Below are 112,950 nucleotides of genomic sequence, written 5' to 3'. Positions count from 1 at the left end.
TAGCAAATGCCTCATATTAAGACAGCGACTATTTAAACCATTGTTTTTACACATAAGATCATCCGGAGCATCCGTCAATATTCCGGGATCAAGCATATTCAATAACCCTGCTATCACGGTTTATAAAATTATGAAATGCGCGAAGTTGCCCCTATCCGACCAAAAATGGCGACAAGGCCGGCGATTGCGGTAGCGAGTTGCAGCAATACATCAGTCAGTGCACCTTGATCTACCGCTTCACTGACAAGACCAAACGCACCTGCAAGCGACAAAAACAACGCGACAAGTCCAGCCCAGACAGTGCGGGAGAGATACCAGGCTTTATCATCAGACATGAGATTTCCTCTTACATTAAGAATTGCTTTGAATTTGAATTGAGGCAAACTCGCCAGCCCCAACTCTCGGGCTTAACATTGCAATCCGAATTTCGAATGGACTGGTTCCAACCTCAGCAAATCGCGCGGCACTCGGATATATCCACGATGCAGTTGATACTTCTATAGTCCTCACGCGCACTTCTGACTGCCAGACTTCCACGCCATAATTTTCGCTGTCCTCGCCAAGCGGTATGTCTGCACCCATCCAGCTATCAGCATCAATCCGTCCGCGTCTGATCCAGCTAAGCAACAGATCACCATTGCTAAGCTGTTCAGCCTTGAGATGCACAGGACTCAGCGGTCTCAATGCCTGCAAGCCACCAATCGCTTTGACCGTATCGAAATATTCATCCGAGAATGACTTACCTGCCGCGCCTATTCGCCAGTTAAGTTCCAGTCCAATTTCCGATGACGTCAGACCAATGCCTAGCACGCCGCCGTCAAACAATATGAATGGAGTGCCCGCTGGCTTTTCAAGCCATGCTGCCGATTCAGTGCCAAGCTGTCCACGCAAAAGATTGCTTAACCGCCAATGATTTTGCCCGATCTCATCAGCTTCCAAAAACTGAATCACCTCCCATTTTTCATCGGGAGATTTGATCACCGCCATATTCACACCATTGAGGATTTGAGCGAGTGACTTTGATTGCAATTCACCCGAATAAAGTGCCAACTCTATCGTCTGCGCATTGATCATCCGTCCACTTGCCCCACTTGCTAGCGGCGCAGTCAGCTCGCCCATCACTGTCCGTTCCGTGATGAGGCTGCGTTCGGCAAAACCGTCGCCTGTTGGAGATGCATAGGCTGCCACCCCTCGCCATGGCTTGGCATGAGCGGCAATGCGGAACTGACCGGCAGAGTCTTCTGCACCGGGACATAACGGCAAATCAATGAGATGGAAAATCGGCTTCATATCCGAAACCGGTTCGCCTGGAGGAAGCTGCGGCGTCTCTCCCCTATCTGCAAAAACAACATTCGGTGCAAGGGCCACCGCCTTAACCGCACGAACTTCACCATCTTCCAACGAGGAAACGATGTAGTTACGCCCACCGCCCAGCATATTAAGTCGCACCCGATCGCCGACATGAAGGGCCGCTTCTGACCATGGCAGTGAGAAACTTGCCGTCCGACGCTCGGCATAGCGGCGCGCCATCCACGCCTCTGCGAATGCGCTCGCCTGCCCCGGTTCCATGGAACCAGATAAGCTGAGGCTTTCGGTGCCTTGTCCAGAATCGCGTCGCACCGATGCACCAACCACCTGAAAATCACGCAGTGGGTCGTTGCAATAGAGTTCTGCCACCGAAGGTAAGTCACCCTGATCTTCAAGAACTGCAGTCAGTGCTTCGCCATCGGTCGGTTCAACAAGCGTCGCCGCGACGTCAAGTACAGGAGCCGCACGACCAATGCTGCGAAACACAAATTGACCAGCCTGCTCAAAGCCGTGAATACCGAAGACATTCATCAGCGGTTCCAGTACACCGCGCGCCGTGCTTGGCTCTCCAATAACAAATCCAGTCAGATGTCCGTCTACGCCCGAGCAGTCAGCAGTCGGCAGGCCAAAGTCTGCAAGAATTGCAGCAATGAGTTCATCCACGGCGACCCCGCTGATACGGCCATTCAGCCAGTGACCCAGCCGCCAGTTTGGCGTATCGCCCCAAACATCACCTTTGAGCGGAAACTCCGGAAACGGCCTCGTGTCCCATGACCAGAGATAGATGCGATCCATGTCAAGCATCGGCCCACCATAGACGGGAGAGACCGGATTATGATCCGGCCAATACTGATAATGTGCTCGCAAAAAGCGATCCATGGCAATATCAGAACGTGCCCCATTCGAAAAATAGGGCGTCGCGTTTTCCGACGATTTCGGATCAGGGAAGACATTGGGCTGGTTCGGCCCCTTATCGACAGCTGGACAGCCGAGTTCAGTAAACCAAACCGGCTTTGATTGCGGAACCCATCCTGTTGACGCGGACACTTCCGCACCATCCACCCGGTTATAATGCGGGTTACTCCACCATGAGCAAATGTCTTTGTATCGGTAAACCCACGGTTTGCCTGCCATGCCGTCGGTGATAGGCGTGCGATTGCGCGCTATCCGGTCTTGGCCACTTGCATAATACCAGTCGAAGCCTTCACCAGATTCGATGTTGCTGCTCAGACCATCAGGATCATAAGCGCCTTCAAAGCCATCCGGGTTACCACCATCAAGATCACTATCGCGCCAGTCGGCAAGCGGCATATAATTGTCGATACCAATCGCATCGATTGCCGGATGCGCCCAAAGCGGGTCTAGGTTGAAATAAAGATCGCCGGTGCCGTCCTGCGCCTGATAGCCGAAATATTCAGTCCAGTCCGCGCCGTAACTAATACGGCAGCTGGCTCCAAGTTTGGTGCGAATTTCAGCAGCCAGCGCGCAAAGATGCATGACGAACGGGAAACTCTCGCGGCTTTCACGAATGCTGGTTAAGCCCCGCAATTCGGAGCCCAGCAGAAATGCATCCACCCCACCCGCCTGAAGCGCAAGATTTGCACAATGATTCAGAAAACGCCTGTAACCCCATGTTCCATTAACGAAAGCTGCGATCTGATTGGCGGCTTCTTCGGTCTTATCCGGCGAGCCAGCAACACCGATGGCAGGGTGACAGGTGATACGTCCGCGCCACGGATAGACTGACTGCCCTGTTCCGCCATCTGGGGATGGCAACTGATTATCAACAGGAATATCCATCATGATGAAAGGATATAGCGTCACTTTCAAGCCACGCGCTTTCGCATCGCGAATAGCATCAATCACACTCTGATCAGATGGTGTGCCGCCGTAGGCGGCGCCCTCACCGCTCGTGGAAATCAGATGTGCTCCACTGCGCGTGACATTTTCAACTTTCCACGTCTGGCTTGATGACGACGAACTTTGATGTGTGACTCCCGGCCTGATCATACATGATCCGGCACGCAGATCATTGCCAAACCACGGCAGAACGATTGCAACATGCTGGAGTTGCGGACAAAGCGCCTGCAATTCATCCATCGCGACGGTCCAGTCGCTGCGTCCGCGCTTTGCATTGCGGTTAAGCGTCCTGCGCTCACCCGGAAATGGTTGATCGGTTACGGGAGATGGTGACAAACCAAATTCCGTCGAGCCGGGAATGAGCGCGATAGCACGCACATCGCGCGCGACTTGTCCTACAGGGCGCAAAACCTCAAACTGAAATTGCGGCAAACGATTACCATACACATCAAGCGGAATGCGCTCGAAAACCACATAGGCCGTTCCACAATAGGCGGGAGCATTGCCTGTGCCCTGCTTGGCTTCAATCAGTGGATCTGGCTGCTGTGTATTGGTGCCACGATAAATACGCATTTCGATCTCGGTGAGATCAAGCTCCTGCCCATCAGCCCAGACACGACGAATGCCAGCGATTTCGCCTTCCGCGACCGCATAAGCCATATTGCCAAAATAGCTATAAGAGGTGACTTTTGGTCCACCCTTGCCGCCCTGCCGCTCTGTGGTTTTCTTTTCCTCAAAACGTGTGGCCCAGATCAACGTGCCCGAAAGCCGTGCCGTACCATAAACGAACGGCAAAGCGGCGCCTTCCTCAACCGTTGCGACGCGGCCGCTATTGAGGCGAGCGCCTTCCATATGGCGGGTTGAGTTGATAATGGCCGTGTCGATAGCATAGCCACCCATAGCGCCAAGCCCCGCGCCAATGGCAGCACCCACAGGGCCAAAAATACCACCAACGGCAGCGCCTACGGCTTGCAGAACAACAGTCGCCATTGCTTAACTTTCTGGTTCAGGGAAAATAAAAATTCCGGCAATACGCTTGCGCCATTGCGGGACCAGCGCCGAAGACATCACGCGATGCCCCTCATAGGCATGGATGAAACGGTTCTCGCGCGCCATAATGCCAAGATGCTTGGCAGCCACATCGGAGCGCCAGCGGAAGATGAGCAGATCACCCGGTTGCGGATCAGTCTCGCTGCGCTGCTGCATGTGCCGGGATGCCGCCTCTATCAGCGGCTCACCTATTGCTGCCTCGGCCCAGTCAGGCGCGTAGGTAGCAGGCGTCTCCGGCTCTACACCATAAAGCGCGCGCCAGATGCCCCGCACCAAACCAAGACAATCACAGCTTATGCCGCACGTAGAAGCACCATGCCGGTAGGGTGTGCCAATCCAGCGCTCAGTCTCGCCCAAAACTCTTTCGGCAATCATCATGGGACCAGTGCACTCCCATCATATTCATTACCGCCGCTCACATAGGCAAAGGCTGCATCATTTCCGGGGAGATGTGGGAAGCCGCGAAAATTCGTAACATTGGCAAACTTCGCCTTACAGGCGGCAAAGCTTTTGTCGCATCCAGCAACAAGACGAAACGTATCGCCCGATTTTGCAGCGAGCACCGGTGGCTCTGTAAGGCTCAGATTGTTGCTGCTATGTGCTACAACGCGCACCGATGCGCCCCGATTGTCGCCGCTTATCCATGTGAGCCGGCCCTGTGTAAACCAGCCGCTGGCAAAACCTTCAAGACCGGCGACCCTTAGAATAGCACCCTCAGCGCTGGTCACAGAACCATTCGCAAAAAAGCGCGGATCACTGATGCTAACGCCGCAGCGCTCGTCACCCAGCACGGCATCACACTGGCGCAGAACACGTCTGCCGCAGACAGCATCAAAGGCCGCCGCAGCGCCCTTCAACTCTATTACAAAGCGACCACCTGAACGAGTGATCGCGCCCACGGTCCAGCGCCGCAAAAGCATATGCTGGTCCGGCGCATTCCAGTTGACGAGATAGCTTTCAACAATAGCGCCATCAAAGCGCCCCTGCTCAATGTCCGTCTCGCTGATGCGTGAAGAGGACAACACACCCTCCACATCGCCACCAGCGATTGCAAGGCCAAGCGTCGTCGTAGCTTCACTGCTGTTGAGACCTGTCAGCGGTTCGCAGGAAACCCCATCGAGATCTAGCGTCTGATCGTGGTCCGTAAAGCCCATGACCACCTGATCGGAACGTCTGATAAGCCATGCAAAGCAATGGCTTGTTACTTCGCCCTTCAGATGTGATTCAAGTTGCGCGGGAACAGGGATCATGCCTTGACCTCAATGATAGGAATGGAAGGAATTTCACCCGCCTAAAAGGAGGTAATGCTGGCTGTCAGGCGATCTGTGTCGAAGCGTACCGGCACATCGAAAAGAAAGCCCGCCGTCACCTGAGCGCCCCCGGCAGGCACATAAGTTTGAGTGAAAACTACAATCCCAGTGGCATGATCGAGCGTATAAGCCTCGCCCTCATTAAGCTTCACACCCTCAACACCAATCAGCACCGATCCCATGACGGGACGTGTGACCGGGCGGCTGTAAGCCTCATATTGTTTGACCAGCTGAAAGTGCGGGGTAGCACCATCACCAGTTCCAATGCGCTGATCATTATATGAGGGTGCAGCAGTTCCCGTCGCCGATGAAAAATCAAACGGATCACTGAAGCGGAATGCATGCAGCGACCCACGTCGTGCCTCGAAGAAGGCAAGCACTGTTTTCAGATCATCCAGCGAGCGCAAGCCTGTACCTGCATCGAAATGCCTGCGTGAATGCGCCCAGCGCGCATTGCGCTTTTCCATGCCGGATGTGAGCGTAACAATTTCATTGCGCCATTCGGTTCCAGTGGTTGAGCCAAAGGATACGCCGAGCGGAAAGCGAACATCGTGAAAAGCTTCCATCTCACATTCTCCGCGCGCCGCGGCGCACAGCACCCGCAAGCATGGTGGAAAGCTGCGCTTCTGACTTTCGGAAGGAAGATGCGTCAGGCGATGTCATATTGAAAACAACCTGCACGGGCTTGCCGCCATTGCCACCAGTGGCAACGCCCAGCCTGCCATCAGCACCACGCGCCAGGGGAAGGATCGCTTCCGCACCCGCCTCACCCGTCAAACCCAGCGAGCCGTTGCCCATGCCAAAATAAGTGGGGCTTGAAACCACCCCACCTTTTGCGAAAGGCATGATGCCCCGGATGCCCCCCAATACACTCGTCATCAACGAAGAGCCCAGGCTCTGTAGCGGCTGAAGTCCGGCTGACAATGCCGATCCCGCCAAACTGCTCGCAAGTCCGCGCAGCACATCCTCCAGCCCTTTGCCGGAAACGACAGCACTTTTAAGGGCAGTCGTCAGGCTCGTTCCAAAGCTCGACGAGCGCTTTTCAAGATCGGTCAAAGCGCGATCAAAAGCACTCGTATCCGCCTCAACGGAAACGGTTACAGTTTCATCTGTCATGTTTAATCACCTGTCGGGAAAGGCATGCATCAGCGCGTCGAGTGTCGCGCGCGAAGGAGCATTTTTGCTCTGCGAAACGGGGCTGAGAACAGCGCCAAGTTCGCGTGGGGTCATTGCCCAGAAGTCTTTTGAAGAAAGCCGCAGCAGACCAAATCCCGCACGCATCACCTCTTCCCAAGGAAAAGGCTGACGTGAAGGAGATGATTCAACTGCGGCACTTAAGGGTTTGAAGGAGAATCGCTTTCTGCGGTTCCAAAGGTAGCGGTCAGCAGTGCTGAAACAATGCGCGCATAGCCGCTTGCACCGCCATCAGCACGCATTTCAGCCACGTCTTCAAGCGGCACATTGTGTCCGCCACCTTGCAGTCCCGCGCAAATAATGCGTTGCATATCGAAGGCAGAAAGCTTGCCGCTGGAAAAGCGTGCAATCAGGTCGGAAAGATTGTCTGCCTCGAAAGCAGACTCCAGCTGTGCCAGCGCACCCAGCGTCAGGCAGAGTGTCCAGTCGCGACCATCGAGTTGTGCCGCAACCTCGCCGCGATGGCGATTGACCATCACAGCGCTTCTCCAAAGGCGATCAGCCCTGCGGATTCAAGCGCAATTTCAAAGGTTACTTCCGCATCGTGATTGCCGCCATATTCCAGAGCAACGATCTGAAACGCTCCGGTGATCGTTCCAAAATCCGGCAACACAATCTGCCATTCACGAATTTCGCCATTGAAAAAGATACTGCGGATAAGAGTATCAGAAGGTGCATCCTTGAAGATACCTGATCCGCTGAGGGAAGCGCGCTGAACACCACTGCCTGCCAGCAATTGCCGCCATCGACCGGCGGCGTCCGCATCCGTCACATCGACAGTTTCCGCATTGAAGGCAATACGTTTGGTGCGCAGACCCGCGCAGGTTTCAAACTGCTCTGTGGCGTGCGCAATTTTCAGCAAGATGTCCTTGCCACGTTGAGCTGTCATATTTTGCTCCTGTATTAGTTGGCCGGTTCTGTCACGGCCCGATAGCGCATGGTGCCGAGATAGCTGCCAAACCCGTCTGTGTTGCGCGCCAGAACTTCGGTCAGCATCAGATTAATGATGCGATGGCCGTCCAGATCAAGCGGTTCTTCATCGAGCCGTGTCGCGATGCGTCCGGCAATGTCGAGTACGCGTTTGCGTCCTGCTTCGCGCGCCCATATCTGAATATTCAGAAAATGCTCGCCGCCCGGCTCGCTTGCCGTGCTCCAGTCCTTGCTAAGCGTTTCGCCCAACGTGACGTAAGGAAAAGGCGTCTTTGGCGGCACATGGTCATAAACATGCTCGCCGCCAAGTGTTTCGATGAGTTCTTCGTCGTTCTTCAAGGCGTCATAAAGTGCTTTCTGCAATGCTGCCGCGCCATTCTTCATTCTGTTCCCCGCTTGGTTTTTCACGCTCACGTTGGACGCTCATTCGCCCGAGAGAAATATCTTCCCGCACTGCCGTCTGCCGGAACCGCAAAGCGCGTATAAGACCGTCAAAGGTCAGTTTCATCGTCACATTCATCGCCCCTCCTCGACTGCCAAACAGATGAGATAACGCCCCCGTTCATCCGCATCGTGAACTGCACGAAGCGAAAAAATGCGCCCGCCTTTGCGAAAGCGTTTGTCCGAGGAAATATCGTCGCGATAACGCACCAAAATACGGTGGGTTATCTCTGGGCGTGGGCGAATGCCGAAGTCACGTTGACTGGTGGATACAGGCTCAATGCGCCCCCACACTGTCCCAATTTCAAACCATGTCTCTCGATAACCACCCATGCCATCAGCAACGGGCTGCATGGCCTCAAGGGCCAGCTCTGCTGTGAGCTGTCCCGGATCAATAAACAGGACATTGTTCATAGAGATATGCGCCGCCAGCTATCGACCATTTGTCCAACCATGGCAGGCAGTTCCGTTTTTGCTTCAGCAAGACCTGCGCGGTTTTCGTAGAGGTGCGCGGTGAGCGTCAGAATAGCCTGCTTGAGCGCATCCGGCACTTCAACGCCGGTTTCGCCGAAGCCCGCAATGAAGTCGATCTCCAGACCACAGAACGTCTGTGCGTCGGGATATTGTGCCATGTAAACACGCTGCGGACGACGCCCATGCTGAAGCATAAACTCTTCTGGTTCCATGATGATCGCACTGCCATCGGGACGATATGCCACCACGGATGTCACGAGCTTCACCGGATATTTGAACAGCGCCAAACGACCTGAGCGCGGCCAGCGATCAACGCGCAGACGCCATGTTTGGTCAACCAAAGCTAACCCTGTATCCGCCTCGACCATCTCGCGCGCTGTCTTGATGATACGACGCAAGATCTCATCTTCGCTTTCGGTCGAAATTCTTAAAAATGAGCGTGCATCTGCAATCGTCACCGGCTCCAATGCCGGCGGCGTGACAAGAAACATTGTCATGTATTTTCCCCTTAAATAACTCTCAAATCAGATAGTTACGCATGGCACCCCAGAAAGAGATTCAACGCGTTCGCAAATTGAATCTAGCTGCCAAAACCGGCAGGTAGATCGTGTAGCGGCATTACAAAAAAATCAGGCGGTAAACTTCAGGAGCTTGATCGCATCGAAGTCCTGCACACCGCCACCTACGCGCTTAGTGGTGTAGAACAGCACATATGGCTTGGCAGAATATGGATCACGCAACACGCGCACACCGATACGATCAACAACAAGATAGCCTCGCTCGAAATCACCAAAAGCAATCGGCGTACCATCGGCAGCAATGTCCGGCATATGTTCGGCTTCTACCAAACCAAAGCCCATCAGCGATGCCTTTTCACCAACAGCCGCTGGTGGCTGCCAGAGATAATTTCCGTCTGCGTCTTTAAGCTTACGGAGCACACTCTGGGTCTTGCGGTTCATCACGAAATTGGCGTTCTGACGATAACCAGCCTTCAATGCATAGATGAGTTCGATAAGCTTGTCGGATGGATCGGCTGCAGGTAGCGCTCCCGCAACACCAGTTTCAATATGGCCGATCTTACCCCATTCCCAGCTTGCATCTTCGACAGTGCTATAGCTCAAAAAACCCATCGGTTTATTGAGACCATTGCCAGTGATGAACGCCGCACCTTCTTGCTCAGCAAAGGCTGCTTCCACTTCCTCGGCAATCCACTGTTCCACATTCACGGCCGCGTCGTCGAGCAGTGACGCGGTTGCCGCTGGCATGGCGTAGATTTCCATGGTTGGGAACTGCAACTCTGCCAGTTTTGCCGATGCAGTCTGCGGACGGGCATCGGTTTCACCGACCCAACCCGTTGCCGGGCCGCTCACCGAAAACGGCTTTTTCAAAACCGAACCGGACACCTGACGGACACTGGAAATGCCACGGATCGGTGAGAGCACAGCCAGACGACGACCGATTTCAGTTTCAAGTTCTGCTGGCACTAGGTAGCCGCCGTCGGGACCCGATGCATAGGAATGTGCCTTCTGCTCGACACCGCGTAGCGCCTGTTCGTCGCCACGACGTACATAGCCGTCAAAAGCTTGCTTATGCTCAACGTCGACGATAGCGTTACCTTTGCCGAGCTGTGGACGAGCGCTTTTTAATACATACTGATCAAGCGCCTGCTTTTGTTCGTCGAGTGCACGATTGATACGATCAACCTTGTCGCGCAGCAGCACATCAACATCGGCACTTTTTTCGACCTTTTTCAGACGCTCATCATTGGCTTCTCGGAACGCTGAGAAGGCAGTCATGAACTCGTCAAAAGCTTCCGAAACATCGCCGTTGTTCCCAAGCGCCTTCGTTTCCACGCTCTTGGTTTCGAGCGGGATTGCATGTTTTTTTTCCATTTTTGATCCTGATTAGTTAAGTGACATCATCTTGCAAGCGGCGCGCATACGCTGCGCCAACGCTGCATCATCTGCCCGGAAAGCGTCCCGCCCGTCCTGGCTCTGTAAGGCTGCAAGTGCTGAATAGCCTTTGGCTATAACCAGACGTGCAGCAGAACGGCTTAGCCCCGCATCCCGCGTGAGCCATCGTTCAAATTCTCTGACTGTCGGCAAATCCGCCTTGAGATTATTGATCCGCGCCTGCGGCAGCATGGGAAAGGTCACCACCGAGATTTCCCATAGGTCCGCTTCCGTTATGTGTCGCAATCCCGTGCGCGCATCCTTGCGCGCTTTCACGGTGCGAAAGCCAATCGACAAACCATCCAGCCCGCCAGCCCGCATCAGTTCCAGTGCTTCGCGGGCGCGTGCCACACCTTTAGCAAGTCTGCCCTCGACATAAAGGCCGCGTGCATCTTCACGAATATCAGTCCAGACGCCAATTGGTTCAGCCGCGTCATGCTGCCAGAGCATACGCACACCAGAGGATTTTCGAGATAGAAGCGACTTAGCAAAAGCGCCTTTTTCGATGACGTCGTTTCCAAGATCAGGCAGCCCAAACACACTCGCATAGCCCGAAAAACTGCCGTCGATTTCAATTTCTTCGAGCGCCAGTGATGCACGCTTGGTTTCAAGCTTTATCATTCCGGCTCCTTTGCAAAGATGGGAGTCCGGGAAGCGGTGCATGTTTCACACGTTCCGCAAAGCGCTTGAGAATGCCAAGCACCGACCATGCGGCAAGGCTTGCGGCTGTCGCGCCCATCAGCATTACTTCGGCGCGCCCTAACAGAGGTTCAAGTGACAGTGTTCCGGCAATTTTCACCCCTGCCGCACCGCCAAAAACCATGCCGCAGATGATACCGACGGCAAAGCGAATGCCTGCTTCACGCTTGCCATTTGGCAACATATAAGCAAGCGACACGGCTGAACCGGCGACGGCTCCAGCAATCTTAGCGAACCACACCAGTGTTGCATCGGATGCCATAACGGTTTCACTCAAATTGCTCATGTTGCTCTCCTTTCTGCGCGTGGCTGGTAGCCAACCGCATCGCGTTTTTCATCGTCACTTAAAAAAGAGGCGTCGGAGACGCGCCGCCACAACGATTCACGTTCCAGAGAAAGGCCTTCTATGCGATCTGTGTCATGCTCAAGCCTGAGATCGTCACCGAAAATTGGCCCCAGCCAGCAACCGAAAGCCTTTGCCGTGCGGTTGATCAGCGGCAGCACAGTCAGGCGATAAAAGGCACGATTGGCCTCTGCGTAATTGGCGTAGGTATTGTCACCCGGAATGCCGAGCAGCATTGGCGGCACACCAAATGCCAACGCGATATCGCGTGCGGCACCATTTTTCGCTTCGATGAAATCCATATCCTGCGGGCTGTAGCCCATGGCTTTCCAGTCCAGCCCACCTTCAAGCAGCAGCGGACGCCCGGCACCAGCAGCGCCTGTGTAGCCTTCCTCAAGTTCAGTTTTGAGCCGGTCGAACTGTTCTTCGGTCAGGTTGCCGCCGTCTTTCGGTGCATAGACCAGCGCACCGGAAGGGCGAGCCGAATTATCAAGCAATGCCTTATTCCACGCCCCTGCTGCGTTGTGCAGATCAAGCGCCATTAGGGCTGCTTCAAGGGGTGGAAAACCATAATGGTCATCCAGCGGATGAAACAGTTTGAGATGCAAACCGGCAGAAGCTGCACCCGCCAGCGAAACAACACGGCTCGTATTGGCTGAGCGATAGACCAACGATTGCGGCCAACCATCGCTCGATGTTTCGAGCGTCACCCTTTCAGGCCGTAGAAGATGCAGTTCGCTGCGCCCACTTGGCAAATCAACGCGTTCGACATACGCGTTGCCCGAAATAAGCAAATGTCCATAAAGCCGCTCAAAGAAGCTGCTGCTATCCAGTCCGCCTTGCGGCTGCGAAATCAGATCAAGCAACGGATGCACTTCATGTTCGGTCGTGCCTTCATAAAGCAGCCACGGCACATTGCTGGCCGCTTCCGCGATCAGCCGCACACAACGATGTGCCACCGGATTTCGCATAAAGCCCTCACGTGCCAGCGAGGTATAATCCCGCGCAATCCATGACGGCCCACGCTCCATATGCAGGGCAACAAAACCTTGCGCGCTCTTTCTCTCACGCCCCACATCAGAATATGAGGGTGCGTTCGCGGCAGCTTTACGCCACGGCCAGTTCCACGCCATATATCGGCTCTCCAATGATTGTAAAAATTAACCGAAACGCCGGATACGTGGCTTTCGATCAGTCCCAAGCATGAGTTCGGTCAGCGCCCAGACCATGGCATCGAGACGATCCGGCGAACGTCCGCTCGAAAGACCTTCCGGCGCGAAGTCGCACATTTCATCTTCAAGTGCTATAAACCGTCCCGCATGACGAACACGCCCCTGCTCATAAAGTGCCGCCACCGGCTCGGCGCGTAACCATTTGCCCCGCGATGCATGCCGCATCAAAACCGGAACAGTTGCATCCTCTGCCGCAAGCACAGCAGCAACCATCTCACCGCCCTGATTTACTTCAGCCAGCACCGCGTCAGCCTCATATTCATGATAAAGAGCAATCGCACGCCGCGCCCATTGATGCGGCTTAGCCATGCTCATGCTTTCGTCAGCCAGCACATGCGCAATGCCATTTTCGTCGATACCAGCGACAACAATCCCACAGGCATCAGACGATTTGCCCGATGAAGCAGGCGGATCAATCGCCACGAGAATACGGATCAACTCAGGAGCGGACTGTTCAAAACATTGCTCAATCCGCTCACGCGACCACAATGCACCTGCGCGTTCTTCAATCAGTTCGCCGTCGAGTTCCTGCCGCCCCAGCCGCGTACCCGCGTATCGCTGATTGATCGTTTCAATAAAACCACTCGCAAGATGCTCTGCATTCTCAGACGTACGCATATGTGTCATCTCAACTGAGCTGTCGGTCATTAATGATTTCAGCAATGGAACCGCGCGCGGTGTCGTCGTCACCACCTGACGCGGAAAGCTCCCCAATCGCAGACCAAACTGCAACATATCCCATGTGGCTTGCGGATTTTTCCACTTTGCCACTTCGTCACACCATGCGGCATCGAACTGTGGGCCACGTAACCCGTCCGGATCTTCCGATGTATAAAGGGACGCCACTGCACCATTATCCCAAAGAACCCTGCGCCGCGTCGCCTCATAACGTGGGCGCGACAAACGCGAGACCGACAATATGCCGGAGGGACCATCAACCATCACCTCGCGGGCATCGGCAAAAGTCTCGCCCACCAATGCAATATGTCCGCAATGTCTTGAAGAAAATGGCGCAAGCCCCAATGCCATTCCCGATACCCATTCGGCCCCAGCACGCGTTTTCCCCGATCCGCGACCACCCAGAATAAGCCATGTGCGCCAGTCACCCGACGGTGGCAGTTGCGCATCGCGCGCGCTAAACAACCACTCGCTGTTCACTGCCATGATCTGATTTTGCGTCAAGTCCGCCGCCCAGGATTTCCCGTGCGCGCCTTTTTGCAAGTTCGTTAATTCTCCTGTCTATACGAGCAAGCGCCGCTTTAACCTCAACAAGACTTACCTGTTGAGTGTTTTCATTGGCTTCGGCAACGCCCGTTTCAGTCGCAAGCTCGCCTACGGTTTTCACAGCCTTCGCCAACGCCATCAAAGCTTCGGCTTTACCCTTATCCGGCAATTCTTCAGCATCTATTAGCTTGTTAAGTTCGCTCTGTAATCTTTGCAGAGCCGTGTCCGTGGCGGAGGGTTTGATAAGTGTTTTTTCATCAAGGCCAATAAGCTTCAGCCATTGAAGATATTGTTTTTCTGTACATCCCATCAGCTCAACAATCTCAGCTAGTGCAATGTCGTGTTTCATTTGCAGGCAAAAAGCCAGCCTGACCCGCGCCTCGCGGCGCTCGTCTATTTTTTGCGTTTTCAACGGCAATTTCCGTTAGAGCGCATTTCGATCTAATTTTATCAGATCGGCGCTCTAAATATTTGTTTCAACGTGCATCTTGTTCGAAAACCGCTTCGCACTTTTCGGGATGCACTATAACTGCCCTTTCTCATGCAAAACCCCGAAAGCATGATGCTTCCGGGGTTTTGCAATAACGATGAAAGCCGGGGGTACTAAAGCTCTCATCCAGATCAGTCACACTTTTCTGACTGTATCTAATTGATAGCAAAGCACCGTTACGCCGTCAAGGACTATTTTCCTATTTAAGATTTTTTTCTCGTATGACTTTCTGCATTTCGTTTACGAATTAACATGAGTTATCGCTTTATTATCTGATATGGTTCGATGGCAGGTTCTGCTCGTCTCGCAACTTTTACGATTAAAAAGTAGAGTTCATGCGTAACAAGACTGATGAAGATTCTGAAAATAAAGGGCGCAAGCCCTTCAGGGTTTCACGCCTTATCGGCCTTGATGCATGGATCGATTCCGGCCTTTATAATCTGCGCTTTTATGCTCGGGAGTGGTGGGAAAGCATCACAATTTTCTCACGAAAATTCCGGGTTCGTGGCTTCCGACGCTTTGTTGTCGAAATTCTGGATGAAGGCTTTACGCTGGGCGTCATTGGCTCTGTTCTAATGCTTGCTCTGGCCTTGCCTGCATTTGAAGAAACGAAAAAAGACTGGCGTGCGCAGGACGACTACGCAGTAACCTTTCTTGATCGCTATGGTAATGAACTGGGACAACGCGGCATTCTACACCGGCAGGCTGTACCGATCGATGAATTGCCGGATCATGTCATTAAAGCCGTTCTTGGCACCGAAGATCGCCGCTTCTTTGATCACTATGGCATCGATTTCTGGGGGCTTAGTCGTGCGCTGAGCCAGAACCTGCGCGCCAATGGCGTCGTTCAGGGCGGGTCAACGCTTACACAACAGCTTGCCAAGAACCTGTTTCTTTCCAATGAACGCACCATTGAGCGTAAGATTAAGGAAGCGTTTCTTGCAATCTGGCTTGAAAGCAATCTGAGCAAGAAAGAAATACTCCAGCTCTATCTCGACCGTGCCTATATGGGCGGTGGTACATTCGGGATTGCTGCGGCATCGGAGTTTTATTTCGGCAAAAACGTTAAGGACGTATCGCTGGCAGAAGCCGCTATGCTTGCAGGCCTGTTCAAAGCGCCTGCCAAATTCGCCCCGCATGTCAATCTGCCAGCAGCGCGCGCACGCGCTAATGTTGTACTCTCAAACATGGTTGAAAGCGGTTTCATGAGCGATGGACAGGTTGCCGTTGCGCGCCGCAATCCAGCCAGCATCATTGACCGCGCCAAAAATGAAAGCCCAGACTATTTCCTCGACTTCGCTTTTGATGAAGTCAAGAAAGTCGCGGGGCACCTACCGTATCATACGCTCACCGTTCGCACGACGCTGGATCGCAATCTACAAAAAGCCGCAGAAGAATCGCTTGAGTTCTACCTCCGTCAGAACGGCAAAGACTACAACGTCTCTGAAGCCGCCACCGTTGTGATTGCCAATGATGGTTCGGTACGCGCACTGGTCGGCGGACGCGATTATGGCGAAAGCCAGTTTAATCGCGCGACCAAAGCGCTGCGTCAGGCTGGATCATCCTTCAAGCCATATGTTTACGCCGCAGCCATGGAAAAAGGGTTGACACCGAATACCATCGTCTCCGATGCACCCGTCAGCTGGGGCAACTGGGCACCGCGCAATTATGGCCGCAGCTTTGCCGGACGCGTCGATCTGACGACAGCACTCGTAAAATCGCTAAACTCCGTGCCGGTTCGTCTTGCCAAGGATCATCTGACAACTGCGCCTATCGTCGCGCTGGCGAAAGCCATGGGTGTGGAATCAAACATTTCATCCCATAAAACAATGGTTCTTGGCACCTCTGAAATGACAGTGATGGATCAGGCGACCGGCTTTAATGTGTTTCCCAATGGCGGGATGGCTGGCAACCGGCATGCCTTCACCCAGATCGTCTCGTCGGAAGGCAAAGTCTTGTGGGATTTCTCACGCGATGCACCAAAGCCGCACCGGGCATTGTCTGAAAAAGCAGCATTCGAGATGAATTCGATGCTGGTGCAAGTGCCGGAACGCGGGACAGCGCGACGCGCTGCATTGCCAATGACACGCGTTGGCGGCAAAACCGGCACGACACAAAACTATCGTGACGCATGGTTTGTTGGCTTTACCGGAAACTTCACGGCTGCCGTTTGGTTTGGTAACGATAATTTCACACCGATGAAGGAACTAACTGGCGGCGTTCTACCTGCAATGGCGTGGCAGCGGATGATGAATTATGCTCATCAAAACATCGAATTAAAGCCAATCCCCGGCATCACGCCCGCCTTCCCGGCTCCGGCGAAATCAACAGAGCCGAAAGTAGCGGCAACAGACAAGCCAGAAGAAGCCATGTCGGCAGCTCCACGCGTGCTGTCGCCCGTCGCTACCAAAACGCTTAAGGAGCTGAGCGACGCTTTGCGTAATTCACCGCCGGTTCCTGCTCTTGCCGCACGCAGTAAAGTATCGGTACTTTGAGATCAGAATGCTGAAAACAATCCTCAAAGTCATTACGGTACTCGTCATTGCGCTTGGCGGCGGCATTTTGGCAACCGATTACGCGCTGGATCATTTTGATGGCTTCGGCGAGTTGCAGCTCGGCGCGTGGAATGCGTATCCAGCCGCAGGCACAACCGATGCCGATCCTTATTCGAAAGCGCGTGCAGCACGTAAGGCCTATCTTGCGCTCGGCACCGCCGAAGGTCTCCCCTTTTATGCGCGTAGGGATAGTAATGGACGCGACTTGCGCCAGGGATGCAGCTATAGCTTGAGCGGTTTCACTCCTTCTGCAAGGTTCTGGACGCTCTATCCGGCAAGCACCGATCTTGAGCCAATTGCACCACGCGCAGGCTTGCAGCCAGCCCTGCACTCGCGCGAGGTGCTGTATGAACAAGACGGCAGCGTGAGAATTACCATCAGCCCCGATGCCAGCCCTGACAACTGGTTACCCGTTGAAGGCGCAGGCAACTTTGTGTTGGTCATGACACTGTATGATACGCCTGCCGCCAGTTCTTCCGGTCTGGTTGATCTTATTATGCCGCGCATCACGCCTCTCGCGAACACGGAGGCCTGCCGTGGCTAAAATACTGCGCCTGCTTCTTCTTGGTCTCGTTGGTGCAGCGATTGTGCATATAGCCGTCTTACTGCTGGTTCCGTTCTATTCGAGCAAAAACGCATGGTCACATCTCGAAGCCCTTGGTGACGCCTATCGCTTCCATGTTCTTTCCGAAACATCCCGCCTTGTGAGTGACCAGGACCCGCTCATGCGGCAGGCTGCATGCCGGTTTGATTTGACGGATGGGCCTGTGCATATCACAACGAAAGGCAACCTGCCTTTCTGGTCGCTATCCATTTATGCACCGAATGGCGACAATCTTTACAGTTTGAATGACAGTGTTGCCGGTGACCGCCAGCTTGATCTGATTATTGCTGATCCAATTGGTATTGCTGCGCTGCGCTCAGAAGGCGTTCAGAATGATGGTCGGTCAATCATTATCGAACAGGATATTAGCGAAGGTGCAGTCGTTCTGCACAGCTTCGTCCCTGACGTAAGTTGGACCCAGCAGGTGCAAAGCTTCTTTAATCAAGCGCGTTGTTCAACTTACGAAGGCAGTTAACTGCCTCAAAACAGACACTTTCTCGCGCACGGTTAATGAGTTGCTAAGGCTTCATAATTATTATCCATGATGCCGACATGCGGCAGGCCGCGTTCATAGTTTTAGCCTACCGGAGTACCCTGCGTGACAAACGATCAGTTCCGCGTCCTGGAAGAGATTTCAGGCAATCGGAACCAGTCAAATTCGAGAGCTGATGGCAGCAAAGCGGACGACCTTCTGGTCGCTGCAATAGCTGCGTTTGCCTCACTGACGCGCCCCGGAAGACAAGACGCACATCAGCTTGAAGATCTCGCATTCCCGCTTCTTGACCGCGCGACCTTGCGTGGCAAACGACAAGCAGCCAATGCGATTGCACAAATCGAAGATGCGCCGCGACGTCTGGTCCTCGCTCTGGCCAATGAGCCCGTCGAAATTTCAGCGCCAATTTTGTTACGCTCGGCAACTTTAAGACCTCAAGACCTTCTCGATATTATCAGTAAAAATGGACTAGCCCATGCCCGCGCCATCGCACGCAGGCAGTCGGACGACCCGTTGCTCAAAGGTGTGTTGCGCAGCTTCAATGATGCCGTGATCGACCGTCTGCTTGCTTTGCAAGAGAACCTTGCAGGCATAGAAACGGGGAAGTCGGCCAGCCTTTCCGAAGTTGATGAGGATCAACACGCGGACGAAGAAGCGCCACAAGCCTCTTTTTTCAATCCCGGCACACTTGCGACACCGGAACACCTGATCGATACGGCGCTTCTGATTGATGATCAGATTTTCCGCACGGCTCTTGCTGATTCGCTGGATGTGTCTTTTGATCGTGCCGACCGCATCATTGGAAAATGGCCAGATTCGCATTTACCGATAGCCTTGCGTGCGCTCGGCATGTCGGCATCCGAATGTTTCATGATTATGTCTGCAATCCTCGGACCAGTTGTCGCCGACCGTGACGGATTGCGTGAATTTATTCAGATTTACCGCTCTATTGATCAGGAAAAAGCTGTCATGCTCGTCCGTCGCTGGAAAGCTGACGACATGTCAAAGGCACTGCGCAGCAAATTGCGTGAGATGGTTACGGCTGCAAACGTCGATTCCGCCTCCATTCGAACCAGCCTATAAGTCATCCAAAGCGACTGAGAAGAGATTAGTCGGATCGGCTACATCTTCCAGCTCAATCAGCCAAAGATCAGGGTCGAAACGGGTTTCCCGTTCCATCCTTTCACTGACCTTAAGATCATCGACATCGTGGAGAATGCGCAAAAACATGCGTTCACCATCGCTATTTTCTTCATAAGAAGTCTGCGGCGCGGGTGAATAAAGATCAGAGGTGCCAAAGCGTGAACTGATCTTGATGAAAATCGCTCCCGCTTCCTTAGAGCCGCGACGCGCCAAATAGGCAAAGCCGCCCTCGCCCTGCACTTTGCGGATTAGCGCAGAAACCCAGAAGTCCGATGTCAGGCGCATAGCTTATCCCGTATCAGCTGATCAGGCCAATTTCGCGCATTTTAGAAATCAACGCAGCATCAACTTCGCCAGTCACAGGCAGTTTAAACAGTTTCTGAAACTCGCGAATGGCATCCTGTGTCGATTTGCCGGGAACACCGTCAACGCTGACCATTTCATTACCAAACGCCTTCAGGCCAGCCTGAACGCGGACGATATCCTGCGACGAAATCTTCGCCTGCGATTGGAATGCGGCCAGTTCGACTGGCTGCTTCTTAGGCTGCGCGGGTTTGCTTTCCAGAGATGCCAGATCAGGCGCACGCTTTGCAGGTGTTTCGACCTTTAGAACTGCAGGCTGAGGTCGTGGTGTCGGCACTGCAGTATCTATAAGCTTCGCGACATCATCTTCTTTCGGCGCCGCAACTGCACCGTTCTGCGCAGGCGCTCCCACCTTTTTCTGCAATGCCTGCCAGCGTTCAATGGCTTCACGTGTCTGTGGGCCTGTAAAGCCGTCAACTGCACCTTGATAGATACCAAGCGTCAGCAATCGTTGTTGTAGACGAGCAATTTCAACATCAGCATTAGGTGCCAATGCTGGCAGCATTTCATCGACGGAACCAGTCAGCTGCAAACGATCCGGCGAAAGCTCGGCTGATTCTGTCTGAGTTTGTGCTGACGCTGCAGCGGGTTGAACGTTTGCTGTTACTTCCTGCTTATGTTCTGGAGCGGTTCCGGGCAGATAGGCGCGCGGCGTCGCTTTAAAGACAAAATCGGTACGAGTTTTGAAGAAGACAGCATTATGCGCTTCAGGCTGATACCAGAGTGCATTGGCCGAAACAAAGCCCATTACGACTGCGAAGGCCGTCGCGCCGCCGGTAAGCACAGGATTGCGCACGATAAAGTTGCCAGCGAAAATCGCCAGCGACGAAGCCGAACTGAAAAAGACCTGAAGCAGACGACGTCCGAGACTAGGCCGTTTTGCGGGCTTGCGCGTCGATCCGCTCTTGGCTCTGTTCACGGTTTTCGTCTTTGTTCCACTCATTGTTCCGTTCTCCCTGGTGACGGTGCATGTCAATGACCGTGCCAAGTTGCTGTTCGTCTTCTTCTCCCAAAGAATCCTGATCAAATAGTTTCTGCGGGCCTGCCACCGGCAGATGAACAGTCACAACCGTTCCTTCGCCCACACAGCTTTTAATATTCATCGAGCCCTGGTGCAGCTCTACCAATCCCCGGACCACTGAGAGCCCAAGGCCAGTTCCCTCTTGCGCGCGCGTGTATTGATTATCGGCCCGCACGAACGGCGATCCGATGCGCTGCATATCTTCCGGCTCAATACCAATTCCTGTATCTGCAACAATGATTTCGAGCTGCGGCCTACCGTCAATCACAACACGCGATGCATCAATGGTGACGCAACCACCCGACTGGGTGAACTTCACAGCATTGGCTGTCAAATTGAGCAAAATCTGCTGAACTGCACGACGATCAGCGACCACATCGCCGGTCATCGCATTCACACGATGACAAAAAGCGAGGCCTTTCTTTTCGGCCTGTGGCAGCATAACAGACGCGCACAAATCAGCAGCTTCACGGAAAGCGAAGCTCTGTGGCTCAATGCGATAGGTGCCAGTTTCGAGCTTGGAGTTATCGAGTACCGAGTTGACCAGTTCGAGCAGATAATGGCCAGACTTATGAATAAGTCCCGCATATTCGCGCTGCTTTTCATCCTGCAACTGGCAGCCCATTTCGTGCGTGAGCATATCCGAGAAACCGATGATCGAATTGAGCGGCGTACGCAGCTCATGGCTGACGGTTGCCAGAAGACGCCCCTTGCCAATGCGTTCTGCTTCAAGCTCAGCTTTCAAAGCATTGATTTCTTCAAGCAGTCGGTGCTCACCTTCCAGCGAACGTCCAGTGAGCGTCATCACGCCGTTCGCTGCAACACCTTCCATGCGGAATGACAGGAACACGGTATTGCCATCTTCGATTGTGCGAAGGCGCACATCGGCAGGACGCGCGTTACGACCAGAGCGCAGATCAGCAAGCAAAGAAACATATTGGACGCGATCAGCGACGTGAACGCGATCAAGCAGTGCGACGCCTTCCAGCGTTGTCGACTGAACACCAAGAGTTGCTGCAGACGCCATTCCGATTTCTGAAACAACGCCGTCAGCATCGAGCGTCATGAGAATATCACCAGCTGCAATAACCGGCTTTTGTGCAGCCTGCGGAGCCGAAACCACCACTGTTTGGACCGTCGAACTACGAGCGATAAGGCTTGTTATATATAAGAGAGAGATGATCAGTGCAGCGGCCGACACGCTTGCAACAGTAAGACCACCGGCAGCTAGAATAAGAGCTGCCGCACCAACAGCTGCGAGCGCTGCAAGCGGTTTACCGCTCACCAACCATGCTTCTAATGGAAAGGCTGCCGCCATCACCCAAAGCACGATGCTGCTGCCATTGGTAAGTGCCGCGATTGTGGCAAGACCAGCGCCATACACGGCAAAATTCAGCGTTCCGAGAACTGCAGCATTCACGCCCATCAGGCTCAAAGCGCACAATATCATCGCAACGCCTGCGAAACTTGCTGCAAGCACAGCGTATGTCGCAAAATCATTCGCAATACCCGATGCAAAGACCGATACAAACAGCAGCACCGGCAAAAGCATGAACGAACCAACGATGCGAATCGCTGACGCATCTGAACGATCAGTCCAGCGCTGGCAAAAACGTTCATAAAAACGCGCAAGCGCCAGCACATTCGTGCCTGCTCTCTCCGCTGCGTTCAAAAGAATGGCGCTCAACTTGCCTTACTCACTCAATACTCATTCGGCACATCCATCAGGGATTAGCCTGTTGATGGCAGAATGCAGCCGAGGCTTTAAAGAAACGATAAAACAAACCGGCGATGGGCGAATTGATGTAAAATCTCACAGTCTGGAGCCCTAGTTTTCCAGCTATGGTAAACAGAAGGTGGATAAAGGTTAGGCGCTGCTTGGCAATTAACCAATCCAACATTTTTGAGACCAGCGATTCTTACGGTTACGGAATCTTTTTAATTTTAGTGAAGAATGTTTTTGCCAATCCCGGCCAACACATTCGAGAGCAATGATCCGTTTTCTCATCAAATCTGCAATCTGGCTGTCGTTGGCATTTATGATAATGCCGCACTTTTTTCCTGCGGATGAAGAAAGCACACCGGCTCAGAAGCAAATCGACGCTGCATCAAACACCAAACCGGACCAGATTGAACAGTTACTTTCCAATGGCAAAACTGCGCTGGAACTCAGCAAGATCTGCGTAAACAATCCCTCATTGTGTGAACACGGCGTGTCTTTTTTATCCAGCGCTGCAAGCGGCGCAATGGAGCGCACTGGCGGTGTACTTGAATATCTGAGTGACCGCTTTGGCACGAAGCCCCCAACCGCAACACTGGCCTCACCCGAACCTACAATCCCACAGCAGGTTTCCATTCAACAAAATCAGACAGCGATTTCGAAAATCCCGATCCCTACCCCGCGCGCTGAAGGGCTTCGCGCACTTGATCGTTCGACAACCGGCGCAATTCCCTCTCGCAATTGATGGTTTAGGGTGACGTTCGCACGCTTTGTCCTTATATAGACAAGCGAACAGTGACCCAATTTGAGCAGATATCATGACCACGACAATAGATAACATCATTTCCGACTTCGAATTTCTCGACGATTGGGAAGATCGCTATCGTTATGTGATTGATCTGGGAAAAGAGCTGCCCGCATACCCAGATGATGCGCGCGATGCTGCGCACAAGGTGCAGGGCTGCGTCAGTCAGGTATGGCTCAAAACCGTTCCGCATGAAGGTTCTGACCCGGTTATCGATTTTCTGGGCGATTCAGATGCGCATATCGTGCGCGGTCTTGTTGCAATCGTGCTCGCCTTTTATTCAGGGCGCAAAGCTTCCGAAATCGTGGCATCCGACCCGGAAGAGGTTCTCAAAAAACTCGGGCTGGATGAACATCTGACGCCGCAGCGTTCCAATGGACTGCGGTCAATGGTGGCGCGTATCCGCCGCGATGCGGAAGCGCTTAAAGCATCAGCTTAATAGCTTTTCAACAGCAAGTGCGGCGGCGAGCAATTCCTTATCCGCGCCGTTGCGCGCCGTTAGCATAAGACCCACTGGCATTCCAGTTACGGGCATCGGCAGCGTAATGCTGCAAAGATCGAACTGATTGGCGATCTGCGTATTGCGCAAAAGCAGCCCTTCAACGCGGTCATATTCGACGGGATCGTCAATCACCGACGCAATCGTCGGCGCTACGATTGGCGTGGTGGGCGTCACTAGGAAATCTATGTCTGCAAGCCTCCGATCCATTTCGGTCATGAGGCTTTGCCGTATCTGCATAAGGCCATGATAGTCCTCTTCAGACACTTTTAGACGTTTTGCGAGCGTGTGTTTTACACGTTCATCGACATTCGCGTCAGGATCTTTCAACCACGTATCGGCATGGATATGGCTCGCTTCAATGCCCGCAATCGACCCAATCGAAGCCGCCTTGCGCAACTCAAGAATGAGGTCATTCAGCTCGAATGAAACGACCCGCGCACCTGCATCCTGAAGCAACTTAAGGCTGTGTTTGAAAGCATCGCAAACGTCAGGTTCCATATCGGCCAGCATCGTGCCTTCCGGCAAACCGACCGTTAAACTGTCCAAAGCCCTTGGCGCTGGCAACACAGGAGCCTCTCCCGCCATTACAGCATCCGCAAGAATACAATCCGCGACCGTTCTAGCGATTGGGCCAATCGAATCAAGCGATGGTGCCAATGGAAAAGCGCCATCAAGGGGAATGCACTTTGCCGTCGGTTTAAAGCCAACAAGTCCATTGAGCGCTGCTGGAATACGCACTGAACCGCCCGTGTCAGAGCCGATTGCTATTTCACTTGTACCTTCAGCAACCGAGACCGCGGCCCCCGAGGATGAACCACCCGGTACGCGCTGTGGATCAATTGCATTGGCTAGCACGCCATAATGCGGGTTTAAGCCGACAGCTGTAAACGCAAACTCAGTCATGTGCGTCTTGCCGATAATGACTGCACCCGCAGCCCTTAAACGCTCGACAACTACGGCGTTTTCACTCGCGACCGCAGCAGTTCTGCGTATAACAGAGCCAGCGAGCGTCGGTTCGTCTTTAATATCGAACAAGTCTTTGATCGATATGATCCGACCATCCAGCGGACCAATCACCCGCCCCGCCATAAAACGTTCATCAGACTCGCTGGCTTCTGCTGTGGCTCTGCCTGCATAAATAGTACTGAAAACACGCTCGCTGCCGACACGTGTTCTCAGTTTTGACAAAATATTTTCAAGCTTATTGCTAATACTAAGCATATTTCCCCCGTCAGAATGACTTTGTTATTCAAACTGTTGACGGGGTCAATGTGGTGAAAAAGCATCACAGCAACTAATCTTACCGTGGACGTGCTGCCGGGCGATAATCCTCTGCACCCCAGTGAACAATACCGGTCGAGCGAGGTTCCCTGCCTGAATGCGGATTATAATGCCGGTGCAGCATCGAAAGCCCCATTTTGAGCAACATTTTGCCGGAACGAACTGGCCATTGGCGCTCGCGTTCCACGAGTTCCAGCCCCTTTAAGAAGCAACAAACATCTATAAGCACGCCGCTTAGTTCAGGTCCAACGGCATCCAAAGCGCGCTCAACACGCATCCGGCTTGCAAGCGCAATATCTGTAAATTCAGCCATACCTCCCGGCCCCGAACGCGTGGAATTACCAACACCCATATCCCACCGCGCTGAAATCGAAGGCATCATCGCCCCCCGGGTAAAATCTGAACGCAACCGTTCTCCGGCCCGAAACTCATCTTCTGAAATGAAACTCACACCTTTACTATTGCGAAGCCTAAAGAGTTTGGTCAGTGGCGATTCAGAAGGGTTAATTTCAACGTTCTCACCATATTCGAGCTCTATGGTTTCAGTCTTTCGAGCGGTAGCTGGCTTTTTCTCAGAGCTCTTTCGTGCTTGAGACGCAAGTACAAGCCGACCGTCGTTATACAGCAAAACGCCACGTTTTCGCATCGCATCAAGTTCATTACGCGTTGTTGCAATTGTACCGTGGTCAGCCACAAGCAAAACATGGGTGTCACGTACAGAATCCTGGACTTCGCATCCACCCTGTTTCAAAAAACGAATGATTCTTGCTTCGGACGTCGAATACATTTCACTCAAGCTGCTATCCTCCAATCCGAGAATCCAACGTTAACGAGTTTTTCAAGCGCGGAAACGACCGCATCATAATCCCGGTCCTCTCGGCGATCTTCAACAAGATGGCACGCATACATGACTGTCGTGCGTTCACGAGAAAATCCAATTGCGACCTGGCCCATAACCATGCCGAAAGAGGTATGCGCGATATACATGCCCAACTGTCGTACCTGTGCAACGTCCCGTCTGCATCGCATAGGCGAACGCAACTCAGTACCACTAACGCCGAAATAGGCAGACAACATGTCTATCAACGCTTCGCAGATCTCAATATTCTTTTCCTGGCACCTGCGCCCCAGATCCGGACCAGAATTATCCAGTTTCAGTGTTCGTCCGTGTCGCGCGGCAATGACCTTTAAAGCCTCAACAGCTTCTGCGCGGGTATGGATGATATCCGGAGTTTTCAGAGACATTCATCTTTCCTCACCGTTATAGGAATATGTTCTTATAGCGAGGAATTTGCAAGCGGGGATAAGTTTATTTATAGCATATTTTCATCCATCATCAGGCCATTACGAAATTATAGGAATTTTATCCACACCTCAGAAGCGTCTGCCATTCTGTCGCCAGAAAGAGCGCAACAAGTGGAACATAGATAATGGAACTCACGCTTCGTAATTCCTGCAAAGATTTTATTACAAAACGTAATGAAGACCGGATGGGAGCGATGCAGCGCGTTGCGCTGCAGATCATAGCGGGTATCGATATGGATACGCTGCTAAACGCTTCAAAAGACGAAAAAAATCGAGCAGAAAATAGACTTACCCGGCTTATAGAACGCGAGCGGCTGAAAGGTGTCAGCGGTCATTGGAGCTATGATCTTAATAGGCATATCGCCTTAAAGCAGGCTCTCGACAGGTTACTGGGCAGAACAGTTGTTATGAGATCAAACAGCCAATTAAGACATGTTGCTCATTTTTGATGATTCCAAAAAAAATAGCTAAGTTCAAATAAAATAGCCCGACACAAGAGCGCCGGGCTATAATCAACTTGTCTTCATAGCAAAACAAGTGTCCGATCTAACGTATCGGTAAATTATGCGTCCTTAGGCTTACGGCCCAGACCCATCTTCTTAGCAAGACGCGAACGTGCAGCAGCGTAGTTCGGAGCAACCATTGGATAGTTAGGATCAAGATCCCACTTTTCACGGTACTGTTCAGGAGACATGCTATAGTGGGTCATCAGGTGACGCTTGAGCGACTTGAACTTCTTACCGTCTTCAAGGCAGATGATGTAATCGTCATGAACCGACTTCTTCGGGTTCACAGCCGGCTTTGGCTTTTCAACGACAACAGGCGCTTCTTCACGAACAACATTGCTCTTGAAAGCAGAATGTACTTCTGAAATCAGGAGAGGCAGTTCACTTGCGCGAATAGAATTATTTCCAACATAAGCGGCAACAACTTCAGCAGTCAGGCTGAGCAGCAATTCTGCGCTCTCGTCGTAGATTTCAGGGTTTTCCATTTTTTTTCCTTTATAGTCGCTCTTTATATCAGGCAAACTACAGCACCCAAAAATCTGGGGCTGGCTTGCTCGAATTCTTTTCCCTGCCCAACATTAGCCCGTGTCGCAAATAACAATGAATAGTGTCATTTGCAATAGAATTGTCAAACCACTTTACATTAAAAGAACGAAATTCTTCTTAAGCAAGCAAATAAAATTCCGATTTATGCGCAATTGAATTTCCAAAAAGACTGTCATCAATAGATGGCGCCCTAATTGGCTCGATGCTGTATTCGTAAAGTTGAGGGAAAGGTGATAGATTGTCTGTAGCGCTTCCTTAGTTTACAAGACAAACATAATCAATCTTTTTTTTCGATAAGCTTTTTAACACTAGCTAAAACAACCATATTTATTGGGGAAAATCATGATCAATGACTAAGGCAACAAAAAGGCTAAATCAGAATATATTCATATCAATAAACTCAATTTCAGTAGCTACATCAAATATATATACAAGTTACCTTTAAAGGCCATCGATCTACACGAAAGTTTTACCTGTACATTGAGTGACGTACATCAAATCAGCAATATATCCATTTTGGAAAAGGTGTTGCTACAGTTTGATCAAACAATTCGCTTGTAGTTTTGTGTGATATGAAGGTGCGGCCCCCCTTGTTCCGCCTCATTCAAATGATCATGTAATCATCAAAACTGCTAGGCTCCACTCACAGGAGAAACAAATGTCTAATTCCACTGATCAGACCCGCCACCTGAAAGTCATTAAAACCGATGCAGAATGGCGTGAACAACTCACGCCCATTCAGTATCAGATCACCCGCCAGCACGGGACTGAACGCGCCTTCTCCAGCCCGAATTTTGATAGTTCACTCCATGGAATTTATCGCTGCGTGTGCTGCGATAAGCCGCTTTATAAGTCGGAAACGAAGTACGAGTCTGGAACAGGTTGGCCTAGCTTTTACCAACCAATTGAGCCAGATGCAGTTTTCGCAGTTGAAGATCATTCCTATGGCATGAACCGTACGGAAATCCGCTGTTCGGATTGCGATGCACATCTGGGGCACGTTTTTCCTGATGGTCCGCCGCCAACAGGTCTGCGTTACTGCATGAATGGTAACGCATTGATCTTCGATCAGGATTAATTGTTGTTTTTGACGGTCCGGACCGGCACAACGGTTCGGACTGATTTCTTTTGCTTTTTACCGGATAATACATGCCCCACGATCAGAATTTCCCCACTGCTCCCAAAGCACCTAAACATCCTGCAAGTGATACACGGCACGGCATCACCCGTACCGATGACTATGCATGGTTGCGCGCTGATAACTGGCAGGAAGTCTTCAAAGATCCTTCTGTTCTGGCAACTGAAATTCGCGAGCATCTGGACGCAGAAAACGCCTATCAAACAGCCTTGATGCAGGACACGGACGCGCTTCAGAAACAGCTTTTTGCCGAGATGCGTGGACGCATCAAGGAAGATGATTCATCAATTCCATCGAAGGATGGCCCCTACGCTTACGGCGTATCCTACCGGACCGGTGGCGAGCAGCCATATTTCATCCGTACGCCGCGCGATGGTGGTGCGGAAACAATCCTTCTCGACGGCGACAAAGAGGCTGAAGATAAAGCCTATTTCCGTCTAGCATCCGCTGATCATTCACCCGATCACAATCGTTTGATCTGGGGCTATGACGATAAGGGATCTGAATTTTACAAACTCAGAGTTCGCGATCTCGAAAAAATGTCGGATCTCGAAGACGTACTTACCGATACCAATGGCGGCGGCAGCTGGGATGCTGACAGCAAGGGCTTTTTCTATACTTTGCTTGATGAAAACCATCGCCCGTCCAAAGTCTTCTATCATCTGATCGGCACCGAACAGACGCAGGACAAACTGATCTTTGAAGAAAAAGACCCTGGGTTCTTCTTAGGTGTTGGGGGTTCGCCACTCGATGATTTCATCTTCATCGACATTCATGATCATGAAACGTCTGAATCCTGGTTGCTGCCCGCAAATGATCCTGCGGCAAAGCCGCAGCTCGTCATGGCCCGCAAAACAGGTGTCGAATATGATATTGCGCCCGGCGGCGATGAATTCTTCATTCTGACCAATATTGACGGCGCGAAAGATTTCAAGATCATGCGCGCACCTGCATCCGCACCGCAGCAGGAAAACTGGGAAGAACTGGTCGCGCACGTTCCGGGACGCCTGATCCTCTCACACGGCGCGTATAAGAACCATCTCGTCTGGATGGAGCGCGATAACGGCCTGCCGCGCATCGTCATCCGCGACCGCAAGACCGGCGAACAACATGCCATTGCGTTTGATGAAGAAGCCTACTCGCTCGGACTTCAGGGCAGCGCGGAATATGACACGGATGTAATCCGCTTCTCTTATTCTTCGATGACCACGCCTGAGCAGCTTTTCGATTACAATATGAACACGCGCGAACGCACTTTACTCAAAACACAGGAAGTTCCTTCCGGTCATAACATTGAGGATTATGTGACGCGGCGTGTTCTTGCACCTGCTAGCGATGGTGAACTGGTGCCGGTATCGCTGATCTATCACAAGGATACAAAGCTCGATGGCTCTGCGCCATGCCTGCTCTATGGCTACGGCTCATATGGCATGAGCATGCCTGCAAGCTTCAGTACCTCACGACTATCTCTGGTTGATCGAGGCTTTGTGTACGCCATCGCACATATTCGCGGCGGCAAGGAAAAAGGCTTTGCGTGGTATGAAAACGGCAAGCGTGAAAAGAAGACCAACACGTTTACGGATTTCATCGCGGCTGCAAAGCATCTCGTTGGCGAAGGCTTCACCAGCCACGACCGGATTGTTGCACATGGCGGCTCGGCAGGCGGCATGCTGATGGGCGCTATTGCCAATCTCGCACCGGAAGCTTTCGGCGGCATCATTGCAGAAGTACCGTTTGTTGATGTGCTCAATACGATGCTGGATGACACCCTCCCTCTCACGCCACCTGAATGGCCGGAATGGGGAAATCCAATTACGTCAGAAGCTGATTATCGCACCATCGCGGCGTACTCGCCTTACGACAATGTAACGGCTCAAGCCTATCCGCGCATTCTCGCGGTCGCTGGTCTGACAGATCCTCGCGTGACCTATTGGGAGCCTGCCAAATGGGTCGCCAAGTTGCGTGAACTAAAAACCGATGATCATCCGGTGCTTTTCCGCATCAATATGGATGCTGGACATGCCGGTGCATCGGGTAGATTTTCCAGGCTAGAAGAAGTGGCCTACACCTATGCTTTCGCCCTAAAAGCAGTCGGGAAAGTATAGGAAAGCCACATGAGTACCGCTCCCGGCAGTTTATTTGCCGGGAGTTTTTATTGGGCTTATATTATTTAAATGAACAGACGCGGAGATCAGATCATGCATCGTGCACTTTTAACCGCTCTTATTGCTTTTCCTTTGTTGGCGCCCGCAACGCTTGCGCAGGCACAGGTTCGCAAAGATGTCAGCGAATATGCCGGGCAACGCTGCAACACGCCACCACGCGGCAGTGGCGTTATTGTTGGCCAATTCAGCGGCGTAGAAGATTCCCCGTTCGTCAGCAGTGATGGATTGGTGCCTGTTGATCGCTTCCGCTGTTTTCAGACAATGTCTGAATGCAAAGGCTGGCTCTATACAATGCAAAGCAAATACACCAATGCCGGATTGCCGACTGTCGTTCGCTGCACCAAACGCTAATCAGCGATTGGACGGATAGCCGTTCTTATGCGCCGGGATCGCCTTAAGATAGGCTGCAATCGCTTCTCGATCTGCATCGCTTATCTGCGCCATGTTGGCCACAACATCGGTCATAGAACCGCCGAGTGAGTCAAAATCTGGCGTAAAGCCGCTTTGCAACGCATAGGCGATATCGTTCGCGCTCCAGTCACCAATGCCACCCTCGCCTGAGGTGATATTAGGCACGATGCCTTTGCGACCATCGCTGCCGGTTTCAGGTGAAAGCGCCCCTGCCATCCATTGCTTTGTGTCCAACCCACCAATGACATTGCGTGGTGTGTGGCACTCTGCGCAATGGCCCAGCGCTTCGGTGAGATATTGACCGCGCTTGACCTGATCCGATGCATTGGTCAGTTCGACAACCGGCTTATCTGAAAGATAAAGCTGTTTCCAAAGCCCGAGACCACGGCGAATATTGAATGGAAAACCAAGCTTATGCGCCGCCGCTACATTGTCCGATTCTGGCAGCGTTTTCATGTAGACGAACAAATCGGCCACGTCCTGCGGCTTCATCTTAGCGTAAGATGTATATGGAAAAGACGGATAGAGATGCTCCCCTGCCCGCCCTGTCCCTTCTAGCATCGCATTGGCAAAGTCGTGTAATGTCCAGTTACCAATGCCTTGTTCTGATGGCGAGATATTAGGCGCAATGAATGTGCCAAAATCCGAAGCCAGTTCATGTCCGCCCGCAAGCACCTTGCGCGCATCGCCCGTCGCACCGGGGGCGGCATGGCACGATGCACAGCCACCTGCCCAGAAAATCTGCTCGCCATTCGCTGCATCACCAGGCTGCAAAGATGCAATCACCGACTGATCAACCGTCTGAGGCGTTGTTAGCACCCAGAATGCAGCAGCCCCCAGGATCACCACGACGCCAGCGACATATGCGAGTTTTCGGACCATGACTTTGCTAATCAGTTCTTCTTTTCACGATAGACCTGATGGCACGAGCCGCAATTGGCAGCGACCTGCTGGAAAACCGGCTTCAGCGCATCAAGATCAGCAGGCTTGGCGGCAACGGCTGCGGCAGCATCAGCGCGGAACTTTTCGACGTGTTTGACGAAGTCTTCCTTGTTTGCCCAGATCTTGGCCGACGCTTCCGTATCGCCTTGATCAGAGCCCGCAGGGAACAAAGTGTCGACGTCGAACTTCTTCGCGTCAGCATCAATCTTTTCGAGCGCTGCGAGAGCCGCCGCTGCATCGAAAGGTTTTTCACCCTTTACCATTGGCGCGAGTTGCCCGACTGAACGCCCCATATCCTTCATGATGGCCTGACGATCAGCAATCGCGTCAGCATGCGCCACACCGGCGACCAACAAAGCAACCGAACTCACAGCGAGAAAAAATGAACGCATGTAATCCTCCACATCCAAAATCGAACAACAATCATGTTGGGTAAAATATCCGATACAATGCGTGTGTGCGCAACAGAATCGACAAATAAAACCCGCAGATCAAAAGTAATATGACGAATTTATAGGGAGTATTACAAACATTACACGATATTGTGAAAAACTTGAATTCAATACTATTGTTTAATTATGTCAGAATCACATTCTGGAAATCAAATAATACTTATCTTGATATTTATAGTCATGATTTATTATGGGCTGAACTAAATTCTTGTAATCGGCTCACCTACATAAGCGTGTGGCACATTTCAGAATACGCTCTGGACCAACCGCAAAGAAAAACCCCGCTTTCGCGGGGTTCTTGCAGATCACAATGAAATGGCAATTATGCCTTTTCGTAAAGCTCGAGCACGTAATCCCAGTTCACGAGGCTATCAACGAAAGCTTCGAGGTACTTAGGACGCGCATTGCGGTAATCGATGTAATAGGAGTGTTCCCATACGTCGACGCCGAGGATTGGCGTTGCGCCATGAACAAGCGGGCTTTCGCCGTTTGCAGTCTTCGAGATTTCGAGCTTGCCGTCCTTAACCGACAGCCATGCCCAACCCGAACCGAACTGACCAGCGCCAGCTGCGATGAAGTCTTCACGGAACTTGTCGTAGCCACCGAGATCGGATTCAACGGCCTTTTCAAGCGCGCCTGGAAGCTTCTTGCCGCCGCCGTCTTTCTTCATCCAGTTCCAGAAATGGAGATGGTTGTAGTGCTGACCGGCATTGTTGAAGAGCGCCTGGTTCTTGCCGAAGCTTTCCTTGACGATTTCTTCAAGGCTCTTGCCTTCAAGACCTGAGCCTTCGAGCAGCTTGTTACCATTGGTAACATAAGCCTGATGGTGCTTGTCGTGGTGGAATTCTAGTGTTTCGCGCGACATGAACGGCGAAAGTGCGTCATAATCATACGGAAGGGCGGGCAGTTCAAAGGCCATCGGAACTCTCCTCTTGTGTCTTTCAGCTTACTTTGAGTAGCTGACTATGGGCAGTGCGAACACATGCCCTAAAACTTGCGTGCGCAATCTACATAGGCCGCAACGTCGCATGCGGCAATGGCGCATTTTCTAAATTCACCCACCAAATCAATGAATTTTTATTGAAATTGCATAAGGATAGGGTTCACTTTACTTTTTTTGACATTGATGCACGAACGGAGAAAATCAGTGCCCCATAGTTCTTATGTTTTCGACGCGTATGGCACATTATTTGATGTGCATTCCGCTGTGCGCAGACATGAGGATAAAGCGGGACCGGATGGCGCTGCATTCTCTCTGCTTTGGCGCACAAAACAGCTCGAATATTCATGGACACTCAGTCTGATGGGCGAATATCGCGACTTCTGGAAGCTTACAGAAGACGCGCTGGATTTCGCCTTTGCCCGCTATCCTTCTGTTGATAAAGCACTGCGCGGTGACCTGCTGGAAGCTTACTGGAAGCTCGATTGCTACCCGGAAGTCCCTGCAGCACTGAAGAATTTGAAAAGCCGAGGCGCGCGATTGGCTATTCTCTCCAACGGTTCACCAACGATGCTGGAGGCCGCCGTCAAATCCTCCGCACTGGATGTATTACTTGATGATGTCATCTCTGCTGATAGCGTGAAGCGCTATAAAACATCGCCTTCGGTCTATGAACTAATCACGATGCAGTGGCGGCTTTACCCCTCGGCAATCTCATTCCAGTCGTCCAACCGCTGGGATGTTGCAGGTGCCGCGCGATTCGGGATGCGGGCCGTATGGATCAACCGATCCAATCAACCCGATGAATATAAGCAATATCCTCCCGCACTCATTTTACCGAATCTGGAACTGCTGGATTGAATATCACTAAAACTTGAATATGCGGCGCGGTGAACAACCTTCTGTTGCGGCTAAAATTGTGTCGCAACAGCAACACGAGACCCGTTACGGCGCTTTAGCCATGTTTAGGCCTCATTATAAACGGCGAGAGGCCACATTTATCGGGCGTTTTGCCGGCAACTAAATGCATTCGAACTCGTTATCACCGCGGAATTTGCGACTATTACAACGAATAGTCGCACTTCATTAACCCTAACCGTTGTATCTAACACCCCTCCCGTCACCAATCTGGTTTTCATATGCAAACGACCCTTACCCGCCGTTCCTTTCTTACGGCCATGACAGCAACAGCGGCGGCCGGCCTCGCCGGTTGCGCTCAGTTGGGGCAGAATGTTCCAATCGTAGATGTTGATGCTAATGGCAATCCTATCAACAGGACGCCGCAAGCCAGCGTTGATTCTTCCTATGGAAGCTGGGCATCCATGTATGCGGCTGTTGAAGACAATGGCTATCAGCTCCCTGCCATTCCAATCCAGAAAATGGACAAGCGCTATCTGCGTCAGGTTGTGCAGGATCCGACCGGCGAAATGCCAGGCACCATCGTTGTCGATACGACCAACCGTTTCCTTTATTTGGTACTCGGTAATGGTCAGGCAATGCGTTATGGCGTCGGCATTGGCCGTGATGGCTTTGCATGGTCGGGCCGCGCAGTCATTCAGTACAAGCGCGAATGGCCACGTTGGACGCCACCGGATGAGATGGTTGCCCGTCAGCCAGAACTCGAACCATACAGCTCGCGTAATGGCGGCATGGCCCCTGGCCTCAAAAATCCGCTCGGCGCGCGCGCTCTTTACATCTTCAAAGATGGCAAAGACACGATCTATCGCCTTCACGGAAATCCTGAATGGTGGTCAATCGGCAAGGCCGTTTCTTCGGGCTGCGTTCGCCTGATGAATCAGGACATCATCGATCTCTACAATCGCGTACCAGCGAAATCGCCTATTCTGGTTATGTAATAAGAGATTAGCGATAGTAATTAAAAAAAGCCCCGGAATTCCGGGGCTTTTTCTATTTTATGTAAGCTAGCTATCAGCGCTTGAAACTGCCTAAGATTCCACGCACCAGCGCACGGCCCAATGATGTGCTTACCGAACGCACGACCGACTTCATCGCGGTTTCCGCTACCGTCTGACGACCAGAACGGCGACCCGTTCCGAATGCGGTTCCCATAATCTCACCAAGAAGTCCGCCGCCCTCACTGGGTTCATCCGCTTTTGTTTTTTGCTGTGCGTCGGCTGCAGCTTGCGCCTTTCGAGCCAGCATTTCGAAAGCAGAATCCCGGTCCACCGTCTGATCATACTGCCCGGCAACAGGGCTTGCTGCCATGATTCGCGCACGCGCTTCCGGCGACAGCGGTCCGATCTGCGACGATGGTGGACGGATCAACGTGCGCTGCACCATCGAAGGCACGCCTTTCGCCTGCAAAGTCGAAACCAGCGCCTCGCCTGTCGAGAGATTGGTGATCGCCTCATAGGTTTTGAAATCAGGATTTGGACGGAATGTATCGGCAGCCGTCTTCACGGCATTGGTTTCGCGTGGCGTGTAAGCGCGAAGTGCGTGCTGAACGCGATTTCCAAGCTGTGCCAACACCGATTCCGGCACATCGAGCGGGTTCTGTGTTACGAAATAAACGCCAACACCTTTCGAGCGGATCAGGCGCACGACTTGTTCAACGCGATCGACAAGCGCTTTTGGCGCTTCATCAAATAGCAGATGGGCTTCATCAAAGAAGAAAACCAGACGTGGCTTATCCGGATCGCCCACTTCGGGCAGTTCCTCAAACAGCTCAGACATCAGCCACAAAAGGAATGTCGAATAAAGACGCGGGCTCATCATCAGCTTATCAGCGGCAAGCACGCTAATCACGCCGCGACCGTCAGTCGTCGTCCTCATCAGATCAGCAATGCGGAGTGCTGGCTCACCAAAAAATTTCGTTCCACCTTGCTGATCGAGAACCAGCAACGAGCGCTGAATGGCACCCACTGAAGCCTTGTTGACGTTGCCGTATTTTGCAGAAAGCTCAGCCGAGCGCTCAGCCATTTCTGCAAGAATTGCCTGCAAGTCCTTCAGGTCCAGCAGCAGCAAGCCTTCTTCATCAGCGAGGCGGAATGCAACATTGAGCACACCTTCCTGCGCATCAGTCAGACTCATCAGACGTGAGAGCAGCAGCGGCCCCATTTCGGAAATGGTCGCGCGAACAGGATGTCCCTTTTCGCCGAAAATATCCCAAAAGATAACGGGTGAAGCATGCAGCTCATAAGGATTAAGCTCAACTTCTTCGGCCCGTTTGGTGAGATTTTCATTCGCTACACCGGGAGCAGCAATGCCGGAAAGATCGCTCTTGATGTCAGCACAAAAAACAGGAACGCCAGCCGCAGAAAAGCTCTCGGCCAACACTTGCAAAGTAACTGTCTTACCCGTGCCCGTTGCGCCGGTGACAAGGCCATGCCTGTTGCCATATTTCAGCGCCAGATATTCTGGCTGCTGATAGGAATCATCAGGTTTGCGGCTTGCACCAAGAAAAATTGCATCATCGGCGGTCATCAGGCATGTCGCTCCGTAAAAGGTTTGCTTACAATACGATATACCAGCAGCACCGTCGCGCAACAACGATAACGCGAAATCCGCACCCAAACTTAATTTCCAGCTTTCGTTCATGAAGAATTCAGCAGATTTTAGCTCAGCAATACTTGCAAAGCCTCGGTGACAATGCATATTACGTAAACGTAAGATTTTTCGGGAGAGTTTCATGGAAGAACTGATCGCGCGCATCACCTCCAATGTCGGCATTGATGCAGCAACGGCAGAAAAGGCCGTCGGTATGATTTTGGCGTTTCTGCAAAAAGAAGGCCCAGCCGATAAGGTTCAGCAGCTGCTGGCAGCTTTCCCGGGTGCGGAAGAAGCAATTTCGCAGGTTAAGGGTGGCGGATTTCTGTCCGGTCTGATGGGCGGCGTGATGGGCCTTGGCTCGCAGCTGATGAGCGCAGGTCTCGGCATGGGTGAGATTTCCGGTGTTGCCAAAGAAACCATCCGTTTTGCCAAGGAAAAAGCTGGCGCAGAACCAGTTGATGCCGTTGTGGGATCGATCCCGGGCCTCGGACAGTTCATCTAAATTTTGACGACAAACAATAGCCCCGGACAACCGGGGCTTTTTTATTAACCTTGCACGACTTTTACGCCGACATGTTTTGATCGGCCAGCGCCCCAGCCATTGATGGCAGCGCCTATTCCAAGCACTGCAAAGAAGATGCCGCAGGCTGCAAAACTGCCCGTCGCACTGTGGATCAGGCCAACCACCAGCGGCCCAATCGACGCCAGCGTGTAACCGATGCATTGCGCCATGCCAGACAAATGCGCGGCCGTATGCGAATCGGGCGAACGCAGCACGATGACCATCATCGCAGCAGCGATGAGCCCACCCTGACCAAAGCCCTGAATAATTGCCAGCAGCCAGAAGCTCCATTGCGGCAGATAGAGAAAACCGATCAATGGAAGTGCTGCGCTTAAACAGAGCACAACATTGAGCAGGCTCTGGCTCTTCTGTCGGACTGCAATCGAAGGGATTGCAAGGCAAGTGACGACCTGCACCATGATCGAAAATGAAACCAGTCCGCCTGCCGCCGTTCCGCTCAGCCCCTGCTCACGCAAAATCGGTGCGAGCCAGCCAAAGACAATATAGGCCATGGAGGATTGCAGCCCCATGAAGAACGTCACCTGCCATGCAAGCCTGTCTTTCCATAAGCCTATGACTTTGAAGCCAGAATGGGCAACGTTGTGTTTTGCTCGCATAGCTTGAGGCAACCACAGCGCCAGAACCAGTGCGGCTGGAACGGCCCAGAAAGCCAGCGCCAGATTCCACGAGCCGCCCAGCATATGCTCAATCGGGATTGTAAAACCAGCCGCCGCCGCCGCACCACCGCACAGCGCCATTGTATAAAGCCCGGTCATTATCGCTGCAGTTTTTGGAAAATCGCGTTTGACGACGCCCGGAAGCAGCACATTGCCAGTAGCAATTGCCGCACCAGCAAGTGTGGCGCCAATATAAAGCGATGCTGAATTTCCGATGCCACGGATCGCCGTGCCGATCGTCAAAACGATGAGCACAAACAACAGCACTTTTTCCGCACCAAAACGCTGTGCAAGACGCGGGGCAAAGGGTGCAAAAACGCCAAGGCAAACAACGGGGAGCGTTGTCAGAATGCCAGCGGCAAAACCTGACATCCCCGTCGCTTCCATAATTTCGGGCAAAAGCACCGATACACTGGAAAACACCGGACGCAGATTGGCAGCAATCAGCACGAGGCTCAGACCTAACAACAAGCGCAGCGCTTTGCTTTGTTTCGGCGGCAGAGGTGGCTGCGGCACGCTGTCGATTTCAGCATCGACCAGAGCAGCATCCGCCGGAGGATTTGTGTGGCTCATATCGCCAACACCTTTCATTCAATCACATCACAAACAGCGATGTACTACATCGTACGCATGGAGCAATAGATTAAACATTGTGATAAGTACCGCTATGAAGCCGCTTGCCTCATTCCGTTAACAATTTTAACGCAATGTGGCAGCTGAACTTTCAGACTTCAAAACTGGGTGCCGCATGATCAATCTTTACTGCCTGAATGGAGATCATCTCGAACGTGTCGAGGTTGAACCAGGCACGCCTTTGCCTGAAAATGTTATCTGGATTGACCTGCTTGCACCCGGCGTCAATGAAGATCACATCGTCGAAGCATGGACTGGCATTTCGATCCCGACCCGCGAAGACATGACGGAGATTGAGGAATCCAGCCGTTTTTATATGGAAAACGGCGCGCAATATCTGACCGTGCCAATTCTTCATGCCGTTGATCTCGATCATCGGGAATTGGCCCCTGTGACCTTTATCATCCACGGCCAGCGTCTCGTAACCGTCCGTTATGCCAATCCGAAATCGGTCAGCATTTATATTACCCGCGCAACGAAGCCCGGCAATGGACTGATCCCCGCCAAATGCTCCGGCCTGTCAATCATGCTCGGCATCACCGAAGCCACCACCAACCGTCTCGCCGATATTCTTGAAGGTGTGGCTGGTAAGATCGACGCAGCATCGCATTCTATCTATCGCCGCCAGCCAAAAGCACGGCCCATGACGACGGAAGATTTCCGGCACATCCTCACGCAGATCGGTGGCCAAGGTACGTTTCTATCGCGCATGCGGGAAAGTCTTGCCGGTGTCAGTCGAATGCTTGTGTATCTTTCTGCAATCAACAGCCCTGTAGCGACCAAAAAAGACACGCGCTCATGGATCAAATCACTGGAGCGCGATGCGCAGTCACTCGTCGCCTATGTGGATTTTCTCTCCAACAAGGTCACATTCCTACTTGATACGATTGTTGGTCTGATTTCCGTCGAGCAAAACGCTATTATCAAGATCTTTTCAGTCGCAGCAGTGGGCTTCATGCCACCAACACTCGTCGCATCAATCTATGGCATGAACTTCTCATTCATGCCGGAACTCAATTCGCCATGGGGCTACCCAATGGCGCTTGGCCTGATGGTTGCCTCGGCCCTGTTGCCGCTGTTCTATTTCCGCCGAAAAGGGTGGTTATAGGTCACACCGATAGCGAGACAATCTCCCAGTCTTTGCCATTGATTTTAAGAATATCACCGGCGGGTTTGCCAAAAAGCATGATGGCGACCGGCGCCATATGGGAGATTTTTCCCTCCGATGGATTGGCTTCATCCTCGCCGACGATAGTCCAGGTGCGGGTATCGCCTTCATCGAGGTTTTCAAGTTCGACCGTCATGCCAAACCGCACTACGTCGCTGTCCGGTTCAGGCACGGATAATTCCGCGGTTTCACGACGCGACGTCCAATAGCGCAGATCACGTGAGAGACGCGCGATAGCTGAACGTTCGCCCGCGACATTGGCCTCAGCCAGTTCGCGTTGCAGACGGGCAAGTTCGTCTTCGATCATCTTCAAACCATCGGATGTGACGAGATTGCGATGCGGACTAACCGGACGCTCACCGAGGTCGGCTGGCGCATCGTCCTGTTCTTTTGTGAAAGCTCTGCTCATGCTCTGAATGTATGCAGAGCAGCCATTTCCCGCAAGCCCACAAGTTTGAAGTCGCTCCACGACAGCCTCAATCCGTATTTCAAATGCTGTCAGATTTTTTATTGATTGATCAGTCAATCAAAGATAAAATTGAAGTCAATAAACCTCAACGCGGATAATGATTATGCCCAAAATCGGGATGGAGCCTCAACGGCGGCGCGAGCTTATCGATGCGACGATCAGAACAATCGGCCAGCGCGGTTCGCTTGATGTCACAGTTGCGCAGATTGCTCATGAAGCAGGCGTTTCGCCTGCGCTCGCGCATCATTATTTTGGCGGCAAGGACAAGCTGATCCTCGCCACCATGCGCCACTTGCTGCGTGAGCTGGGTCACGATCTGCACGAAGCAATCAAGCGCACCGAAACGCCACGCGAGCGGATTGCTGCGATTATTGCAGTGAACTTTTCTGCCTCTCAGTTTGCTCAAGAAACCATTGCCGCCTGGCTGACCTTCTATGTTCATGCGCAGCAGTCAGAAGATACGCGTCGGCTTTTGCGGGTCTATGCGCGCCGCCTACATTCCAATTTGGTTTTCGCACTTGATCAACTCACCAGCCGCGAGCGTGCAAACCGTATTGCGGAGGGTGCTGGCGCAATGATCGACGGACTTTATATCCGTCACGCCCTTGGTGCCGATGCTCCCAACGCAGCGTCAGCAATTGCGCTTGTTGAAGATTATATCGCAGTTCAGCTTTCGGTGGAGCCATGAGCATGGAAGCAGATTTCGTTATCATCGGCTCCGGCTCCGCCGGTTCTGCCATGGCTTATCGTCTGTCAGAAGATGGCAGACATTCGGTGATTGTCATCGAATATGGTGGCCCGGACATCGGCCCGCTCATCCAGATGCCTGCCGCCCTCTCCTTCCCCATGAATATGGAAACCTATGACTGGGGTTTTTCGACAGAACCTGAGCCACACATCGACGGGCGTAGTCTGGTCACACCGCGCGGCAAGGTTGTGGGTGGTTCATCTTCCATCAACGGCATGGTCTATGTGCGCGGGCATGCACGCGATTACGACCATTGGTCGGAGAGTGGTGCGCGCGGCTGGTCTTATGCCGATGTATTGCCCTACTTCAAGCGGATGGAAAATGCGCACGGCGGACAGGAAGGCTGGCGCGGCACCAATGGGCCGCTGCATGTTCAGCGCGGTCGTCGCGACAATCCGCTATTCAAGGCCTTTGTCGATGCCGGGCATCAGGCAGGTTTTGAAGTCACTGACGATTATAATGGTGAGAAACAGGAAGGCTTTGGCCCAATGGAGCAGACGATCCATAATGGACGTCGCTGGTCTGCCGCCAATGCCTATCTGAAACCAGCCCTCAAGCGCCCCAATGTAAAGCTCGTCAAAGGCTTAGCGCGCAAGATCGTTATGGAAGGCAAGCGCGCGGTCGGCGTTGAAATCGAAGCCGGTCGCACTTTCTCGACCATCCGCGCGCGTCGAGAAGTTATTATCGCTGCATCCTCCATCAATTCACCAAAGCTGCTGATGCTTTCAGGCATTGGCCCGGCCGCACAGCTTAAAGAACAAGGCATTGAGGTCGTGGCCGACCGACCGGGCGTGGGCCAAAACCTGCAAGATCATCTGGAAGTCTATATCCAGCAGGAATGCACGCAGCCGATTACGCTCTATTCCAAGCTGAACCTGTTCTCGAAAGCGAGAATTGGCGCGGAATGGCTGTTCTTTAAAACCGGCGATGGCGCGACGAACCATTTTGAATCGGCAGCTTTTGTACGTTCAAAAGCAGGTGTGGAATATCCCGATATTCAATATCACTTCCTGCCAGTTGCCATTCGCTATGATGGCAAAGCGGCAGCGCAATCGCATGGCTTTCAGGCGCATGTCGGACCGATGCGTTCGAAGTCCCGCGGCAGTGTTACTCTTCGCTCGGCCAATCCTCGCGAAAAGCCTGTCATAAAGTTCAACTATATGTCGCATGAGGATGACTGGGCCGATTTCCGTCATTGCGTGCGATTGACACGCGAAATCTTCGGACAAGATGCATTCGCCGCCTATCGTGGTGCCGAAATTCAACCTGGTGCAAAAGTGCAGTCGGATGACGAGATCGACAACTTCCTCCGGGAGCATGTGGAAAGCGCGTTTCACCCTTGCGGAACCTGTAAAATGGGTTCAGTTGACGACCCAATGGCGGTTGTTGACCCGGAATGCCGTGTTATTGGCGTGGAGGGATTGCGTGTCGCGGACTCGTCAATCTTCCCGCGTATAACCAATGGCAACCTAAATGGCCCATCGATCATGACAGGCGAAAAGGCTTCAGATCATATTCTGGGTCGCACGCCGCTGGCGCGATCCAATCAGGAACCATGGATCAATCCGCGCTGGGAAATATCCGACCGCTAATAAATTTCGAGGAAAATAAAATGAAAGTACAACCAAAAGCCTCGCACTTCATCGGCGGCGCATTCGTGGAAGACAAGGCTGGCAAGCCGCTTCCCGTTATCTATCCAGCAACGGGCGAAGAAATTGCGAAGCTATATTCTGCAACGCCTGACGTGATTGAAGCAGCCTATGCGGCAGCACTTAAAGCGCAAGGCGAATGGGCAGCCCTCAAGCCAGTTGAACGCGGTCGCATCCTGCGCCGTACCGCCGAAATTCTGCGCGAGAGGAACAAGAAACTTTCCAAGCTCGAAACGCTCGATACAGGCAAGGCGCTACAGGAAACGCTGGTCGCGGATGCTGCATCCGCAGCCGATGCGCTTGAGTTCTTCGGCGGCGTCATCTCCGGTTTCAATGGTGAATTCGTAGAGCTTGGCGGTTCGTTTGCCTATACGCGCCGGGAAGCGCTCGGCATTTGCGTTGGTATCGGCGCATGGAACTATCCGATTCAGATCGCGGCATGGAAGTCTGCTCCAGCACTCGCAATGGGCAATGCGTTCATCTTCAAGCCGTCCGAAAATACGCCGCTTTCAGCATTAGCACTCGCTGAAGCCTATAAGGAGGCCGGACTTCCCGATGGGCTATTCAACGTCGTTCAGGGTTTTGGCGATGTGGGTGCAGCGCTTGTTAATCACCGCCTAACCGCAAAAGTATCGCTCACAGGTTCCGTGCCGACAGGCAAGCGGATCATGTCGCAAGCAGGTGAACACCTCAAGCATGTCACGATGGAACTGGGCGGCAAGTCGCCAATCATCGTCTTTGACGACGCTGATCTCGACAGCGCCATTGGCGGCGCAATGCTTGGCAATTTCTATTCGACCGGACAGGTCTGCTCAAACGGTACGCGTGTGTTCGTTCATAAGAATGTGCGCGAGACATTTGTTGAACGTCTGGTTAAGCGCACCCGTAAAATCCGCATTGGCGATCCGCTGGATGAAGCCACGCAGATGGGACCGCTCATTAATGCTGCACAACGCGACAAGGTTCTATCTTATATCGAAAAAGGCAAAGCAGAGGGCGCAACCCTTGCTTGTGGTGGTGGCATTCCGAAGCTTCAGGGCTTTGATAAGGGTTGCTTTATCGAGCCGACAGTCTTCACTGATGTTACCGACACGATGACAATTGCCCGCGAAGAAATCTTCGGTCCGGTGATGAGCATTCTCGAATTCTCAGACGAGGACGAAGTGATTGCGCGCGCCAACGACACCGAGTTCGGCTTGGCGGCGGGTGTATTCACCGCCGACATCGCGCGCGGCCATCGTGTCATCAACCAGATCAAGGCCGGCACCTGCTGGATCAATGCCTATAATCTGACGCCCGTTGAGGTGCCATTTGGTGGCTACAAGCAGTCTGGTATTGGCCGTGAGAACGGCATTGCCGCCCTCACTCACTATAGCCAGATCAAGACCGTCTATGTCGAAATGGGTAAAGTCGACAGCCCATATTAATCTGACAAATGGTACAGATAAGCCCGAAGATGCAAACTCTTCGGGCTTATACATTTCATTTTAAAATATTTATATTAATTCACTAAAGCGCGCCGAAAACCTCACCAAGCCATTCCTGAATGCAACTCAAATAATATTGCCCCCCGTTCGAAAACTACGCCAGGCAATACCATCTGAGTAAGCCATTTGCGCTCCACTACTCGCGTTACTGACAAAGATTATACTGCCCGCACCAATCTGCGCAGCCGATGGCAATGCCAGAACCGGGTAGGCCGCGAGCCGTATTGGACCTTCAACGTGAAGCTTCGTGGTTGGTGAAAGTGTTCCAACAGCAAGGTTACCCGTTGCTCGATCAACCCTCATTGCTACACGCCAATTGCCAGTATCGTCGCCGACCTTGATGCTGAAATTATCGTCTCCGTTAAGCCCCATCTCGGCGCGCCCCGTCCAGCCAGACTGAAACAATAAGCTTGCCGTATCCGTCGATGCGTTCTTATTAACTTTTACCTGATGACCGGCACCGGCATTGTTAAAAAGACTAGCTTGCGAAGAGACTGAAAAACGGTTGATGGCATCAGCCGTTGCCTGAATGCCAAGCATAGACACAGACAAGTTTTCAGGCAGTGCACCAGCGGTACTTTCCCAGCTTGTGCCATTAAATACGAACAAGCTGCTTTCATCTTCAATATAAGCGAGCCAGCCTTTTGCAACTGCGATAAAAGACCAGCCTCCATCAACAAAAAAGGCGACCATTCCTGCCTTGTTAGCCCAAGTCCCTGTAGCAGGGGCAGCAACAATATAGCGGTCGCCCGATGCAGGTGTGACAGGCGCAGTAGTCTGCGATTGAGACCGCACACTTAGATGCACAATTGCATCAAGAAGACGTATCGCCTCGTTGTGCGTGACATGTTTTTGTGCCTGACTTGGCATTATATAGGGAAGTTTGAGATTGGGTGTCTGATCCATAAATAGCTCCTCGCAGTGATAATACGGGGAGCTTAAGAGGGTTTATGCAGACGGGGATAAGTTAACTACCGCGATACGTCGAATATGACCACGGGCTAACCAGCAGCGGCACATGATAATTGCTGTCTTCATTCGCAATGGAAAAACGAATCGGGATCAGGTCAAGGAATGGTGGATGGGCCACTTCTGCACCGTTCGCCTCGAAATACTCAGCTACATGGAAGTGCAGCTCATAAGTCCCTTCCTGCATTTCACCTCCGCTCAACAAAAGCTCATCGGTGCGGCCATCAAGATTGGTCACGGTGCGCTTTATCAACTCCGTCTTTCCCAAAGCACCCAGCCGATAAAGTTCAAGCCGCATCGCAGCCGCAGGCTTGCCATGTGCCGTATCGAGAACATGTGTGGATAACTTGCCCATAATGAACCTCAAATTTTCCTTGCAAGAGCCGGAATAGTTTCAATCCGGTATGTGGCATCCGTGAAGAAATACTCCACCAGATTATCCTCTTTGCCTGCGCGGTCGACAATCAAAAAATCTGATGTCTCCTCCAGCGACACAAGCGGGTGATGCCATACATTGCGCCAGTAGTTCACGCCCTGATCGCCGCGCGCAAGAAACGCCCGTGGCCTTGCTGGCTTTCCATTGCCATCCTCTGCCACAACAATCAGGAACGGCCTGCCATGCAGCGGGACAAAAGCTTGCGAACCAAAAGGATGGCGTTCCAGCATCGTAATATCGATTGGAGCTTTGAATGACTGACCTCGGAAAATATTGATAAGAACCCGTGCGTCAGTACCCTCTGCTTCGACGTGAGCAAGGTCGTGAAAGCGCTCTGTTGTGCCATTGTTAATAAGACGCAGTTCAGCGCCTTCCGTCTCAATCACATCGCCAAAAGGCGCAAAGCCGACTTTTGTCAGCGGCTCAACCTCAAGCACTTCAAACTTCACGTCACTCTCCCCACGAGCCAGACAAATGTTGGAACAACAAAGCTTTGCAGGTCGCACATTGTCAACCGCGAAGCAGTTTCAACAAAGATACGAAAAAGGCCGGGTCACGTGCCCGGCCTTTAAAATCTATCGATAACTTAGGACTATCGGCGCTTAAACAGCGCGCTCACAGCAGGAACACCGCAAGCAGCCAATGCAAGCTTGACCAGATCACCTATAATGAAAACACCGAAGCCAAAGGCAATGCCTTTTTCGAGACCGAACAGATACGCCATCCAGCCTGCGCCCATGACAAGCACAACGGCCTCAGCAAGCAACATCACGCCGCCCAGCTTGAAAGGATTGCGTGCAAGCCCCTTATCGGCAGCGCGGCCAATCATCCATGCGGCCAACAGATAGGAAAGCAAATAGCCGCCGGTCGGGCCTACCATATAAGCAAGGCCAATGCCCTTCTCAGGCGTGCCGGTAAACACTGGCATTCCGAGTGCGCCTTCAAGCAAATAGAGCGCTACGGTTGCAACAGCAAGACGCGATCCATAAACCGCAGAAATTGCAAAGAGTGCGAAGGTCTGCATCGTTACATTGACGTAAAGAAGATCGACCTTGATGTTGGCCGAAATCGTCAGGATAGCCGTGCCGATCAGCGCAAGCGATACGAAGTAAAAAGCGCGCGTCAGTTGACGCGTCGGCAAGTAGTGTGCTGCGAGCGATGCGGTGGCGACTTTTGCCCGTGATCTGTTCTGCATATCCGTGTCACTCCTTCCGACTGGGTATTTCCGCTAACAAGCCAGATAATCCATTTGAAACCCAACACCATAAACTTTAATCCGGTTTAACCATAAAACCAAAGAACTATGATTATTCAATGGGGACTATTCAATGGCACTCGATTTCAACGGCAGCTTTCTGCCTGAATATGGAACTCCGGTTGCCGTGAGTAAAGGTCTTTTACGCCTGACCGTTAACAATCCGAGTGCTTTTACCTTTCATGGTACAAACAGCTATATTGTCGGCACCGATACGCTTGCCGTCATTGATCCCGGCCCGGAAGATGAAGCGCATTATCAGGCACTTCTCGCAGCTATCGCCGGACGTCCGGTCAGCCATATTTTTGTAAGCCACACCCATCGCGATCACTCGCCGCTTGCACAGCAACTAAAACACGAAACTGGCGCGCTTGTTGTTGCCGAAGGTCCGCATCGCCCCTCCCGCCCCTATTACAGTGGCGAAGTGAACATGCTTGAAGCAAGTGCAGATACGGATTTTATGCCAGACATAGCGCTAAACGATGGCGCAACAATTGATGGCGATGGCTGGACGTTGCGTGGCATACATACGCCCGGCCATGCCGCTAACCACATGGCCTTCGGTTTAGAGGGAACAGGTTTTCTGTTTTCCGCCGATCACGTTATGGCATGGGCAACATCGATTGTAGCGCCACCCGATGGATCGATGAGCGATTACATGACCTCGCTTGAAAAGCTGCTGGAGCGCGACGACAGCATATATCTGCCCGGCCATGGCGGCGCTGTCACCAAACCGGCAGCCTTCGTGCGTGGCTTGCGCGCGCATCGCAAAATGCGCGAACGGGCGATATTAGAGAGAATTCTTCAGGGTGATCGCACTATTCACGATATGGTCAAAGCGATCTATCGCGATACGGACCCGCGCCTGCATGGAGCAGCCGCACTTTCTGTTCTCGCTCACCTGGAAGATCTGGTCAGTCGCGGAGAGATCACCACGGATGGCTTTCCATCGATCAGCGGCATCTATCAGCCACGCTGATCACTGCACATCAGCGGGTGCCTTGTTAACCTCACCTTCGAGCGCTGACAGAAATTCTGTGACAAAGGCAGCATTCAGGCCCATATCCCGCTCGCCGTACTGCGAGACAGATCGCATATCGACATAAGTCGTTTCCCCCTCATCCAGCAGGCGGATAACAACGTCACTTTTCAACCCAAGAATGGTGCTATGCGCTGTTGCTGCAAATCGTGTGGCGTTCTGCGCGGTCAGCGGCGTATCGCGCCCGATCTTTTCCCAACCGAAGGCCTTCAGCGTATTTTCGACACCTTGCGCCACCCGATCGGGTGCGGCTTCATAACGGCGTCCTATCACATCAGGATAGGCAGACATCTGCCCCAGCATATCGCCCTGAATCTCTAACGGCAGTGCATTCATACGTGCAAGGCGCGCGGGCATTGTCGAAGGGAATTGAGGCGGCGTATCAAAATCGGTCGTCAGATCATAGAGCGGCGGCGAGCTATACCAAAGTGAAGCAACAAAACAGATTGGCAACAAAACAGTTAATGCAAGAAAACATGCCCAGAATGAGCGCGCGCCGCCCTTGTCACCATTCACCCATAGATTGCGTAGCCCTTTCGCCGCGAAAATCAGTGCTAAAATCGCAAAGATGCCACCGACGACTGCAAGCAGCACAAAGTCAGGCGTCTCTATTTTGCCAAACCGGTGCAGGATAAAACCAATCGTCGAAAAAACCATGGCGAACACGCCAAGCCGCAATGCCCATATTGCGGAGCGCGACTGTCGGCGCTGATAGCGAAGCTTTTTCATGCGGGTTCCCAACTGCGTTTGGAGCACGTCCATGCATAACAGAGACTGTTCAAGCGCAAAAGAAAAAGGCTCGCTCTACCCTGTGAATTTAACCAGTTATAAAAATAGTCGGGAAAAATAGAGTTAAATCAATATAAAAGCTATTGCAGCAACTTCTAACGGAAGGCATGATTACGTATATGGGGGCTTCTTTAGGAATCGTCGGAGAGGACGACATGGATCGCACCCTTCATAATGGCCATATGCCAGCTACACCCAGCACTGCGCAAGCAGAGCAGGATGTCATGACGCTGGAAGCTGTCGAGCTTGAATTTGCTCTTGGCGCCATCGACGTTTTCATCGAAGGATTTGACACAGCCCTTGCCAAGGCAGCCGAGCGCGTAGGCGGCGAAGTTCTTTTCAACATGCCAGCGCTGGACACCACTCAGGCACAGCGCATAGGTGCGATTGCCATTGCCGGACAACCGCACGATCAGGTTGTATTTGTGACATTAGGCCATGATGGAACCACGCTTTCAGTGGCTCCACCCACTGGTGAAAATGCTTTATTTGTAAGCCTTGGTCGCAATTATGCAGATGTTATGAAAAGCCTGACACCGAACGGCAAGACGACAAACGGCGGCTGACAGTATCAATCGCCAGTCTTTGGTTTTGCAATTGTCGCAGGCGCTACAGCGTGCAAATTATGTGCAGGCACCGGATTAAGCTCCATGGTCGTCTCAACATCGCGCAGCTTTACAAATTTCATGCCTTTGGCTTGAAGCGCCAGAATGCCTTTGGCCACACCCTCACCCGCCGAACGTGTCGGCTGGTTGATATGCGAAATGATGACATCGCCATCACGCGCCGCCGCAATACGCTTTGCAACGACCGGTGCCAGCAAAGATGCACCCTGATCGCCGTTGAGCGAATAGCCACCGATTTTGTAACCCATCGTTTCCGCGAGCTTCACAGCATCGGTTGAATAACGTGCTGTTGCGTCTCGATACCATTGCGGCTTTGATGCACCCGATTTGGCAATAGCATCCGCACCGCCATCAATCTCGGATCGAACAGCATCCAGCGACCCTGCCGTTTTGATATTATACATGGTCGGCACATTGGTAATGGCTGGCACATGCATATTGCCGTGGTTTTCAATATCGAAGAGTTCGGGGTGAGCCTTCATTACCGCAAAAGATTCAGCATTCTGCCTCAACCAGCGCGCAGTGACAAAAATTGTCGCTGGAATGCGGTTCTCTACCAGCACGTCCAGAATACGATGATCCGTCTTCCCCATACAGGCATCAAGCGTCAGTGCTACTTGCGGCGCTGCAGCGCCGCCCTTCGCAATGCGCAGTTGCGGCTCCACGATACTGATCTTTTGATGCTTTTCTTGCTGTGGCAGCGCATCATAGGCGTTGGACACAGTGCTAAAGCAAACCAAAGCGGCCCCCGCCGCTAACAACTGACGAAACATTGTTGCCCCGATAATTAAAAATTCTGGCACTTACAGCGCCAGAACCAAAGCCGAATTATGGCATGCATTTATTACAGGCATCTTGTCAAAAAACTGCTTCACTCTTTTCAGGATGCACTTATGTTCCGCGCCGCCGCCTGAGCTGCAGCAAGACGTGCAATCGGCACCCGGAATGGCGAGCAGGACACGTAATCAAGACCTGTTTGCTCGCAGAAAGCAATAGAAGCCGGATCACCGCCATGTTCGCCACAGATGCCAAGCTTAAGCTTGTCGCGTGTTTTGCGTCCACGCTCGGCGGCAATCTGGATCAACTCGCCCACACCATCGAAATCGAGCGAAACAAATGGATCCTGCTCGATCACGCCACGGCTTTGATAGGTCGAAAGAAAAGGTGCAGCATCGTCTCGCGAAATGCCAAATGTCGTCTGCGTGAGGTCGTTGGTGCCGAATGAGAAGAACTCAGCCGTTTCCGCAATTTCAGCAGCCCGCAAAGCCGCCCGCGGCAATTCGATCATTGTGCCGACCATATAGTCGATCTGAACACCGGACTCGCCGATCACTTCTTTTGCCACAGCATCGATGCGCGCTTTGACGAAATCAAGCTCTGCCTTGAGACCGACCAGCGGCACCATAACTTCCGGCACCACATGCTCACCGGTCTTCTTGCCCGCTTCAACGGCTGCTTCAAAGATCGCACGTGCCTGCATTTCAGCGATTTCGGGATAAGAAATCGCTAAGCGACAACCGCGATGACCGAGCATCGGGTTGAACTCGTGTAGGCTATCGGCACGTTCGCGCAATTTCTCTGCGTCCACACCCATAGCGTTTGCCACTTCTGCCACTTCCTCGTCGGTACGCGGCAGAAACTCGTGCAAAGGCGGGTCAAGCAAACGGATCGTAACAGGCAAGCCTTTCATGATCTCAAACAGCTCGACAAAGTCCGAGCGTTGCATTGGCAGCAGCTTGGCCAAAGCCGCACGACGACCTTCTTCCTTATCGGCAAGGATCATCTCGCGCATAGCTATAATGCGCTCGCCTTCAAAGAACATATGTTCAGTGCGGCAAAGCCCGATGCCTTCTGCACCAAAAGAGCGCGCAGTGCGCGCATCTGCTGGCGTTTCAGCATTGGCCCGCACTTTCATGCGGCGCGTTTTGTCCGCCCACTCCATCAGCTTGCCAAAATCACCCGAAAGCTCTGGCTGCAACATGGCGACCTTGCCTTTCAGCACCTGACCATTGCTGCCATCAACGGTGATCACATCACCCTTTTTGAAGGTTTGACCTGCTGCAAGCATGATGCCATTGCGATAATCAACGCGCAGCGAACCTGCACCCGACACGCAAGGCTTGCCCATACCGCGTGCAACCACTGCCGCATGGCTGGTCATGCCGCCGCGCGTGGTCAGAATGCCCTCAGCCGCATGCATACCATGAATATCTTCCGGGCTTGTCTCGACACGCACCAGAATGACATTGCGGCCTTCAGCCTTTGCCTGTTCAGCATCTTCCGATGAGAACACGATTTCGCCCGTCGCAGCTCCCGGTGAAGCCGGCAAGCCCTGTCCGATGACAATGCGCTCGGCACGCGGATCAATGGTCGGATGCAGAAGCTGATCCAGCGCTGCTGGATCAATACGCAGTACGGCTTCTTCTTCCGTTATCAAACCTTCTGCGGCCATCTCAACAGCCATTTTGAGTGCAGCCTTTGCCGTGCGCTTGCCCGAACGGGTTTGCAGCATCCAGAGCTTGCCACGCTCAATGGTGAATTCCAGATCCTGCATATCGCGGTAATGCTGTTCAAGCCGATCTGCCACTTTCAGAAAGTCGGCGAAAGCTTCCGGCATGACTTTTTCAAGAGAAGGCTTATCAGAACCCGCTGCAATGCGCGCTTCTTCTGTAATGTTCTGCGGTGTGCGAATGCCTGCCACCACATCTTCGCCCTGTGCATTAACCAGAAACTCGCCATAGAGCTTCTTTTCACCCGTCGATGGATTGCGTGTGAAAGCAACGCCAGTTGCAGAGGTGTCGCCCATATTGCCAAACACCATGGCCTGCACATTTACTGCTGTGCCCCATTGCGCCGGGATGTTATGCAGACGACGATAGGTAATCGCTCGCGCATTCATCCAGCTTGAAAAAACCGCACTGATAGCACCCCAGAGCTGCTCATGCGGGTCTTGTGGGAAAGGCTGGCCAAGTTCTTCCTCGACCTTTTCCTTATAAAGCGCGATCACATCTTTCCAGTCATCCGCACTCAAAGCCGTATCGACCTCAACGCCGAGATCGGCTTTTTTGTCTTCAAGAATTTCTTCAAAGAAGCCATGATCGACGCCCAGCACGACGTCCGAATACATCTGAATGAACCGGCGGTAGCTGTCATAGGCAAAGCGTTCGTCGCCTGCCTCACGTGCGATTGCCTGCACGGTTTCATCATTGAGGCCCAAGTTCAGAACCGTATCCATCATGCCCGGCATGGATGCACGCGCACCCGAACGCACCGACACAAGCAACGGCTTTTCCGCGCCACCAAACACGCGTCCGGTTAGCTTCGCCACCTGATCAAGAGCGGTCTGTACCTGCTGGTCCAGCTCAGCAGGATAGGTGCGCTCATTGTCGTAATAAGAGGTGCACAGCTCTGTGGTGATTGTAAAACCGGGCGGCACAGGCAAGCCAAGGCTGCTCATTTCAGCCAGATTCGCTCCTTTGCCGCCGAGAAGGTTGCGATCACTCGCAGCGCCCTCTGCCTTGCCATCACCGAATGCGTACACCCACTTTGCCATTCTGGCCTCCCATGCGCAGGTAACGATCCGCAATGTCTGTGGTTTTCCACAGGCTTGCAGAAACTCTCTTCGTGCTTATGCGATCAAGTCACTGTCTGCCAATCAAAAAAGACAAAGGCTCGTAATAGAATCGATTAGACGGCTTTTAAGCTGTAGCAACGATTGACTCTTCATGCGTCTTGCGGCAAAAATAAGAACAAAAATAGAACATGTGGAGTTGACTATGCGTATCACCGGCAAACTCGATTATCTGGAAATGCCCGCGGGCAATGGTTCGCTGGATAGTGCCAAAAGTTTTTATGCGCGCGCGTTTGGCTGGTCTTTCATTGATTATGGCCCTACCTATTCCGCCTTTGCGGAAGGTCTGGATGGTGGTTTCGATGCAGACCCGGAAGCGACGCGCAAGCCATTGCCTGTCCTTTATTCCGCACAGCTTGAGGAAACACTAAAGGCCGTCACCGAAGCCGGTGGAACTGTTGTAAAACCGATCTTTACATTTCCGGGTGGGCGTCGTTTTCACTTCACTGATCCTGCTGGCAATGAGCTTGCAGTCTGGAGCGAGAACTAACAACATCATGGTCGCTGGTTGACAGCAGCGACCATTTGTAAATGATGCGGCGCATCTTATTAATTCAAAGAGAATTTGGTGACATGCGCTTCATTCTTCCAACTGTTCTGCTTTCCCTCGCTGCAACCTCTGCTTTTGCCCGAACAGAAGTGCCAGCACCTGAAAATGTGCCACTCAGTCAGTGTGAAGAATTTCTAAAAGGAATGAGCCTTCTCACGCCCGCCAAGGATTATGCCGTCAGAGATATTCCTGATGGTTGCGTCGTGTCGAACAGCATTTATCACACCATGCATTTGATGGGCTGGACGATTGAGAGAGCCATTCTGGAAGTTGACCGGTTTCAAGACTATCTTTCTGAGGCACCTGATCTGAACAAAACCGTCCCGCAATGGGGACGCATAGCCGTTGATGGTATGCGTATGACGATAAACAGCGGCAGCAAAGTATCGGACTACATCACCTCAATTCAGCAATGGCCAATCGATTTCAGCGCTTCTTATCGCTTCAATCCGAAAGACGGTTATCTCCATATCCAAAATGCAGAGATTAACAGCACCAAGATGGGCAAGGCGTCATTGTCTGCCGAGATCAACCTGCCGGTTGATTCAACTGTTGGAAGCCTCACCGCCAATCCGAGCGCCACGCTCTCTCATTTGCGCATACGCCTCGATAATCAGGGGTTGTGGGAAAGCCTCGCTTTGCCCCTTCTTGCCAATTACGCCGCCTTACCAACTGAGACTGGTGAGAGCGACCCAGAAGTCGATATTGCGCGTCTGCGTGATATTGTGAGCAAATCTGTCGAAGCCATGCCGGACAATCAGATTGATGCTTCATCCCGAAAATCTCTGCTGCGCTTTGTCCAGGATATGCCGCATCCGAACGGCTTCTTCACACTGGATTTGCATTTCGACAAACCAACGCCAATCGGCCTCAATGATCTGGAACCGGGCAAGCTTGCAGATCATGCATTCACGGGCGCAAAAATGACCGTGACGTATAGAGCGCGCTGATAAACTCTAGTATTTGACCAAACAAGACAGTAACAACAGCCATGTCCACATCTCTGTCATCCCTTGAATCCGCCGCTAAATACCTGTCGCAATCCGACAAGGATCAGTTCTTCAAAATCAAGCGCGACATGGAAGCATCAGGTGCTTCCAGAGCAAGCATTGAAGAACGTCTTCATGAGTTCATCTGGCAAATCATTGAAGCCGATGATGACGAAGACGAAAGCGACGATGAGGAATAATAAGCTAACTTAGCTGCAAGGATCAGACCGCTTCGCGCAATTGCTCTGCGGTCTGAAGATCAACCGAAACGAGCTGGCTCACACCCTGCTCGCCCATGGTTACGCCGAACAGGCGATTCATGCGCGCCATCGTAATTGGATTATGCGTGATGACCACAAAACGCGTTTCGGTTGAAGCCGCCATCTCATCCATAAGATTGCAATAGCGCTCGACATTATGATCGTCGAGCGGTGCATCCACTTCGTCCAGCACGCAAATTGGTGCCGGATTGGTCAGGAACACGGCGAAAATCAGTGCCATTGCAGTCAGCGCCTGTTCGCCGCCTGAAAGCAGCGTCATGGTTTGGGGCTTTTTGCCGGGTGGGCGTGCCAGAATTTCAAGGCCAGCATCCAGTGGATCATCGCTTTCAATTAACTGCAATTCCGCAGTACCGCCGCCAAAAAGATGTGTGAACAGACGCTGGAACTGCGCATTCACCACATCAAACGCCGCCAGCAAACGTTCACGCCCTTCACGGTTAAGGCTCTGGATCGCCTGACGCAGTTTTTTGATTGCTTCAATAACGTCTTCGCGCTCAGAAATAATCGCCTCAAGACGTGCAGAAAGCTCCTGACTTTCCTCTTCTGCACGCAGATTGACCGCACCCAAGCGCTCGCGCTCAATACGCAAGCGCTCAAGCTGGCGTTCAAGCTGATCGGGGTCAGGCATACGGTCATCAGGCTTTAAGCCCGTGTGACGGATGGCTTCATGTGGCGCACAGTTCAATGCATCGGCAATGCGTGCTTCGGTATCCTTGCGGCGTTCTTCCGCAGCTGTCAGACGCTCTTCCGCACGCGCACGCTGTTCGCGGCTGGTCGCAAGATGTTGAATTGCAAGCGTTGCAGCCTTGTCGAGTTCTGCCTGCGCAGTCTCCGCTTGCGCCAGAATATCGGCCGCTTGTTTGCGGCGCCCATCGGCGTCTGAAAGCTCATTGAGCAATGCACGCCGGCGGCTCTCAATCTCCTCGGGTGCTTCGGCAAGCGCCTCCGCTTCATCGGCTGTTTCCGCACGACGATCATTCAGGGCCGCAATCTGCTGTGCAGCATTTTCTGCGCGCGACGCCCAGTTGCGACGCTCAAGCCCAATCATCGCGAGACGACGGGCTCGATTGTCCGCTTCACGTCGCTGCCCTTCATAAGCCGCGCGCGCTTCGGCAAGCTGCACGCGATCCGACTGGACTTCCGTAGTCATCGCCGAATGACGTTCGCCAATTGCATCCATATCCGGCATTTCATTGAGGCGGTCTTCGGCTTCAACGACGCGGATCTGTGCTTCTTCGAGATTTTCTTCGAGACGAGACTTGGCCTCTTCGAGACCAGCGCGCTTAGTCGCCAGTTGCCCAGCAGCACGCTCCACTGCAGCCAAAGCTTCACGCGCCTCATCCAGCCTGCGCTGATTGGCGCGCCATGAATCGCGCGCCACGCGTTCATTCTCCACAGCTTGACGCACAGCCACTTCAAAGCGCTGCACAGCCTGCTCCGCAGACTGAACCCGCGCGCGGGCATTCACTGCCTCTTGCTCAAGTTCCGCCAAGCGGTTCTTCTGGGCAAGTCGCTGTGCAGCAGGCGTTGGCGCATCAGCGCTTGCTGTGTAACCATCCCAGCGCCACAATGCACCAGCTTTGCTAACCAACCGCTGACCAGGGCGTAACGACGCCTGTAAACGTTGGCCGTCCTGATCGGAGACCACACCGACCTGCGCCAGTCTGCGGCGCAATTGCTGCGGCCCCTCCACCAAGCGATCAAGCGGCGTACTGCCTTCTGGCAAAGCCGGGTCACTTTGTATTGCCGGATTATAGGCCCAGAAAACTGGCGCATTAGCATCGCTTGCGGCATCTAGGTCTTCACCTAATGCTGCACCAAGGGCGATTTCATAGCCCTTCTCAACCTGCAATTCTTCAACAACCGGCGGAAACTGTCCCGTTTCACCCGCATTGAGAATACGCGCCAGTGTCTGCGCTTCGGTCTCCACACGATTGAGTTCCGTGCGCGCTTCATTGAGCGGCTGGCGGCTTGCCGCTTCCTGCTCACGCGCAGCACCGACAAGTTCTTCAGCTGCAATGACCATATCTTCAGAGGCTGCCAGCGCATCCGTTGCAGCTTCAACCGCCAAACGCTTTTCAGCAGGATCAAACAATCCGCCAATCTGTTCAGCAACCGCCGCGATATCGCGCTCTATTGTCTCCATCTGGCTTGCCAAACGGTTACGACGACTTTGCGTTTCCTGCAAAACGCGCTCGATCTGTGTGCGCTCAGCGGTGGCCTCTGCGCGTTCCGCTGTCACGCGGGCCAGCGAGTTTTCGCTGTCCTGCAACCGGATTTCCGATTCCTCAAAGATCGCACGCAATTCTTCATCGCGCTCACCAGATGCTTCGTTAGAAGCAATCAGTTCCTGCTCTTCTTCGTCCAGCCGCTCCAGAATATCTGCGTTTTCACGCACCATCTGTTCTTCACGCGCAATATCTGACGTGAGTTGCTCAAGCCGCTTCATCAGCTCGGCACGGCGCAAACGAATGCGGTCATCCTCTTCGTCAAGCTGCGTGCGGGCAATAGAAAGACGCTGCAATGCAGCGGCGGCTTTGGCCTCTGCCTCGCGCAGTTCAGGCAATTTATGTGCGCCAACACCCTGTTCGCGCGCCGCATTCATCTGCGCCTGTGCCATGTCACCAACAACGGTGGTTGCCTGTGCCAATACGCTTTGTGCTTCGCCTTCCTGCGCTTTCGCCTGCGACCAGCGCAAATGCAACAAAGATGCCTCAGCGCGACGCATATCGGCTGATAGTGCCTTGAATCGATTGGCCTGACGCGCCTGACGTTTCAGGCTTTCAATCTGACTGCCAAGTTCGCCCACTACATCTTCAAGACGTTCAAGATTTCCTTCGGCTGCACGCAGCCGCAGCTCCGCTTCGTGGCGGCGCGTATGCAAGCCAGAAATACCAGCTGCCTCTTCGAGCAGCGCGCGCCGCGCCTGTGGCTTAGCCTGAATGAGTTCACCAATGCGGCCCTGCCCCACCATGGACGGTGAGCGAGCCCCCGTCGATTGATCCGCAAACAGCAGCTGCACATCCTTGGCGCGCGCTTCCTTGCCGTTGATGCGATAGACGGAGCCTGCTTCGCGCTCAATGCGGCGTGAAACCTGTAATTCGTCCTGATCATTATAGGCCGCAGGTGCCGAGCGGTCGGAATTATCAAGAAAAAGAGTAACTTCTGCCGTGTTACGCGCCGGACGCGTAGCAGAACCGGAGAAAATCACATCGTCCATGCCGGAAGCGCGCATGTTTTTGTATGAGTTTTCACCCATCACCCAGCGCAGCGCTTCAACGAGATTGGACTTGCCGCAGCCATTCGGCCCGACAACCCCCGTCAGCCCGCCCACAATGACGAACTCCATCGGCTCGACAAAGGACTTGAAACCAACAAGGCGCAGTTTAGAGAAACGCATCAGTAAGCGCCTCCCTCAGAAACGCAAAAAGCGGACGCAATGAAGCGTCCGCTTTTCATGCCGAAAGGCGGCTTAGAGCAGCTTGTCAATGATTGCCGACATCTCGTCAACCGAAAGGGCTCCAGCATATTTCTGTCCGTTGATGAAGAAAGTTGGCGTGGCGTTCACACCAAATTCCGTCGATCCGCGTTCCATGGTTCCCCTCACATCATCGAGAACTTGCTGGTTCGTCAAGCAAGCCTTGAACGACTCCTGTGTAAAACCTGCAAGTTTCGCAATCTGGAGCAGTGCAGCTTCACCATCGGCTGCGCCAGCCCACTGTTGCTGCTGCTTGAAGAACACTTCAACCATAGGGAAATAACGGTCTTCCGGTGCGCAGCGCGCCAGCATAAAAGCGGCGGTCGCGCGTGGATCGAATGGGAATTCGCGGAAAATCAGCTTCGCTTTACCGGTATCAATGTATTTTTCTTTGATAGTCGGCAAGGTGTTGATAGCGAAATCTGCGCAATGCGAACAGGTCAGCGATGCATATTCCACGATGGTAACAGGCGCATCGGCCTTGCCATAAACCATGTCTTTAATCTTGCCCGGATCAGCAACCTTGGCAGCGTCGACAGTTGCTTCAGCGCTGCGTGACTGAGCGCTCGCATTGCCGCTAAAAGCAAGTCCTGCGGCAGCTGCGCCAGCAAGAGAAATAACATGTCTGCGGTTAAGCGTTGCAGGCATACGAATCATCCAGTCCTGTTTGAATGTTGACTTTTAAAGACAATTTAGAGCGACCAGCCGATATTCACCAGCCCTCACGTGATCAAATGAAGTTCAACAATAGTCTTGAATCGAATTTATGGCAGGCGAATCACTTCTTCGTTGATCGTTTCTCTGCGAGTATATTTTTACCAAGTCGAGCAAGAGCCGCTCGCAGCGCATCATCTTCAATACCGTCAGTCGCCTTATCAATGCGCCGCTCTTCCGACGGTGCTAGAGGCGCAAAGCGTTTTGGCTTGCGTCTAAAATCAAGCGCGGGCGGCTTCTGCTCGATCTTGATACGACCAATCGCAGAGAAACCGAGAAAGCCGTTCACGCGGCTGATGATTTCTCCAGTTTCGTGTTGGATCTGCAAAGCAGCGAAACCTTCGCACGCGATAATCAAAGTGGCCGGACTGAAAGGATCGTCATCGCTCAAACGTCGAGGCCATAAAATACGCAACGGCCGCGAAGAGCTTCCTATTGCCGGACCAACAATATCTTCCCACGATTGCAGCAATGAGAGGCTGATCCCCGCACGCTTTTGCAACATCGGGTCCATCAGACCAGATGTCATATCAGCCAGCGGGCGAAAGCCTCGTTTTGGTTTGCGCTCGTTCATCGCGTTCCATTATAGCCGCGAAACCAATCAACAAACAAAGGAATACCTTCATCAAGCGTGGTTTGGGGGCTGAAGCCGAGATCGCGTGCGGCCAGTGCAATATCCGCATAGGTGCGAGGAACATCAGCAGCGGGCATCGGCTCCAGCTTGCGGATGGCTTGCTTGCCACATGCTTTTTCGATCGCTGCAATGAAATCATTGAGCATCACGGGGCGATTATTGCCAAGATTATAGACCGGAGCCGTATCTGCTGGCTGTTCCAATATCCTTTTAACAGCGCCCAAAACACCACTTACGATATCGTCTACAAATGTGAAGTCGCGCTGCATTTCGCCATTGTTAAAAACGCGGATCGGTTCGCCTTTGAGAATTGCTGACGTAAACAGCCAAGGCGCCATGTCGGGACGACCAAATGGACCATAGACCGTGAAGAAGCGCAGACCGGTCGAGTGCAGACCGTGCACGTGCTTGTAAGAGACCGCCAGAAGCTCGCCTGATCGCTTAGTCGCCGCATAGACCGAGACAGGATGATCAACCGCATCGGTTTCCGAAAACGGAATTTTTTCGTTGGCGCCATAGACGGACGATGAGCTTGCATAGACGACAGGTGGACGTTTATCGAGCTTCAGGGCCGTTTCAAATACACTCACCTGTCCCATGACATTTGCGGAGACATAGGCAGCAGGATTTTCGATGGAATAGCGGACACCTGCCTGTGCCGCCAGATGCACGATCACATCGGCATCGCGGTCAGTGCCAATAGCAGCATTAAAGGCTGCCGCATCGGAAATATCAGCCTGTGCAAAGCGGAAACCGTCACGCGCAGTCAACTTAGACAGACGTGTTTCTTTGAGATCTACCTGATAATAATCATTCAGATTATCAACGCCAATAACCTGCCAGCCTTCATCCAAAAGGCGCGCTGCTGTGTGGTAGCCGATGAAGCCAGCGGCGCCCGTCACTATCGCTTTCATAAGTATCATTTCCTGCACATGTAGTTGGTAAGGCCAGCGCGACGCAGCGCCATAACACGCCTTGAAGCCGCAGCATTTAACGCAGCGATGAAGAACATAGTAGATGCGATTGTGACTTCATGCAGTAATGGGTTATGCAGCATGCCATAGCTGGCACATACAAAGGCGAAATAAATCAGCGCTCGCCGCATTGCCCAGCTATCCGCAGTTCGCCACAGATAAATGAAGATCGCGATAAAAGCTGCAAACATAAAAAACAGGCCGACAATCCCGTCATTCAGCAGTTCATCTAGCACTGTATTGTGCACATGTCGGAAGCCTTCAAGCATCGGCGCCTGCTCACCCGCCTGCTGTCTCACCATATCCATCTTGCCGTAGGATCCAACACCTGTGATCGGATGCTCCTTGATAATCACAGTTGCGCTTTTCCACATTACCTCCCGAATATCGGCAGAGAGCTTATCTTCCCATTTTGAGCTATCGCCGCTGTCGTAATATTCGACCATTCCTGCAAAGCGCTTGGAAATTACATCACCTAAAGGCCCGACAACAATCAGCGCAGCAAGTGCCGCCATGAGCGCCATATAGACCGCGCCCTGTTGCCTGAGATTATATTTCCTTAAGAAAAGTGCGATTTCGAGAGCTGCAAATATCGGCAAAACAACGATCACGGCGCGCGTTTCAGAGGTCAGCACGGCTGCAAATCCAAGAACCAGCCAATGTGGCCCGTTCGGCAGATACCGTGGCGCTTTGGAAACAGGAATAGCGGCGGAAATCGCCGCAACCCCTGCAACAAAAGCAAACACGGCTTGATTGCCGCCAACGCCAATACGACCACCTTCGGTAAACACCAAATAAATAACCGCCAGTATGGTCAGAATAACGCCTGCTCGCGCTCCAAGGACATAGAAACGCAAGGGATCTTTGATAAGAACCATACCCGCGCCTGCAAAAGCAAAAACGGCGATTAATGTTGTGTAGCTAATCTGACGATTACCGGAGAATGGCTCTCCACGATAAAGAATAAGCCCAAGAGACCAAACAGCATAAAGAAGAATGAAAATATAGAATTTTTTCGCAAACAGCCGTGTCGTATTGTGTCGGGCAATCGCCAAATAAATACCAAGACACGAGAAAAGAAAAAGCACAACCGGCCCCAGCCCCAGCCTTATTGGCATCGCCGCGGAACCAACGGCCAAAGCCCAGCCGTCTATCCTTCTCCGGAGCAGAAACGATTTTTTCAAAAAGCTCATTTCTCTACCCCTACCAATCGCTTTATTCGCAAAGCGTAAGCGATTCTCCTGATATAGTCAGTTGCTCTAAAGAATAGGGTGCTTATCCTTTTATATGCTGGCAAACGTGCCTTAGCGTATGTCTCGCGACTATCTGCGATCGTTGAAAGCGCGACATTGGGAAGCTCCACCAACGGCCGATCTGTTACAAAAATCTCATAGCCCCCTGCCCAGCCACGCTCCAGTGCAACATCATAGGGCAGCGACATTGGTTTTATTGCAGCTAGTAGTTTTCTGGCTCCGTCCCGGGTAACCAAATAAGCGGCCGAACTACCAAGTGGTCCATGCAAACAGCGACCAATTGAATATCGGCCATTCACCAAACCAAACTGGCGAAATGCTGCCGTTCGGTGATTAACGAGTTTAACCACATCCCAACCGCTCATTTTTGATAAGCTTAAAACAAACGGCAAAAAATCTGATGAAAACCGTACATCATCCTCAACGATAACGGCATGATTTTCGGGTGCTGCAATAATCGTTTCCAACACTTTAATATGACTAAAATAACAACCAATTTCCGCCGGCAGTGCGATCTTGCCATGACGTCGACGAAAACCCGCTACATCAAAATTTTGGAGTTCGTCCGGCTTTAACAATTTGCCTTCAACGGCGTCGACGCGTCGCAGTTCAATCCCAAACTGATCGGCACTCTTCTTAACATCATCCCATCGCTGCGCAGAACGCGCTAGATTAATGACGTAGACAGGAACCGAGTTGCTCACGAATTATCTTTCTTCAACATTTATTTGCCTTGTAACAGCCTTATCTATCATAAAGCGCCATATCAAAAGCACTTGAATTTCAAATCAACTCCCAAAATTTAAAGGTACATAGAAATTACTAGCTGCCCTGTGAAAAGCGATCAAACAATATCCATGCTCAAAACAGCTAAATTCGACCGCAGCAAGGCAATTATCAGTTGGTACGACCGCCATCACCGCATTTTGCCTTGGCGTGTGACACCACCAGAACAAGCGCGCGGCATCAAGGCTGATCCCTATCGCGTATGGTTATCCGAAATCATGCTGCAACAAACAACCGTTGAAGCAGTCAAATCCTATTTCAACAAGTTCGTTACACTCTGGCCGAATGTCGCATCTATGGCAGCGGCGAGTGAAGATGACATTCTTCGTGCTTGGGCAGGTTTGGGATATTATTCACGCGCGCGCAATCTCAAGAAATGTGCCGATCTTATTGCTGCAAACTATAACGGCGAATTCCCCTCAACCGCATCTCAGCTAAAGGAATTGCCGGGTATCGGCGATTACACATCAGCGGCTATTGCAGCGATAGCATTTGGAGAACCTGCGGCAGTTGTGGACGGCAATGTTGAGCGCGTTATCTCGCGCCTCTATGCTATCGACACTCCCCTACCTGCTGCAAAAGCAGAAATTCGCATTCGCATGGGCGAGTTGACACCGTATGATCGACCCGGCGATTTTGCGCAGGCTGTCATGGATTTAGGCGCAACCATTTGTACGCCGCGCCGCCCTGCGTGTGCCATTTGTCCGGTCAATGATGATTGCGAAGCGCTTGCACACCACGATCCGGAAACTTTTCCAGTTAAAGCGCCGAAAACGGCAAAGCCGGTGCGAACTGGTGCTGCTTTTATCGCAATTTCCGAGGATGGATCGGTGCTGCTGCGAAAGCGCAAGGGCGAAGGCTTGCTAGCTGGTATGAGCGAAGTTCCCGGCAGCGCATGGACCGCACGCATTGACGGCGACGCAACGATTGATGCCGCGCCCTTTCCTGCCAGCTGGCAGTCGGCAGGCAGCATCACGCATATCTTCACGCATTTTGAATTGCGCCTGTCTGTCTATTCACTCAACAATACGGCCAAACGCAATGATATTGATGGCTGGTGGTCTTCCCCTTCAGAGCTTGAAGGCGAGGCACTGCCCACCGTCATGAAAAAAGCAATCACGGCTGCTATTCCAGAAGCATTCAAAAAGGGAAGGAAGAAACCTTGACCACTCCAGTCCGGCACGTTGTTTTCGATATTGGTAGAGTGCTTTTGCATTACGATCCAGAACTCGCTTATCTGGAAACAATCCCGGATGCCGCTGAACGCCAATGGTTTCTGGAGAATATCTGCACCGGCGCATGGAATATCGAACAAGATCGCGGGCGTAGCTGGCAAGACGCCGAAGCTCTGCTCATCAATGATCATCCTGAGCGCAGCGATCACATCAAAACATTCCGGCAAAACTGGAATCTTATGGTTCCGCACGCTTACGAAGACAGCGTTGCGATCCTGCGTGGATTGATTGCACAAGGCAACGACGTGACGATGCTCACGAATTTTGCCTCCGATACGCTGCGCGAAGCACAGGCTCGCTTTCCGTTCCTGACCGAAAGCCGTGGTGTTACGATTTCAGGCGATATTCGGATGTTGAAGCCAGACCGTGAGATTTATGAGCATCATGTCGCAAGCTTTGATCTCGACCCGGCTGCAACGCTGTTCATTGATGACAGTCCAGCCAATGTTGATGGTGCAAAAGCTGCTGGCTGGCAAGCTGTGCACTTTACCGGTGCACCTAAGCTTGCAGATGATTTGAAAGCCCTCGGCCTCTCGTTCTAAATAAATCGACAAAAAAGACCCTCGGAGCAGACTGCTTCGAGGGTCTTTTCATCAGACTTTGTTGGAGGTCGTCCGATATTAAGTTCTGTATATTTTATGCGCCTGCTGCTGCCATTTCATCGCGGATGACTTTGCGCAGATCATCGATAGGCTTCAACACACCTGCTTCTTCGTAGTGCCAGAAAGTCCAGCCATTGCAGGCATCAAAGCCTTGTACTTTCGCACCAATGCGATGAATGGAACCTGCTTCGCCATTGGCCGCCAGAGTTCCGTCTGCACGAATAATCGCTGCATGGCGACGACGCGCATCAGACAGAACCGTACCCGGACGCAGGAGTCCTGATTCAATGATCGAGGTGAAAGCGACACGTGGCTCAGCACGCTTGCCAGTCATAACGGTCAGTTCGGCTTTGCCAAGCGGCTCGACGGCAGCAATGCGTGCAGTCGCAGCATCAATGTAGTCCTGCTCACGCTCAATACCGACAAAATGACGACCAAGACGCTTCGCAACTGCACCCGTTGTGCCCGAGCCGAAGAACGGATCAAGGATGACATCGCCCGGCTTGCTCGACGACATTAAAATGCGTGCAAGCAAAGCTTCCGGCTTTTGGGTCGGATGCACCTTGTCGCCGTTCTCGTCTTTCAGGCGCTCCGAGCCTGTGCAGATCGGAAACAGCCAGTCAGAGCGCATCTGAACATCGTCGTTCGCCGCTTTCATAGCGTCATAATTGAAGGTGTAGCCTTTGCCCTTTTCGTCACGCGAAGCCCAGATCAGCGTTTCATGCGCGTTCTGAAAACGACGGCCACGGAAGTTTGGCATCGGGTTGGTCTTGCGCCAGATCACATCGTTGAGCAGCCAGAAGCCGATATCCTGAAGCTGTGAGCCGACACGGAAAATATTGTGATACGAACCGATGACCCAGATCGTGCCATTTGGCTTGAGCACACGGCGGCAAGCCATCAGCCATGCGCGGGTAAACGCGTCATAAGCCTGAAAGCTGTCAAACTGGTCCCAATGATCATCAACAGCGTTGACCATGGTCTGGTCCGGGCGATGCAGATCGCCACCAAGCTGGAGATTGTATGGAGGATCAGCAAAAATGACGTCCACCGAATGATCAGGAAGACGCTCCAAAGCGGCAACGCAATCACCCTTGATGATAGAGTCGAGCCAGGCGGTACGTGGGGCCTCAATAGGCAACTCATGTGCAAGACGTACTAGGGACATGGGATACTCGATTACCTGTGAACGCTAAAAACTTGTCCTTATGGTTACTGAACAGGGTAAATATGCGGTTAACGCCAAGTGATTGAAATCGTAAACCTTTTCTTAATTTGACATAAAAAGCCCGGGTTTCTGGCACTTTTGGCAACCATCAAATTTTGAGAGTTTTCTTCCAGCCTTATTAATGCCGTCAACAAATTGCAGTTCACGAGCGAAATTTGGCGCAATCACTAAGGCTTGGTTATTCGTTTTTGCCTATGATCGCGCGGAAACTGATTTGCTTTTCCTGATGTGCGGTCCATGAATATCAACGAGCTGCGTCATAACCGGTATTTACGGGTTCTATTTGTGCCCTTCCGCATGCGTGCGCTTGTGCGTGGTAGCGAAATCGGACTGGTCATCGCGGGTGCCGTTATTGGCATCATCTCCGCGCTCGCCGTGGCCGCGATTGCAGGCATCTCGCAGTGGATGCATCAGGCGCTTTTTGGTCTCGCCGATGGCGAGCGATTGAGTTCAGCATCGCAACTAAGCACGACTGCTTATATTGCACCCGTCGCGGGCGGCATTCTCATGGGCATCGTGATATGGGTGTTGGCACGCTGGCGCAAAAAGCCCATCGTCGATCCGATCGAAGCCAATGCGCTGCATGGTGGGCATCTTTCACTGACCGATAGTTTTATCCTTGTCGGACAAAATCTTATTTCCAATGGGTTTGGCGCATCGGTAGGTCTGGAAGCAGCCTATACTCAGCTTTCAAGTGGCTTTGCTTCCCGCATCGGGCGCGCGCTCAAACTGCGTCGGGCAGACTTACGAACGCTTGTAGGCTGTGGTGCGGCAGCGGCTATTGCAAGTGCATTCAACGCACCACTGACAGGCGCATTCTATGCGTTTGAGCTGATTATCGGCGTTTATTCGATCGCTACGCTGGCCCCCGTTGTCGTGGCCGCAATCGTCGGAATGCTGGTGACGCAAGCCATCGGTGGTGCGCCGCTGGTGATCCATATTGGCCCGCTTGATGGCATCGCCGCACGCGATTATGTGCCTGCGCTGGTTCTCGGATTCATCACAGCTGGCATTGGTATTCTCATCATGCGTGGTGTCACGACTGTCGAGCGTATTGCACGCAAAAGCGTTGTGCCGACCGTGTTAGCACCGGCCATTGGCGGTATTGTCGTGGGCATGATTGCCTTCGTTTCTCCGCAGGTTTTGGCATCTGGCCATGGTGCACTGCATCTTGATCTGAATGCCAACCTGACAATTCCTGTGCTGCTTTTGCTGATCTTCAGCAAATCGTTGGCATCGGCTGTTTCGATTGGGTCCGGATTTCGCGGTGGCCTGTTCTTTGCATCACTGTTTCTTGGCGCACTGACAGGCAAACTTTTTGCGGCACTAACAGGCTATGTCTTGCCACTAACGCTTGAGCCGGAAGCCTATGCCGTCATCGGCATGAGCTCGATGGCAGTGGCAATTATCGGCGGACCGCTGACAATGACATTTTTGGCGCTGGAACTTACCGGCGACTTTCCGATTGCGATGCTCGTTCTGGGTGCCGTTGTATCGTCATCCATGATGGTTCGCAAAACCTTTGGCTACTCATTTGCCACATGGCGTTTTCACCTACGCGGCGAAGCCATTCGGTCAGCACATGATATTGGTTGGGTGCGCAATCTGACTGTGACCCGAATGATGCGTCATGACGTTAAAACTGTGCCGATTGATACCGACATAGAAACCTTCCGCCATGACTTCCCGCTTGGCTCTACCCAGCGCGTTATCGCGGTGGACAGCGAAGGTCGTTATGTTGGCATGATCCCCGTACCCGCGGCTTATTCCGAGAGCTTCGACAAGACGGAAGAAGCGCGCAGCATTCGCGAGTTGCTGCGTTATCAGGATGAGTTCTTGCTGCCGCAGATGAACGCGAAAGAGGCCGTTGTCCGCTTTGATCGGGCAGAAGCGGAAGCGCTCGCCGTGATCAATAATGCGCAGGAGCGCAAAGTGCTTGGTCAATTGAGCGAAGCGCATACCCTGCGCCGCTATAGCGAAGAACTGGACCGGCGCAGGCGTGAGGTGTCCGGCGAGGTTTGATTACTGCGCGGTTTCGGTCACGGGTTCTGTGCCGCGGTTTTCCGGTGTCACGCTGTAATAATATGGCGTCGCGATAATGAACAACAGAACGACGGCAACAGCTGTAACAAACAGCACAACGGATTTACGCATAGACTTCTCCTTCATGGAGAAAAGGAACGGCCTCGCGCAAACATCGTTCCCATAATTCGCTAAAGCCGCCCCAGCAAAGTTTGACCTGTGGGCCATAAAGTTGTAGCTCATCCCCAATGTTTTGCGGGTGATCCTCGCCCAATATCTCCCAAGTAAAGGCTTTTGACATGGCGGCTCCAGCCCTGATTATTTTTGATTGTGACGGCGTTTTGGTGGACTCTGAAGTCATCGCGGCAGAAGTTGACGCGGCACTCCTGACAGAAGCCGGGTATCCGATTGAAGCCGTTGAAGTTGGCGAACGTTTTGCAGGCCTGACATGGCAGGACATTCTCCTGACCGTAGAGCGTGAAGCTGGCATTCCGATTTCGGCATCGCTTCTCGATAAGGCAGAAAAACTGCTTGATGAACGTCTGAAAAATGAAGTTCAGGCGATTGAAGACATCGTTGAAGTCGTTGAAGCGCTAAACCTGCCAAAGTGCATCTGCTCAAATTCAACCAGCGTTCGCCTTGATCTTATGCTCAAGCGCGTTGGTCTTTACGATCTGTTTGAGCCAAATATCTTTTCGGCGCGCGAAGTCGGCACGAAAAAGCCAAAGCCAGCGCCAGATGTTTTCCTGCACGCGGCAAAGCATTTCGGCGTGGATCCGGCAGATGTCATTGTCATTGAAGATTCTGCACACGGCATTCATGGCGCACGCGCCGCTGGAATGCGGGTAATCGGATTCACTGGCGGCGCACACACCTATCCGGGCCATGCCGACAAGCTAACGGATGCAGGTGCAGAAACCGTCATACATCGCCATAAAGATCTGCCAAGCGTTATCGAGGCGCTTTCAATCTGGACGGATGCGTAATCTGATCTAGTCTAACTCAGACAATGTCTTTTGCGCGCCTTAGAGCGCATTTCGATCTGATGAAATCAGATCGGCGCTCTAACCATTTTTTAAGCGCATCTTGTCCGAAAACCGCTTCACACTTTTCGGGATGCGCTCTTAACGACGCGCAAAGACCTATCAGGCGGCGCTACGCTTGCCTTTGCCTTTTGCCTCAGCATTAAGCGTAGCGAGCAACTCTTCTGACTCGCTCTCGCTCAGGCCGATCATCAACCTGTCACCGATCGATGCAGGCTCGTCGGTCGCTAAGTCGAAGATCGCCCAGGTATCCGTGGGTTCAAGAACGCGTTCATATTTTGGCTTCATGGCCCTAAGCTCAGAACGGACCTGACTGCCGTTCTGCCCCTGTTGTTTCGTTGCAATTCCACATGAGAGGCTCAACCGGCTAATTTAAGGCACAGCCTTCCCACGAACAGTTTTTCTAAATTAAACTTCTTGCAATTCACTTCACACAAACAAGGTTTTTTAAATAACGCATCAAAGATTACTTCTATAGTTAAATTTCTATTGCTAAAATCAAAGCGTCAAACACCTATTTGGAGCTGGATTCAACCTTGGACCGCTTCCGTTTTTTGATCGAAAATCCAGCCAGTGATTGAGCTAAACTGGCGTTCACCGGCTTGCCGAAAAACCAACCCTGCCCCGCAAGATTGGTGCAAATATCACGCAAGCAGCGAAGCTGCTCTCCAGTTTCAATACCCTCCACCACAATTCCAAGCCCATATTGATGCGCCATAGCGATAATTTGCGGAACGATAGAAACAGTTTCTGCCTCACCACCCAGCGTGCGTGTAAATGCCTTATCGATTTTGATGGCATCGACTTGCAACTCGCCCAGATAAGCGAGACTGGAATAGCCAGTACCAAAATCATCGATATAGACCTTATACCCCTTTTCGCGCAGAGCCTTAATACCGCTACTGGCTTTCGCGAAATCCACTGCGGTTCGCTCGGTCAATTCAAGACCAATCTGTTGCGGCTGAATTCCGGCGTCTGACAGGCGAGCTTCAAGCGACTGTATGAAATCCGGGCTTTGCAGATCACCGGAGGTTATATTCACGTTGATATAAAGGGCCCGCTGCTGCCGTAGCAAATCACCCATTTCTGCAATAACATTATCCAGCACATAAGCGGTTATGAGATGGCCTACACCAGCCGCTTCCGCTCGTGCAACAAACAGATCCGGCGGCACAAAATCGCCTTTTGTAATCTCCCACCGAATAAGCGCTTCAAAGCCTATAATCTTCTCATCACCAAGATTGACTACAGGTTGATAGACCAGCGCAAGCTCGTTTGCCTTCAACGCCTTTTTAAGCAACGAGACAAGTGAGCGGTCACGGTTACGGTAAAACGTCCAGCCAATGGCAACGCCACCGCCAACAAGTAAACCCAGGCTTGTGAACACAAACGGTAGCAACTCGTCGGTATGGTCAGACCAGCTTTCAGACGTTGCAATCGCAACGCAAACGCCTGTTTCATCGTCGCACGCTTTTTGTTGCAAAACGCCATTCGTTACACCAAACGACCGCATACTATTGGTTGGGATAAAGCTATTGCTGATATTCTCAGGAAACGTATCGGGGTTACTATAAAGCTTGGCGTACTGCGTCCGATCGCTATTCGTCATAAAGATTGCGAAATCATATTGCGGAACATGCACCGCATCAAAAGCCAGCGCACTTAAAACGAGATTGCCGGTGTTCCGGCCAAAAATCGGGCCATGGCTCCCAGCTGTTATAAGCTCTTGATCCTTATAAACATAAACGCCGTCCTTAAGAAGAACATCTTCTTTGCTTCTGGGTTTTGTTGTCACGACATCGCTTAAAAGCGTCGAACATTGCAGCATGTCATGCTCAAGACGACCAATGTCCTTGATGTGATAAGCAGCAAAAAGCAACTCGCGCATATAGCGCTTATCGTCTGACGAACACAGAGCATAGGGAGACTGATTGACCTTGCTAAGTGTCTCTTTCGCAGAGTTCACTATACGGTTAGCCTGCGTCATGAGCACAGTCATATACGCATCCATGTCCTTTTCTTCATCGAAAAGGCGAAACTGATCCCCGGCCCATTTACCTGCAATGGCGCCAAGCAATAACATGATGCAAATTACATAGGGTACAGGCGAAAAAAATACGCTGCGTTTCAACCCCATAAAAGATCGCCTCGATAAAAATCTACAAAAAGTCCAAATGAAATTACACTTCTCTATAGATGACATTAATTCGAAATTATTGGAAAAGTAAACAGACCGCTTCTTGTTTCAAAACGGCTGTAAAAAGAACAATTAATATACTAGCGCAACATATCTAAAATCGAAAACGCAATACAGCAAAAAGCGGCCAATGGTAAAATCAAAAGCCGCTTTCTAAATTCGATAACTTCTAAGACCCATTACTTGGTGTTGTATGGGCCTTCATCAAAACCAACGAAAATCTGCACGCTGCGCGCGCTTTCGGTCGGAATCGAAATTCCCTTGTCGTTGAACACAAACTGCGTTGCGCCGCCGCCATTGCTGACACTGACTGTCTGTTTGTGCAGTTTGGAATAGATCACATTGCCATTCTGAACGACAGCTACGCGGATCGGCATTGTAATGTTGCCGCTCTTATATTTTGGACCCGGAACAACTTTACCAGCCGCAGCTACGTCAAGCGTAATCGTACCTGCATTATGCTGGCAATCTCGCGTCGTGTCCGTCAGCGAAGCTTGGTAAATTACACGGCCTGCATCTTTGTCGCCGCCTTTTTCATAGGTGCTGAAATAGGCAGTACCTTCACGCAGTGAAACACTTGGGCAAAACGCCATAAGGTCGGATGCTTTGACGCGCGGCTCTGCGCTATCCGCCGCATTCTGCGTGCCACTGGTGGTACAGCCGGCAAGTGCTGCGAGCAAAACCGTTGCAACGACTGGAAACAATGATGAACGATTCTGTGATGCTTTAAGCATAAACCGGGCTTCCCTGCACTGATCGACCTGTTCTACACCGCTGTGCGATGCATAGCGTGAGGGTGTTTTCCTGTTTTTTGCAGCCAAGAGCAACCCCATCGCGCAAAACATGCATTAATTCTTGCGGCTTTTTTAGGGAAGCTTTATTGCATTCTCGGCTAAAAATCTGCCTTGACCCGAAATGAAGGCCTTTGAGATGAAATATATAAGCACCCGCGGCGAAGCCCCAGTTCTGGGATTCAGCGATGCTCTGCTCGCCGGACTTGCCCGTGATGGCGGCCTCTATCTCCCGCAGGAATACCCACAATTCGCCGCTGATCAGATCCGTGATTTGCGTGGAAAATCCTATGTGGATATCGCGCTGGCCGTTCTAACACCTTTCGTAAATGGTGAAATTCCGCAGGCAGATTTTGAACACATGGTGCGTGAAGCCTATGGCTCGTTCCGTCATGACGCAGTTTGCCCATTGGTCCAGACCGGCGCGAATGAATACGTGCTTGAGCTTTTCCATGGCCCGACACTTGCCTTCAAAGACGTCGCCATGCAGCTTCTTGCACGCATGATGGATTATGTCCTCGCGCAACGCGGCGAACGTGCAACGATTGTTGGCGCCACATCCGGCGACACAGGCGGCGCAGCGATTGAAGCCTTTGGCGGTCGCGACAACACCGATATTTTCATCCTGTTCCCGAATGGCCGCGTGTCTCCGGTGCAGCAGCGCCAGATGACCAGCTCCGGCTTCTCAAATGTTCATGCCCTGTCTATCGAAGGCAACTTCGATGATTGTCAGAATCTGGTCAAAGGCATGTTCAACGACCTCGAATTCCGCGATAGCATTTCGCTTTCCGGTGTGAATTCAATCAACTGGGGACGCATCATGTCTCAGGTTGTTTATTATTTCTCGGCAGCCTTGAGCCTCGGCGCACCAGATCGCGCTATCTCGTTCACGGTCCCAACCGGCAATTTCGGCGATATTTTCGCAGGCTATGTTGCCAAGAAAATGGGATTACCGATTGATCAGCTGATTATCGCAACCAATGACAACGACATTCTTGCACGTACGCTTGATAGCGGTGCCTATGAAATGCGCGGCGTTGAACAGACGACTTCGCCTTCCATGGACATCCAGATTTCATCAAACTTCGAGCGTTTGTTGTTTGAAGCGCATGATCGCGATGCGAGCGCAGTGCGTGGCCTGATGGACAGCATGAAGCAATCAGGTGGCTTTACGATTTCTGAAAAGCCACTGTCCGCTATTCGCAGCGAATTTGCAGCGGGCCGTTCAACCGTTGACGAAACGGCCGCAACCATTAAGTCAGTTCTGGAAGCGGATAGCTATTTGCTGGATCCTCATTCAGCGATTGCGGTTAAGGTCGCTCGCGAAAAAGTGTCCGGTAATACACCTATGGTTGTACTCGCTACCGCACATCCGGCTAAATTCCCTGATGCAGTAAAAGCTGCAAGTGGTGTGACGCCGGCGCTTCCGGTATGGCTTTCGGACTTGATGGACCGAAAAGAAAGTTTCACAGTTCTTCACAACGACCTGAAAATCGTGGAAGAATACATTCGCCGTCATTCCCGGGCGTAAGATTATATCTTGCTCAGGAGTTTAAAAACGGGAACCCGAATGGGACTATGGGAGCATTTTGCATATGGGTGTTGAAGTAACGCGTCTTTCCAATGGGCTTACCATTGTAACAGATAACATGCCGCATGTGGAAAGCGTTGCGTTGGGTATCTGGGTAAAAGCAGGCGCACGAAATGAAGCGTCAGACCGACACGGCATTGCTCATCTGCTTGAACATATGGCCTTCAAAGGTACGGAAAAGCGCACAGCTTGGCAGATTGCATCTGACATTGAAAATGTTGGTGGCGAAATCAATGCCGCAACGAGCGTTGAAACCACATCATATTATGCGCGCGTGCTGCGCAACGACATGCCACTGGCAATAGATATTCTTGCTGACATTCTGACTGCCTCCAAGTTCGATGAAGCCGAACTTGAACGCGAAAAGCAGGTCATCATGCAGGAGATCGGTGCGGCCCACGATACGCCTGATGATATCGTGTTCGACCGCTTCACCGAAACAGCCTATCGGCATCAACCAATTGGACGTGCCATTTTAGGTGAGCCTGATACCGTGATGTCGTTCACATCGGCTGATCTACGCCAATATATGGACGAGCAGTATAGCGCCGACCGTATGGTGGTGACAGCTGCTGGTGGCATTGATCATGACCATTTCGTGAAAGAGGTCGAACAGCGTTTGGGCGGTTTCCGCGCTCACAATACCGCACCGACCCTTGACCTCGCGACCTATGTCGGCGGTGATTTCCGCGAAGATCGCGATTTGATGGATGCGCAGGTTCTGATCGGCTTTGAAGGTCGCGCCTATCATGTCCGCGATTTTTACGCTTCGCAGCTTCTATCAATGATCCTCGGCGGCGGCATGTCCTCACGCCTGTTTCAGGAAGTGCGCGAGAAACGCGGCCTCTGCTATTCGGTCTATGCATTTCATTGGGGCTTTTCCGATACCGGCCTTTTTGGCATTCATGCCGCAACCGGCAAGGACGAACTTGTGGAGTTGCTTCCAGTCATCATTCAGGAATTGCACAAAGCAGCAGATTCCATCGGCATTGATGAAGTTAATCGAGCCCGTGCGCAATATAGCGCGAGCTTGTTGATGTCGCAGGAAAGTGCAGCGAGCCGTGCTGGGCAGATCGCACGACAGTTCCTGCTCTATGGGCGCCCGGTGCCAAACAATGAGCTGATGGACCGTCTGTCGCTCATCACGCCTGAACGTCTGAGCGATCTTGCTGGCCGTATGTTCCTCGACAGCAAGCCGACAATCGCCGGTGTCGGCCCTGTTGGACGTCTGATGAGCTTTGAAGGGCTTACGGATGCTCTTTCGACCAGCGCGCATACACGGAAGATTGCTGTTTAACAGATCGGAGAATAGGCTGTAATTTCAAAAAGAACTCATGCAACAGTATTGCATATTCTAGAAGCAGCCTATTTTCTTCATCAACAACACGAGAACCAGCATGATCGGCCTGCCATTCCGGCGCAGCAATCCGACACTTCTTCGTGGGCAGCGCGTTTATTTGCGCGAGCCAATGCTGAGCGATTTTGCGACATGGGCCAATGTGCGCGAGCAAAGTCGCGGCTTTCTCACCCCGTGGGAGCCAACATGGGCTGACGACGATCTGACTAAAAGCGCATTTCGTCATCGGTTGCGCCGCGTTCAGGAAGAAATGTCCGATGGCACCGGCTATCCCTTCTTTATTTTTGACAACAAAGACAATCGACTTCTCGGCGGAATAACGCTGGGAAACATAAAGCGGGGCGTCGGACAGAACGGTATGGTTGGCTATTGGAGCAGCATATCGGCGGCTGGCAAAGGCTATATGAGCGAAGCCTTATCATTGGTTATCCCCTTTGCATTCAATGAACTAAGGTTGCACCGGATCGAAGCTGCCTGTATTCCCCATAATGTTCGTTCGATACGGCTTCTCGAAAAAGCCGGATTTCAGAGAGAAGGACTGTTGCGCTCTTATCTCAAGATCAATGGCTTCTGGCAGGACCACCTGTTGTTTGCCCTGATAGAAAGCGATCTACGCATGATCAATGGCAAGGTTGAACGCTCGTGAATGGTGTAACAAACAGGTTATTCTCAGCTTTTCTGCGCTGTGTAGCGCTGATCATTATCTTGACCTGTTCAGCAATTCCTTCTCTTGCCGTTGAACCAATAAAAATCTCTAAAGAAGATACCGCTCTTGACCTATCGCGCGCTGTAGAGCTGCTGCGCAATCAGGGCGAGAGCGTGCAGGTTTCCACAGCACCGGGAGCCGATGGAATCGTTCGCCGCATTGAGGTGCAGGCAGCGCCCAATTCAAACGCCTCCGGAGACTGGGCCGCCTTTTCCATTGCAAATCCGACAGACGAACAGATCGACCGCTTGCTCGTTGCTCCGCATTTTCGTCTTGTTGGATCAAACATAATTTGGCCTGATCTTGGCTCAGCGCGTATTTCGTCGATAACACCCAGTGAGGGCTTTACGCTCGACAGACAGCCAAGCGAAGACGCTGATGTCTTCCTCATTACGTTAAATCCGAAAACCGTTGTGACCTTCGTCGCTCAGCTTTCGTCGCACAATCTGCCACAGCTTTATTTGTGGGAACCGGAAGCCTACAAGGATGCCGTCAACTCCTACACGCTGTATCGCGGCATTCTGCTCGGCATTTCCGGCCTTCTGGCACTGTTTTTGACGATTCTTTTCGTCGTTAAGGGTACCTCGCTTTTCCCGGCAACCGCAGCGCTCGCATGGGCCGTTCTCGCCTATATCTGCGTTGACTTCGGCTTCTGGAACAAGCTGATGGAGATAACGCCCGGAAACGAGCAGGTCTGGCGAGCGGGCACCGAAGTCGCCCTCGCCGCCTCACTGGTGATCTTCCTGTTCACCTATCTCAATCTCAATCGCTGGCACGACCATTTCAGCTATGGAGCGGTCACTTGGGTATTGGGCCTTATGGCTCTTGCCGGTGTTGCCGTCTTTGATCCACCTGTTGCTTCCGGCATTGCGCGCATGTCGCTGGCGCTGACGGTTGTGTCGGGCATCTTCATCATCGGCTATCTGGCGATTAAAGGCTATGATCGAGCGGTGATGCTCATACCGGCGTGGCTGCTCACGCTGATTTGGTTGTTGGGCGCGTGGATGACGGTTTCAGGCCAACTCGACAACGACATCATTCAGCCAGCACTTGGCGGCGGTCTGGTGCTAATTGTTTTGCTGATCGGCTTTACCGTTATGCAGCACGCATTCTCCGGTGGCGCGCTCCAGCAAGGCTTGCTTTCCGATATGGAACGTCAGGCGCTTGCAGTGATTGGTGCAGGCGACATTGTCTGGGACTGGGACGTTCCGCGTGACCGCGTTGTCACCACGCCTGACATTGCAAACTATCTCGGCAACACAGCGAGTTCATTGCAAGGCCCGGTTCGCAACTGGCTGCCAGCGATGCATGCGGATGATCGTGATCGCTTCCGCTCAACGCTTGATGCCATCCTCGAAAACCGTCGTGGGCGCATCGGCCAAATTTTCCGTCTGCGTGCCAATGACGGCCATTATCATTGGTATGCGTTGCGCGCCCGTCCTGTCATCGGTTCTGACGGCGAAATCGTCCGCTGTGTAGGAACGCTTGTCAACGTAACTGAACAGAAGAAGGCCGAAGAACGCCTGCTGCATGATGCGGTTCATGACAATCTGACAGGGTTGCCCAATCGCGAACTATTCCTTGATCGCCTAAGCAGCATCATGAACATGGCACGCGGCGAAAGCAGGCTGCATCCGACCGTGTTCATCATCGATATTGACCGTTTCAAACAGGTCAATGACAGTCTCGGTATGTCGGCAGGTGATACGATCCTGCTTACGATCTCGCGTCGTCTGTCGCGTCTGATGAAACCACAGGACACGCTCTCCCGCCTGTCATCTGACCAGTTCGGCCTGCTATTGGCATCTGAGAATGATCCGGGCCGCATTGCTGCCTTTGCTGAAGCCTTGCGACAAGCCGTTCGCGCACCAATCGCCTATGCAAAACGCGAAATCGTGCTGACGGCTTCAATCGGTCTGATCACATGGACGAAAACGGCCGCGTCAGCCGAAGATTTTGTCAAGGACGCCGAGCTTGCCATGCATCAGGCAAAGCGCTTCGGTGGCGACCGCATAGAACCTTTCCGACCTGCCTTCCGTGCGATTGGCAGCGACAAGTTACAGCTTGAATCCGACCTGCGCCGCGCACTTGAGCGCGATGAAATCAGCCTCGTCTACCAGCCAATTGTGCGGCTTGATGAGGGCACGATTGCTGGCTTTGAAGCACTGATGCGCTGGGAGCATCCGCGCCGTGGCAGTATTTCTCCATCAGAGTTCATTCCTATTGCAGAAAGCTCTGGCCTGATCGTGCAGCTTGGCTTGTTTGCCATTCAGCGTGCTGCTGAAGACCTTTATGCGTGGCAGGAACAGTTTCCGAAGCTCAATCTGTTTGTTTCGGTCAACCTTTCAAGCACGCAGTTGATCCGGCAGGATCTGATCAATGACGTGCGTTCGGTTCTCTCGCGTATTCATCTGAAACCCGGCACGCTGAAGCTGGAACTCACAGAATCTGTGTTAATGGAAAACCCCGAACAATCGGCGCATGTCCTTGCACGCCTGAAAACCATGGGTGTCGGCCTATCGCTTGATGATTTTGGCACCGGCTATTCGTCGCTTGCCTATCTGACCCGCTTCCCGTTCGACATCATCAAGATCGACCGCTCTTTCGTGAAAGGCGACCAGCCGCAAAAGACAACACTCCTGCGTTCCATCGTCAGCATGGCGCATGATCTTGGTTTGGCAGTGGTCACCGAAGGCGTTGATAACGAAAACGATGCACTGCAACTGCGCCAGATGGGTTGCGAATATGTGCAGAGCTTCATGTTCGGCGAGCCAGCTACGCGCGAAGATGCCACGCGTATCGTGCGTGAGCAGCAGGATGCAGCGGCAGCTTAGAGCACATCTTTTCCGAAAACCGTTTCACACTCTTCGCGATGCGCTCTAGAAAGCTTACTCAGGCATGACCGGCTTCTGAGACGAGCCGTGTCATGTCAATGCCCATCCGAGCCATCAATCGCTCGTATTTTCCGGTAATATCGCTATCGAAAAGCATATCCATCGGTGCTGAGCAGGCCAGCCAGCCATTTTCAGCAAACTCCATATCGAGTTGCCCCGGTGCCCAGCCCGAATAGCCAAGTGTCAGCAAAGCCTGTGATGGTCCGCTGCCACCATAAATCGCACGTAGGATATCAACCGTTGCCGTTAGGCATATGTCTTCGGTTACGGGCATTGTCGAGTCGACCATGTAATCGTCACTGTGCAGTACAAATCCGCGAGACCGATCAACAGGCCCACCATTACGCACAACCATATTCTGCGCACGTTTTGGCAACATGATCAGGTCTTCGTCGTCAACAATACCGATCTGACGCAGAATGTCAGGGAATCCGACGGGCTGGAGCTGATTGATGATAAACCCCATAGCGCCCTCTTCAGAATGGGCACAAATGTAAATAACCGCGCGGTCAAAACGCTCGTCACTCATTCCGGGCATGGCAAGCAGGAATTGCCCGTTTAAGAAACCCTGCTCCTGGTTTGGCTTCCTGAGAATGGTCATAACGATTAAGGTAGCAAGACTGTGCCAAATGACAATGAAAATCGCGCAAAGTTTCTCGTTGTGGTAAATAGCAGTTGATTTTTGATCGCATAGTTCAGAAACATTGCCCGCAAGAAATTCAATCGTGAATTGAAAAGAAAAGAATTTATGCTGGTTTACGGAATACTGACTTCAGCCGCTATTTTCCTAATTTACTCTATATATGTGCAGACAAAACTGTCTCCACTCATTGATTTCATCAGACAAAGTCCATCAATGACAAAAACAATCGGCGATGTATCTGATTTATATTATATTTTCACTATGCCGCGCGGCAATTATCGATTTGCGCTTTACCTCTGGCATAATCCGACACCGCCCAACGAAATCAACAATCATTTTCCAGACTATCCGCAACTGCGTACCATCTCAAACATCGCCTTCCTGATGCATATCGCATTAGGCACGGCGATATTTTTGACTTTCATTTTCAGCATGTTGGTAAAAGTCTGAATGAAAATATGCCCGCAAAAACACAGCCTTGATTGAAACATGATTTTCGATCAATCTCGCCAAATGAGATCAGTAAAGTTTCTTGCCCTTCCGCTTCTGTTAAGCACAATTCTCAGCGCACAGGCTGCCACGTCCGAATGGACGGAAATCTCCGGCGGGAAAGTGCGCGTTATTCTTGAAGATACGAAGTCTGGTGAGGAACAACGCGGCGCATTGCAGATCAATCTCAATCCCGGCTGGAAAACCTATTGGCGTAACCCGGGTGATGCGGGTGTGCCACCTCAGATCAATATTGAAGGCGACACTCTAGCACGCATTGATTTCCCAACCCCTGTCTATTTTGACGACGGTGATGAAGGGGGTATTGGATACAAGCAATCTCTATCCCTGCCGCTGACATTCACATTAAAGCCCGGTGAAGATCGTCTGAAGGGCATTTTTTTTCTCGGCGTCTGTGACAAAATCTGCATCCCGGTTCAAGCAGAGTTCGACTTTCCATTAAATCAAGCGACCGAGCAATCGCCGCAAGCCATTGCGACGCGCACCATTGTCGAAACGGCCTTTGACCGCCTCCCTGCACCTGCATCTGCTGATTTTGGCGTGAAAAGTGCGAAGCGTGCGGACAACAAAGCCACTTTCGAGATTGCACTGCCAGACGCTAACGCACCCGCCGAGCTCTTTGTCGGTAGCGAACAGCTTAATCTTTCAGAAGCAAAGCCTGATGGACCGTCCCGCTTCACCGCAATGCTTTATAACGAAGCGAAAGACGGCGCATTGATTGACTACACGCTTGTGCAGAATGGCAAAGCCGTGTCCGGGCAAGTCAAGCTTGATTAGCTTTGACAAGCTGTAATTTGAAATTGTGAAACGCACCGTTATCGGCTTAAGTGTCGTGGCCTTGCTTCGCGCAAAGGCAGATGAAATTTAGCCATTCATACAGGTGGGCCATGACGGCAGAAGCTCACCTTCAGGAGAAAACAATGACGATTAAAGTTGGCGACAAGCTCCCCGCAGCAACCTTCAAGGTAAAGACTGCGGATGGCGTTAAAGAAGTGACGACTGATGAAGTTTTCGCTGGCAAAAAAGTCGTTCTTTTCGCAGTTCCCGGCGCTTTCACACCGACCTGTAATCTCAACCACCTGCCGGGCTATCTCGATAACCGTGATACCATTCTTTCAAAGGGTGTGGATGCAATCGCGGTTGTTTCGGTCAACGATCCATTCGTCATGGGTGCATGGGCACAGAGCACTGGCGGCGAAGGCAAGATCACTTTCCTCGCCGACGGCTCGGCACTCTTCACCAAAGAAATCGGCCTTGAGCTTGATGCGACCGCAAGCGGCCTCGGCATTCGCTCGAAGCGCTACTCGGCAATCGTTGAAGACGGCGTCGTCAAGACACTCAACATCGAAGAGCAGGCTGGACAGGCTGTGACTTCAGGTGCTGCAACGCTGATCGAACAGCTTTAATCAGAATTTATGACGCGCCCTGCTTTTGCAGTGGGGCGCGCATTTCACGTGTCAGCCATTTTTCAAGCGCAAGCGAATCCGGCTGTCCCGCTCTGTGTGGTGCAATCCACAATAGCATCCGGCGCGGCCCCGGTCGAAAGCCAAATGGAGCAACCAGCCGGCCCGATGCGATGTGCTCGGCCACCAGCATATGCGGAACCACTGCAACACCCAAGCCGCACAGCACAGCCTGAATCAACAGATAGAAGTGATGGAATGTAGATTTCGGTTCCGGAGCAGGAAAATCTGCATGGGCCGCCTTTTGCCAGTCGGCAAATGCTTCCAACCGCGTATGGGTCGCCAGCACTGATGCCTGTGCGAGATCGGCAGGATCAATCAGCGGGCATTGCGAGAGATAAGATGGCGCGCAGACAAGGCCAATTTCCTCACGCCCCATATCCCGGATCACAGCATCTGCCGGCGGTTCAATCACACTGGAGCGAATTGCAATGCCGATTTTATCACGCATAAAGTCAATCCGGTCATAGTTCATATTGAACTGCAACTCGATATTCGGGTGACTATCGTGAAAGCGGCCAATGCGCGGAATGATCCATTCCATCATAATGGACGACGAACAGGACAGCGTGAGTGGCCCGGGCTTCACGCGCTCAATGCTACCCTCGATGATTGAAAATGCGCTGGCCAAACCTTCCGCAAGCCTCGCACCTTCCGGTGTCGGATCGCTCAATCGCGCATTGCGTGTAAGCAATAGCACACCCAGCGAATCCTCCAGCGACCTGATCTGACGGCTGACCGCTCCATGCGTTACACATAATTCCTCCGCCGCTCTTGTCATCGAACGGTGACGCGCGACCGCTTCAAAAGCTTTAAGCGCATTCAAAGAAGGAAGTGGCCGCATTGAAATCCTCGTTAGCATCTGAGCATACCTGTGAGGTTATATCACAAATCGCTGATAATAAATCGCTTGCGGCGGCATGTCGCATTCTTTAGCTATCTGCCCATTTAAAAGCGCAGTTGCCGCCGGAATGTGCATTATCTTTTGATATTCACTCCTTCAAGCTCCTTCGCTTCGATTAATATGCTAGCAGGGAGGATCTGCAATGCAGCAAAAATCTCACGTAATGACGCCCGCTGAAAAGTCGGCCATATCGAAAATTTCGATCCGGCTCGTCCCGTTCATCGCGCTGATGTTCTTCATTAACTTCCTGGATCGTACCGCAATTTCATTTGCTGGTCCGAACGGAATGACTTCCGATCTCGCGTTTACCGCAGCGCAGTTCGGTTTTGCAGCCGGTATCTTCTTTGTCGGTTACATCATTCTTGAAGTTCCAAGCAATCTTGCGTTGCACAAGTTTGGCGCGCGCAAATGGCTTGCCCGCATCATGGTCACATGGGGCATTGTCGCCCTTCTGTTCACATGGGTTTCAAGCGCAACCGAGCTTTATGTTCTGCGCTTCTTGCTGGGTGTTGCAGAAGCTGGCTTCTTCCCAGGTGCAATTCTGTTCCTGTCGACCTGGGTGCCGTCACGTCACCGCAACAAGATTTTGGCACTATTCTATCTTGCACAGCCATTGACGACTGTGATCGGCGCGCCGCTTGCAGCAGAACTGATCGCAATGCACGGTGCATTTGGCCTCGAAGGCTGGCGCATCATGTTCTTCGGCGTTGCAGTTCCAGCAATCGTTGTCGGTATCATTACCTTCTTCTATCTGCCTGATACGCCAAATGACGCCAAGTGGCTGAACAAGGACGAACGCGATTGGCTGAATGGCGCTCTCGCTCAGGAAGAAAAGATCAAGGAAAAGGCTCCGGGACACCGCAGCGGCCTTGCTCTGACAGACAAGCGCGTTTGGCTTTTGTCGATCGTCTATTTCGGTCTGATCTATGGCCTTTATGCGCTGGCCTTCTTCCTGCCAACGATCATTGGCGGATTTGAACAGCAGTTCAACACCAAGTTCGACGTGTTCGATAAGGGTCTGATCACCGCAATTCCATACCTACCAGCCGCATTCGCTCTCTATTTCTGGAGCCGCGATGCAGCAAAGCGTGGCGTTCGCCCATGGCACATTGGTATTCCGGCACTGGTTGGCGCGATTGCCATTCCGGCAGCTCTGTTCATGCCAACCCCTGCAACCACGATCCTGATGATCACGATCACAGCATGCGCGATCTTCTCGGCACTGCCTAACTTCTGGGCCATTCCATCGCGCTTTTTGACAGGCACAGCTGCGGCAGCTGGTATCGCACTCATCAACACGATTGGTAACATTGCAGGCTTCGCAGCCCCCTATATTACTGGTCTTGTGAAGGATGCGACCGGGCTTTATGAAATGCCAATGTTCATCGTCGGTGCGGTGATGCTTGTGTCTTCGCTGCTTGCATTCTCGCTGACGGGTCGTCTCAAAGACCCAACGGAAATCGAACAGGGCAAGTAATCGACTTCAAAATAAAAAGCCGCGCTGAAATTCAGCGCGGCTTTTTTCATGTCTCAATTCGAAGAATTTACTTCACCTGAAGCGACTTGTGACCGTTATATTTGAATGGCTCCATACCGGCACGAGCGAGCTCGTCAGCACGTTCATTCTCCGGGTGACCGGCATGGCCTTTAACCCAGTGCCACGTCACCTTATGCGGCTTGCGCGCCTCATCAAGCGCCTGCCACAGCTCGGCATTCTTCACAGGCTTCTTGGCCGCTGTTTTCCAGCCATTGCGCTTCCAGCCCTCAATCCAGCCAGAAATACCGTCACGCACGTAAACGCTATCGGTATAAAGATCGACTTCGCATGGCTCTTTCAGCGCGTTAAGCGCTGAGATCGCAGCCATCAGTTCCATACGATTGTTGGTGGTGTCGGCTTCGCCGCCCTTAAGCTCTTTCACATGGTCGTTCCAGCGCACGATTGCGCCCCAGCCACCGGGGCCGGGATTGCCGGAACATGCGCCGTCGGTGAAAGCTTCAATATGCTTCACGCGTCAGCTCCGCTCAGTTCAAGACCATATTCGCTGGCCGATGTGACCTGACGATGGAAGCGCATCCGACGCACATATTCCATCGGATCTTTTTTCATCACAAAACTGCCTTCCGGCACATTGATCCAGTCGTAAAGACGGGTCAGCATGAAGCGAACAGCAGCCCCCCGTGCCAAAACAGGCAGCGCTTCAATTTCCGCCCCCGAAAGCGGACGCACGGAATTATAGCCGCGCAAGAATGCCGCGCCCTTGGTCAGATTGTAAGAGAAGTCTTTTTCAAAACACCATGCATTCAGACACACGGCCACGTCATAGGCGAGAATATCCGTGCAGGCGAAATAGAAGTCGATGAACCCCGACAGACGGTCGCCCAGGAAGAACACGTTATCCTGAAAGAGATCGGCATGGATGACACCTTCCGGCAATCCTGATGGCCAATTCTTTTCGAGATAATCAAGATCACCTTCCGCTTCTGCAACCAGACCCGGCTCAACACTGTCCGCACGTTCTTTCGACAGTTTCCACAATGGACGCCAATCGGGCAGCGTCAAACCATTGCGGCGGCGCATATCGAAATCTTCACCTGCGAGATGCATCTCGGCCAGTCCGCGACCAACCTCTTCACAATGCGCAACGGTTGGCTTGCGCATCCACATGCCTTCAAGGAAAGTCACGATTGCTGCAGGACGCCCTGCAAGCTCACCAATCGTAACGCCATCACGACGCACGACCGGTTGCGGGCATTCCAGACCGCGTTTGGCCAGATGCTGCATCAGATTAAGAAAAAACGGCAGGTCATCGCGGTTTACGCGCTTCTCGTAGAGCGTGAGAATGAATGAGCCAGTGGTGGTGTGCAGGAGATAGTTGGTGTTCTCGACACCTTCAGCAATACCCTTATAAGAGGTCAATGCACCGATGTCATATTGCTCAAGAAAAGCGCCAAGCTCGATTTCGTTAATGTCTGTATAGACGGCCATGCCGCTTATTTCCCCTGCATAAACTTTGGAATACCGACGACCCGGTTTTCGCCGTTGACGAATGCCATATCCTGCACTGTCAGTTCAACATCGCGTATTTCGCGGTTGACCAGAAAATTTTCTGTTTCAATCGTCGTTTCAGCCAGCTCTATTCTTACCGTGAAACGCGCCTTGAAAGCATCCATGATTTCATCAACGATGATTTCTGGGGCCGATGCACCAGCTGAAAGCCCGACCACTGAAATGTCGCCGATTTTGTCCCACTCGATATCGGAAGCGCGCTGCACAAGCATTGACATGCCAGCGCCAGATTTTTCTGCAACTTCGACAAGACGTTTGGAATTGGAAGAGTTGGGCGCTCCGACAATGAGAAATAGATCACAACCGGGAGCGGCCGCACGCACCGCATCCTGACGATTTGTGGTCGCGTAGCAAATCGATTCCGCTGCCGGTGCTGTCAAGTTTGGAAAACGCTGCTGCAGCTCTACAATGATACCCGCAGTATCATCCACCGACAGCGTTGTTTGCGTCACAAAGCCCAAATTATCAGGGTCAGCAAATTCAATTGCTCGCGCATCTTCGACAGTTTCAATGAGCGTGACCGTGCCGTCCGGCAACTGCCCCATAGTGCCGATGACTTCCGGATGACCCGAATGACCGATCAAGATAACATGACGCCCTAAGCGCTGGTGGCGCATGGCTTGTTTATGGACTTTGGAAACCAGTGGGCAGGTAGCATCGAGATAAAAAAGGTTCTTGGCTTCCGCATCCGCTGGCACGGATTTCGGCACACCATGGGCAGAAAATACCACCGGCTGATCGCGATGCTCTGCCGGAATCTCATCGAGCTCCTCGACAAAGATTGCCCCGCGCGACTGCAAACCTTCAACAACGTAGCGATTATGCACGATTTCATGGCGTACATAGACCGGTGCACCATATTTCTTCAAAGCCAGCACAACGATCTGGATAGCCCGGTCAACACCTGCGCAAAATCCACGCGGGCCGCAGAGGCGAATTTCCAGAGGGGGGCGGTTATCGGTCATGAAGCGTGCTCGCTGGGTTCGGCGTGAGGCGCAAATTCTATAAAGCCGGAGTTGGGCTTCAACGAGGCCCTTGTCAAGTCTTTGTAGCCTTTCGATACCGCCAGAACCACGCCACGACAACCCCTAAGAGCGCCAAAGCAAGCCCATACCAGGTCACAGCATATTGAAGATGGTTGTTCGGGAAATCAATAATTGTGATCCCGCCAATAGGTAATCCGCCGAAATTTGGCTTGTTATCAGCATCGATAAAGAACGGCACGGCATCATCAAGCGACGGAATATCCGCGCTTTCTGCCATGGCCGACCAGTCCTTCCAGTAAAAAATATTCTTGTCCGCATCATTATCCGGCAGGAAATAACCCGGTTTACTTGTGAGCGGATCGCGCGCCAGACCGGTGATTGTCACGGGCCCGTCGAGCTGACCATCAAGGCGCGTCTGCCGATCCTTCTTCTCATAAGGCACGAAGCCCCGATTGATCAGCACAAAGCGACCATCTTCCAGCATCAAAGGCGTATAGACGTTAAAGCCCGGCTGACCCTGATAGGTCGCCAGAAAATGCCGCTCGCCCTGATGCATAAAAGTGCCGGACACTGTGACAGGCCGATACTCGACCGTGCCTTCATCGCGATATATTTTTTCCATATCGGCGAGAGGCAACGGAGCTTCATGCACACGCTCCTGCGTTGAAGCGAGCAGTGCTTCTTTCCAGTTCAGCCGCTCAACCTGCCATGTTCCGAGCGAAATCAGAATTGCGAACGCGATAAGGGACGCGATCAGCACCCCCCATGGAAACCGTTGTGGCTTATTCGCCTCGTTCATTGGCCATCATCCAGACGGCCCTGTGCCGCCTTATTGCGATATTGCAGATTGATCAAAATACCCTTCATGCTGCGCATAGCAACAAGACTTAAGACAATCGCCAGCGGCACCCACAGCAGAAAATGTACCCAGAGTGGCGGTCCATAATTGACCTCCATCCACAAAGCAGACCCAACGACGATAAATCCAATGATCAGGATAACAAAAGCTGCTGGACCATCGCCTGAATCGGCAAATGAATAATCCAGCCCACAAGCGCTGCAACGCGGAGCAAGCGTCAGAAAGCCGTTAAACAGCTTGCCTTCGCCACAGCGTGGGCAATGTCCTGTCATTCCGCTCTTCACCGGATCGACCGAAGGATAAAGATCATGGTCCGACATTACACCCTCACACATGAAAAGAATAAAGGGCGGCCAAGTCTCCAAGGCCGCCCCTCACTTCATTCAAATCAATGATCAGCCACCATGGAATGGCGCACCCCAGCTACCCCATACATAAATGGCGCAGAACAGGAACAACCAAACCACGTCCACAAAATGCCAATACCATGCTGCAGCCTCAAAGCCGAAATGACGCTCCGGCGTGAAATCGCCACTCATGGCGCGGAACAGGATCACCAGCAGGAAGATCGTGCCAACGATGACGTGGAATCCGTGGAAGCCCGTCGCCATGAAGAAGGTTGCACCATAGATCGAGTCTTTAAACTCGAAAGGTGCATGCGCATATTCAAAGAACTGCACGAAGGAGAACAGGATACCGAGTGCGACTGTCAGGATCAGGCCAATGATCATACCTGTCCGGTCTTTGTGCAACAGCGCATGGTGCGCCCATGTGAGCGTTGTGCCGGACAGAAGCAGAATAACAGTGTTGTACAACGGCAGATGCAGCGGATCGAGAACCTCTAGGCCCTTTGGAGGCCATTGACCGCCGGTAAATTCAGCGCGCAGCACCTGATGCACTTCATTCGGAAACAGGCTGACGTCAAAGAATGCCCAGAACCATGCCGCAAAGAACATGACTTCCGAGGCAATGAACATGATCATGCCGTAACGCAGATGCAGAGCAACAACGCGGGTATGATGACCTTCGCGGCCTTCTTTGATCGCGTCTGACCACCACGCATACATGCAGTAAAGAACAATCGCGAGGCCGATGAAGAACAGCCAAGGTGTCGCCAGATTGATGCCGAAGAAAGGCAGATCACCCGCATTGATGTATCGCATCCATGCAATGCCACCAATGGCCAGCACGAATGCTCCAACCGAACTCAGAAACGGCCAGGGGCTGGGTGCAAGAATATGATAATCGTGATTCTTCTCGTGAACGTCGGCCATGTCTCTCCCCATGCGACCCGTGAGGGCCCTCTCTCATGCATTCCAGCCTGTTCGCCTATGGCACGCTCAGGCAGTTCCCTTGTCAACACAACATAGAGCCGTGCTGCTTGTTTGTCTTTGCGGCATTATGTGCCGCAAGCATTCTGTTTTGTCAGCTTCCGCTATTCCCATTGCTTTTATTGACCGGCGCCAGTTTTGCATTTGCAACTGGCTTGGGCTTCTCAATGGGGAAGAACGTATAGGACAATGTGATTGTCTTCACGTCCTTCAAATCGGGATCGTTTACGATCTCAGGATCAACGAAGAAAACAACCGGCATTTCCATGCTTTCACCCGGTTGCAGTGTCGTATCGGTAAAGCAGAAGCATTCCACCTTATTGAAATACGCCCCTGCACGCGCAGGTGCGACATTGAAGCTCGCACGCCCGTAGGTCGGATCATCAAACAGATTGCGCGCATTGTATTTGACCATCGTGGTCTCACCAATGCGAATTTCTATCTCGCGCTGTTCCGGCTTAAAATCCCAAGGCAAGGCATTCGATGTATTCGCATCGAAACGCACCTTGACCGTTCTGTCCAAGATTGTGTCCGAATACTGATCGACCCGCTGCGTTGTGCCACCATAGCCCGTCACCTGACAGAAAATACGATAAAGCGGAACGGAAGCGTAGGCCGCACCAATCATGCAGACGAAAAAAGAAACGCAGGCAATCGCCACCGTCCGGTTGGAGCGGTTGAGCTTCTTCTGCTTTTCGTCACTATCCTGCTGTTGAACCATTTTCTCCTCCCGAAAACGAATAACAGTCGATCAGTTCAAGCCGATTAAATCGACCTCGCAAATATATTGGCACCAAGCTTTGCAACCGTACCGATATAAACGAGCACTACAAACAGTAGCAGCGCAATCGCCAGACCAATCGAGCGATTGCGCTGTGCTTTTTTCTGCAAAGGCGTCGGAACGATCAGCTCCAGTTTTTCTGTCGGCAGGCTCTGCCCTGTCTTTTCAGTCACGACGCTCTCCATTCCATCTCCTCAGAGGATACCGAAGCCGCTCAGCAACTTCATCGTCAAGGCTTCAAACAGTAAAACCGCAAAAATCGCCGAAAGATAAATGAGCGAGAACCGGAACAGCTTACGCGCGGCAAGAAGCATCTGCGTTTCGCTGTCCGCCATCCACATGCGCCATGCGTAATAAACAAATGCCAAGCCAAGCAGCGTCGAGATCACGCCATAGGTGATGCCAGCAAAGCCCATAAGATAGGGCAGCACACCCACCGGCGCCATAATAACCGCATAGAACATTGCTTGACGGCGGGTAGACAACTCACCTTTCACATTCGGCATCATCGGGATGCGGGCAGCTTCGTAATCGTTGCTGGAAAACAGTGACAGCGCCCAGAAATGCGGTGGCGTCCAGAGGAAGATGATCATGAACAGGACAACACTGTCCCACGTGATTTCGCCAGTAGCCGCAGCCCAGCCGATCATTGGCGGGAAAGCACCGGCAGCGCCACCAATCACGATATTTTGCGGCGTCGAACGCTTGAGCCACATCGTGTAAACAACGGCATAGAAGAAAATCGTAAATGCCAGCAAAGCGGCCGAAAGCCAGTTGACCATCAGGCCCAATGTCAGAACCGAGAAAGCGGAAAGTGTAAGGCCGAATGCCAGAACCTGATTGGGTGCAATGACGCCTGCCGGGATCGGGCGCTTTTTTGTGCGTTTCATGATCGCGTCAATATCGGCATCATACCACATATTGAGCGCGCCAGACGCGCCAGCGCCGACTGCGATGCAAAGAATGCTGATCGCCGCCAAAACTGGATTCATGTGACCGGGCGCAAGCACCAGACCAACAAGTCCGGTAAACACCACCAGCGACATGACACGCGGTTTCAGCAGTACAAGGTAATCCCGCGCTGTCGCCTCGGAGAGTGCGAATGCATCATCGGAAACCGTGTTTTTTTCCACCAGAGACATTAACTTTTACAACCTCGAATTCAACCAACCGAAGCTGCGTTCGGCCCTGAACGCACATCGGTAATTCTGTAAACAGTACCCTCCCGGAAATGCATTCACTCCTATCGGAATTTCCGTTCCCAGCCGCAAGCCGATAGCACGCAGCACTGAATGCCGCCTGCACATAACATAGTTTTATGCGTGGGCGAACCCCTTTCGGAAATTCGCCCTAAGCAAGTTTACTTGATACGTGGCAGCTGTTCCCACTGGTGATATGGCGGCGGCGATGAAAGCTGCCATTCCAGTGTTGTTGCACCCGGACCCCATGGGTTTGCACCCGCTTCGCGCTTCTTCGCAAATGCCTCAAAGACATTGTAAAGGAAGATCAGCACGGCGAAGCCAGAAATGTATGAGCCGTAAGACGACACCATGTTCCAGCCCGCATAGGCATCCGGATAGTCGATATAACGACGCGGCATACCGGCAAGTCCCAGGAAGTGCTGCGGGAAGAAGACGAGATTGACGCCTACGAATGTCACCCAGAAATGAAGCTTCGCAGTGAATTCGTCATACATATAGCCGCTCATCTTCGGGAACCAGTAATACCAGCCAGCGAAGATTGCGAATACGGCACCCAGTGAAAGCACGTAATGGAAGTGCGCAACCACATAATAGGTGTCGTGCAGAGCGCGATCGAGACCGGCATTGGCAAGCTGCACGCCTGTTACACCACCAACGGTGAACAGGAAGATGAAGCCAATTGCCCAGAGCATTGGTGCGCGGAAGGTGATGGAACCACCCCACATGGTCGCTATCCACGAGAATATCTTGATGCCTGTGGGCACCGCAATAACCATCGTCGCGAACACGAAATAGCGCTGCGTATCAAGTGACAGCCCCACCGTATACATATGGTGCGCCCAGACCACAAAGCCGACCACGCCAATCGCGACCATTGCATAAGCCATACCGAGATAGCCGAACACTGGCTTACGCGAGAAAGTCGAGATGATGTGGCTGACGATACCAAAGCCCGGCAGGATCAGAATGTAAACTTCTGGGTGACCAAAAAACCAGAACAGATGCTGGTAGAGAATTGGATCACCGCCACCTTCAGGCGCGAAGAATGACGTGCCGAAGTTACGGTCTGTGAGCAGCATCGTAATGCCACCAGCCAAAACTGGAAGCGACAGAAGCAGCAAGAATGCTGTTACCAGCACCGACCATGCAAACAGCGGCATCTTATGCAGCGTCATGCCCGGCGCGCGCATATTGAGGATCGTGGTGATGAAGTTAATCGCACCAAGGATCGACGACACACCCGCGATATGCAGTGCAAGAATTGCAAAGTCGATTGCCGGGCCCGGCTGACCACTGGTTGAGAGCGGCGGATACAATGTCCAGCCACCACCAACACCCCAAGTGCCGGGTGAAGCAGGCATGAACAGCGAAATCAACAGCAGCAGCAATGCAGGAGGCAGCAGCCAGAACGAGATATTGTTCATACGCGGAAACGCCATATCTGGCGCACCGATCATGAGTGGAATCATCCAGTTGGCATAACCGCCGATAAGCGCTGGCATAACCATGAAGAAAATCATGATCAGCGCGTGCATTGAGGTGAACACATTGAACATGTGCTTACCGGCATCAAGAGCCGCATCGCCCTCAACGCCATAGACCATTGCCGCAAGGCCGTGGAAAATCTGAATACCGGGTTCCTGCAATTCAGCGCGCATAGCGATAGACAATGCGCCGCCGATGATGCCTGCCGTGATTGCGAAAATCAGGTACAGCGTACCGATATCTTTATGATTAGTCGAGTAAACCCAGCGTACCCAGCCTTTTGGCTTATGGTCGTCATGGGCTCCATGCTCGTGAGCTGCTGTGCCAGCCATGGAATTCGCTCCCGTCTTTCAACAGTGTTGCGTACAGGGCTTTTAAAAGCTCGCCGCAGCTACTTTATCGTTTGCTTTGTCTTCAAGTTGATCCCGTAGCGCCTTGTTGGCACCCGGAAGATCCGACGCTGCAGCACTCAGCCATGTGTTGTATTGCTCATCAGAGACAACACGCACCGCAATTGGCATATAAGCGTGATCCTTGCCACAAAGTTCGGAACATTGGCCATAATAAAGGCCTTCTTTGTCCGCCTTGAACCAAGCTTCATTGATGCGTCCCGGAATGGCATCCATCTTCACGCCAAAAGCCGGAATAGTCCATGAGTGGATAACATCCGCGGCAGTTACAAGAAGACGAACAGTCGTTCCGACCGGCACCACGACTTCATTGTCGACAGCCAACAGGCGCGGATAGACTGCGAGGTTTTCTTTGCCCGCAGCAGCTCGTTCGCCTTCTTTAAGAATGAGGGAATCAAAACTGACAGGGTTTTCCGTCTGATATTCATAGCCCCAATACCACTGATAGCCCGTCGCCTTGACGGTCAGCGTCGGGTCCTGCGGCGAATATTGCGCGGTCAGAAGCTGGAACGACGGAACTGCCAAAAACAGCAGGATAATCACCGGCCCAACGGTCCAGATCACCTCAATTGCCGTGTTATGGCTGGTCTTCGATGGCTCAGGGTTTGCGCTGGCGCGAAACTTGAAAGCGCACCAGAACAACAACGCCAGCACCAACAACGTAATTGGCACGATGAACCAGAGCGTATAGCGCTCAAACCAATGAATCTGTTCGGCTATTCCCGTAGCCGCAGCTTGAAATGTCATTTCCCACGGACGCGGCTGATCCGCTAAAGCGGTTCCGCTTGTCCACAGCAATGCGACAGCACCAACGACGGCACCCCTCGTTGTGGCAACAATTTTATCCACCAGAACTCTCTCCCTTTTTGCTCTTGCGAGCTGGACGCCGGACGTACAGACGGCCGTATCCCCCGTCAGCGTTCAAACCACACCTTAACGCACACCGCAAGGAAGGCGAATATGTTCCTGTGCGGCATTTTTGCGCGCTGCCCTGCGTTAGAAGCACGCATCTCGCACGCGCACTAATCCCGATTAAAAGCGTCATAAGCCTGCGAAAACTTGGGAAAATACCAAGAATCACATAATGAAGCCATGATTTAGCGGAAGGTTTCCTTTAACGTGCCGCGTGATAATGGATGCAACTGCCGGAGACGCATCGCAGATGCAATGTCGGTAGGACCTCTGCGATAAGGGTGCGGAAGCGACAATAGCTTTTCACCGTGTGTTTCAGAGGATAACGTCCCGGTGATTCGATCTGGAGATTTCATGATTTTCCGTCCATCCATCCGCCGCCCGGTTTTCCAGCGCCTCGCCACCCTTGCAACGGGTGCGGCCTTGATTTTTTCGGTTGCGACACTGCCATCACTCGCACAAACGCCAGCACAGCTTCCTGCGCCAACTGCGCAGCAGGAGGCGGGCCAGTCGCCGGCGACACCGCAGCAGAGCGGCACACTGAAGTCACAGCACGGTCCATGGGCGATCCTTTGTGACACGCCAGCCGGTGCGAAGACTGAGCAATGCGCGCTCATTCAGAATGTGGTTGCCGCCAAGCGGCCTGAACTTGGCCTTTCGGTCGTTGTTCTCAAGACGGCCGACAACAAGGCGCGCATCCTGCGCGTTCTCGCACCACTCGGCGTTCTGCTGCCAAATGGTCTCGGACTGAATGTTGACGGCAAGGATATTGGCCGCGCTTATTTCGTGCGCTGCTTTGAAGACGGCTGCTACGCAGAAGTGATCCTCGAAGACGAGCTGCTCAACACATTCCGCAATGGCAAGTCTGCAACCTTCATCGTCTTTCAGACACCGGAAGAAGGCGTCGGCATTCCGGTTGATCTAACAGCGTTTGGTGAAGGCTTCGACGCTCTTCCTTGATTCACGCTCTGGCGGCCTGCAAATGGCACTTTTCTGCGCTTCCGGTGCTCATGTACTAAAAGTACATTACGCTCCAGTTCTCAAAAACCACCATTTTCGGCACGCCATAACCTGAATCATCGGCGTCGTTGATAGCTGAGGTTGTTCTCAACCGATTTAGCGCTTACATCCTGTGGCAAACACATGCCGCAGGATTATTTTTATGAAAAGCCTGATTGATAGCTTCGACGTAAACCGTGACGATATTGAACGCCTTGTCTCGCAAAGCCTGAATGGCAGTGACGACGGCGAACTTTTCATGGAGTATCGCGAGGCGGAAGCACTCGTCTTTGACAATGGCCGTCTCAAGACCGGCTCGTTCAATCAGGATCAGGGTTTTGGTCTGCGCGCAGTCTCTGGCGAAGCCATCGGTTACGCCCATGCGGGTGATTTGTCGATCGCCGCTCTCAAACGCGCATCCGATGCGGTATCAGCCACGCTCAGCGGCCACAGCGGTTCATATTCCGCCGCACCCGCTGGCACAAATCGTCATCTTTACACCGACGAGAACCCAATCGGCTCGCCAACCTTTGATGCCAAGGTGCAGCTTCTGCAGAAGATCGACGCCTATCTGCGCGCCAAAGACCCAAAAGTTCGGCAGGTTTCCGTTTCCATCGCCGGATCGTGGCAGCAAGTGGAAATTCTGCGGGCTGATGGTCATTTCGTGCGTGATATTCGGCCAATGGTACGGCTGAGTGTTTCGGTGGTTGCAGGCAATGGCGACCGTCAGGAATCCGGTTCGCATACACTTGGCGGACGCAAGGGCTTTGGCGATTTCATCACCACCGAAAGCTGGCAGAGCGTTGCCGATGAAGCGCTGCGTCAGGCATTGGTTAATCTCGAAGCCATTCCAGCGCCCGCTGGCACCTATGATATCGTGCTGGGCAATGGCTGGCCGGGCGTGATGTTGCATGAGGCTGTCGGCCACGGTCTTGAAGGCGATTTCAATCGTAAGAAAACGTCCGCCTTTGCGGGCCTGCTCGGCCAGCAAGTCGCCTCGAAAGGCGTAACCGTCGTCGATGATGGCACGATCTCTGAGCGTCGCGGGTCTCTGACCATCGATGATGAGGGAACGCCGACCAATCGCACTGTGCTGATTGAGGATGGCAAGCTCGTCAATTATATGCAGGATCGGCAGAATGCACGGCTGATGGGCATGGAAGCCACCGGCAACGGCCGCCGCGAATCCTATGCGCACGCACCAATGCCGCGTATGACCAACACTTATATGCTCTCAGGCGACAAGTCGCCGGAAGAGATCATCGCCTCCATGAAGAAGGGTATTTATGCCGTTTCTTTCGGTGGCGGTCAGGTGGATATTACGTCTGGCAAGTTCGTGTTCGGTTGTACTGAAGCCTACATGATCGAAGCCGGCAAGATCGGCGCACCGATCAAGGGCGCAATGCTGATCGGCAATGGCCCGGATGCCATGCAGCGCATTTCGATGATCGGCAACGATATGAAACTCGACACCGGTTCGGGCAATTGCGGCAAGGGCGGACAATGGGTTCCGGTCGGCGTTGGCCAGCCGCATCTGCGCATGGACCAAGTGACTGTTGGCGGCACAGCAGTTTAAATCCTTCTCATGCAACTGATTGACAAATATCTGCCTGACTATGATTTCAGCGAAGTGCATGGCTGCGATGTCAGCGCTTCGCCGGAAACCGTCTTGCAGGCAGCAATGAACTATCGGCCCGAAACGGATGCGTTTTTCCGCAGCATGATTGCATTGCGCGAAGTGCCAATGCGTGCGCTCGCACGGCTGCGCGGACGGAAAAACACCGTTGAGCCACCTTTCGGCCTGCATGAATTTACATTGCTTGAGCATAAACCGGAGGAAGCATTGGTCTATGGGCTGGTGGGGCAATTCTGGAAAGCAGATTTCGGCCTCCATAGAATGGAAAGCGGTGAAGACTATCTGGCATTCAAAGTGCCAGGTGTTGCCAAACTCGCACTTGCCTTCACCGTAACTGAACAGAGCGGCAAAACGCGCCTTGTCACGGAAACCCGCGTCTTCTGCCCGGATCGCAAAAGTCATCTTCGCTTCACGCCATACTGGTATCTGATACGGCCAGTCAGCGGCATCATTCGAGGCCGTATTCTCAATTCGATCAAAAAAGCCAGCGAGACATCTCTTGCCCGCTACGAGATACCCTCATGAACATCATCGCGCATGTCGAAATTCCAGTGACAAAGCTCGAACGAGCCATCGCGTTCTATAGCGAGGTTTTCGGCATCAGCTTTGACGAGATGGTTGAAATCCACGGCAACCGCATGGCTTATTTTCCATTTGAGGAAGGCAAAGACGGTGCGAGCGGCGCGCTGGCGGAAGGTGAAGTCTACGTCCCAACCATCCATGGAGCGATAGTCTATCTTAGTGTTGCGGAGATAGACCAAGTAATCGCAAAGTCGACAAAGCAAGGCAGTGAAGTCCTGTTTCCCAAAACTGCGATCGGCGAAAACGGGTTTGTGGCAGAAATCACAGATAGTGAAGGCAATCGTATTGCAATCCAGTCCTTATAGGGTGCAAACTCGCTGCAAATACCTGACTGGAGGAGACTATGCCTGAAACACCATATGACTGGAGCGGAAAGCAGCCTGAAAAGCGTTCCCGACAAAAGCGTATGATGGTGATAGCCGCCGCAACCATGATCGCTCTGCTCTTCACGCTGGCTGTGGTTGATGCGATCCTCATTCTGGTCGACTGATGTTGCTGGTCTATGAAATCGACTGCACCGGCATAAAATCCCCCAACGAACTCTGGCAACGCTATCTCGACACAGTGCCCGTGCTCGACCCGGGATCCTTTGGCTATACGCTCGATTCATTCTGGGATGGCGTGCAATGGGGCGGCCCCGGCTGGCCCGGAGAATGTGAACTGGTGTTCAAAAACACCGAGGCGCTCAGCAAACTAAAAACGCTCGGCGGCAAGCCATTTCTGGAAGCACTTCGGCAATTGGCAGCAGATACAGATCGGGTGAAGATCATACTGGAATGAGCAAAAAGCTCATCGTGTTGCTGTATTTACCGCGTCATATTCTGCCGAAGCATTCACAAGCGCACCAATGTCACTGGCACAAAGATATGCTCTTAATGCATTAAACTTTTGATGGTCCCAATTGTATATTCCGAGGCTCAAAAGGGCTTCAACGGTGGGCGCAGAAAACCGTGACCGAACCACAACAGCAGGATTGCCGGCTACGATAGCATAGGGCCCAACGTCTTTCGTCACGATTGCACCCGAGCCGATGATAGCTCCCTCACCGAGGGTAATACCCGGCATCAACATCGCGCGCATTCCAATCCATGCACCATTGCCAATTCTGGTGTCGCCTCTCGCCTCGTAGGAATCGAGAACAACATCGGAAAAAGGATAAAGACTGAACCAATCGGTCCGATGCGTATGATTGCCGCCCATCAAAATGACGGATTCTGCGCCAATGCACACATAGTCACCTATATGAAGCTGATCGATGGGCCACTGCGATTCCCAGGCCTTTGAACTATATTCATCACCATACAAATATCGAACAACGGACTCCTCAAAAGAGCCAGTCCATGCATTGCTATAATAGCTATTTTTACCACTGATATGAATGTTCGGATTTTTCACCGTTTCATGCAGCAGCTCGACAAGAGACCAGTGTTTGACGGATGGGCTTATGAAAGACAATGTTTTTACAACTTTCTCTATTCATCGATAATTCTTTTGAACTACCGAAAGACAATCTGAAAATGTGACTTAATAGCGCCAACCAAATCAAGCGCTTAGTCCACCCGCGACGGTAATCACCGTGCCAGTCACAAATCCTGACTTATCAGACGCGAGCCAGAGCGCCGTTTGTGCAATGTCTTCCGGCTCGGCAATACGTCCCATCGGTGTCATGGCAGCGATTTTTGCAGGTCGATCCGGGTTGCCGCTTGTTGAGTGAATAGACGTATTGGCCGTGCCAACACGAATTGCATTTACGCGGATGCCTTCGGGAGCCAGTTCTTTGCCTGCGCCAATAGAAATGGTCTCGACAGCGCCCTTTGAAGCGGCGTAATGCACATATTCGCCCGGACTTCCGAGAACTGCCGCAACGGACGAAATATTGATGATTGTGCCACCGCTACCGCCATTTGTCGTAGACATGCGGCGTGCGGCCTCCTGCGTGCAATAGAGCAAACCAAAGACGTTGGTTTTAAATGTTCGTTCGAGTGCTTCTTCGGAAAGCCCCGCAATGCGCGTGCTTTGCCCGATGATGCCTGCATTGTTGATAAGGCATTGCGGCGCGCCGAGCGCACGGTCACAGGTGGCGAATAGATCGGCAACGTCCTGCCGGTTGGCCACATCGCTTCGCATAGCGATTGCTTTGGCACCTAAGGTTTCGCAGGCTTTAACGGTTTCGTTCGCTGCGCCCGCATCGCTCACGTAGCTAATGCAGACGTTATAACCTTCACGCGCAAAGAGAATTGCGGTGGCAGCGCCAATGCCCCTGCCGCCGCCGGTAACAATAACAACTGGTCTCACGCCACGTCCTCCCCGCGCTTTGAACCGTGTCAGATCTCTGGGTTTTCCTCCAGAAGACCTTCTACAAATTCAAAAAGTCCGGGACGGCGATCACGGCGCAGACGTTCAGCAATGATGATGCCTTTAATGCCCGCATAAGAGCGCTGAAGGTCTTCATTGATAACGATATAATCGTATTTCGCCCATTTCTGGATTTCAAAACGCGCATTCTGCAAGCGGGTTTCGATCACATCTGCGGTGTCTTCCGCGCGACGGTTGAGGCGATTTTGCAGTTCTCGCATAGTTGGCGGCAAAATGAAAATCGACACCACATCGGCAGGCATTTTGGCCTGCAATTGCTCGGCACCCTGCCAGTCGATGTCGAACAACATATCCTTGCCGTCGGCCAGCGCTTCTTCAGCGGTCTGGCGCAGCGTGCCGTAGAAATTGCCGTGCACTTCTGCCCATTCGATCAGCTCGTCATTGTCGCGACGGCGCTCAAATTCGCGCTTGGTGATGAAGTGGTAATGAACACCTTCAATTTCGCTTGGGCGACGTTCACGCGTAGTCACGGAAACGGACAGCGAAAGATTCATATCCGCATCACTCAACAATTGCCGCGCAATTGTCGATTTGCCAGCACCTGACGGTGATGAAATCACCACCATCAGACCGCGGCGTGCAATGCCATGTTCGACCGAAGAGATGGCCATTTTCCGTTACTCCAGATTCTGTACCTGTTCGCGAAACTGATCGACGACCGCTTTCAGCTCAAGGCCGATTGCGGTGATCGATGCTGCGTTCGATTTTGAACACAGCGTATTCGCTTCGCGATTAAATTCCTGTGAAAGAAAGTCAAGCTTGCGCCCGATAGGGCCGCCATCAGACAATAGCTTGCGGGCAGATGCCACATGGGTTTCCAGCCGGTCCAGCTCTTCCTGAATATCCGCCTTGGTCGCAAGAAATGCTGCTTCCTGATAAAGCCGTGTTTCATCAAGATCGCGCCCGGTTTCCATCAGCAGTGCGACCTGTGTGCCAAGCTTTGCACGAATGGAATCAATACTGCGCGATGGATCATTGCGCGCTTCAAGCGTCAGACGCTCAATCGTATCGACATGACCGGACAAAATGTTGAAGAGCGACTGGCCTTCATGGGTGCGCGCCTCAGCAATCGCTTTTAGCGCACCTTCAAAGGCCGCAACAACCGCTGCTTCAAGGCCAGCGCGTGCATTCTCGTCTTCGCTTACCTGCGCCTGATCAATGATGCCACGCAGCGAAAGAATACCGTCAACGCTTGCTGGTGCAAGGCCATGGCGGGCTTGCAGCTCAGCGCCAAGTTTCAGCACTTCATCGAGCATTGCCTCATTGATTGCAAAACCTGCCTGCGCTTCTGCGCGCTCAACGCTAAGGCTTGCCTGAAAATTTCCGCGTGAGAAATAGCGCGCCTGAAGCGAACGAATGGCATGTTCAGCGCCTTCTAATCCCTGCGGCAAGCGCAAACGCAAATCCAGTCCTTTGCCGTTGACCGAGCGTACTTCCCACACGATGCGCGCTTCATTATCGGCAGCGCCATACTGTATCGCGTGGCGCGCAAACCCTGTCATACTCTGGAGCGCCATGTATTTTACCCTTTACACGAGATAAACCGCCCATCGCTGGGCGGCATTTTATTACTGCTGACTTCTTCCCTGCTCAACTGCACGCCATTTGCGCACATTGGCATTGTGTTCCTGCAAAGTCTTGGCAAAGACGTGTCCGCCTGTGCCGTCTGCAACGAAGTAGAGATCTTCCGTATCCAGCGGATTAGCAACTGCTTCAAGGGCTGCACGACCCGGATTGGCAATCGGTGTCGGCGGCAGGCCATTGATCACATAGGTGTTGTATGGTGTTGGCTTTTCAATATCTGACTTGAAGATCGGACGATCAGACGGCTTGCCCGCACCGCCAAACAGACCATAAATGATAGTCGGGTCGGACTGAATACGCATGCCTTTGTTCAAACGATTGACGAAGACCGAAGCCACATGCGGGCGTTCCGATGCGATGCCCGTTTCTTTCTCAACGATAGAAGCAAGCGTCACAAATTCGTTCTTGTCTTTTACCGGGAGGTCAGCACGGCGCTTTTCCCATGTATCGTCAATCAGCTTTTGCTGCGAAGCAACCATGCGGCCAATGATTTCTTCGCGCGTGGTGCCGCGTGTGAAATTAAGCGTATCTGTGAACAACCCGCCTTCCGCAGGCATTTCCTTCGGCATATCGCCCACAAGCGTTGGATCTGCGGAAATACGATCAAACACCTGCTTGACGGTCAGGCCTTCCGGAATGGTCAGCGGATACATGATCGACTTGCCGCTAATGAGAATATTCATCACATCGCGCATGGTCGAACCGGCAGGAAGCGCATATTCACCAGCCTTCAGATCGTTTTCATGACCATAGGCGCGCATACCATAACGGAAAATACGCGCATCGCTAACGATCTCGCGATTTTCAAGACTGTTGGACACTTCAGAAATACCGGCGCCGCGCTTCACCAGAAACGTTGTTTCTGCGGTCAGCGGTCCAGGAGAATCAAACTGAAGTTTGCCGAAATAAAACAATGCAGACCCGCCGAGCAAAACCAGCACCAGCAGCGACAACATGAAGTTCATGAAGACGACGATTTGGCTGCGCGCATGACGCGAGCGCTTGCGCGGCGGCGGTGTACCGGGTTCGGGGCGCAAGGCTTCTGAGGCAGACTTTGGCACAAAGGGCGCAGCGGGTGCGGCCTGTTCCGGCGTCGCAGACGATGGCGTGTTATCCTGCGGCGGCTGTTGGGCGAAATTGCTTCCCGCCTTTTCCTCTGACGTCACTCGACTACCTCGTCTTTAGAGCACGTTCCGATCTGATTAAATCAAGTCTGCGCTCTTTTGCTCTGATCCGCCTGAAATGGCATCCAAATCAATTACATTTTGTAGAGCAACACTAAACATAATTGGCAATTTTAAACATGACATGGGGTCATATTTTGACAAAAACGCGGAGAAATCCCCGCGTTTTTAAATAAGCTTCGTTTTCGGAGCGTCGTATTTTACGAATAACGGCGCAGAACCAGCGAAGCGTTTGTGCCGCCAAAGCCGAACGAGTTCGACAAGGCAATGTCGATTTTACGTTCACGTGCCTTATGCGGAACAAGATCGATCTTGGTTTCAACGGCTGGATTGTCGAGATTAAGCGTTGGCGGCGCGATATTATCGCGGATTGCCAACGTCGAGAAAATCGCTTCTGCAGCACCAGCGGCACCCAAAAGGTGGCCGATGGATGACTTGGTTGAAGACATGGAAATCTTCGACGCTGCATCACCGACAACACGTTCCACTGCACCCAGCTCAATCGTATCAGCCATGGTCGAAGTGCCATGCGCATTGATGTAATCGATCTGGTCCGCCGTGATGTTTGCGCGCTTTATGGCAGAAATCATGCAGCGCTCTGCACCCTCGCCGCTCTCAGTTGGAGCAGTGATATGGTAAGCATCGCCCGACAGGCCATAGCCAACGACTTCAGCGTAAATCTTAGCACCACGTGCAAGAGCATGTTCCAGCTCTTCAAGCACAACAACACCTGCGCCCTCACCCATGACAAAACCATCACGGTCAATATCATAAGGACGCGATGCTGCCTTTGGATCGTCATTGCGCTTGGTGGACAGAGCTTTACAAGCAGCAAAGCCTGCCAGCGAAATGCGGCTAACGGCAGATTCTGTGCCGCCCGCAACCATCACGTCGGCATCATCAAAAGCGATCAAACGGGCAGCATCACCAATGGCATGCGTACCGGTTGCGCAAGCGGTGACAACCGAATGGTTTGGGCCGCGCAACTTGTGCTTGATCGAAACATGGCCAGAAGCCAGATTGATCAGACGGCCAGGAATAAAGAACGGCGAAATACGGCGTGGGCCTTTGTCGCGCAGCGTGTAGCCAGCTTCAACGATGCCCTCGATGCCGCCAATACCCGAACCAATCAAAACGCCAGTACGGATTTGGTCTTCGTCGGTTGTCGGATGCCAATTTGCATCGTCCAAAGCCTGATCTGCAGCGCCAACGCCATAAACGATGAACGGATCAACCTTACGCTGTTCCTTTGGCTCCATGTGAAGATCGGGATTGAAGGTGCCATTGGTGCCATCACCAAGAGGGATACGGCAGGCGATCTGGCATGGCAGATCATCAACTTCAAATTCGGTGACGCGGCGAGCACCGCTTTCACCAGCAATAAGACGCTTCCAGGTTTCTTCGACGCCGCTAGCTAGCGGAGACACCAAACCAAGACCGGTGATGACGACACGCCTCATATCCACCCCTTAAATTTGATAAACTTCATTGGAGACATCCCGCAGGCACTAAGCGCCTCATACGGTCGATGCTCAATCTCGTTACCGGCCCGCTAACGGATTGCAATATGCAAATGACCAAGCGGCCAAACCGGGGATAGTTCAATGCCCTCAGACAGAAGACAAGCAGGGCCGGGATTCGGAAGAATCCCAGCCCCAAAAGCTCAGATTAGGCAGAAGCCTTATCGATGAACTTTACAGCGTCGCCGACCGTGAGGATCGTTTCTGCTGCATCATCAGGAATTTCAACGCCGAATTCTTCTTCGAAAGCCATGACGAGCTCGACGGTGTCGAGGCTGTCTGCACCAAGATCATCGATGAAGCTTGCACCTTCGGTGACCTTGTCGGCATCTACACCCAGATGCTCAACAACGATTTTCTTGACGCGCTCTGCGGTATCGCTCATGTCGGAACCCTCGACCTGTTTGTTTACTTGCTCCGCATTGGTTAGCGGTATGCATGATTGTAATCAAGTTATAAGGCGTCTGCCAAGTTACGAGTTTGCTCGCCTGACAGTCACCCTGTGGATATTCCTTGCGGAACAGGATAACGGCATCCCGCGAACGAAATGCCGAAACTCTCGTCGGGCGCATTACCATGCTTCTTGAGCAAGGCAAAGCGCATTTTGGTTTCTACCACCCGACTTTAATAGTTTTTATACCGTAAAATACTGATTTAAGAGCCCTCTCAAGGCTTTTAAATCATCGCCATACCACCATTGATATGCAATGTCTGGCCTGTGACATAGGCCGCTTCATCACTCGCCAGATAGACAACAGCAGCAGCGATCTCGGTTCCAACGCCCATGCGCTTCATCGGAATGCTGCCCATGATAGCGTCTTTTTGCTTCTCATTGAGCTTATCGGTCATAGCCGATTCGATGAAGCCCGGAGCAATGCAGTTGACTGTGACGTTACGGCTTGCGATTTCCTGCGCCAGCGACTTCGAGAAGCCGATCAGACCAGCTTTGGAAGCGCAATAATTCGCCTGACCCGGATTACCTGTTACACCAACAATCGACGTGATGTTGATGATACGGCCCTTGCGGCGGCGCATCATTGGATGGGTCAATTCGCGCGTCAGGTTGAAAACGGATGTCAAATTGACGTTAAGAACCGCATCCCAATCTTCATCGCTCATACGAACAAACAGGCCATCGCGGGTGATACCAGCATTGTTGACGAGAATGTCAATGCCACCCATTTCCTCTTCAGCCTTCTGGCCGAGCGCCTTAACGGCTTCGCGATCAGAAAGATTGGCCGGAAAGATGAAAGTGCGGTCACCCAATTCAGCAGCCAGCTCTTTCAGCTTTTCTTCGCGGGTGCCGTGAAGACCAACGATTGCGCCCTGCGCATGAAGAGCGCGCGCAATTGCTTCGCCTAAGCCGCCGGTTGCACCGGTTACGAGAGCCTTGCGGCCAGTCAGATCAAACATCTGGAATCCCTTAGCTATTCAAGGCAGCAAGCGCTGCTGCAATTTCTTCAGCTGAACCAACGGTCACGCCGGTCACATCCTTCGAGATGCGGCGCGCAAGACCCGTCAGAACTTTGCCTGAACCTACTTCATAAAGTGTTGTCACGCCATTGGCTGCAAACCACTCAACAGTTTCGCGCCAGCGGACCTGACCCGTCACTTGTTCAACCAGCAAATCAGCAATTTCATTGGCATCGGTCACAGGTGCTGCACGCACATTGGCAATCAGCGGCACAACCGGATTGTGCTTTTCAACCTGGGCAAGCGCTTCACGCATTGCATCCGCGGCAGGTGCCATCAGTGTCGAATGGAACGGTGCGGAAACAGGCAACATGATAGCGCGCTTTGCACCTTTTTCCGACGCAAGCGAAGCCGCGAGTTCAACCGCAGCCTTCGAGCCGGAGATTACAAGCTGGCCGCCGCCATTATCGTTGGCGATCTGAACTGAACCGGAAGCCTTAGCTTCTGCGCAGATGGCTTGTACTTCGCTGTGTTCCAGACCGATGATAGCAGCCATTGCGCCTTCACCAACAGGAACAGCTTTCTGCATCGCATTGCCGCGAATACGCAAAAGGCGAGCAGTATTTGCCAGCGAGAATGTACCGGCTGCGCACAGTGCCGAATATTCGCCGAGCGAATGACCGGCAACATAAGCGACTTTATCTTTCAACGAAAAGCCCTGAGCTTCCATGACGCGCAGCGTTGCAATGGAAACAGCCATCAATGCAGGTTGTGCATTGGCTGTGAGCGTCAGAACGTCTTCCGGACCTTCAAACATGGTTGCGGAGAGCTTTTCGCCCAACGCTGCGTCCACTTCCTCGAAAACAGCGCGTGCCTCAGCGAATTGTTCAGCAAGGGCTTTACCCATGCCAACTGCCTGGCTACCCTGTCCCGGAAATGTAAATGCTACCGCCATGAATGCCTCTTTTTATAGAACAATTTCATGCGATGTGCCCCAACACAGGTTGAAAAGTCAACCATTTGTGGATTTCAGCTGGCTTTACGACTTGCAAATCCGGGGAAAAAGACGTAATGAGCGCCCGTTCGTTGCTGGCATTAGCTGGGGGCTGAACGGAGGAGCGACCAGTTCTTCAACGTTTGTTGAGTTGGCCGTGGAAGTCTAAAGTGCTTCTGCCTCCCGTGTCTCCGCTCTCGATTGTCTTAACTTCAAGCGTCCTTTCTTCCCGGTTTTCCGGTCTAAGAGAAGTCGCAGAGGCTTAGCCGTTAGTGTCAGCGTGATGTAACAGAAGAAAGGCAAAGCCAATGGCTCTTTATGAACATGTGCTTCTTGCCCGCCAGGACATTTCCCAGCAGCAGGTCGACGCTCTCGTCGAACAGTACAAGGGTGTCCTCGAAGCTAATGGCGGCAAGGTCGGTAAGGTAGAAAACTGGGGTCTTCGTCCCCTCACCTACCGTATCAAGAAGAATCGTAAGGCGTATTACACGCTCGTAAACATTGACGCACCAGCATCTGCTGTTGCTGAAATGGAACGCCAGATGCGCATCAACGAAGACGTTCTTCGTTTCATGACCATCCGCGTTGAAGAACACGAAGAAGGCCAGTCGGCTATGCTTTCGCGTCGTGACGAACGTCGTGATCGCGATGACGACCGCGGCCCACGTCGTCCACGTGAAGGCGGTTTCGACCGTGGTGATCGCGGCGACCGCGGTGATCGTGGCCCACGTCGTCCACGTGACAACGAAGCTGGCGAAGGAGCATAATCATGGTTGATATCAATCAGATCCCAACCCGTCGTCCTTTCCATCGTCGTCGTAAGACCTGCCCATTCACAGGTCCAAACGCACCGAAGATCGACTACAAGGACATCAAGCTCCTGCAGCGTTACATTTCGGAACGTGGTAAAATCGTTCCTTCGCGTATTACAGCTGTTAGCCAGAAGAAGCAGCGCGAACTCGCTAAGGCGATCAAGCGTGCACGTTTCCTCGGCCTGCTGCCTTACGTAGTTAAGTAAGACTTTTTCGCGAGGCGGCATTCATGTCGCCTTGCGTTTCTTCCCGGATGCGATGGGCGTAACCGGAGCACTCAAAATCCCAAGTTGGGGCGGAGCGAAGAATCGCAGCCTCTAACTGCAAAACCGGAACAGCCGGAGCAGGACAGCGAATTTATGAAATTCAACGGAACCATCATTGGAGTCGGCATATTGGCGGGGCTTGCCTCGGCACTGATGTCGTCTGGCGTCATCGCCCAATCGGGCATGGCGGTGGTTTTGTATTTCCTGACACCATTGCCAATTTTTGTAGCCGCTCTTGGCTGGGGTTCGAGCGCAGGGCTTATCGCTGCTGCTTGCGCCACCATTGCGGTCGGCATTGTGGCTACGCCTATCGGCGCTGTTCTGATGGCGCTGACAAGCTATGCGCCAGCGGCAATCGGCGCTTATCTTTCGGGCCTCGCCCGTCCTGCATCAGAACTCGGCGGCCCAAAAGACGTGATGGTCTGGTATCCGCTTTCGGATATCGTTTTCCGTCTGGCTTTGATGGTTGCCGCAAGCTTCATCATCATCGGCTACATCGTCGGCTTCGGCCCGGATATGGCACGTGAACTTGCCAATACGCTGATCGACAGTCTTGCAGCCGCTGACCCTCAATTCACTGCAAGTGATGAAATGCGTCAGAGCGTTAGTGCACTTTTGATGGTTGCACTGCCTGCGATTCAGCCTGCGACATGCCTCGCCATTCTGATTGGCAATCTCTATCTGGCTCTACGTCTGACAGCACTTTCCGGTCGCCTGCGTCGTCCGCGTGATGACTGGCCCGCAACCATGCGCATGCCACGTCCGGCACTTCTGGTTTTTGCGGTTGCTCTTGCAGTTGCATTTTTGCCGGGTGCTGCTGGTCTCGTCGCAACAGTCGTGGTCGGTGCATTAAGCTTCGGCTTTATGATCGCCGGCTTGGCAACGTTCCATCAGCGCACCCGTGGTAAGCCATGGCGTCCAGTCGCTTTGTGGCTCGTTTACGTTGCGATCATTCTCTTCGCATTCCTGCTTTTCGTCTTCATGGTTTTTGGTCTTTTCGATACATCGCGCGGCGCGCCAATCTCGAAAATGCCAGAAGCCGACAACCAATAAATCCATATTTAAATCTCGAAAGGAAACTCAAATGGACGTTATTCTTCTGGAACGCATCAGCCGCCTCGGTCAGATGGGCGACACTGTAAAGGTTAAGGACGGCTTTGCCCGTAACTTCCTTCTGCCACAGGGCAAGGCTCTTCGTGCCAACGAAGCCAACCGCAAGAAGTTCGAAGGCCAGCGCGCGCAGCTCGAAGCTCAGAACCTTGAGCGCAAGAACGAAGCTGAAGCAGTTGCAACCAAGCTCAACGGCGAATCGTTCATCGTTGTTCGCTCGGCTGGTGAAACCGGTCAGCTTTACGGTTCGGTTTCGACCCGTGACATCGCTGACATCATCACTGCAAACGGCTTCAACCTGCACCGCAATCAGGTTGAACTGAAGCAGCCAATCAAGGCAATTGGCGTTCATGAAATCGTCATCACACTGCATCCTGAAGTGACTGTTACGGTTTCCGTAAACATCGCTCGTTCGACTGAAGAAGCCGAACGTCAGGCAAAGGGTGAAGACCTGACTTCGATCGAAGCCATTTACGGCATCGAAGAAGCTCCACTTGCTGATGAAGTCTTCGACGAAGACGAAGAAGGCGAAGAAGATCAGGCTTAATTAGCCCTCTTCCAGCCAATGAATGCCTGCCCTCAACGCAGGCGTTCCCATGGTGGTAAACTTTATATGATGATGCCCGGTGGTCTCCGCCGGGCATTTTCTCTTTTCAGATTAAAAAAACTCCCTATTCTTCATTTTAGTATTGGATTGGAAAAAGTGCCGACGGAAACGTCCGCGTTTGCTCAGGCGATAAGCCATAGGCCAAATGACCGAATGGAAATTGCCTGAAATCTGATGACAGTGCGGCTTATAAGGCAACGGGCCGCCTGCCATGCAACCGCATGGATGTTGCACTTGCTTCAATCCCGCATCGACCCAAAATCGATTTCGATTTTGGAAAGTACGATGCGAAACCTAGAGATTAGAGCGTCCTTTGTGCGTCCTGCGGACGCACGGCGCTCTAAAAAGGGAGATGGGGCCAATGCATGGAATGCTGCGTACTGTTCTTTCGCATATGATTAAAATCGGCGACCTCACGGTTACCGATTCAACTGGAACTGCCAATCGTTATGGTGACAAGACTGGTGAGCCGGTCCATATGCGGTTCAACACGCTCCATGCGGAACGCGCTGTCGCTCTCGACCCGGAACTGAAACTCGCTGAATGTTTCATGGATGGCGAGATCGATTTTCTGGAAGGCGATATTTATACGCTTCTGAAAATCGTCTTTGAGAACACTGGTCCAACAGCCGCTACTGAGCCATGGATGAAGGCGGCGGGAAAATTTCGCGTGCTGTTCCGTCGCTTCCAACAAATGAACAACATTGCGCGCTCATCGAGCAACATCAAAAGTCATTATGACCTGTCCGGTGCGCTTTACGATCTGTTTCTCGATCCCGACAAACAATATTCCTGTGCTTATTTCGAAACGCCAAATGCAACACTTGCGCAAGCACAGCTTGCTAAAAAGCGGCACATTGCGGCCAAGCTTCTTGTCAAAGAGGATCACAAGGTCCTCGACATTGGTTGCGGCTGGGGTGGCATGGGGCTTTACCTCGCCCGCTTTCTCAAAGCAAATGTCACAGGCGTCACACTGTCGGAAGAGCAACATGCCATCGCCAATCAGCGTGCATTGGATGAAGGTCTTTCAGACCGTGCCAAATTCCAACTAACAGACTATCGAAACATTGATGACCAGTTCGACCGGCTGGTTTCGGTTGGAATGTTTGAGCATGTCGGCATTGGACACTTCGCAGAATATTTCCAGCATGCCGCACGCTTATTGAAAAAAGACGGTGTGTTTGTGCTGCATGCGATTGGACGCGCTGATGGCCCCGGCGCGACCAACCCATTCATCCGAAAATATATCTTCCCGGGTGGTTATATCCCTGCTCTTTCTGAAGTCTTGCCGCATATCGAAAAAGCTGGGCTTTACGTCACCGACATTGAAATCCTGCGGCTTCATTATGCGGAGACACTCAAAGAATGGCGACTGGCTTTCATGGCACGGCGCGACGAGGCGAAAGCGCTTTATGACGAACGCTTCTGTCGTATGTGGGAGTTCTATCTGGCCGCATCAGAAAGCGCTTTCCGCTGGCAGAATATGATGGTCTTCCACATTCAAATTGCGCATCGTCAGGACGCAGTTCCACTCACCCGCAATTACATTGAGACCGAGGAAAAGCGTCTAAAACGGCTCGACAGCGCACCCGAAGGCGCAAACAGTGAAGTGCGGGAAATAACAAAAAGACTAAAGGTGTAAGTATCTCGAAGACACTTTGTTTATTAATCGGCAAAATTAATGCTATGAGATTTAAACCCAATAGTACCACCGGCATCAAGTCTCGGATACTATTGACCAAATCCCTAATTATCTCTTAAAGCACATTAACTTAGTTGCTTTGATTCATATGGCACTAAATCGCCCGGTCTTTTTAGATCGGCTCGATATTAAAGCCGAATGTTTGGGGACGTCGATTAGAGAATGAAGCCAATTGTTTTTGACGCATCTTTCGCAATACAACGACTAGGCCAAATACCAACAGGAATTGGCCGCGTCGAAAGAGCATGGTTGAAATATATAATTGGCTTAAATTCACCAATATATTTTTCCGTACGTCGAAATGACAAGGTCATGATTCTTGATAGAGAAGCCTCCTCGTATCTTATCGAAATACTTGAAAAAAATTCTTCTGATAGTTTGAACTATAAATCTAAAATATTTTGGAAATTGGGGCGGAAGCGTCGTGCGGTTCGAACAAATTTGGCACAATTCGCGATTATGACCTGGCATAGCTTTGAAAAAAAACAAAAGCTTTCCAAGCACTTTAAACGGCTATGTCCGCAAGGCGGCTGGTACATATCAACTGGCCTTCATCCGGGCGAGGATGTTTTTCTTGATACTATTCGAGAAGCTGGCTTGCGTACCGCAGTGATGCTGCACGACACTATTGCCCTGGACTTTCCTCAATATTGCGAAGCCGCGATGAAGCCTCACTTGCAAGGACTGGTAAAATACCAAGCAGAATCCGGCGATTACCTTATATGCAACTCACAATCAACCGCCGACAGTTTTGTTCAACACGCATTGCGATTAAACGGAAACCCGGCCAAAACTAAGTACATCGTCTCGCATCTTGGCCTCCACGATACAAAGAAAGTAAACATCGGAGAAATATCTGCATCCTATGCGAGTATAGATAAGAAACGACCGATTCATGTCATACTAGGTACAATTGAACCGCGTAAAAACCATAGCTTCGTTGTCAATCTTTGGGAAAAATTAGCCCAAGAAACAACACCAGAGATTATGCCTCAGTTGGTTGTATTGGGACACTGGGGATGGAAAATTGAAGACCTGAAAAATCGACTGGAAAACAGCCCCTTATTGGGCGAGTCAATCCATCTCTTAATTGGCCCCAACGACACTACGGTCGCACAGTTACTTGCTGATTGTAACGCTTTACTTATGCCAAGTTTTGCAGAGGGTTATGGGCTACCAGTACTTGAAGCTGCCCGTGAAGGTATTCCCGTTATTGCAAATGATTTGGCAGTATATCGCGAAATCGCGGGCGACTATCCTCATTTATGTAGCATTGATGATCCTGAAGGGTGGGAGCGACTTATCAAACTTCACTCCGAAAAGCATAAGCGTTTGCAACCACCACCAATCCCCCAATGGGATGCGCATTTCGAGCGCGTCATGAGCGCCTTACGCGAAGCCGATGCGAGTGGCAGCGTCCGAAATTAGCGCGCTTAAATTGATCGTCACTCTGTGGATGACTGTGAATCATGGTATAGTTTGTATCTTCCAGCGGGAATCACCTTGAGGCCGCGTTGCATTTGGCCACAGTTCAAGGCTAGCTGGAAAAGATCAGACACAGGATACGACAGACATGGCGGAAGCGGTGGTACGCAAACTTGACGATGCGCGCGATCAGAAAGACGCGCTTTATCGTGAAGCACCTCATAACATTGAAGCAGAACAGGCGCTATTGGGCGCTATTCTGATCAACAATGATGCGTTCTACCGCGTTTCCGACTTTCTGAAATCAACGCATTTCTTTGAGCCTCTACATCGACGCATCTACGAGATTTCAACTGATCTCATCCGCGTTGGCAAAATGGCCAATCCGGTCACGATGAAGACCTTCTTACCGAACGAAGGCAAGATCGGTGATCTGACCGTGTTCCAGTATGTCGCGCGTCTTGCCACTGAAGCCGTCACCATCATCAATGCCGAAGATTATGGCCGTGCGATCTATGATCTTGCGACCCGCCGCGCGCTGATCGGCATTGGCGAAGACATGGTCAATGTCGCCTATGACGCGCCTGTCGATAATGCACCGCAGGAGCAGATTGAAGACGCCGAACGCCGTCTTTTTGAACTCGCTGAAACTGGCCGTTATGACGGTGGTTTTCAGGCGTTTAAAGACGCTGTCACCAACGCTGTTGATATGGCCAATGCCGCCTTCATGCGCGATGGCCATTTATCCGGTGTCTCCACCGGCATTCACATGCTTGATGGCAAGATGGGTGGCCTGCAGCCTTCCGATTTGATCGTACTAGCCGGTCGCCCGGGTATGGGTAAGACCTCGCTGGCAACCAATATCGCTTTCAACATCGCCAATGCCTACGAAGCTGACCAACAGGCCGATGGCTCTATGAAGGCTAAGAACGGCGGCGTTGTCGGTTTCTTCTCGCTCGAAATGTCGGCTGAACAGCTCGCAACGCGTATTATTTCTGAGCAGACAGAAGTTTCGTCTTCAAAAATCCGCCGTGGTGACATTACCGAATCCGACTTCGAAAAACTGGTCGCCTGCTCGCAACATATGCAGAAGATTCCACTCTACATCGATCAGACCGGTGGTATTTCGATTGCACAGCTGGCGGCGCGCGCGCGCCGTCTGAAGCGCCAGCGCGGCCTTGATGTTCTTGTGATCGACTATATTCAGCTGATGACAGGTTCTTCCAAGGCATCTGCACAGAACCGTGTTCAGGAAATCACCGAAATCACTACCGGCCTGAAAGCGCTTGGCAAAGAACTCAATGTTCCGATCATTGCGCTCTCACAGCTCTCGCGTCAGGTTGAAAGCCGAGAAGACAAGCGTCCGCAGCTCTCCGATCTTCGTGAATCGGGTTCGATCGAGCAGGATGCCGACGTGGTTCTTTTCGTGTTCCGCGAAGAATATTACGTCAAGAATTTAGAGCCGCGGGATGAGTTCGACCCGAAATATGAAGAATGGAAGCAGCACTTTGAAAAAGTGAAAGGTACGGCTGACGTAATTGTCGCTAAGCAGCGTCACGGACCAACCGGCACCGTTAAGCTCGCGTTCCAGGCAGAGTTCACGCGATTTGCAGATTTGGCCGAAGGTTCTTATATCCCTGACCAGTATGAATAGTTTCTCCAATCCTAAAGAGCGTGTCTGATGGCCAAGGCACGCATTCAGTTCATCTGCCAAAATTGCGGCGCAGTGCATACGCGCTGGGCGGGTAAGTGCGACGGTTGTGGCGAGTGGAATACACTCGTCGAAGAAGGCACCAATAGCGGCATTGGGTCTGG

General features: G+C 52.3%; 119 protein-coding genes and 1 pseudogene (1 of these 120 running past the window's edge). 48 read left to right on the top strand and 72 right to left on the bottom strand.

Annotated features, from left to right (window positions below; translation table 11 throughout):
- Positions 1-128 precede the first annotated feature (128 nt).
- The 18 genes and pseudogenes from WH356_RS00890 to WH356_RS00805 form a co-directional block, all read right to left on the bottom strand.
- On the bottom strand, positions 129-335 hold the full coding sequence (locus WH356_RS00890) for a hypothetical protein (protein ID WP_339508142.1): 207 nt from the start codon (positions 333-335) through the stop codon (positions 129-131).
- 16 nt (positions 336-351) lie between these two features.
- Positions 352-4,158: a baseplate multidomain protein megatron gene (locus WH356_RS00885; RefSeq protein WP_339508140.1), complete on the bottom strand. Its 3,807-nt coding sequence runs from the start codon at positions 4,156-4,158 to the stop codon at positions 352-354.
- 3 nt (positions 4,159-4,161) lie between these two features.
- Entirely contained in the window at positions 4,162-4,596 is a 435-nt protein-coding gene (locus WH356_RS00880; RefSeq protein ID WP_339508138.1) for a C40 family peptidase, read from the bottom strand.
- Positions 4,593-5,468, bottom strand: coding sequence for a DUF2163 domain-containing protein (locus tag WH356_RS00875; RefSeq protein ID WP_339508137.1), 876 nt, complete (start codon positions 5,466-5,468; stop codon positions 4,593-4,595). Before WH356_RS00875 ends, WH356_RS00880 begins: the two co-directional genes overlap by 4 nt.
- Positions 5,469-5,509: 41 nt before the next feature.
- On the bottom strand, positions 5,510-6,094 hold the full coding sequence (locus WH356_RS00870) for a DUF2460 domain-containing protein (RefSeq protein ID WP_339508136.1): 585 nt from the start codon (positions 6,092-6,094) through the stop codon (positions 5,510-5,512).
- Position 6,095: 1 nt separating this feature from the next.
- Positions 6,096-6,644, bottom strand: a complete 549-nt coding sequence (locus tag WH356_RS00865) for a phage tail tape measure protein (protein WP_339508135.1) — start codon at positions 6,642-6,644, stop codon at positions 6,096-6,098.
- A 6-nt stretch (positions 6,645-6,650) separates the two neighbouring features.
- Positions 6,651-6,818: pseudogene (locus tag WH356_RS00860) on the bottom strand (rcc01693 family protein); the annotation flags it as partial.
- Positions 6,819-6,862: 44 nt separating this feature from the next.
- Complete coding sequence (locus tag WH356_RS00855) at positions 6,863-7,198, bottom strand: gene transfer agent family protein (protein WP_339508134.1); 336 nt, start codon at positions 7,196-7,198, stop codon at positions 6,863-6,865.
- On the bottom strand, positions 7,198-7,611 hold the full coding sequence (locus WH356_RS00850; protein WP_339508133.1) for a phage major tail protein, TP901-1 family: 414 nt from the start codon (positions 7,609-7,611) through the stop codon (positions 7,198-7,200). The genes WH356_RS00855 and WH356_RS00850 overlap by 1 nt, the downstream gene beginning before the upstream one ends.
- 14 nt (positions 7,612-7,625) lie before the next feature.
- Positions 7,626-8,036 carry a DUF3168 domain-containing protein gene (locus tag WH356_RS00845; protein ID WP_339508132.1) on the bottom strand — a complete coding sequence of 137 codons (411 nt, stop codon included), beginning with the start codon at positions 8,034-8,036 and terminating at the stop codon, positions 7,626-7,628.
- Positions 8,037-8,168: 132 nt separating this feature from the next.
- The gene (locus WH356_RS00840; protein WP_339508131.1) at positions 8,169-8,507 is read right to left on the bottom strand and encodes a phage head closure protein; all 339 of its coding nucleotides are present in this window, start codon (positions 8,505-8,507) and stop codon (positions 8,169-8,171) included.
- On the bottom strand, positions 8,504-9,064 hold the full coding sequence (locus WH356_RS00835) for a head-tail connector protein (RefSeq protein ID WP_339508130.1): 561 nt from the start codon (positions 9,062-9,064) through the stop codon (positions 8,504-8,506). The genes WH356_RS00840 and WH356_RS00835 overlap by 4 nt, the downstream gene beginning before the upstream one ends.
- A 132-nt stretch (positions 9,065-9,196) precedes the next feature.
- Entirely contained in the window at positions 9,197-10,459 is a 1,263-nt protein-coding gene (locus tag WH356_RS00830; protein ID WP_339508128.1) for a phage major capsid protein, read from the bottom strand.
- Between the two features lie 12 nt (positions 10,460-10,471).
- On the bottom strand, positions 10,472-11,140 hold the full coding sequence (locus WH356_RS00825; RefSeq protein WP_339508127.1) for an HK97 family phage prohead protease: 669 nt from the start codon (positions 11,138-11,140) through the stop codon (positions 10,472-10,474).
- The gene (locus WH356_RS00820; RefSeq protein WP_339508126.1) at positions 11,127-11,504 is read right to left on the bottom strand and encodes a DUF6107 family protein; all 378 of its coding nucleotides are present in this window, start codon (positions 11,502-11,504) and stop codon (positions 11,127-11,129) included. The genes WH356_RS00825 and WH356_RS00820 overlap by 14 nt, the downstream gene beginning before the upstream one ends.
- The gene (locus tag WH356_RS00815; RefSeq protein ID WP_339508125.1) at positions 11,501-12,694 is read right to left on the bottom strand and encodes a phage portal protein; all 1,194 of its coding nucleotides are present in this window, start codon (positions 12,692-12,694) and stop codon (positions 11,501-11,503) included. Before WH356_RS00815 ends, WH356_RS00820 begins: the two co-directional genes overlap by 4 nt.
- Before the next feature lie 27 nt (positions 12,695-12,721).
- Positions 12,722-13,957 (bottom strand): DNA-packaging protein, encoded by a 1,236-nt coding sequence (locus tag WH356_RS00810; protein ID WP_339508124.1) that lies wholly within the window; start codon positions 13,955-13,957, stop codon positions 12,722-12,724.
- On the bottom strand, positions 13,929-14,429 hold the full coding sequence (locus WH356_RS00805; RefSeq protein ID WP_339508123.1) for a hypothetical protein: 501 nt from the start codon (positions 14,427-14,429) through the stop codon (positions 13,929-13,931). The genes WH356_RS00810 and WH356_RS00805 overlap by 29 nt, the downstream gene beginning before the upstream one ends.
- Positions 14,430-14,842: 413 nt before the next feature.
- Here WH356_RS00805 and WH356_RS00800 point away from each other — a divergent pair, with 413 nt between their 5' ends.
- The 4 genes from WH356_RS00800 to WH356_RS00785 all read left to right on the top strand — a co-directional run bounded on the left by WH356_RS00800 (position 14,843) and on the right by WH356_RS00785 (position 19,242).
- Positions 14,843-17,002 carry a transglycosylase domain-containing protein gene (locus WH356_RS00800; protein WP_339508122.1) on the top strand — a complete coding sequence of 720 codons (2,160 nt, stop codon included), beginning with the start codon at positions 14,843-14,845 and terminating at the stop codon, positions 17,000-17,002.
- A gap of 7 nt (positions 17,003-17,009) precedes the next feature.
- Entirely contained in the window at positions 17,010-17,606 is a 597-nt protein-coding gene (locus tag WH356_RS00795) for a DUF1214 domain-containing protein (RefSeq protein WP_339508121.1), read from the top strand.
- Entirely contained in the window at positions 17,599-18,141 is a 543-nt protein-coding gene (locus WH356_RS00790) for a DUF1254 domain-containing protein (RefSeq protein WP_339508120.1), read from the top strand. The genes WH356_RS00795 and WH356_RS00790 overlap by 8 nt, the downstream gene beginning before the upstream one ends.
- Before the next feature lie 123 nt (positions 18,142-18,264).
- On the top strand, positions 18,265-19,242 hold the full coding sequence (locus WH356_RS00785) for a DUF2336 domain-containing protein (RefSeq protein WP_339508119.1): 978 nt from the start codon (positions 18,265-18,267) through the stop codon (positions 19,240-19,242).
- Here the strand turns inward: WH356_RS00785 and WH356_RS00780 are convergent.
- Genes WH356_RS00780 through WH356_RS00770 form a run of 3 tightly spaced genes read right to left on the bottom strand, consistent with a single transcriptional unit; the run spans position 19,237 to position 22,373 of the window.
- Positions 19,237-19,587 (bottom strand): DUF1491 family protein, encoded by a 351-nt coding sequence (locus WH356_RS00780; RefSeq protein WP_339508118.1) that lies wholly within the window; start codon positions 19,585-19,587, stop codon positions 19,237-19,239. The genes WH356_RS00785 and WH356_RS00780 overlap by 6 nt on opposite strands.
- A gap of 13 nt (positions 19,588-19,600) precedes the next feature.
- Positions 19,601-20,608: a peptidoglycan-binding domain-containing protein gene (locus WH356_RS00775; protein WP_339508117.1), complete on the bottom strand. Its 1,008-nt coding sequence runs from the start codon at positions 20,606-20,608 to the stop codon at positions 19,601-19,603.
- Positions 20,535-22,373: a sensor histidine kinase gene (locus tag WH356_RS00770; protein WP_339508116.1), complete on the bottom strand. Its 1,839-nt coding sequence runs from the start codon at positions 22,371-22,373 to the stop codon at positions 20,535-20,537. Before WH356_RS00770 ends, WH356_RS00775 begins: the two co-directional genes overlap by 74 nt.
- A gap of 304 nt (positions 22,374-22,677) precedes the next feature.
- On the opposite strand from WH356_RS00770, the gene WH356_RS00765 reads away from it, so the two are divergent.
- Positions 22,678-23,151 carry a hypothetical protein gene (locus WH356_RS00765; protein WP_339508115.1) on the top strand — a complete coding sequence of 158 codons (474 nt, stop codon included), beginning with the start codon at positions 22,678-22,680 and terminating at the stop codon, positions 23,149-23,151.
- Positions 23,152-23,224: 73 nt separating this feature from the next.
- Positions 23,225-23,650 (top strand): SufE family protein, encoded by a 426-nt coding sequence (locus WH356_RS00760; protein ID WP_339508113.1) that lies wholly within the window; start codon positions 23,225-23,227, stop codon positions 23,648-23,650.
- On the opposite strand, the gene WH356_RS00755 is transcribed toward WH356_RS00760, so the two are convergent.
- From WH356_RS00755 to WH356_RS00745, 3 genes are all read right to left on the bottom strand, one after another.
- The gene (locus WH356_RS00755) at positions 23,642-24,934 is read right to left on the bottom strand and encodes an amidase (protein ID WP_339508112.1); all 1,293 of its coding nucleotides are present in this window, start codon (positions 24,932-24,934) and stop codon (positions 23,642-23,644) included. The two genes, WH356_RS00760 and WH356_RS00755, sit on opposite strands and share 9 nt — an antisense overlap.
- A 79-nt stretch (positions 24,935-25,013) precedes the next feature.
- On the bottom strand, positions 25,014-25,790 hold the full coding sequence (locus WH356_RS00750) for a DUF6456 domain-containing protein (RefSeq protein ID WP_339508111.1): 777 nt from the start codon (positions 25,788-25,790) through the stop codon (positions 25,014-25,016).
- Positions 25,787-26,239 carry a helix-turn-helix domain-containing protein gene (locus WH356_RS00745; protein ID WP_445253606.1) on the bottom strand — a complete coding sequence of 151 codons (453 nt, stop codon included), beginning with the start codon at positions 26,237-26,239 and terminating at the stop codon, positions 25,787-25,789. The genes WH356_RS00750 and WH356_RS00745 overlap by 4 nt, the downstream gene beginning before the upstream one ends.
- Positions 26,240-26,421: 182 nt before the next feature.
- On the opposite strand from WH356_RS00745, the gene WH356_RS00740 reads away from it, so the two are divergent.
- Positions 26,422-26,748, top strand: a complete 327-nt coding sequence (locus WH356_RS00740; RefSeq protein WP_339508899.1) for a cytoplasmic protein — start codon at positions 26,422-26,424, stop codon at positions 26,746-26,748.
- Positions 26,749-26,861: 113 nt separating this feature from the next.
- On the opposite strand, the gene WH356_RS00735 is transcribed toward WH356_RS00740, so the two are convergent.
- Positions 26,862-27,290 carry a MucR family transcriptional regulator gene (locus tag WH356_RS00735; protein WP_310010701.1) on the bottom strand — a complete coding sequence of 143 codons (429 nt, stop codon included), beginning with the start codon at positions 27,288-27,290 and terminating at the stop codon, positions 26,862-26,864.
- A gap of 719 nt (positions 27,291-28,009) precedes the next feature.
- Between WH356_RS00735 and msrB the strand changes: the two genes are divergently transcribed.
- The 3 genes from msrB (at position 28,010) to WH356_RS00720 (ending at position 31,005) form a co-directional block, all read left to right on the top strand.
- Positions 28,010-28,429, top strand: a complete 420-nt coding sequence (msrB, locus tag WH356_RS00730) for a peptide-methionine (R)-S-oxide reductase MsrB (protein WP_310010702.1) — start codon at positions 28,010-28,012, stop codon at positions 28,427-28,429.
- 71 nt (positions 28,430-28,500) lie between these two features.
- Positions 28,501-30,594, top strand: coding sequence for a S9 family peptidase (locus tag WH356_RS00725; RefSeq protein ID WP_339508110.1), 2,094 nt, complete (start codon positions 28,501-28,503; stop codon positions 30,592-30,594).
- Positions 30,595-30,687: 93 nt separating this feature from the next.
- Positions 30,688-31,005 carry a hypothetical protein gene (locus WH356_RS00720; protein WP_339508108.1) on the top strand — a complete coding sequence of 106 codons (318 nt, stop codon included), beginning with the start codon at positions 30,688-30,690 and terminating at the stop codon, positions 31,003-31,005.
- Here WH356_RS00720 and WH356_RS00715 read toward each other — a convergent pair whose 3' ends face one another.
- The 3 genes from WH356_RS00715 to WH356_RS00705 all read right to left on the bottom strand — a co-directional run bounded on the left by WH356_RS00715 (position 31,006) and on the right by WH356_RS00705 (position 33,378).
- A complete protein-coding gene (locus tag WH356_RS00715; protein ID WP_339508107.1) occupies positions 31,006-31,947 on the bottom strand; it encodes a cytochrome c in 942 nt (313 codons plus the stop codon).
- Between the two features lie 11 nt (positions 31,948-31,958).
- Entirely contained in the window at positions 31,959-32,399 is a 441-nt protein-coding gene (locus WH356_RS00710) for a c-type cytochrome (RefSeq protein ID WP_339508105.1), read from the bottom strand.
- A gap of 382 nt (positions 32,400-32,781) precedes the next feature.
- The gene (locus WH356_RS00705) at positions 32,782-33,378 is read right to left on the bottom strand and encodes a superoxide dismutase (RefSeq protein ID WP_339508104.1); all 597 of its coding nucleotides are present in this window, start codon (positions 33,376-33,378) and stop codon (positions 32,782-32,784) included.
- Positions 33,379-33,606: 228 nt separating this feature from the next.
- Between WH356_RS00705 and WH356_RS00700 the strand changes: the two genes are divergently transcribed.
- The gene (locus tag WH356_RS00700; RefSeq protein WP_339508102.1) at positions 33,607-34,260 is read left to right on the top strand and encodes a haloacid dehalogenase type II; all 654 of its coding nucleotides are present in this window, start codon (positions 33,607-33,609) and stop codon (positions 34,258-34,260) included.
- A 278-nt stretch (positions 34,261-34,538) separates the two neighbouring features.
- The gene (locus WH356_RS00695; protein WP_339508100.1) at positions 34,539-35,255 is read left to right on the top strand and encodes a L,D-transpeptidase; all 717 of its coding nucleotides are present in this window, start codon (positions 34,539-34,541) and stop codon (positions 35,253-35,255) included.
- Positions 35,256-35,328: 73 nt separating this feature from the next.
- Here WH356_RS00695 and WH356_RS00690 read toward each other — a convergent pair whose 3' ends face one another.
- Positions 35,329-36,843, bottom strand: coding sequence for a helicase HerA-like C-terminal domain-containing protein (locus WH356_RS00690; RefSeq protein WP_339508098.1), 1,515 nt, complete (start codon positions 36,841-36,843; stop codon positions 35,329-35,331).
- Positions 36,844-37,048: 205 nt separating this feature from the next.
- Here WH356_RS00690 and WH356_RS00685 point away from each other — a divergent pair, with 205 nt between their 5' ends.
- Complete coding sequence (locus tag WH356_RS00685) at positions 37,049-37,411, top strand: DUF2267 domain-containing protein (protein ID WP_310010712.1); 363 nt, start codon at positions 37,049-37,051, stop codon at positions 37,409-37,411.
- 44 nt (positions 37,412-37,455) lie between these two features.
- Here the strand turns inward: WH356_RS00685 and WH356_RS00680 are convergent, their stop codons facing one another.
- Positions 37,456-38,721 (bottom strand): CynX/NimT family MFS transporter, encoded by a 1,266-nt coding sequence (locus WH356_RS00680; RefSeq protein WP_339508096.1) that lies wholly within the window; start codon positions 38,719-38,721, stop codon positions 37,456-37,458.
- A gap of 175 nt (positions 38,722-38,896) precedes the next feature.
- On the opposite strand from WH356_RS00680, the gene WH356_RS00675 reads away from it, so the two are divergent.
- Positions 38,897-39,889, top strand: coding sequence for a magnesium transporter CorA family protein (locus tag WH356_RS00675; protein ID WP_250042758.1), 993 nt, complete (start codon positions 38,897-38,899; stop codon positions 39,887-39,889).
- A gap of 1 nt (position 39,890) precedes the next feature.
- Here the strand turns inward: WH356_RS00675 and WH356_RS00670 are convergent, their stop codons facing one another.
- Positions 39,891-40,358: a GreA/GreB family elongation factor gene (locus tag WH356_RS00670; RefSeq protein WP_339508092.1), complete on the bottom strand. Its 468-nt coding sequence runs from the start codon at positions 40,356-40,358 to the stop codon at positions 39,891-39,893.
- 163 nt (positions 40,359-40,521) lie between these two features.
- On the opposite strand from WH356_RS00670, the gene betI reads away from it, so the two are divergent.
- Genes betI through betB form a run of 3 tightly spaced genes read left to right on the top strand, consistent with a single transcriptional unit; the run spans position 40,522 to position 44,242 of the window.
- Positions 40,522-41,106, top strand: a complete 585-nt coding sequence (gene betI, locus WH356_RS00665) for a transcriptional regulator BetI (RefSeq protein ID WP_339508091.1) — start codon at positions 40,522-40,524, stop codon at positions 41,104-41,106.
- A gap of 2 nt (positions 41,107-41,108) precedes the next feature.
- Positions 41,109-42,758 (top strand): choline dehydrogenase, encoded by a 1,650-nt coding sequence (gene betA, locus WH356_RS00660; protein ID WP_339508090.1) that lies wholly within the window; start codon positions 41,109-41,111, stop codon positions 42,756-42,758.
- Between the two features lie 20 nt (positions 42,759-42,778).
- Complete coding sequence (gene betB / locus WH356_RS00655; protein WP_339508089.1) at positions 42,779-44,242, top strand: betaine-aldehyde dehydrogenase; 1,464 nt, start codon at positions 42,779-42,781, stop codon at positions 44,240-44,242.
- A gap of 126 nt (positions 44,243-44,368) precedes the next feature.
- Here betB and WH356_RS00650 read toward each other — a convergent pair whose 3' ends face one another.
- The 4 genes from WH356_RS00650 to WH356_RS00635 form a co-directional block, all read right to left on the bottom strand.
- Positions 44,369-45,208 (bottom strand): DUF2793 domain-containing protein, encoded by an 840-nt coding sequence (locus WH356_RS00650; RefSeq protein ID WP_339508087.1) that lies wholly within the window; start codon positions 45,206-45,208, stop codon positions 44,369-44,371.
- Between the two features lie 61 nt (positions 45,209-45,269).
- A complete protein-coding gene (gene uraH, locus WH356_RS00645) occupies positions 45,270-45,626 on the bottom strand; it encodes a hydroxyisourate hydrolase (RefSeq protein WP_339508086.1) in 357 nt (118 codons plus the stop codon).
- Positions 45,627-45,634: 8 nt separating this feature from the next.
- Positions 45,635-46,156, bottom strand: coding sequence for an ureidoglycolate lyase (locus WH356_RS00640; protein ID WP_339508085.1), 522 nt, complete (start codon positions 46,154-46,156; stop codon positions 45,635-45,637).
- Positions 46,157-46,299: 143 nt separating this feature from the next.
- Complete coding sequence (locus tag WH356_RS00635; RefSeq protein ID WP_339508084.1) at positions 46,300-46,902, bottom strand: biotin transporter BioY; 603 nt, start codon at positions 46,900-46,902, stop codon at positions 46,300-46,302.
- Positions 46,903-47,035: 133 nt separating this feature from the next.
- Between WH356_RS00635 and WH356_RS00630 the strand changes: the two genes are divergently transcribed.
- Complete coding sequence (locus WH356_RS00630; protein ID WP_339508083.1) at positions 47,036-47,941, top strand: MBL fold metallo-hydrolase; 906 nt, start codon at positions 47,036-47,038, stop codon at positions 47,939-47,941.
- Here the strand turns inward: WH356_RS00630 and WH356_RS00625 are convergent, their stop codons facing one another.
- On the bottom strand, positions 47,942-48,730 hold the full coding sequence (locus WH356_RS00625; RefSeq protein WP_339508082.1) for a DUF1499 domain-containing protein: 789 nt from the start codon (positions 48,728-48,730) through the stop codon (positions 47,942-47,944). It abuts the gene before it with no gap.
- Between the two features lie 215 nt (positions 48,731-48,945).
- Here WH356_RS00625 and WH356_RS00620 point away from each other — a divergent pair, with 215 nt between their 5' ends.
- A complete protein-coding gene (locus tag WH356_RS00620; RefSeq protein WP_339508080.1) occupies positions 48,946-49,356 on the top strand; it encodes a hypothetical protein in 411 nt (136 codons plus the stop codon).
- 5 nt (positions 49,357-49,361) lie between these two features.
- On the opposite strand, the gene WH356_RS00615 is transcribed toward WH356_RS00620, so the two are convergent.
- On the bottom strand, positions 49,362-50,189 hold the full coding sequence (locus WH356_RS00615; protein ID WP_339508079.1) for a polysaccharide deacetylase family protein: 828 nt from the start codon (positions 50,187-50,189) through the stop codon (positions 49,362-49,364).
- Positions 50,190-50,296: 107 nt separating this feature from the next.
- Complete coding sequence (ppdK, locus tag WH356_RS00610) at positions 50,297-52,969, bottom strand: pyruvate, phosphate dikinase (protein ID WP_339508078.1); 2,673 nt, start codon at positions 52,967-52,969, stop codon at positions 50,297-50,299.
- Between the two features lie 223 nt (positions 52,970-53,192).
- Here ppdK and WH356_RS00605 point away from each other — a divergent pair, with 223 nt between their 5' ends.
- The 3 genes from WH356_RS00605 (at position 53,193) to WH356_RS00595 (ending at position 54,786) form a co-directional block, all read left to right on the top strand.
- On the top strand, positions 53,193-53,537 hold the full coding sequence (locus tag WH356_RS00605) for a VOC family protein (protein ID WP_339508077.1): 345 nt from the start codon (positions 53,193-53,195) through the stop codon (positions 53,535-53,537).
- Positions 53,538-53,620: 83 nt separating this feature from the next.
- Positions 53,621-54,547, top strand: coding sequence for a hypothetical protein (locus tag WH356_RS00600; protein WP_339508076.1), 927 nt, complete (start codon positions 53,621-53,623; stop codon positions 54,545-54,547).
- Positions 54,548-54,588: 41 nt separating this feature from the next.
- Positions 54,589-54,786, top strand: coding sequence for a hypothetical protein (locus WH356_RS00595; protein ID WP_339508075.1), 198 nt, complete (start codon positions 54,589-54,591; stop codon positions 54,784-54,786).
- Between the two features lie 22 nt (positions 54,787-54,808).
- On the opposite strand, the gene smc is transcribed toward WH356_RS00595, so the two are convergent.
- From smc to WH356_RS00565, 6 genes are all read right to left on the bottom strand, one after another.
- Positions 54,809-58,267, bottom strand: coding sequence for a chromosome segregation protein SMC (gene smc, locus WH356_RS00590; RefSeq protein WP_339508074.1), 3,459 nt, complete (start codon positions 58,265-58,267; stop codon positions 54,809-54,811).
- Between the two features lie 72 nt (positions 58,268-58,339).
- Positions 58,340-58,993 (bottom strand): DsbA family protein, encoded by a 654-nt coding sequence (locus WH356_RS00585; RefSeq protein WP_339508073.1) that lies wholly within the window; start codon positions 58,991-58,993, stop codon positions 58,340-58,342.
- Positions 58,994-59,123: 130 nt separating this feature from the next.
- Positions 59,124-59,633, bottom strand: a complete 510-nt coding sequence (locus WH356_RS00580; RefSeq protein ID WP_339508072.1) for a DUF721 domain-containing protein — start codon at positions 59,631-59,633, stop codon at positions 59,124-59,126.
- Positions 59,630-60,607, bottom strand: a complete 978-nt coding sequence (locus tag WH356_RS00575) for an SDR family NAD(P)-dependent oxidoreductase (protein ID WP_339508071.1) — start codon at positions 60,605-60,607, stop codon at positions 59,630-59,632. The genes WH356_RS00580 and WH356_RS00575 overlap by 4 nt, the downstream gene beginning before the upstream one ends.
- A gap of 5 nt (positions 60,608-60,612) precedes the next feature.
- Positions 60,613-61,860, bottom strand: a complete 1,248-nt coding sequence (locus tag WH356_RS00570; protein WP_339508070.1) for an O-antigen ligase family protein — start codon at positions 61,858-61,860, stop codon at positions 60,613-60,615.
- Entirely contained in the window at positions 61,857-62,624 is a 768-nt protein-coding gene (locus tag WH356_RS00565) for a glycosyltransferase family 25 protein (RefSeq protein WP_339508069.1), read from the bottom strand. Before WH356_RS00565 ends, WH356_RS00570 begins: the two co-directional genes overlap by 4 nt.
- Before the next feature lie 153 nt (positions 62,625-62,777).
- Between WH356_RS00565 and mutY the strand changes: the two genes are divergently transcribed.
- Positions 62,778-63,872, top strand: a complete 1,095-nt coding sequence (mutY, locus tag WH356_RS00560) for an A/G-specific adenine glycosylase (RefSeq protein WP_339508067.1) — start codon at positions 62,778-62,780, stop codon at positions 63,870-63,872.
- Positions 63,869-64,483 (top strand): HAD family hydrolase, encoded by a 615-nt coding sequence (locus WH356_RS00555; protein ID WP_339508065.1) that lies wholly within the window; start codon positions 63,869-63,871, stop codon positions 64,481-64,483. Before mutY ends, WH356_RS00555 begins: the two co-directional genes overlap by 4 nt.
- A 94-nt stretch (positions 64,484-64,577) precedes the next feature.
- On the opposite strand, the gene WH356_RS00550 is transcribed toward WH356_RS00555, so the two are convergent.
- On the bottom strand, positions 64,578-65,711 hold the full coding sequence (locus WH356_RS00550) for a site-specific DNA-methyltransferase (RefSeq protein WP_339508064.1): 1,134 nt from the start codon (positions 65,709-65,711) through the stop codon (positions 64,578-64,580).
- A gap of 297 nt (positions 65,712-66,008) precedes the next feature.
- Between WH356_RS00550 and WH356_RS00545 the strand changes: the two genes are divergently transcribed.
- Positions 66,009-67,793 carry a chloride channel protein gene (locus WH356_RS00545; protein WP_339508063.1) on the top strand — a complete coding sequence of 595 codons (1,785 nt, stop codon included), beginning with the start codon at positions 66,009-66,011 and terminating at the stop codon, positions 67,791-67,793.
- On the opposite strand, the gene WH356_RS00540 is transcribed toward WH356_RS00545, so the two are convergent.
- Positions 67,794-67,925 carry a hypothetical protein gene (locus tag WH356_RS00540; RefSeq protein ID WP_339508061.1) on the bottom strand — a complete coding sequence of 44 codons (132 nt, stop codon included), beginning with the start codon at positions 67,923-67,925 and terminating at the stop codon, positions 67,794-67,796.
- The gene (locus WH356_RS00535; RefSeq protein WP_339508060.1) at positions 67,918-68,094 is read right to left on the bottom strand and encodes a hypothetical protein; all 177 of its coding nucleotides are present in this window, start codon (positions 68,092-68,094) and stop codon (positions 67,918-67,920) included. The genes WH356_RS00540 and WH356_RS00535 overlap by 8 nt, the downstream gene beginning before the upstream one ends.
- On the opposite strand from WH356_RS00535, the gene WH356_RS00530 reads away from it, so the two are divergent.
- Positions 68,093-68,779, top strand: a complete 687-nt coding sequence (locus WH356_RS00530; protein ID WP_310010748.1) for an HAD family hydrolase — start codon at positions 68,093-68,095, stop codon at positions 68,777-68,779. The two genes, WH356_RS00535 and WH356_RS00530, sit on opposite strands and share 2 nt — an antisense overlap.
- Positions 68,780-68,938: 159 nt before the next feature.
- Here the strand turns inward: WH356_RS00530 and WH356_RS00525 are convergent, their stop codons facing one another.
- From WH356_RS00525 to WH356_RS00515, 3 genes are all read right to left on the bottom strand, one after another.
- A complete protein-coding gene (locus WH356_RS00525; RefSeq protein ID WP_310010749.1) occupies positions 68,939-69,124 on the bottom strand; it encodes a hypothetical protein in 186 nt (61 codons plus the stop codon).
- A gap of 226 nt (positions 69,125-69,350) precedes the next feature.
- Entirely contained in the window at positions 69,351-70,973 is a 1,623-nt protein-coding gene (locus WH356_RS00520) for an EAL domain-containing protein (RefSeq protein ID WP_339508057.1), read from the bottom strand.
- A 239-nt stretch (positions 70,974-71,212) separates the two neighbouring features.
- Positions 71,213-71,767 (bottom strand): hypothetical protein, encoded by a 555-nt coding sequence (locus WH356_RS00515; RefSeq protein WP_339508056.1) that lies wholly within the window; start codon positions 71,765-71,767, stop codon positions 71,213-71,215.
- 196 nt (positions 71,768-71,963) lie between these two features.
- On the opposite strand from WH356_RS00515, the gene thrC reads away from it, so the two are divergent.
- From thrC to WH356_RS00495, 4 genes are all read left to right on the top strand, one after another.
- Positions 71,964-73,355: a threonine synthase gene (gene thrC, locus WH356_RS00510; RefSeq protein ID WP_339508055.1), complete on the top strand. Its 1,392-nt coding sequence runs from the start codon at positions 71,964-71,966 to the stop codon at positions 73,353-73,355.
- A 64-nt stretch (positions 73,356-73,419) separates the two neighbouring features.
- Positions 73,420-74,712: a M16 family metallopeptidase gene (locus WH356_RS00505; protein ID WP_339508053.1), complete on the top strand. Its 1,293-nt coding sequence runs from the start codon at positions 73,420-73,422 to the stop codon at positions 74,710-74,712.
- Between the two features lie 100 nt (positions 74,713-74,812).
- Positions 74,813-75,418 (top strand): GNAT family N-acetyltransferase, encoded by a 606-nt coding sequence (locus WH356_RS00500; RefSeq protein ID WP_339508052.1) that lies wholly within the window; start codon positions 74,813-74,815, stop codon positions 75,416-75,418.
- On the top strand, positions 75,415-78,312 hold the full coding sequence (locus tag WH356_RS00495; protein WP_339508051.1) for a sensor domain-containing phosphodiesterase: 2,898 nt from the start codon (positions 75,415-75,417) through the stop codon (positions 78,310-78,312). Before WH356_RS00500 ends, WH356_RS00495 begins: the two co-directional genes overlap by 4 nt.
- Before the next feature lie 58 nt (positions 78,313-78,370).
- Here the strand turns inward: WH356_RS00495 and WH356_RS00490 are convergent, their stop codons facing one another.
- Positions 78,371-78,973, bottom strand: a complete 603-nt coding sequence (locus WH356_RS00490) for a YqgE/AlgH family protein (RefSeq protein ID WP_339508050.1) — start codon at positions 78,971-78,973, stop codon at positions 78,371-78,373.
- 147 nt (positions 78,974-79,120) lie between these two features.
- Here WH356_RS00490 and WH356_RS00485 point away from each other — a divergent pair, with 147 nt between their 5' ends.
- From WH356_RS00485 to WH356_RS00475, 3 genes are all read left to right on the top strand, one after another.
- The gene (locus WH356_RS00485; protein ID WP_339508049.1) at positions 79,121-79,465 is read left to right on the top strand and encodes a hypothetical protein; all 345 of its coding nucleotides are present in this window, start codon (positions 79,121-79,123) and stop codon (positions 79,463-79,465) included.
- Between the two features lie 63 nt (positions 79,466-79,528).
- Positions 79,529-80,302, top strand: coding sequence for a protein-disulfide reductase DsbD domain-containing protein (locus WH356_RS00480; protein WP_339508048.1), 774 nt, complete (start codon positions 79,529-79,531; stop codon positions 80,300-80,302).
- 143 nt (positions 80,303-80,445) lie between these two features.
- Complete coding sequence (locus WH356_RS00475) at positions 80,446-80,931, top strand: peroxiredoxin (RefSeq protein ID WP_339508047.1); 486 nt, start codon at positions 80,446-80,448, stop codon at positions 80,929-80,931.
- 7 nt (positions 80,932-80,938) lie between these two features.
- On the opposite strand, the gene WH356_RS00470 is transcribed toward WH356_RS00475, so the two are convergent.
- Positions 80,939-81,832 (bottom strand): LysR substrate-binding domain-containing protein, encoded by an 894-nt coding sequence (locus WH356_RS00470; protein ID WP_339508046.1) that lies wholly within the window; start codon positions 81,830-81,832, stop codon positions 80,939-80,941.
- Between the two features lie 202 nt (positions 81,833-82,034).
- On the opposite strand from WH356_RS00470, the gene WH356_RS00465 reads away from it, so the two are divergent.
- Positions 82,035-83,369, top strand: a complete 1,335-nt coding sequence (locus WH356_RS00465) for an MFS transporter (protein ID WP_339508045.1) — start codon at positions 82,035-82,037, stop codon at positions 83,367-83,369.
- A 67-nt stretch (positions 83,370-83,436) separates the two neighbouring features.
- Here the strand turns inward: WH356_RS00465 and rnhA are convergent, their stop codons facing one another.
- The 11 genes from rnhA to coxB all read right to left on the bottom strand — a co-directional run bounded on the left by rnhA (position 83,437) and on the right by coxB (position 92,862).
- Positions 83,437-83,901, bottom strand: a complete 465-nt coding sequence (gene rnhA / locus WH356_RS00460) for a ribonuclease HI (RefSeq protein ID WP_339508044.1) — start codon at positions 83,899-83,901, stop codon at positions 83,437-83,439.
- Positions 83,898-84,878, bottom strand: a complete 981-nt coding sequence (locus tag WH356_RS00455) for a homoserine kinase (protein ID WP_339508041.1) — start codon at positions 84,876-84,878, stop codon at positions 83,898-83,900. The genes rnhA and WH356_RS00455 overlap by 4 nt, the downstream gene beginning before the upstream one ends.
- Before the next feature lie 5 nt (positions 84,879-84,883).
- Positions 84,884-85,924 (bottom strand): 4-hydroxy-3-methylbut-2-enyl diphosphate reductase, encoded by a 1,041-nt coding sequence (ispH, locus tag WH356_RS00450; RefSeq protein WP_339508040.1) that lies wholly within the window; start codon positions 85,922-85,924, stop codon positions 84,884-84,886.
- 73 nt (positions 85,925-85,997) lie between these two features.
- Positions 85,998-86,744, bottom strand: a complete 747-nt coding sequence (locus tag WH356_RS00445; RefSeq protein ID WP_339508038.1) for an SURF1 family protein — start codon at positions 86,742-86,744, stop codon at positions 85,998-86,000.
- Positions 86,741-87,124 carry a DUF983 domain-containing protein gene (locus WH356_RS00440; RefSeq protein ID WP_339508036.1) on the bottom strand — a complete coding sequence of 128 codons (384 nt, stop codon included), beginning with the start codon at positions 87,122-87,124 and terminating at the stop codon, positions 86,741-86,743. Before WH356_RS00440 ends, WH356_RS00445 begins: the two co-directional genes overlap by 4 nt.
- Before the next feature lie 75 nt (positions 87,125-87,199).
- Positions 87,200-88,078, bottom strand: a complete 879-nt coding sequence (locus WH356_RS00435; RefSeq protein ID WP_339508034.1) for a cytochrome c oxidase subunit 3 — start codon at positions 88,076-88,078, stop codon at positions 87,200-87,202.
- Between the two features lie 151 nt (positions 88,079-88,229).
- The gene (locus tag WH356_RS00430) at positions 88,230-88,856 is read right to left on the bottom strand and encodes a cytochrome c oxidase assembly protein (RefSeq protein ID WP_339508032.1); all 627 of its coding nucleotides are present in this window, start codon (positions 88,854-88,856) and stop codon (positions 88,230-88,232) included.
- A gap of 44 nt (positions 88,857-88,900) precedes the next feature.
- A complete protein-coding gene (locus tag WH356_RS00425) occupies positions 88,901-89,089 on the bottom strand; it encodes a hypothetical protein (RefSeq protein ID WP_421565304.1) in 189 nt (62 codons plus the stop codon).
- Between the two features lie 21 nt (positions 89,090-89,110).
- Complete coding sequence (gene cyoE, locus WH356_RS00420; protein ID WP_339508029.1) at positions 89,111-90,058, bottom strand: heme o synthase; 948 nt, start codon at positions 90,056-90,058, stop codon at positions 89,111-89,113.
- Positions 90,059-90,276: 218 nt separating this feature from the next.
- The gene (ctaD, locus tag WH356_RS00415; protein WP_339508028.1) at positions 90,277-91,935 is read right to left on the bottom strand and encodes a cytochrome c oxidase subunit I; all 1,659 of its coding nucleotides are present in this window, start codon (positions 91,933-91,935) and stop codon (positions 90,277-90,279) included.
- Positions 91,936-91,977: 42 nt separating this feature from the next.
- The gene (gene coxB, locus WH356_RS00410; RefSeq protein WP_339508026.1) at positions 91,978-92,862 is read right to left on the bottom strand and encodes a cytochrome c oxidase subunit II; all 885 of its coding nucleotides are present in this window, start codon (positions 92,860-92,862) and stop codon (positions 91,978-91,980) included.
- 417 nt (positions 92,863-93,279) lie between these two features.
- On the opposite strand from coxB, the gene WH356_RS00405 reads away from it, so the two are divergent.
- From WH356_RS00405 to WH356_RS00380, 6 genes are all read left to right on the top strand, one after another.
- Positions 93,280-93,885 (top strand): invasion associated locus B family protein, encoded by a 606-nt coding sequence (locus WH356_RS00405; RefSeq protein ID WP_339508025.1) that lies wholly within the window; start codon positions 93,280-93,282, stop codon positions 93,883-93,885.
- A 202-nt stretch (positions 93,886-94,087) separates the two neighbouring features.
- On the top strand, positions 94,088-95,500 hold the full coding sequence (gene tldD / locus WH356_RS00400) for a metalloprotease TldD (protein WP_339508024.1): 1,413 nt from the start codon (positions 94,088-94,090) through the stop codon (positions 95,498-95,500).
- A gap of 9 nt (positions 95,501-95,509) precedes the next feature.
- Positions 95,510-96,085 (top strand): hypothetical protein, encoded by a 576-nt coding sequence (locus WH356_RS00395; RefSeq protein ID WP_339508023.1) that lies wholly within the window; start codon positions 95,510-95,512, stop codon positions 96,083-96,085.
- Complete coding sequence (locus tag WH356_RS00390; protein ID WP_339508022.1) at positions 96,082-96,447, top strand: VOC family protein; 366 nt, start codon at positions 96,082-96,084, stop codon at positions 96,445-96,447. Before WH356_RS00395 ends, WH356_RS00390 begins: the two co-directional genes overlap by 4 nt.
- Before the next feature lie 38 nt (positions 96,448-96,485).
- Positions 96,486-96,632, top strand: coding sequence for a hypothetical protein (locus WH356_RS00385; protein ID WP_153223297.1), 147 nt, complete (start codon positions 96,486-96,488; stop codon positions 96,630-96,632).
- Entirely contained in the window at positions 96,632-96,922 is a 291-nt protein-coding gene (locus tag WH356_RS00380) for a hypothetical protein (RefSeq protein ID WP_339508021.1), read from the top strand. Before WH356_RS00385 ends, WH356_RS00380 begins: the two co-directional genes overlap by 1 nt.
- A gap of 9 nt (positions 96,923-96,931) precedes the next feature.
- Here the strand turns inward: WH356_RS00380 and WH356_RS00375 are convergent, their stop codons facing one another.
- The 9 genes from WH356_RS00375 to fabD all read right to left on the bottom strand — a co-directional run bounded on the left by WH356_RS00375 (position 96,932) and on the right by fabD (position 105,174).
- The gene (locus WH356_RS00375; RefSeq protein WP_339508020.1) at positions 96,932-97,597 is read right to left on the bottom strand and encodes a CatB-related O-acetyltransferase; all 666 of its coding nucleotides are present in this window, start codon (positions 97,595-97,597) and stop codon (positions 96,932-96,934) included.
- Positions 97,598-97,684: 87 nt separating this feature from the next.
- Positions 97,685-98,437: an SDR family oxidoreductase gene (locus WH356_RS00370; protein ID WP_339508019.1), complete on the bottom strand. Its 753-nt coding sequence runs from the start codon at positions 98,435-98,437 to the stop codon at positions 97,685-97,687.
- A gap of 29 nt (positions 98,438-98,466) precedes the next feature.
- Positions 98,467-99,129 carry a guanylate kinase gene (gene gmk / locus WH356_RS00365; RefSeq protein WP_250040289.1) on the bottom strand — a complete coding sequence of 221 codons (663 nt, stop codon included), beginning with the start codon at positions 99,127-99,129 and terminating at the stop codon, positions 98,467-98,469.
- A 6-nt stretch (positions 99,130-99,135) separates the two neighbouring features.
- Positions 99,136-100,035 (bottom strand): YicC/YloC family endoribonuclease, encoded by a 900-nt coding sequence (locus WH356_RS00360; RefSeq protein WP_339508018.1) that lies wholly within the window; start codon positions 100,033-100,035, stop codon positions 99,136-99,138.
- 51 nt (positions 100,036-100,086) lie between these two features.
- On the bottom strand, positions 100,087-101,268 hold the full coding sequence (gene mltG, locus WH356_RS00355; RefSeq protein ID WP_339508017.1) for an endolytic transglycosylase MltG: 1,182 nt from the start codon (positions 101,266-101,268) through the stop codon (positions 100,087-100,089).
- Between the two features lie 218 nt (positions 101,269-101,486).
- Positions 101,487-102,746 carry a beta-ketoacyl-ACP synthase II gene (gene fabF, locus WH356_RS00350; RefSeq protein WP_339508016.1) on the bottom strand — a complete coding sequence of 420 codons (1,260 nt, stop codon included), beginning with the start codon at positions 102,744-102,746 and terminating at the stop codon, positions 101,487-101,489.
- 208 nt (positions 102,747-102,954) lie between these two features.
- Positions 102,955-103,191, bottom strand: a complete 237-nt coding sequence (locus tag WH356_RS00345) for an acyl carrier protein (protein WP_002963616.1) — start codon at positions 103,189-103,191, stop codon at positions 102,955-102,957.
- A 290-nt stretch (positions 103,192-103,481) separates the two neighbouring features.
- Positions 103,482-104,219, bottom strand: coding sequence for a 3-oxoacyl-[acyl-carrier-protein] reductase (fabG, locus tag WH356_RS00340; RefSeq protein WP_339508015.1), 738 nt, complete (start codon positions 104,217-104,219; stop codon positions 103,482-103,484).
- Between the two features lie 10 nt (positions 104,220-104,229).
- A complete protein-coding gene (fabD, locus tag WH356_RS00335; RefSeq protein WP_339508014.1) occupies positions 104,230-105,174 on the bottom strand; it encodes an ACP S-malonyltransferase in 945 nt (314 codons plus the stop codon).
- A gap of 347 nt (positions 105,175-105,521) precedes the next feature.
- Here fabD and rpsF point away from each other — a divergent pair, with 347 nt between their 5' ends.
- The 8 genes from rpsF to radA form a co-directional block, all read left to right on the top strand.
- Positions 105,522-105,980: a 30S ribosomal protein S6 gene (rpsF, locus tag WH356_RS00330; protein WP_339508013.1), complete on the top strand. Its 459-nt coding sequence runs from the start codon at positions 105,522-105,524 to the stop codon at positions 105,978-105,980.
- A gap of 2 nt (positions 105,981-105,982) precedes the next feature.
- Positions 105,983-106,231 (top strand): 30S ribosomal protein S18, encoded by a 249-nt coding sequence (rpsR, locus tag WH356_RS00325; protein ID WP_022712184.1) that lies wholly within the window; start codon positions 105,983-105,985, stop codon positions 106,229-106,231.
- 153 nt (positions 106,232-106,384) lie between these two features.
- Complete coding sequence (locus WH356_RS00320) at positions 106,385-107,344, top strand: DUF2232 domain-containing protein (RefSeq protein ID WP_339508011.1); 960 nt, start codon at positions 106,385-106,387, stop codon at positions 107,342-107,344.
- A gap of 31 nt (positions 107,345-107,375) precedes the next feature.
- The gene (gene rplI / locus WH356_RS00315) at positions 107,376-107,948 is read left to right on the top strand and encodes a 50S ribosomal protein L9 (RefSeq protein ID WP_339508010.1); all 573 of its coding nucleotides are present in this window, start codon (positions 107,376-107,378) and stop codon (positions 107,946-107,948) included.
- Between the two features lie 421 nt (positions 107,949-108,369).
- Positions 108,370-109,650 carry a cyclopropane-fatty-acyl-phospholipid synthase family protein gene (locus WH356_RS00310; protein ID WP_339508009.1) on the top strand — a complete coding sequence of 427 codons (1,281 nt, stop codon included), beginning with the start codon at positions 108,370-108,372 and terminating at the stop codon, positions 109,648-109,650.
- Positions 109,651-109,872: 222 nt separating this feature from the next.
- Positions 109,873-111,138, top strand: coding sequence for a glycosyltransferase family 4 protein (locus WH356_RS00305; RefSeq protein ID WP_339508008.1), 1,266 nt, complete (start codon positions 109,873-109,875; stop codon positions 111,136-111,138).
- Between the two features lie 145 nt (positions 111,139-111,283).
- Complete coding sequence (locus WH356_RS00300) at positions 111,284-112,789, top strand: replicative DNA helicase (protein ID WP_339508007.1); 1,506 nt, start codon at positions 111,284-111,286, stop codon at positions 112,787-112,789.
- 27 nt (positions 112,790-112,816) lie between these two features.
- Positions 112,817-112,950 carry the 5' portion of a DNA repair protein RadA gene (gene radA / locus WH356_RS00295; RefSeq protein ID WP_339508006.1) on the top strand. Its footprint extends 1,258 nt past the window's final position, so only the first 134 of its 1,392 coding nucleotides appear in the window; its start codon is at positions 112,817-112,819; the stop codon falls past the right edge of the window.

Origin of the sequence: Ochrobactrum sp. MYb379 (assembly GCF_037479515.1) — a bacterium.
In the GTDB taxonomy this organism is placed as follows: domain Bacteria; phylum Pseudomonadota; class Alphaproteobacteria; order Rhizobiales; family Rhizobiaceae; genus Brucella.
Note: the sequence above shows the minus strand (reverse complement) of the source record. Positions and strands in the feature narration are given on the sequence as shown.

What these genes read in the sequence shown, in the direction of transcription:
- WH356_RS00890 (WP_339508142.1), bottom strand. Translation starts at nt 335, where the DNA reads ATGTCTGATGATAAAGCCTGGTATCTCTCCCGCACTGTCTGGGCTGGA.
- WH356_RS00885 (WP_339508140.1), bottom strand. Translation starts at nt 4,158, where the DNA reads ATGGCGACTGTTGTTCTGCAAGCCGTAGGCGCTGCCGTTGGTGGTATT.
- WH356_RS00880 (WP_339508138.1), bottom strand. Translation starts at nt 4,596, where the DNA reads ATGATGATTGCCGAAAGAGTTTTGGGCGAGACTGAGCGCTGGATTGGC.
- WH356_RS00875 (WP_339508137.1), bottom strand. Translation starts at nt 5,468, where the DNA reads ATGATCCCTGTTCCCGCGCAACTTGAATCACATCTGAAGGGCGAAGTA.
- WH356_RS00870 (WP_339508136.1), bottom strand. Translation starts at nt 6,094, where the DNA reads ATGGAAGCTTTTCACGATGTTCGCTTTCCGCTCGGCGTATCCTTTGGC.
- WH356_RS00865 (WP_339508135.1), bottom strand. Translation starts at nt 6,644, where the DNA reads ATGACAGATGAAACTGTAACCGTTTCCGTTGAGGCGGATACGAGTGCT.
- WH356_RS00855 (WP_339508134.1), bottom strand. Translation starts at nt 7,198, where the DNA reads ATGGTCAATCGCCATCGCGGCGAGGTTGCGGCACAACTCGATGGTCGC.
- WH356_RS00850 (WP_339508133.1), bottom strand. Translation starts at nt 7,611, where the DNA reads ATGACAGCTCAACGTGGCAAGGACATCTTGCTGAAAATTGCGCACGCC.
- WH356_RS00845 (WP_339508132.1), bottom strand. Translation starts at nt 8,036, where the DNA reads ATGAAGAATGGCGCGGCAGCATTGCAGAAAGCACTTTATGACGCCTTG.
- WH356_RS00840 (WP_339508131.1), bottom strand. Translation starts at nt 8,507, where the DNA reads ATGAACAATGTCCTGTTTATTGATCCGGGACAGCTCACAGCAGAGCTG.
- WH356_RS00835 (WP_339508130.1), bottom strand. Translation starts at nt 9,064, where the DNA reads ATGACAATGTTTCTTGTCACGCCGCCGGCATTGGAGCCGGTGACGATT.
- WH356_RS00830 (WP_339508128.1), bottom strand. Translation starts at nt 10,459, where the DNA reads ATGGAAAAAAAACATGCAATCCCGCTCGAAACCAAGAGCGTGGAAACG.
- WH356_RS00825 (WP_339508127.1), bottom strand. Translation starts at nt 11,140, where the DNA reads ATGATAAAGCTTGAAACCAAGCGTGCATCACTGGCGCTCGAAGAAATT.
- WH356_RS00820 (WP_339508126.1), bottom strand. Translation starts at nt 11,504, where the DNA reads ATGAGCAATTTGAGTGAAACCGTTATGGCATCCGATGCAACACTGGTG.
- WH356_RS00815 (WP_339508125.1), bottom strand. Translation starts at nt 12,694, where the DNA reads ATGGCGTGGAACTGGCCGTGGCGTAAAGCTGCCGCGAACGCACCCTCA.
- WH356_RS00810 (WP_339508124.1), bottom strand. Translation starts at nt 13,957, where the DNA reads ATGGCAGTGAACAGCGAGTGGTTGTTTAGCGCGCGCGATGCGCAACTG.
- WH356_RS00800 (WP_339508122.1), top strand. Translation starts at nt 14,843, where the DNA reads ATGCGTAACAAGACTGATGAAGATTCTGAAAATAAAGGGCGCAAGCCC.
- WH356_RS00795 (WP_339508121.1), top strand. Translation starts at nt 17,010, where the DNA reads ATGCTGAAAACAATCCTCAAAGTCATTACGGTACTCGTCATTGCGCTT.
- WH356_RS00780 (WP_339508118.1), bottom strand. Translation starts at nt 19,587, where the DNA reads ATGCGCCTGACATCGGACTTCTGGGTTTCTGCGCTAATCCGCAAAGTG.
- WH356_RS00775 (WP_339508117.1), bottom strand. Translation starts at nt 20,608, where the DNA reads ATGAGTGGAACAAAGACGAAAACCGTGAACAGAGCCAAGAGCGGATCG.
- WH356_RS00765 (WP_339508115.1), top strand. Translation starts at nt 22,678, where the DNA reads ATGATCCGTTTTCTCATCAAATCTGCAATCTGGCTGTCGTTGGCATTT.
- WH356_RS00760 (WP_339508113.1), top strand. Translation starts at nt 23,225, where the DNA reads ATGACCACGACAATAGATAACATCATTTCCGACTTCGAATTTCTCGAC.
- WH356_RS00755 (WP_339508112.1), bottom strand. Translation starts at nt 24,934, where the DNA reads ATGCTTAGTATTAGCAATAAGCTTGAAAATATTTTGTCAAAACTGAGA.
- WH356_RS00745 (WP_445253606.1), bottom strand. Translation starts at nt 26,239, where the DNA reads ATGTCTCTGAAAACTCCGGATATCATCCATACCCGCGCAGAAGCTGTT.
- WH356_RS00735 (WP_310010701.1), bottom strand. Translation starts at nt 27,290, where the DNA reads ATGGAAAACCCTGAAATCTACGACGAGAGCGCAGAATTGCTGCTCAGC.
- msrB (WP_310010702.1), top strand. Translation starts at nt 28,010, where the DNA reads ATGTCTAATTCCACTGATCAGACCCGCCACCTGAAAGTCATTAAAACC.
- WH356_RS00725 (WP_339508110.1), top strand. Translation starts at nt 28,501, where the DNA reads ATGCCCCACGATCAGAATTTCCCCACTGCTCCCAAAGCACCTAAACAT.
- WH356_RS00720 (WP_339508108.1), top strand. Translation starts at nt 30,688, where the DNA reads ATGCATCGTGCACTTTTAACCGCTCTTATTGCTTTTCCTTTGTTGGCG.
- WH356_RS00715 (WP_339508107.1), bottom strand. Translation starts at nt 31,947, where the DNA reads ATGGTCCGAAAACTCGCATATGTCGCTGGCGTCGTGGTGATCCTGGGG.
- WH356_RS00710 (WP_339508105.1), bottom strand. Translation starts at nt 32,399, where the DNA reads ATGCGTTCATTTTTTCTCGCTGTGAGTTCGGTTGCTTTGTTGGTCGCC.
- WH356_RS00705 (WP_339508104.1), bottom strand. Translation starts at nt 33,378, where the DNA reads ATGGCCTTTGAACTGCCCGCCCTTCCGTATGATTATGACGCACTTTCG.
- WH356_RS00695 (WP_339508100.1), top strand. Translation starts at nt 34,539, where the DNA reads ATGCAAACGACCCTTACCCGCCGTTCCTTTCTTACGGCCATGACAGCA.
- WH356_RS00690 (WP_339508098.1), bottom strand. Translation starts at nt 36,843, where the DNA reads ATGACCGCCGATGATGCAATTTTTCTTGGTGCAAGCCGCAAACCTGAT.
- WH356_RS00685 (WP_310010712.1), top strand. Translation starts at nt 37,049, where the DNA reads ATGGAAGAACTGATCGCGCGCATCACCTCCAATGTCGGCATTGATGCA.
- WH356_RS00680 (WP_339508096.1), bottom strand. Translation starts at nt 38,721, where the DNA reads ATGAGCCACACAAATCCTCCGGCGGATGCTGCTCTGGTCGATGCTGAA.
- WH356_RS00675 (WP_250042758.1), top strand. Translation starts at nt 38,897, where the DNA reads ATGATCAATCTTTACTGCCTGAATGGAGATCATCTCGAACGTGTCGAG.
- WH356_RS00670 (WP_339508092.1), bottom strand. Translation starts at nt 40,358, where the DNA reads ATGAGCAGAGCTTTCACAAAAGAACAGGACGATGCGCCAGCCGACCTC.
- betI (WP_339508091.1), top strand. Translation starts at nt 40,522, where the DNA reads ATGCCCAAAATCGGGATGGAGCCTCAACGGCGGCGCGAGCTTATCGAT.
- betA (WP_339508090.1), top strand. Translation starts at nt 41,109, where the DNA reads ATGGAAGCAGATTTCGTTATCATCGGCTCCGGCTCCGCCGGTTCTGCC.
- betB (WP_339508089.1), top strand. Translation starts at nt 42,779, where the DNA reads ATGAAAGTACAACCAAAAGCCTCGCACTTCATCGGCGGCGCATTCGTG.
- WH356_RS00650 (WP_339508087.1), bottom strand. Translation starts at nt 45,208, where the DNA reads ATGGATCAGACACCCAATCTCAAACTTCCCTATATAATGCCAAGTCAG.
- uraH (WP_339508086.1), bottom strand. Translation starts at nt 45,626, where the DNA reads ATGGGCAAGTTATCCACACATGTTCTCGATACGGCACATGGCAAGCCT.
- WH356_RS00635 (WP_339508084.1), bottom strand. Translation starts at nt 46,902, where the DNA reads ATGCAGAACAGATCACGGGCAAAAGTCGCCACCGCATCGCTCGCAGCA.
- WH356_RS00630 (WP_339508083.1), top strand. Translation starts at nt 47,036, where the DNA reads ATGGCACTCGATTTCAACGGCAGCTTTCTGCCTGAATATGGAACTCCG.
- WH356_RS00625 (WP_339508082.1), bottom strand. Translation starts at nt 48,730, where the DNA reads ATGAAAAAGCTTCGCTATCAGCGCCGACAGTCGCGCTCCGCAATATGG.
- WH356_RS00620 (WP_339508080.1), top strand. Translation starts at nt 48,946, where the DNA reads ATGGATCGCACCCTTCATAATGGCCATATGCCAGCTACACCCAGCACT.
- WH356_RS00615 (WP_339508079.1), bottom strand. Translation starts at nt 50,189, where the DNA reads ATGTTTCGTCAGTTGTTAGCGGCGGGGGCCGCTTTGGTTTGCTTTAGC.
- ppdK (WP_339508078.1), bottom strand. Translation starts at nt 52,969, where the DNA reads ATGGCAAAGTGGGTGTACGCATTCGGTGATGGCAAGGCAGAGGGCGCT.
- WH356_RS00605 (WP_339508077.1), top strand. Translation starts at nt 53,193, where the DNA reads ATGCGTATCACCGGCAAACTCGATTATCTGGAAATGCCCGCGGGCAAT.
- WH356_RS00600 (WP_339508076.1), top strand. Translation starts at nt 53,621, where the DNA reads ATGCGCTTCATTCTTCCAACTGTTCTGCTTTCCCTCGCTGCAACCTCT.
- WH356_RS00595 (WP_339508075.1), top strand. Translation starts at nt 54,589, where the DNA reads ATGTCCACATCTCTGTCATCCCTTGAATCCGCCGCTAAATACCTGTCG.
- smc (WP_339508074.1), bottom strand. Translation starts at nt 58,267, where the DNA reads ATGCGTTTCTCTAAACTGCGCCTTGTTGGTTTCAAGTCCTTTGTCGAG.
- WH356_RS00585 (WP_339508073.1), bottom strand. Translation starts at nt 58,993, where the DNA reads ATGCCTGCAACGCTTAACCGCAGACATGTTATTTCTCTTGCTGGCGCA.
- WH356_RS00580 (WP_339508072.1), bottom strand. Translation starts at nt 59,633, where the DNA reads ATGAACGAGCGCAAACCAAAACGAGGCTTTCGCCCGCTGGCTGATATG.
- WH356_RS00575 (WP_339508071.1), bottom strand. Translation starts at nt 60,607, where the DNA reads ATGAAAGCGATAGTGACGGGCGCCGCTGGCTTCATCGGCTACCACACA.
- WH356_RS00570 (WP_339508070.1), bottom strand. Translation starts at nt 61,860, where the DNA reads ATGAGCTTTTTGAAAAAATCGTTTCTGCTCCGGAGAAGGATAGACGGC.
- mutY (WP_339508067.1), top strand. Translation starts at nt 62,778, where the DNA reads ATGCTCAAAACAGCTAAATTCGACCGCAGCAAGGCAATTATCAGTTGG.
- WH356_RS00550 (WP_339508064.1), bottom strand. Translation starts at nt 65,711, where the DNA reads ATGTCCCTAGTACGTCTTGCACATGAGTTGCCTATTGAGGCCCCACGT.
- WH356_RS00545 (WP_339508063.1), top strand. Translation starts at nt 66,009, where the DNA reads ATGAATATCAACGAGCTGCGTCATAACCGGTATTTACGGGTTCTATTT.
- WH356_RS00540 (WP_339508061.1), bottom strand. Translation starts at nt 67,925, where the DNA reads ATGCGTAAATCCGTTGTGCTGTTTGTTACAGCTGTTGCCGTCGTTCTG.
- WH356_RS00530 (WP_310010748.1), top strand. Translation starts at nt 68,093, where the DNA reads ATGGCGGCTCCAGCCCTGATTATTTTTGATTGTGACGGCGTTTTGGTG.
- WH356_RS00535 (WP_339508060.1), bottom strand. Translation starts at nt 68,094, where the DNA reads ATGTCAAAAGCCTTTACTTGGGAGATATTGGGCGAGGATCACCCGCAA.
- WH356_RS00525 (WP_310010749.1), bottom strand. Translation starts at nt 69,124, where the DNA reads ATGAAGCCAAAATATGAACGCGTTCTTGAACCCACGGATACCTGGGCG.
- WH356_RS00520 (WP_339508057.1), bottom strand. Translation starts at nt 70,973, where the DNA reads ATGGGGTTGAAACGCAGCGTATTTTTTTCGCCTGTACCCTATGTAATT.
- WH356_RS00515 (WP_339508056.1), bottom strand. Translation starts at nt 71,767, where the DNA reads ATGCTTAAAGCATCACAGAATCGTTCATCATTGTTTCCAGTCGTTGCA.
- thrC (WP_339508055.1), top strand. Translation starts at nt 71,964, where the DNA reads ATGAAATATATAAGCACCCGCGGCGAAGCCCCAGTTCTGGGATTCAGC.
- WH356_RS00505 (WP_339508053.1), top strand. Translation starts at nt 73,420, where the DNA reads ATGGGTGTTGAAGTAACGCGTCTTTCCAATGGGCTTACCATTGTAACA.
- WH356_RS00500 (WP_339508052.1), top strand. Translation starts at nt 74,813, where the DNA reads ATGATCGGCCTGCCATTCCGGCGCAGCAATCCGACACTTCTTCGTGGG.
- WH356_RS00490 (WP_339508050.1), bottom strand. Translation starts at nt 78,973, where the DNA reads ATGACCATTCTCAGGAAGCCAAACCAGGAGCAGGGTTTCTTAAACGGG.
- WH356_RS00485 (WP_339508049.1), top strand. Translation starts at nt 79,121, where the DNA reads ATGCTGGTTTACGGAATACTGACTTCAGCCGCTATTTTCCTAATTTAC.
- WH356_RS00480 (WP_339508048.1), top strand. Translation starts at nt 79,529, where the DNA reads ATGAGATCAGTAAAGTTTCTTGCCCTTCCGCTTCTGTTAAGCACAATT.
- WH356_RS00475 (WP_339508047.1), top strand. Translation starts at nt 80,446, where the DNA reads ATGACGATTAAAGTTGGCGACAAGCTCCCCGCAGCAACCTTCAAGGTA.
- WH356_RS00470 (WP_339508046.1), bottom strand. Translation starts at nt 81,832, where the DNA reads ATGCGGCCACTTCCTTCTTTGAATGCGCTTAAAGCTTTTGAAGCGGTC.
- WH356_RS00465 (WP_339508045.1), top strand. Translation starts at nt 82,035, where the DNA reads ATGCAGCAAAAATCTCACGTAATGACGCCCGCTGAAAAGTCGGCCATA.
- WH356_RS00455 (WP_339508041.1), bottom strand. Translation starts at nt 84,878, where the DNA reads ATGGCCGTCTATACAGACATTAACGAAATCGAGCTTGGCGCTTTTCTT.
- ispH (WP_339508040.1), bottom strand. Translation starts at nt 85,924, where the DNA reads ATGACCGATAACCGCCCCCCTCTGGAAATTCGCCTCTGCGGCCCGCGT.
- WH356_RS00445 (WP_339508038.1), bottom strand. Translation starts at nt 86,744, where the DNA reads ATGAACGAGGCGAATAAGCCACAACGGTTTCCATGGGGGGTGCTGATC.
- WH356_RS00440 (WP_339508036.1), bottom strand. Translation starts at nt 87,124, where the DNA reads ATGTCGGACCATGATCTTTATCCTTCGGTCGATCCGGTGAAGAGCGGA.
- WH356_RS00435 (WP_339508034.1), bottom strand. Translation starts at nt 88,078, where the DNA reads ATGGCCGACGTTCACGAGAAGAATCACGATTATCATATTCTTGCACCC.
- WH356_RS00430 (WP_339508032.1), bottom strand. Translation starts at nt 88,856, where the DNA reads ATGGTTCAACAGCAGGATAGTGACGAAAAGCAGAAGAAGCTCAACCGC.
- cyoE (WP_339508029.1), bottom strand. Translation starts at nt 90,058, where the DNA reads ATGTCTCTGGTGGAAAAAAACACGGTTTCCGATGATGCATTCGCACTC.
- ctaD (WP_339508028.1), bottom strand. Translation starts at nt 91,935, where the DNA reads ATGGCTGGCACAGCAGCTCACGAGCATGGAGCCCATGACGACCATAAG.
- WH356_RS00405 (WP_339508025.1), top strand. Translation starts at nt 93,280, where the DNA reads ATGATTTTCCGTCCATCCATCCGCCGCCCGGTTTTCCAGCGCCTCGCC.
- tldD (WP_339508024.1), top strand. Translation starts at nt 94,088, where the DNA reads ATGAAAAGCCTGATTGATAGCTTCGACGTAAACCGTGACGATATTGAA.
- WH356_RS00395 (WP_339508023.1), top strand. Translation starts at nt 95,510, where the DNA reads ATGCAACTGATTGACAAATATCTGCCTGACTATGATTTCAGCGAAGTG.
- WH356_RS00390 (WP_339508022.1), top strand. Translation starts at nt 96,082, where the DNA reads ATGAACATCATCGCGCATGTCGAAATTCCAGTGACAAAGCTCGAACGA.
- WH356_RS00385 (WP_153223297.1), top strand. Translation starts at nt 96,486, where the DNA reads ATGCCTGAAACACCATATGACTGGAGCGGAAAGCAGCCTGAAAAGCGT.
- WH356_RS00380 (WP_339508021.1), top strand. Translation starts at nt 96,632, where the DNA reads ATGTTGCTGGTCTATGAAATCGACTGCACCGGCATAAAATCCCCCAAC.
- gmk (WP_250040289.1), bottom strand. Translation starts at nt 99,129, where the DNA reads ATGGCCATCTCTTCGGTCGAACATGGCATTGCACGCCGCGGTCTGATG.
- WH356_RS00360 (WP_339508018.1), bottom strand. Translation starts at nt 100,035, where the DNA reads ATGGCGCTCCAGAGTATGACAGGGTTTGCGCGCCACGCGATACAGTAT.
- fabF (WP_339508016.1), bottom strand. Translation starts at nt 102,746, where the DNA reads ATGAGGCGTGTCGTCATCACCGGTCTTGGTTTGGTGTCTCCGCTAGCT.
- WH356_RS00345 (WP_002963616.1), bottom strand. Translation starts at nt 103,191, where the DNA reads ATGAGCGATACCGCAGAGCGCGTCAAGAAAATCGTTGTTGAGCATCTG.
- fabG (WP_339508015.1), bottom strand. Translation starts at nt 104,219, where the DNA reads ATGTTTGATCTGACTGGCCGCAAGGCTCTCGTAACCGGTGCAACCGGC.
- fabD (WP_339508014.1), bottom strand. Translation starts at nt 105,174, where the DNA reads ATGGCGGTAGCATTTACATTTCCGGGACAGGGTAGCCAGGCAGTTGGC.
- rpsF (WP_339508013.1), top strand. Translation starts at nt 105,522, where the DNA reads ATGGCTCTTTATGAACATGTGCTTCTTGCCCGCCAGGACATTTCCCAG.
- rpsR (WP_022712184.1), top strand. Translation starts at nt 105,983, where the DNA reads ATGGTTGATATCAATCAGATCCCAACCCGTCGTCCTTTCCATCGTCGT.
- WH356_RS00320 (WP_339508011.1), top strand. Translation starts at nt 106,385, where the DNA reads ATGAAATTCAACGGAACCATCATTGGAGTCGGCATATTGGCGGGGCTT.
- rplI (WP_339508010.1), top strand. Translation starts at nt 107,376, where the DNA reads ATGGACGTTATTCTTCTGGAACGCATCAGCCGCCTCGGTCAGATGGGC.
- WH356_RS00310 (WP_339508009.1), top strand. Translation starts at nt 108,370, where the DNA reads ATGCATGGAATGCTGCGTACTGTTCTTTCGCATATGATTAAAATCGGC.
- WH356_RS00305 (WP_339508008.1), top strand. Translation starts at nt 109,873, where the DNA reads ATGAAGCCAATTGTTTTTGACGCATCTTTCGCAATACAACGACTAGGC.
- WH356_RS00300 (WP_339508007.1), top strand. Translation starts at nt 111,284, where the DNA reads ATGGCGGAAGCGGTGGTACGCAAACTTGACGATGCGCGCGATCAGAAA.